The organism is Crossiella sp. NPDC003009 (assembly GCF_053591555.1).
The window spans coordinates 110,363-222,374 of record NZ_JBSFUA010000008.1; the positions used below are offsets into that span (position 1 = coordinate 110,363).

Here is a 112,012-nt window from a genome sequence, read left to right on the forward strand (position 1 = left end):
AGGAGCGGACGACCTCGGCCTCGGCCTCGGTGCGGCCGACCCAGGAGGCGCCCTCCACGCTCTTGCCCGGCTCCAGGTCCTTGTAGACCTCGAAGAAGTGCTGGATCTCCAGGCGGTGGTACTCGGCCAGGTGGTGGATGTCGCGCAGGTGCTCCGAGCGCGGGTCCGCGGCCGGGACGCAGAGCAGCTTGTCGTCGCCGCCCTTCTCGTCGGTCATCCGGAACATGCCGATGGTGCGGCAGCGGATGAGGCAACCGGGGAAGGTCGGCTCCTGCACGAGCACCAGCGCGTCCAGCGGGTCGCCGTCCTCGCCGAGCGTGTTGTCCACGAAGCCGTAGTCCGCCGGGTACTGGGTGGCGGTGAACAGGGTGCGGTCCAGCCGGATGCGCCCCGTCTCGTGGTCCATCTCGTACTTGTTCCGCACACCCTTGGGGATCTCGATGGTGACGTCGAACTCCACGCGGTTCCTCGCTCGATTCTTCGGATCGGCACGGCTCCGGCTAGCAGGCGCAGCGAAGCTGTGTCTAGACCCGTCTAGTGTGGACCACGAGTCGCGCTGAAAGCCCGTCGAGCGGGTCTGGGTCGGTGTGACATTGACCGGGTTTCAGAACTTCTTCCCCCATCCGCCGCAGGAGGACACGCGTGACCGGAGGCGAACAGCAGGGCTCATCACCGCAGGTCAACCCAGACCTGGACCAGGTGACGGTGCGACTGCCGGTGCCCGGCGCCCCTCCTGCGCAGCCGATGCGGGTCGGCCCGCCACCGCCTGTGGCCACCGCGGCCGAACCACCACCCAATCCGGGGAAACGTGGCAAGAAGCTGGTGGTGCTGGCGACCGTGCTGGTGCTGCTGGCCGCGCTCGGCGTGGGTGGCGTGCTCGGCGGCCCGTGGCTGGCCCAGCAGCTCGGCCTCAGCGGTCCGGGCGGCCTCGGCACCCAGCCGCCGCCCGCGCCGCTGAACCCGCAGGCCGCGCTGCGCGCGCTGCCCCCGCAGGCGCCCACGCCCAGCGCGCAGGGCGTGGCCGCGGCGCTGGACCCGCTGGCAGGCAACGCCGCGCTGGGCGAGCTGACCGGCAGTGTGCTGGACGGGACCACCGGCAAGGTGCTGTGGGAGCGCGGGGCGGGCACCGCGCGCACCCCGGCCTCCACCGGCAAGCTGGTCACCGCGGCCGCCGCGCTGCTCGCCCTGGACCACCAGACCAGGCTGAGCACCACCGTGGTGGCCGGCGCCGAGCCGGGCACCGTGGTGCTGGTCGGCGGCGGCGACACCACGCTGTCCGGGCTGCCCGCGAACAAGCCCACCTACTTCTTCCCGGACGCCGCCCGGCTGGACGACCTGGTCGAGCAGGTCAAGGCCAAGGCTGGCGGTCCGGTGAACAAGATCATCATCGATGTCGGCCGGTTCGCCGGACCGCCGATGGCCCCCGGCTGGCTGAACGTGGACGTGGCAGGCGGGCACATCGCGCCACTGGTGCCGCTGATGCTCGACGCCGCCCGCCGCGACCCGCTCACCTCCACCACCCCGCGCTCGGACAAGCCGGCCCAGGCCGCCGCCCAGGAGCTGGCCAAGCGGCTCGGCGGCAACCCGGCGATCGAGGCCGGCTCCGCGCCGCAGGGCGCCAAGGTGCTGGCCAAGGTCGACTCGCCGCCGCTGCCCCGCCTGGTCGCCGCCTTCCTGTCCACCTCGGACAACATCTTGGCCGAGGCGGTGGCCAGGGAGCTGGCCCGCGGCACCGGTAACGAGCCCTCCTTCGCTGGGGCCAGCAAGGCCACCCTGGACACGCTCTCCCGCAACGGGCTGGACGTCACCGGGGTGAAGATGTCCGACGCCAGCGGCCTGTCCACCGAGGACCGGGTGTCCGCCAAGTTCCTCAGCTCCCTGCTGGCCGCCGCCTCGGGCACCGACGCGCGCGCGGCCAAGCTGCGGCCGATGCTCACCGGCCTGCCGGTGGCCGGTGGCACCGGCACCCTGGCCAAGCGCTACGACAAGGGCCAGGCCGCGGGCGGGCGCGGCTGGGTGCGGGCCAAGACCGGCACCCTGGACGGGGTGAACAGCCTGGCCGGGATCGTCACCACCAACGACGGCAGGCTGCTGGTCTTCTCCTTCATGGCCACCGGCGCGGCCAGCGATCCGGCCCGGGACGCGCTGGACACGCTGGCCTCCGCGCTGCGCCGCTGCGGCTGCGGCTAGAACGTGACCACGCTGTTCACCGGCTGGCCGATGACGATCACGGGGGTCGGCGGGTAGCGTCCCAGGGGTGAACGCGGGATCGGCCGCACGGCCACTGGATCCGGCCGAGGGGCCGGGGCCTGTCGACTGGGGTGTCGCCACGGCGACCGCTCAGCGGCTGCTCCGCCCTGGGCCCGTCATCGCCCGCGACGCCGCCCAGGCGGCCGTGCGCGGGATGCGGGAGCTCTCCGTCGCCGCGGAGGGACACGTCCGCCAGATCACCGGCCTCGGCCTGGAACTGCCGCTGCTGCCCGGCGAGGTCGTGGACCGCCCGGCCTGGGTGCGCGGCGCGGTGGACGGCCTGGCCGCGCTCACCGACCACGCGCTGCCCCGCGGCGCCGACGGCTGGCGCGGCGGCGTGCTGGCCGGGACCGCGGGTGTGCAGGCCGGGATGGTGCTGGCCTACCTGAGCACCAGGGTGCTTGGGCAGTACGACCCGTTCGGCGGGCCGGACGGCGAGGGCAGGCTGCTGCTGGTCGCGCCGAACATCGTGGCCGCGCAACAGGCCCTGCGGGTGCCCGAAGAGGACTTCTGGATGTGGGTCTGCCTGCACGAGTCCACCCACCGGCTCCAGTTCACCGCGGTGCCCTGGCTGCGCGCGCACTTCGCCGCCCAGGTCGGCACCCTGCTCTCCAGCATGGACGACGCCACCGCCGGACTGCTCTCCCGGGTCGGCGAGGCGCTGCGCTCGGCCCGCCGCAAGGACGGCGAGGAGAGCCAGGCCGCGCTGGTCGAGCTGTTGCAGTCGCCCAGGCAGCGGGCCGTGCTGGACCGGATCATCGCGCTGTCCACCCTGCTGGAGGGGCACGCCGACCACGTGATGGACGCCGCCGGACCGGCCGTGGTGCCCAGCGTGGCCACCATCCGCTCCCGGTTCACCGTGCGCCGCAACCCACGCGGGGTGGCCGACCGGGTGCTGCGCGCGCTGCTCGGCGTGGACGCCAAGATCCGCCAGTACGCCCAGGGCTCGGCCTTCACCGGGCACGTGGTGGACCGGGTCGGCATGGCCGCGTTCAACCAGGTCTGGCAGTCGCCGGAGACCCTGCCCAGCCGGGCCGAGATCGCCGATCCGGACGCCTGGATCCGCCGCGTGCTCGGCTGAGTCGTTGGCCGCGCCCGACCCCGCGGTGGCCGCGGTCCGCACCGCGGTCCGCCGGTTCCTGGACCGCCACCCGGTCACCGGATCGGTGGCGGTGGCCTGCTCCGGCGGCGCGGACTCGCTGGCGCTCGCCGCCGCGACTGTCCACTGTGGACGAAAGCGCGGGCTCGCCGTGCACGGCCTGGTGGTCGACCACCAGCTCCAGCCCGGCTCTGCCGAGGTGGCCGCCAGAGCCGCCGACCAGCTGCGCGAGCTCGGCGCGCCGGCCAGCGTGCTGACCGTCGAGGTCACCGGACCCGGCGGTCCGGAGGCCGCCGCGCGCCGCGCCCGCTACGCCGCACTGCGCGCCGCCCGGCCGGACCACGCGCTGGTGCTGCTCGGGCACACCGAGGACGACCAGGCCGAGACCGTGCTGCTGGGCCTGGGCCGCGGCTCCGGGCCGCGCTCGATCGCCGGGATGGCCGAGCTGGACCCGCCGTGGGGCCGCCCGCTGCTCGGCCTGTCCAGGACGACCACCGCGGCCGCCTGTGCCGCGCTCGGCCTGGACACCTGGACCGACCCGCACAACCTGGACCCCGCCTACACCAGGGTCCGGCTGCGCCAGGAGGTGCTGCCGCTGCTGGAGGACGTGCTGCAGGGCGGGGTGGCCGCCGCGCTGGCCCGCACCGCCGCCCAGCTCCGCGAGGACAGCCAGGCCCTGGACGAGCTGGCCGCCGACCTGCTCGGCCAGGCCCGCGACGGCGACGGACTGGCGGTCGGCGCGCTCAAGGCCGCACCCGCCGCACTGCGCCGCCGGGTGCTGCGCGGCTGGCTGCTCGGCGCGGGTGTGAGCGAACTCACCGACGCCCATTTGCGCTCCGTGGACGCCCTGGTGGCTGATTGGCGTGGTCAAGGGGGCGTCGCGGTGCCCGGCGGGTTGGTGGCCGGGCGCGCGCATGACAGGCTGGTCCTCGACCGTTCTTTGTGACTGAGGGGAAGCCGCGGTGTACGAGGGCGACATTGCCTCCGTGCTCGTTTCCGAGCAGCAGATCCAGGAGAAGACCGCCGAGCTGGCGACGAAGATCGCCGCCGACTACCCGACTGACGGACGCTCCTCGGACCTGCTGATGGTCGGCGTCCTCAAGGGCGCGGTGATGTTCATGGCGGATGTGGCCAGGGCGCTGCCCGTGCCGGTCCAGCTGGACTTCATGGCCGTCAGCTCCTACGGCTCCGCCACCTCCTCCTCGGGGGTGGTCCGCATCCTCAAGGACCTGGACCGGGACATCGCCGGCCGGGACGTGCTGATCGTCGAGGACATCATTGACTCCGGCCTGACCCTGTCCTGGCTGCTGAAGAACCTGGCCTCGCGCCGCCCGGCCTCGCTGGAGGTCTGCACGCTGCTGCGCAAGCCGGACGCGGTCAAGGTGGACGTGCCGGTCAAGTACGTCGGCTTCGACATCCCGAACGAGTTCGTGGTCGGCTACGGCCTCGACTACGCCGAGCGCTACCGCGACCTGCCCTACATCGGCACCCTGGATCCCAAGGTCTACACCACCTGATCAGCAGTTCGGCCGGCAGCGGCGCTGGATCAGCGCGTCCATCAGCACCGAGCGGATGTCCGTCGCCTCCCGCGCCGCGTAGGCCTTGCCCCCGGTCACCTTCGCGACCTGCTGCAACGCGTTGAGGTCGGCATCGGGCCCGAGTCCGATGCCGATCACCGGCACCGGCTGGGCCGGGTCGGCCTCCGCGGTCAGCGTCTGCACCAGGCCGTTGAGGTCCAGGCCGGAGCGGTTGTCGTTGGCGCCGTCGGTGATCAGCACCACCGAGTTGACCCGCTTGCTGTCGAAGTCCTTCTTCACCGTGCGCACCGCGGCCAGCAGCGTGTCGTAGAGCGCGGTGTTGCCCTTGACCTTGCCGGGCAGGGTGGCCGCGGCCACGCCCAGCGCGGCCCGCCGGTTCATCCCGGCCATCGGCTCGGCCAGCGCGCCCAGGCCGACCAGCTCGCTCCAGTGCCGGTTCGGCGCGTGGTCGGTGGAGAAGGCCCACAGGCCGATGTGCGTGGTGTCCGGCAGCAGGCCCAGCGCGGTGCTCGCGGCGTCGCGGGCCAGCTCGATCCGGGACTGGCCGTTGCCCGCCTTGGCCGCCATCGAGCCGGAGACGTCGATCACCGCCAGCATCCGGGCGTCCAGGGTCACCGCGCTGTAGGTGCGCAACACCTCGGCGGCCTGGTCAGGGGTGGGCAGCGGCAGCAGTGAGGGCGGGTTGGTGCTGACCCCGGCATCGGCCCAGGCCTGGTCCGCGCGGCCGCCGGGGTCGCGGAAACCGGCGTCCCGGAACCGCTTGCCGGTGCTCTCGTTGCGCAGGAACCGGCCGAAGGACTCGGCCGCCTCCCCGGTGCCCGGCGCCTCCTCCCTGCTGGCCACCCTGGTCAGCGGGTAGTCGAAGGCGATGGTGCCCTCCTCCGGGTAGAACGCGGTGGCCTTGGCGCCGACCCCGCGCCGGTTGTGCGCGATCACCGACTGCTCGGTCGCGGAGAAGGCGGGCGCGGTCTCCGGCTCGCCGGCCAGCTTGTCGAAGCCGTCGCGCACCAGCGGCATGGTGTTGCGGCCCACCCGCAGCAGCGCGGCCACCAGCTCCGGCCGGGGACTGCCGTCGGCGTTGCCCAGCAGCGAGCGGATCAGCATCAGCGTGGCCAGGCCCTCGGTGGTGCCTGCCGGGTCGCCGATGGAGGTGGCCACGCCGCCGTCGACCACCTTCCGCCAGGACACCACGCCACCGAGCTTCTCGCCGGTGCCCGGCCCGGCCACCACCACCAGCGGTGAGCTGGCCAGCGACTGGCCCGGTTCGATCGAGGCCACCGAGCTGGGCGCGGCCGAGGAGCCGACCTGCTGCTTGCCCCGCTGGGCCCACAGCGCGGAGTCCGGGATCCACAGCGCGGGCACCTTCTGACCTGGGATGGTCGGCCCGGTGATCTCGGCGGCCACGTCCGCGGAGTTCAGCGGGCGCACCTCCACCTTGACGCACTTGCCGGCCACCGAGGGCCTGCCCTGGTGGAACTCGTCCGCGGCGGCCTTGACCACCGGCTCCACCGCGGCGGCCGCGGTCACGTACAGCGGAAGCTCGCCCGCGCAGCCGCCTGCCGGGTCCCACAGCCGCAGCGCGACCACGGTGGCCCCGGCCGCGACGACAACACCCAGCAGCGCGCCGAGGGGGAGTGCGGCCCTCTTCAGACCGGCGCTGGGCCTGGACAGCTGGTGACGACCAGACATGGCCCTTCGAGACCCTTCCGTATAGAAAATCCTGCACTAACTTCCACCTGATATGGTGGAGAATTTTTCGCACCCCGACTTCTGCGATCACGGAGAATGACACGTTCACCCCTCCGTGGAAAGCGGCCGCCTTCGCCCTCACTCGTACGGATCAGTGGCCTCCAGCGTTCAGCGACCGGGGTTGAACCGAACGGGCCAGCTCGCAGTGGTGGGGGTCACGCCGGCGAGACCTGGGTCACCTGGGGAACCAGAGTGGGCACTCGGCCGTTGGCAAGGCGAAACAGTCCGTGGGCGGCCGGTCCGCTCACCGAGCCGCTACACCATGGGCGGTACGCTGGTCGGACGATGGTTTCCCGCTCCGCGTCAGCGGCGGGTGCTCCGTTGCCCGGCACGCAAGTCAGGGAGGGTGGAGGCCGCCCCGCGGCCGCACGTTAATGGACCGCAAGCGCCTGCTCCGCAACCCGCTGATCTGGATCGTCGCGGCGTTGCTGCTCTACTACGCGTTCAGCGTCCTGCTCGATGACGCACGTGGCTTCTCCCAAGTAACCACGTCCAAGGTCATCGAGCAGCTGAAGAACGGCAACGTCAAGGAAGCGGTCCTCGAGGACAAGGAGCAACGGCTCCGCGTCAGCCTGACCAACCCGGTCGACGGCAAGGACAAGCTGATCACCTACTTCCCCGCGCAGAGCGCGGACGACATCCTGGGCCAGCTGGAGAACGCCAAGGGCGTCACCGGCGGCTGGGACGTCAAGGTCACCCAGGAGTCCGTGCTCCTGCAGGCCCTGTTCTACCTGATACCGGCCGGCCTGCTGCTGCTGTTGTTCCTCTGGATGATGAACAACGCCCAGGGCGGCGGGAACCGGGTGCTCAACTTCGGCAAGTCCAAGGCCAAACAGCTGTCCAAGGACATGCCCAAGACCACCTTCTCCGACGTCGCGGGCGCCGACGAGGCGGTGGAAGAGCTCTACGAGATCAAGGACTTCCTGCAGAACCCCGGCCGCTACCAGGCGCTCGGCGCGAAGATCCCCAAGGGCGTGCTGCTCTACGGCCCGCCCGGCACCGGCAAGACGCTGCTGGCCCGCGCGGTCGCCGGTGAGGCCGGCGTGCCGTTCTACTCGATCTCCGGTTCGGACTTCGTGGAGATGTTCGTCGGCGTCGGCGCCTCCCGGGTGCGCGACCTGTTCGAGCAGGCCAAGCAGAACGCGCCCTGCATCGTCTTCGTCGACGAGATCGACGCGGTCGGCCGCCACCGCGGCGCCGGCCTCGGCGGCGGGCACGACGAGCGCGAGCAGACGCTGAACCAGCTGCTGGTGGAGATGGACGGCTTCGACTCCCGCGGCGGGATCATCCTGATCGCGGCGACCAACCGGCCGGACATCCTCGACCCCGCGCTGCTGCGTCCCGGCCGGTTCGACCGGCAGATCCCGGTGGCCGCACCTGACATGCGCGGCCGTCGGCAGATCCTGCACGTGCACTCCAAGGGCAAGCCGCTGGACCCCGACGTGGACATGGACTCGCTGGCCAAGCGCACCGTGGGCTTCTCCGGCGCCGACCTGGCCAACGTGATCAACGAGGCCGCGCTGCTCACCGCCCGCCAGAACGGCACCCTGATCAACGCCGCCGCGCTGGAGGAGTCGGTGGACCGCGTGGTGGGCGGTCCGGCCCGCAAGAGCCGGATCATCTCCGAACGCGAGAAGAAGATCGCCGCCTACCACGAGGCAGGGCACGCGCTGGCCGCGTGGGCCATGCCCGACCTGGAGCCGGTCTACAAGGTCACCATCCTGCCCCGCGGGCGCACCGGCGGACACGCGCTGGTCGTGCCCGAGGACGACAAGGAGCTGATGACCCGCTCGGAGATGATCGCCAGGCTGGTCTTCGCCCTCGGCGGCCGCGCGGCGGAGGAGCTCGTCTTCCACGAGCCCACCACCGGAGCCTCCAGCGACATCGAGCAGGCCACCAAGATCGCCCGCGCGATGGTCACCGACTACGGCATGAGCTCCCGGCTGGGCGCGGTGAAGTACGGCAAGAACGAGGGCGAGCCGTTCCTCGGCCGCTCCATGGGCCACCAGGCCGACTACTCCCTCGAGGTCGCGCACGAGATCGACGAGGAGGTGCGCAAGCTCATCGAGGCCGCGCACGACGAGGCCTGGGACGTGCTCAACACCTACCGGGACGTCCTGGACGACCTGACCCGCGAGCTGATCGAGCGGGAGACCCTCCAGCGCAAGGACCTGGAGCGGATCTTCGAGTCGGTGGAGAAGCGCCCGCGGATCACCCTGTTCAACGACTTCGGCGACCGCACCCCCTCGGACCGCCCGCCGATCAAGACCCCCGGCGAGCTGGCCAAGGAGCGCGGCGAGCCGTGGCCCCCGGTCCAGGAGGAGGCGCCCACCCCGGTCGCCACCGTCCCCGGCGGCAACGACCTGCCCGGCGGCCCGCCCTACCCGCAGCCGGAACCGGGTCCCAACGGCGCGCCCGCGCCGAACCCGTACCCGCCGCAGCCGCCGACTGGCTGGTCGGCCCAGCCGACCCAGCCGGTCCCCTCGGCGGGCCCGCCCTACTACGGCGCGCCCCCCGGCTGGACCCCGGCCACGGTGCCCGGCGGCCAGCAGTGGCCGGCCCAGCAGCCGCAGCCGGGCAGCCAGCCCGCCGAGCAGCCGCAGAACAAGCCGACGGACAACCGGGACCCCAGCACCACCCGGCCGATCGACTCCGAACCGCCGGACGGCAACCGCTGAACACGGACAAGCACCAAGGACGGCCCGCCTTCGACCACACCCGCGCGGAGGCGGCCGTCCGCGAACTGCTCCTGGCCTGTGGCGAGGACCCGGACCGGGATGGCCTCAAGGACACCCCGGCCCGGGTCGCCCGCGCCTACCGCGAGATGTTCGCGGGCCTGTACACCGAACCCGACTCGGTGCTGAACAAGACCTTCGACGAGTCCCACGAGGAACTGGTCCTGGTCAAGGACATCCCGATGTACTCGACCTGCGTGCCGAGCAAGCAGACGGTCAACGCCGTCGGCGGCCGCAAGGCGGCCAGGGACGTCCGCATCGGCGACCGGTTGTGGACGCTGGCCGACGGCAGGGTGCGGCAGACCGAGGTCACCGAGGTCACCGCCCGCCCAGCCCGTGAGCTGGTCGAGGTGACGACCGAGGAAGGGCGCTTCGTCCTGACCCCGGACCACCCGCTGGCGACCCCGGAGGGCTGGCAGGAGGCCAAGGACGTCGGCGGCAGCCGTCTGGAGTGGACGCCGTTGGTGGATCTCGGCGCGCGGCTCGCGCGGCCGCTGGCGCACGCGGCGGTCCGGGCACCGGTGCTCGCGGGTGCGGACGACTGGACGTTGCGGCACGGGTTCGCCATGGACTCGCACCGCACCGAACTGGTCGACTCCCGCTGGACCCGGGTGCTGTCGGTGCGGCCGGTACACGCCGTCGAGACCGTCTACAGCTTCACCTGCGACCCGCACCCGACCTTCCTGGTGGCCGGGCACCTGACGCACAACTGTGAGCACCACCTGGTGCCCTTCCACGGGGTCGCGCACGTCGGGTACATCCCGAACGCCCACGGCCGGGTCACCGGCCTGTCCAAGATCGCGCGGCTGGTCGACCTGTACGCCAAGCGGCCGCAGGTGCAGGAACGGCTGACCTCGCAGGTGGCCGACGCGGTGGTGCGCAAGCTGGATCCGCGCGGGGTGATCGTGGTGATGGAGGCCGAACACCTCTGCATGGCGATGCGCGGGATCCGGAAACCGGGGTCGCGCACCGTCACGTCAGCCGTTCGTGGTCTGCTGAAGACCTCGGCCTCCTCTCGGGCCGAGGCGCTGGAGCTGATCAAGGGACGGTGAACGTGATGGGAGCGGCGCTGCATCGGCTGCTGCCCGACCCCGGCCGGTGTGTCGTCATGGGCGTGGTCAACGTGACCCCGGACTCCTTCTCTGACGGTGGCCGCTACCTGGACACCGCGGACGCGGTGGCCCACGGCATCGAGATGCACCGCAGGGGGGCGGACCTCGTCGACGTCGGCGGGGAGTCCACCCGGCCGGGTGCGGAGCGGGTGGCGCCGGAGGTGGAGGCGGCCAGGGTGGTGCCGGTGATCCGGGAGCTGGCCGCCGAGGGTGTGCTGGTCAGTGTGGACACCATGCGCGCCGAGGTGGCGGTGGCCGCGCTGGCGGCGGGGGCGAGCATCGTCAACGACGTCTCCGGCGGGCTGGCCGACGAGCGGATGGCCTCGGTGGTCGCCGAGGCCGGCGTGCCGTGGATCCTGATGCACTGGCGCGGGCACAGCGCAGGTATGGACCTGCTGGCCAGCTACCGGGACGTGGTCGCCGACGTGCGCGCCGAGCTCTCCGCCAGGGTGGACGCGGCGCTGGCCGCCGGAGTGGCCCCGGAGGCGCTGGTGATCGACCCCGGGCTGGGCTTCGCCAAGACCGACCGGCACAACTGGGCCCTGCTGCAACACCTGGACCAGCTCATCGACCTCGGCTTCCCGGTGCTGGTCGGCGCGTCCCGCAAGCGGTTCCTGGGTAGCCTGCTGGCCGGGCCCGGCGGTTCGCCGCGCAGCCCGGACGGCCGCGAGGCGGCCACCTCCGCGGTCTCCGCGCTGGCCGCCGCGGCCGGGGCGTGGGGGGTGCGGGTGCACGACGTGCACGGATCGCTGGACGCGGTCGCGGTGGCCTCGGCCTGGGCTCGTGGCGGCGTGCGCGCGCCGGTCACGGCGGAGAAGGGGGATCGGTGACCGACCGGATCACGCTGACCGGCCTGCGGGTGCGCGGGCACCACGGCGTCTTCGAGCACGAGAAGCGGGACGGCCAGGACTTCCTCATCGACATCACGGTGTGGCTGGACCTGGACGTGGCGGCCGAGACCGACGACCTGGCCGACACCCTGGACTACGGCGCGCTGGCCCAGCGGGCCGCCGCGATCGTCGGCGGCGAGCCGTACGACCTGATCGAGACGGTGGCCGCGCGGGTGGTCGACGAGGTGATGACCGACCGGCGGGTGCACGCCGCCGAGGTCACCGTGCACAAGCCGTCCGCGCCGATCCCGCTGACCTTCGCCGATGTCGCGGTCACCGCCCGGCGGTCCCGCCGGGCCCGCGGCAAAACGGCCGTGGACTTCTGAGCCGATGAGCGCCGCGGTGCTCTCCCTCGGCTCGAACCTGGGGGACCGGCTCGGTCACCTCCAGTTCGCCGTGGACGGCTTCGGCGCGGCGGTGCGGGCGGTGTCGCCGGTCTACGAGACCGCCCCGTGGGGCGTGACCGACCAGGACGACTTCCTCAACGCGGTGCTGCTGGTCGAAGATCCGGCCACCGACGAGTGGGGGTGGCTGCGCCGTGGCCAGGAACTGGAGAATGCGGCCGGCCGGGTCCGGACCCTGCGGTGGGGGCCGCGGACCCTGGACGTCGACGTGGTGACCGTCCACGGGGTGCGTTCGGCGCACCCCGACCTGCTGCTGCCGCATCCGGGCACCCCGGAGCGGGCCACCGTGCTCGCGCCCTGGCTGGACGTCGAGCCCGCCGCGGTCCTGCCCGGCCACGGCCCGGTCGCCGCGCTGCTGGCCGCGCTGTCGCTGGACGGGGTGCGCAGGCGGGATGATCTTCCGCTCACGCTCCCGCCGGCGTAGGAGGCCGAGGTGACGCACCACCGCCCCGGTGAGGCCGTGCTGCTCGCGGAGTCCGCGCTGCGGTCCGCGCGGTCGCTGGCCGAGCGGGGCAAGGACGCCGAGGCCGAGGCGGTGTGCCGGGAGGGCCTGACCGAGCTGCCCGGCCCGCTCTCCGAGGAGACCGACCGGCTGCGGGTGGAGCTGCTCGAACTGCTCCTGCTGCTCACCGAACCGCGCTGGAGCCGCAGCCCGGAGTACCGCGCGGCCAACCCGGTGGAGCGCTGGGCCGCCGACGCCGAGGCCGCCGCGGCCCGGATCGGCGACCTCCAGCTGCGGATCAGGGCGGCCTCGGTGGCCGGCCGGGTGCTGCACCGCACCCAGGGCGTGGAGGCGGCGCTGGCCGTGCAGCGGCGGGCGGTGGAGCTGGCCAGCCAGAGCGGGGACGCGGTGGTGCAGTTCCTCACCCTGTCCGCCTATGGCCGGGAGCTGACCAAGCGGGACCTGCGGGCCGGGCTGGCGGTGCTGCTGGAGGCGGAGAAGCGGGCCAAGGCCAGCCCGGAGATCACCGGCAGCCGGTCCACGGTGCTGCGCGGGGCGTTCCGGCGGACCGAGCTGGAGATCGGCGTCGGCGAGTTCGACGCCGGCTACCTGGGCATTGCCAAGACCAGGCTGGAGTTCGTGGCGGCCCGGCTGCGCGCCGAGCCGGAGTCGGCCTCGCTGCTGCCCATCGCCCTGAACCACCTGGCCAAGGCGCAGCTGGCGATCGGGCTGTGGGACCCGGCCGCGGACACCCTGACCGAGGCGGTCGGGCTGGGCGACGGCGCGCCGGATCCGTGGCACGCCTACAACCTGGCGCTGTTCGGCCGGTTGCGGGTGGAGCTGGGCGACCTGGCCGCCGGGGTGCACGTGCTGGAGTCGGCGTGGGCGGAGACCGGCCGCACGCCCTCGGTGACCGTGGCCACCTTGGTGTGCAACCTCTACGCCGAGGGCCTGCTGCTCACCGCGGGCCGCCGGGCGGACGTGCTGGGCGCGGTGGAGGAGCTGCTGGCGGCCAACTTGGAACGCTGCCAGCGGGTGTCCATGGTGCGCAGCGAGGTGCTGGCGCATTCGCTGCTGGCCCGGCTGCACCTGGCCATGGACGAGCTGCCGCAGGCGCAGGCGGCCAGCGCGGCCGCGGTCGAGCTCTACGCCAGGCGCGGCCCGCTGCCGACGGTGCGCGGCGAGGAGATCCTGTACTGGCACGCGGAGACGCAGCGGCGTTCAGGGCGCGCCGACGCCGCGGTGGAGACCCTGGCCCGCGCCCGGCAGCTGGTGCGGGCCAAGGCGAACTCGCTGGACCCCGAGCTGCGCGAGTTCTTCCTGGCGGTGCCGCTGAACCAGCGCATCGCCGAGCCGATGGCCGGGGTGGCCGAGGGAATGGGGAGCATATGAGGTTCACCAGGGCCCGCGACCTCGTCGTGCCGGGGCTGGTGCTCGCGGTTGTGTCTTATCTCGCACTGCGGCTGGCCTACGGCTACGTGCCCAGGGTGCCGGTGCTGGCCGGGGCCACCCTGCTGCCGGTCGCGCTCGGCGAGCTCTGGTGGGGGTTCGTGCTGCGCGGCCGGATCCAGCGCCGTCCGCACGCCCGCGTGCTGGAGCCGTTGGTGGCCGCCCGCTCGGTCGCGCTGGCCAAGGCGTCCTCGCTGGCGGGGGCGGTGCTGCTCGGGGTGTGGCTGGGCATGATCGCCTATGTGCTGCCGTTGCAGGGGCAGCTGGCCGCGGCCGAGAACGACCTGGTGCCCGCGGTGCTGGGCGCGGTCAGCGCGGCCGCGTTGATCGCCGCCGGGCTGTGGCTGGAGCACTGCTGCCGCACGCCGGACCTGCCGGAAGACCGGGACGCACCGTGATGGCGAGATCGCTGTCCGTTGATTTTTTCGTCCCCGGATCGACTTCATTACCAATCCGGAACCTGGTGGACAGGTCTCGAACGGATAACTCCCGGGTACCGTAGGGGTCATGAACGGCCGCAGCGACTCGACCGCCGAGCCTCGCAGCATGGCCCGCGGTAACGGAATGCTGCTGCTCGGAGCGGTTTTGCTCCTGGCGGCGACCGCCGCGGCAGTGCTCGTGGTCAGCGACGATGCCCGATGGTTGCGGCTGGGCGTGGTCGCGGCCCTGTGGGCGGCCCTGGTCGGCGCCTTCGCCGCCGCGCGGTACCGCAAGCAGGCCGGCGAGCGGGCCCAGCGCGCCGAGGAGCTGCACCGGGTCTACGAGCTGGAGCTGGAGTGCGAGGTCGCCGCCCGGCGCGAGTACGAGCTCGACTTCGAGGCCAAGACCAGGGAGCGGATCGAGGCGGAGTCCCGCAGCGACCTGGACGACCTGCGCAAGGAGCTGCGCGCGCTGCGGGAGAACCTGGAAGCGCTGCTGGGCGGTGAGGTGCTGGTCGAACGAGTGGCCTTACGCGCCGAGTCGACCCGCATGCGCTCTCTGCCCGACCAGTCCCGCCGCCTGGCCATCTCCGACCGCTCCGACCGGGTCATCGCCTCCGCCGAGGAGCGCATCCGCAAGATCACCGCGGGCACGGTGGAGCCGGTGCGCGCGCAGGCCACCCGGCAGGAGGAGAGCACCCAGCTGATCCCCGCGGTGCGCCCCGAGCGCAAGGAGCAGCCGCCCGCGGAAGTGCGTGCCGACGCCGCCCGCACCGCCTTCGTCTCCAAGGAGGCCATGCGCGCCGAGGCGCAGCGCCGGGAGAACCGCCCGGCCGCCCCGCAGCGCCAGCACGTGCCGCCGCGCAAGCAGACCACCCCGGAACCCAGCCGCCCCGACGTGCAGCGGGACCGGCAGCAGCCGCGCCGCGAACCCGAACGCCGTGAGCCGGAGCGCCGCGAGCCGGAACCGGCCTTCGCCGAGACCGCCCGGCTGACCAGGCAGGCCCAGCCGCAGCCGCCGGCCAAGCCGCAGCCGGCGCAGCGCCCGGAGTTCCGCCGCCCGGAACCGGCCAGTGCCTCCATCGTGGCCGAGCTGGACGGCGGCGCGTCCACCTGGACCGAGACCCCGCCCGCCCGGCCGTCCCGCCCGGAACCCGCGGTGACCCGCGGCGAGGTGATCGGCAGCGGCCAGGTGCAGCGCCCGGCCCAGCCCGCGCGCCCGGCCGAGCGCCCCGAGGTGCTGCCCACCGTCGGTGATCGTCACCCCGGGACCGGTCAGCCCTCGGTGATCGACCAGACTGAGGCGGTGGCCCGTCGCTACCGTCCCGACCCGGAACCCAACGAGCCCGCCGCGACCCCGTCCTGGGCGTTCGACGCCGGCTCCCCGTCGACCGGCTCCTCCTGGGACGCCGAGTCCACCGGCCGCAGGCGCAAGCCCGAGGGCGAGGAACCCCAGGGCCGCAGGCGCAAACCCGAGTACGAGGAGCCCCCGGCCACCGCCGCGGGCCGCCGCCGCAAGCCAGAACCGGAACCCGAGCCCGAGGACGCCGGTGGCGGTCGCCGCCGCAAGCCGGAGAGCTCCTGGGACGCCATGGGCGGCTGGAACCCCGAACTCTCCGACGACGCGGGCCGCCCCAAGGTGGACCCGGACACCGGCGCGCACGGCGGTGGCGGCAAGTCGGTCAGCGAACTGCTGGCCGCGCACGGCAACACCGAGCCGCCGCGCCGCCGCCGTCGCAAGGACTAGCTCTCCGGGGTCAGCGCCGCCGCGCAGGCGGTGAGATCACCGTGCAACCGCCGCTGGTCCGCACTCGTCAGTGGCGTGAGCATCCGCCGTTCGACCGCGCGCACCGCCACGCTGGCCCGGCGCAGGTGCTCGCGCCCGGCCGCGGTGAGCTCGGTGGGTAGCGCCCGCCCGTGCGGCGCGCTGGCCGGCCGGGTGACCAGGCCGCGCTCCTGCAGGCCGCGCAGCACCCCGTTCATGGACTGGCGGGTGACGAACGCGCCGCGGGCCAGCTCGGCGTTGGACAGCCCCGGGCGCTGACCGAGCAGTTCGAGGCAGGCGTACTGCGGCACGGTGAGCTCCAGCGGCCGCAGCGCGGCGTCCATCCCGGCGCGCAGCGCGGCGGCGGCCTGCTTGAGCGCGTAACCCACCGACTCCGTCAGCTCGCCGACCGGTTCTCCTTGACTCATGTCAGGATCTTGACACATACTCCCTATGTCAATGTCCTGACATAGGGAGCACGCACATGACCGTCACCGGACCGGACTTCCTCGCCCTGCAGGTCCGCGACCTGGACCGCGCGGCCGAGTTCTACGAGACCCGCCTCGGGCTGCGCAGGCGGCAGCCCAGCCCGCCGGCCGCGGTGGTGTTCGACACCAGCCCGATCCCGTTCGCGGTGCGCGAACCGCTGCCCGGCGTCGACCTGGACGCCGCCATCCCTCGGCCGGGCGTCGGGGTGGCCCTGTGGCTGCACGCCGAGAACGCCCAGGCCCTGCACGACGAGCTGGTCGCCGCGGGGGTGCCGATCCCGGTCGCGCCGGTGGACGGCCCGTTCGGGCGCACGTTCACCTTCACCGACCCCGACGGGTACGCCGTCACCATCCACGACCGGGCCTGAAGTGGCTACTTGTCCACGTCGCCGACGATCACCGCGAAGGAGCCCAGCACCGCGGGCAGTGCGGCGACCGGGGTGCCCGGCAGTAGGGCGGCCAGGGCCTGGATGTTGTTGAAGGAGGGGGTACGCAGCTTGAGTCGCCATGGCGTCTTCTCGCCACGGGAGCTCAGGTGCACGCCGGAGACGCCCAGCGGGGCCTCGCCCCAGGTGTAGACCGAGCCCTCGGGTGCCTTGACCGCCTTGGGCAGGCGCAGGTTCACCGGGCCGCTGGGCAGCCTGGTCAGGCACTCGCGGGCCAGGCGCAGGGACTGCCCGACCTCGCCGGTCAGGCAGCGGACCCTGGCCAGCGCGTCGCCCTCGGTGGCCAGCACCGGGGTGAGGTCCAGCTCCGGGTAGGCCGAGGTGGGGGAGTCCCGGCGCAGGTCGAAGTCCAGGCCGCTGGCCCTCCCGGCCGGGCCGGTGACGCCGAGGGCCATCGCGTCGGCCGCGCTGAGCACGCCGACCCCTTGGTGCGCCTGGACGAACTCCGCTGAGTCCACAGTGGACTGAATCGCGGACAGTGCGTTGTCCACAATGGACAGAGCGGCGGTCGCGTGCTCGGTCCAGCCCGCAGGCACGTCCTCGCGCAGGCCGCCGATGCGGCTGGCCATGAAGTGGATCCGGCCGCCGGATGCCTCCTCCATCACCGCCTGGACCGCCTGGGTCCCGGCCTGCGCGGCGGCGGTGGCCGCGGTGGTGGCGCCGTCGGCGGCGCGGGTCAGCGGGGTCAGGAAGATCAGGTGGGCGAGCAGGCGGTTCAGCTCGCACAGCAGGGTGCGCAGCCACAGTGCGCGGGCCGGCACGTCCATCCCGGTCATCCGCTCCACCGCCTGGGCCACCACCACCTCGTTGCAGAAGGCGGCCAGCCAGTCGTGCCGGTTGGCCAGGGTCAGCACCTGCCGGTAGTCGCGCACCTCGAACAGCTTCTCCGCGCCCCGGTGCAGGTGGCCGACCAGCGGCTCGGCCGAGGTGATCAGGTGCGACTCGTCCAGGGTGAGCCGCAGCCGGTAGGCCCCGTGCGCCGAGGGGTGCAGCGGGCCGAGGTCGACCACCCGGTCCACCCCGAGATGGGCCGCGCCCGCGCCGACTCCGACGATCTCCTGCCTGCTCACGCCGGTCATGCTCGCACGAGCTCCGGCGCGGGCGTGCCCTCGGTGCTGTGCAGCAACCAGTGGAAGCCGCCCATCCCGGCCGGGTCCAGCAGCTCCCGCGCCCGGCCCGCGGCGGCGGTCGCGGCCAGCCAGGCGGCCGGGTCGGTGGCGGCCAGCCCGGACGGTGGCGCGGTCGCGCTGACCCCCAGCGCGCGCAGCGCGTCGGCCTGGCCGATCAGCGCGGTGGGCAGGTCGAGCGCGGCGGCGCAGGCGTCCACCGCCACGTGCGCGGTGAGGTCGCAGGAGCCGTCCGGCACCGGCGCGACCTGCCGTCCGGCCCGGTACCCGGTCAGCGTGCCGTGCTCGGGCCGCGCGCCGGCCAGGTGCCCGTAGTCCACCGCCAGCGCCGCCCCGCGTACCCGGCGCACCGCGTCCGCCCAGGCCGCGTCCCTGGTGCTGCCGACCTCCGCGCGGGTGCCGTCCGGCCACCACCGCCGCAGCCAGTCCAGCTCTGCCGGACCGGCCACCGGCCCCAGGTGCTCGGTGCCCGCGTCGTCGACCAGCAGCCGGTGCCATCGTCCATTGTGGACAGTGACGACCGGGCAGGGGATCGCGTCCAGCCACTCGTGCCCGACCAGCAGCCCGACCACCTCCCCAGGCAACTCACGGGACCACCGGACTCCAGGTGCCTCACGGCCGGGCCCCAGTTCCACCGCCGTCACTCGCAACCGCCTGGCCAGCGCGGACGGGGCCAGCCGGGCCACCGCCTCGGCCAGTTCGCCGCCACCGGCCCCGACATCAGTGAAGTCCACAGTGGACGGTCGGCCAAGGCCGTGGTCCACCCGGTCCAGCAGGCACAACAGGGCCTCGGCGAGCTCGGGGCCGATCAGTGGCGCGGTGCGGAAATGCCCGCTCGGGCGCTCACCCCGGGTAAAGAACCCCCCATCGGAGTACAACGCATTCCACCAGGCGTCCTGCCAGTCCAGCATGTGCTGACCGTAAAGTCTTGATCGTGACCGCGCCTGAAGCCCCCGTCTCGCCTCGGCTCGACCAGTTCGCCCGGCGTCGCCGGGCCGTGCTGGGCTCCGTGCTCGGCCTGATCGTGCTGGGGGTGTCCGGCCTGGTGCTGCTGGGCGTGGCCACCTCGCGGGTCGGGTTCGAGGCCGTGCTGGTCGGCGCGCTGGCCGCGCTGCTGCCGGTGATCCCGGTGGTCGGCGCCTTCCTCTGGGTGGACCGCTGGGAGCCCGAACCGGCCAAGCTGCTGGTGGCGGCCTTCCTCTGGGGCGCCTGCGGGGCCACCGCGAGCGCGCTGCTGGTCAACGACACCGCCCAGCACCTCGGCGAGATCCTGCTCGGCCAGGACCAGGGCGACCTGATCACCTCGGTCATCTCCGCGCCGCTGGTGGAGGAGGCGGGCAAGGGCCTGTTCGTGGTGGCGCTGCTGTGGCGGCGGCGGCACGAGTTCGACGGGATCGTGGACGGCATCGTCTACTCCGGCCTGGTCGCGGCCGGTTTCGCCTTCACCGAGAACATCTTCTACTTCGGCCGCGCCTTCGCCGAGTACGGCCTCGGCGGCATCAGCAGCGGCGTGATCGCGGTGTTCATCCTGCGTGGCCTGCTCTCCCCGTTCGCGCACCCGCTGTTCACCGTGATGCTGGGCATCGGCGCCGGGATCGCGGCCTCCACCGGCAACCGGGCGGTCAAGGTGCTGGCCCCGCTGGGCGGCTTCCTGCTCGCGGTCACCCTGCACGCGCTGTGGAACGGCGCGGCCACCTTCGGCGGCGGGCTCGGCTTCATCAACACCTACTTCGCCATCATGGTGCCGATCTTCCTGGCCACCGTGGCGCTGGTGATCTGGCAGCGCCGCCGCGAACAGCGGGTGGTGACCGGCGAACTGCCGGAGATGGCCAGGATGGGCTGGATCGCGCCCAGCGAGGTCAAGCTGCTCGCCACCCTGCCCGGCCGCCGCTGGTGGCGCAGCGCCGTGCACAAGCGCTCCGGCGAGCGCGCCTCCCGCGCGGTGGCCGAGTACCAGGTCGCGGTCACCGAGCTCGCCTTCCTCCGGCACCGCATCGGACCCGGCCCGGCCCCACGCGAGCTGGCCGACCGGCACGCCGAGCTCCTGGTCGCCCTCACCCGCGCCAGGGAGATCGCCAGCGGTTAGGGCGGGCCAGGTGGATCTCGTCCGCGATCGTCGGGCCCAGGTCGTTGCTGGCGGCACTGCCGGAACGACCACGTACAACCCGGTACGCGACCGTCCCGGCAGCACCACCAGCAACGACCTGGACTCCGACGCTCATCGAACGAGATCCACCTGGCCCGCCCTGGCTGAGCGCGACTGGTCACAATCAGCTGCCTGACGGCGGGCACGGGGTTACCGTGCCCTCGCCGTCCGGTACCCGCACAGGAGCGGGACTGGAACGCTGGAAGAGGACACCATGACCGACCGACCAGCCCGACTCGCCGTTGGCGTTGTCTCCGCGGGCCGGGTCGGCGCCGTGCTCGGCGCGGCGCTGGCCAGGGCCGGACACCACGTGGTCGCGGCCTCGGCCGTCTCCGCCGCCTCCCAGCGCCGGGCCGAGGCGCTGCTGCCCGAGGCGGCCGTGCTGCCGCCGGACGAGGTGGCCGGACGCGCCGACCTGGTCCTGCTCGCGGTGCCGGACGACGAGCTGTCCGGACTGGTCCGCGGCCTGATCGCGACCGGTTCGCTGCGCGGGGGCCAGATCGTGGCGCACACCTCCGGCGCGCACGGCACCGGCCCGCTGGCCCCGGCCGCCGAGCTGGGCGCGCTGCCGCTGGCCCTGCACCCCGCGATGACCTTCACCGGCCGCCCGGAAGACCTGCAGCGCCTGGTGGCCTGCCCGTTCGGGGTCACCGCCCGGGACGGCGACGAGATCGCCTGGCACGTGGCCGAGGCGCTGGTGGTGGAGATGGGCGCGGAACCGGTGCGCATCCCGGAGGCGGCCCGCGCGCTCTACCACGCCGCGCTGGCGCACGGGGCCAACCACCTCGTCACCCTGGTCGCCGAATGCGCGGACCTGTTGCGCAAGGCCGGGGTGGGCGATCCGGCCCGGTTGCTGGGGCCGCTGCTCTCGGCCGCGCTGGACAACTCGCTGCGGCTGGGTGACCGCGCCCTGACCGGTCCGGTGGCCCGGGGCGATGTCGGTACGATTCGCACGCATCTGGGCGTGCTGCGGGCGGAGTCGCCCGAATCGCTGCCCGCCTACCAGGCGCTGGCCCACCGCACCGCCGAGCGCGCGGTGGCCGCGGGCCTGCTCCGGCCTGGTCAGGCCGAGGCGGTCCACTTCGAACTCGACGAGGAGCAACCATGACCGGGCAACGGCCCTTCACGCCCGGCGAGCTGACCGTGCACCACTCGCCCGAGGAGCTGGGCAAGGTCACCAGGGCGCTGCGCGCGACCGGCCGCAAGGTCAACCTGGTGCCCACCATGGGCGCGCTGCACGAGGGCCACCGGGCGCTGATCCGCCGCGCCCGCCGCATTCCCGGCACGGTCACCGCGGTGTCGATCTTCGTCAACCCGCTCCAGTTCGGCCCGGACGAGGACTTCCACCGCTACCCGCGCCCGCTGGAAGCCGATCTGGACGCCTGCCGCGAAGAAGGTGTCGACCTGGTCTTCAACCCCGCGCCGGAGGCCATGTACGGCACCGGCGCCGGCGTCACCGTGCACCCCGGCCCGCTCGGCGCGGAGCTGGAAGGCGCGATGCGGCCCGGCCACTTCGAGGGCGTGCTCACCGTGGTGGCCAAGCTGCTCAACATCGTCCGCCCCGACTACGCCTTCTTCGGCGAGAAGGACTACCAGCAGTTCGTGCTGGTCAAGCGGATGGTGGCGGATCTGAACCTGGAGAGTGCGATCGTCGGCGTGCCCATCGTGCGCGATGACGACGGACTCGCGCTCTCCTCGCGCAACGCCTACCTCAGCGAGGACGAGCGCCGGGCGGCGCTCGCGATCCCGGCGGCGTTGGCGGCGGGTGCGATGGCCGGTCCCGAAGGCCCGGCGGCGATCCTCGCCGCGGCCAGGGCGGCCGTCGAAGCCGAGTCCGGGCTCAGCCTGGACTACCTGGAGCTGCGGGCCAAGGACCTGGGCCCAGCACCGGAGAACGGCAAGGCGCGGCTGCTGATCGCGGCCCGCGCCGGGCGGACCCGCCTGCTCGACAACATCCAGCTGGCGGTCGGACACGGGGTCGACGAGCACGACGACACCTACAACCCGGCCGCCGGGCTCCCAGCTCGGGAACGGTGACAGGGAGGCAGCGCCATGTTCCTGACCATGCTCAAGTCCAAGATCCACCGTGCCACGGTGACCCAGGCCGACCTGCACTACGTCGGCTCGGTGACCGTGGACGAGGACCTCATGGACGCGTCCGGCCTGCTGGCCGGCGAGCGGGTCGCCATCGTGGACGTCAGCAACGGCGCCCGGTTGGAGACCTACGTCATCCCCGGCGAGCGCGGCAGCGGCGTGCTCGGCATCAACGGGGCCGCCGCGCACCTGGTGCACCCCGGTGACCTGGTCATCCTCATCGCCTACGGGCTGATGGAGGAGGCGGAGGCCAAGGCGTACAAGCCCAAGGTCGTCTTCGTCGACGCGGAGAACCGCATCGTCGAGCTCGGCGGCGACCCCGGCCACGCGCCGGAGGGCTCGGGCCTGACCAGCGGCGCGGTCACCGCGGAGACCGACGGCGCACCGCAGTCGGAGACGGTCGACGCGGCGCGCCTGGACGCGCTGCTCCAGGCCGAGAACTAGAGAGGACAACGCGGGTGCTGCTCGCCATCGACGTCGGCAACACCAACATCGTGCTCGGGCTCTACGACGGGTCAGGGGACGATGCGAAGCTGGTCAGGGACTGGCGGATGCGCACCGACGCCCGGATGACCGCCGACGAGCTGGCGCTGACCGTGCGCGGTCTGCTCGGCGAGCATGCGGGCCAGGTCACCGGGGTCTCCGCGCTGTCCACGGTGCCCTCGGTGCTGCGCGAGCTGCGGGTGATGCTGGGCCGCTACTTCGACGCGGTGCCCAAGGTCATCGTGCAGCCCGGCGTGCGCACCGGCGTGCCGCTGCTGGTGGACAACCCGAAGGAGGTGGGCTCGGACCGGGTGATCAACACCCTGGCCGCGCACCACCTCTACGACAGCGCCTGCGTGGTGGTCGACTTCGGCACCTCCACCAACATCGACGTCATCTCCGCCAAGGGCGAGTTCCTCGGCGGCGTGTTCGCCCCCGGCATTGAGATCTCGGTGGACGCCCTGGCCAGCCGCGCCGCCCAGCTGCGCAAGGTCGAGCTGGTCCGGCCGCGCTCGGTGATCGGCAAGAACACGGTGGAATGCCTCCAGTCCGGCATCCTGTACGGCTTCGCCGGGCAGGTGGACGGGCTGGTGCGGCGGATCATGGAGGAGCTGACCGCGGCGGGCGAGGAGAAGATCACCGTGATCGCCACCGGTGGGCTGGCCACGCTGGTGCTGGCGGAGTCGGCGACGATCGAGCACCACGTGCCGGATCTGACCTTGCTCGGTTTGCGCTTGGTCTACGAGCGCAACCTGCGGTGACATTGGCGCGCTCCGCGCGCTGGATTTTTCGCTCCTGAGTCGTGCGTTCGTGCCACGCCTCTTTCGCAACTGGGGATCGGTTCCTACTTGCGCACGACCGCTCGCGACACCGTGGTCACCAGGGGGAAGTCGAACTCGCCGTTCGCGGTGACCGGGTTGGTCTCCAGGTAGGCGCGGACCCGGCTGAGCAGGGCTTCCTGTTCGGCCGGGGGGCGGACCAGGGTGGGGGAGTGGGTGCTGACGGTGGCGGTCAGCGAAGCCGCGGTGCGGGGTTGTTTGTGGCTGAACTCGCGCAGTTCGTGGGGCTGGAACTCCGGGTGGTCCGGGATGCCGCGGCCGGAGCGGTCGCTGTAGCGGGCGCCCTTCTCGGCCAGGTCGGCGAAGCCGCGGACCCAGTCGACCCGGTCGTCGTCCAGGTTCCACAGCGCGGCCAGCACGCCGCCGGGGGTGAGCACCCTGGCGATCTCCGGCAGGGCCAGGTCCAGGTCGAACCAGTGCAGGGCCTGACCGACCAGCACCGCGTCCACCCGGCTGTCCGGCAGCGGGATGGCCTCGGCCGAGCCGGGCAGGGCGACCACGCCGCGCAACCGGCGGATGAGCTCCTCGCGCATGGCCGCATCCGGTTCCACCGCGATCACGTCCAGGCCCGCGCGCAGCAGCACCTCGGTCAGCTTTCCGGTGCCCGCGGCCAGGTCCAGCACCCGCAGCGGGCGGCGCCGCGCCACCGGGGCCAGCGCGAAGGTCACCGCGGCCTCCGGGTAGTCGGGGCGGTGGTCGGCGTAGCTCGCGGCCGCGGCGCCGAAGGAGCGGGCCCGGCGCGCGTGTTCGGTAGCGAGCGGATCGCTTTCGGTGAAGTCCGGCACAGCGAGAACCTATCCCGTTCGCATTACTCTCCGGGCACTCCGTAACCTGTGTTGCCGTGACAGAGCAGCCGCAGCACCAGCCCGTAACCAGCGACGACGACCTGCCGGAGCAGATGCGCGTCCGGCGCGAAAAGCGGGAGCGGCTGCTAGCCGAGGGCAAGGCGCCGTATCCGGTCGTGCTGGACCGCACCCACTCCCTCGCGCAGATCAGGGCCGCTTATCCCGATCTTGCGCCGGACACCCCCACCGGGGAAATCGTCGGCGTGACCGGCCGGGTCATGTTCCAGCGGAACACCGGGAAGTTGTGTTTCGCCACCCTGCGCGAGGGTGACGGTGTTGAGCTGCAGGCGATGCTGAGCCTGGACAAGGTGGGCGCGGAAGCGCTGGCCGCGTGGAAGTCCGACGTCGATCTCGGTGATCACGTGTTCGTGCGCGGCGAGGTGGCCACTTCGCGCCGTGGGGAACTGTCGGTCATGGTCACCGAATGGGAACTCGCGGCGAAGACGTTGCGCCCGTTGCCCGTTGCCCACAAGCAGCTCTCCGAAGAGACCAGGGTCCGGCAGCGTTATGTCGACCTGTTGCTCCGGCCGGAGGCACGGGATGCGGTGCGTATCCGGGCCGGTGTGATGCGTTCGCTGCGGGAGTCCTTCCACCGGCGGACTTTCACCGAAGTCGAGACACCGATGTTGCAGACGCTGCACGGCGGTGCCAGCGCTCGTCCGTTCACCACTCACTCCAATGCGTTCGACATCGACCTTTACCTGCGGATCGCGCCCGAGCTGTACCTCAAGCGGTGTGTGGTAGGCGGGATCGAGAAGGTCTTCGAGATCAACCGGAACTTCCGGAACGAAGGTTCGGACTCCTCGCACTCACCAGAGTTCGCGATGCTTGAGGCGTACGAGGCTTACGGTTCCTACGACACCATTGGCCAGCTCACCCGGGAGTTGGTGCAGGAAGCCGCGGACGCCGTTTTCGGTAGTCAGACGGTCACGCTCGCGGACGGATCGGAGTACGACCTGTCCGGCGAGTGGACCACGCTGACTATGTACGGATCACTGTCCGAAGCCCTTGGTGAGGAGATCACCCCGGCGACTCCGGTTGAGTTGTTGCGCAAGCACCTGGAATCGCGCGGAGTCGAAGTTCACCCGGCTGCCGGACACGGAAAGTTGGTCGAAGAGCTCTGGGAACACCTGGTCGGCGACCAGCTGCACGCGCCCACCTTCGTACGTGACTTCCCGGTGGACACCTCCCCGCTGACCAGGGAACACCGCAGCCAGGCCGGGGTCGCGGAGAAGTGGGACCTCTACGTCCGCGGTTTCGAGCTGGCCACCGGATACTCCGAACTCGTCGACCCCGTTATCCAGCGGGAACGCCTGGAAGCGCAGGCTAGGCTGGGCTCCGCGGGCGACGTCGAGGCGATGCGTCTCGACGAGGACTTCCTGCGTGCGCTGGAGTACGGAATGCCGCCCAGTGGCGGTATGGGAATGGGTATTGACCGGCTCTTGATGGCGCTCACCGGCCTCGGTATCCGGGAGACGATCCTGTTCCCGCTAGTCCGGCCGGAATGACGTTCACCACTTTGAGACCGTGTGGCGAGTGTTCCTCATGCTGATTGTGCGCTAATCTCCGCGTAGTCTCTACAGACGAACTACACGCCGGGAGCTTCGCCGGCAGCCACTGGGGTTTCAGGAAGGAACAAGCGCATGGCGGAGAGAGTCGTCCGAACCCTGGTCGACGACCTGGACGGTTCGGAAGCGGAAGAGACCGTCGAGTTCGCGGTCGACGGTGTGTCCTACGAGATCGACCTTTCCGGGGACAACGCGACGAAGCTGCGGGACGCGCTCGCGTCCTATGTCGCGAGTGCCCGCCGGACCGGCGGCCGTCGGCGCACCTCTTCGGCAGGCGGGCGTTCAGCCGGTGTCGCTGGCCGGGTGGCCGGGCGGGTCGCTTCCGCCGATCGCGAGCAGAACCAGGCGATTCGTGAGTGGGCGCGCAAGCGGGGCATGAAGGTTTCGGACCGGGGTCGCATCCCGGCGGACGTGCTCCAGCAGTTCCACCAGGAGAACTGAACCGGCCGTTAACGGTCACACTTGGATATTTCAATACAGGACGGGACCCGCTGCCGGTTTGTGGCCGTGCGGCGAGTCCCGTCCTGTGCTATATGGCTTGATCACTTACCGGGATCGACGCCGAAAGCCTTCGCCAGGTCGTCCAGTACCACGTGCGCGCCTTGCAGGCTCACCGAGGAGATCCAGGTGGTATCCGAAACATCGTGCACCTGGCCCTTCAGCTGTGCCCACAGCGGATTGGCCTTGAACCGCTCCTTCGCCTTCACCGAGTCGCCCTTCGGGTCCGCGTAGGCGGTGACGAACACCTGGTCGGCATCGGCGCGCAGGATGTTCTCCGGGCTCAGCTCCACGAAGATCTGCGCCGCGTTCGGGTCGCTCTGGTCCGCGGGCCTGCCCAGACCGGCGTCCTTCAGCACGATCCCGATGAAGCTGTTCATCGAGTAGGCCCTGGTCGGCCCGTTCACAAAACGAACCACCGAGACCGTCGGCGTCTTGCCGGCCTTGGCCCTGATCGCCGCGCCGACCTTGGCCGCCCGGTCCTCATAGGCCTTGATCTTGGTCTCGGCCAGCTGCTCCTTGCCCAGCGCCTTGCCGGCCAGCCGGATGTTGTCCTTCCAGGTCTTGCCGGTCTCCGCGCTGAACACCGTCGGCTTGCGTGCCGACAGCGCGGCGTAGAGGTTCTCGTGCCGGACCTTGGCGGACAGGATCAGATCCGGATCGGCCACCAGCACCTGCTCCGTGCTGGCCTGCTCCAGCTGGCCGACCGGCTTGGCGTTCTTGGCGTACTTCTCCGCCTCGGCCGCCAGGTAGTCCGGGAACTTGTCCCCGGTGGCCGAGAACTGGGTGTAGGCGGCCAGCTGGGTCTCCAGCGCGAACACCGCGTCCACGTAGGAGCTGTCCAGCGCGGCCACCTTGGCGGGCTGCTTCTCGATGGTGGTCTTGCCCATCGCGTGCTCGATCGTGCGCGGGAACCCGGCGGCCGACCCCCCGGGGGCCGTCGAGCTGGTCTGCGGTGTGCCGCCACCGCCACAGGCGCCCACGAGCAGGGCCGTGGCAGCGAGGACGGCCAGCGTTCTGGGCCTGGTCATAACGGTCCTTCCATTCGGTTAGGCTTGCCTCAGTAGAGGATAGGAGCCCGCAGCATGACCCGTGCCGCGATCGCGCCCGGGTCCGTGGTTCCGGTCCCGGTGCGCAGGCGCCGACGTGTGCTCGGCCTGGCGCTGCTCACCGTGCTGCTGGTGCTGTCGCTGGTGGCCAGTGTCGCCATCGGCGCGAAGCCGGTGCCGCTGGCCGACGTGTGGCACGCGCTGACCGCGCCGACGGGGGCTGAGAACGACCTGATCGTGAACTCGCTGCGCATCCCGCGCACCATCCTCGGCCTGCTGGTCGGCCTGGCCCTGGGCATCGCGGGCTCGCTGCTGCAGGGGCACACCCGCAACCCGCTGGCCGATCCCGGCCTGCTCGGGGTGAACCAGGGCGCGGCGTTCGCGGTGGTGCTGGCGATCTTCACCTTCGGCCTCACCGACCTGTACAGCTTCGTCTGGTTCGCCTTCGCCGGGGCGCTGCTGGCCACCGTGGTGGTCTTCGCGATCGGCTCCGCGGGCACCAGGGGCCGGGGCGGGCCGACCCCGGTGACGCTGGCCCTCTCCGGCGCGGCGGTCTCGGCCTTCCTGTACGCGCTCAGCTCCGCGCTGATCCTGCTGGACGCGCAGAGCCTGGAGACCTTCCGGTTCTGGCGCAGCGGCTCGCTGGCCGGCCGGGACCCGGAGATCATCCTGCAGGTGCTGCCGTTCCTGCTGGCCGGACTGCTGCTCGCGCTGGTCAACGGGCCCGGCCTGAACGCGATCTCCCTCGGCGACGACGTGGCCCGCTCGCTCGGCCAGCGGATCTGGCTGACCAGGGCGGTGGGCATCGCCGCGGTGACCCTGCTGACCGGGGCCGCGGTCTCGGCCTGCGGGCCGATCGGGTTCGTCGGGCTGATCGTGCCGCACCTGGCCCGCGCCATCACCGGACCGGACTACCGCTGGCTGCTGCCCTACGCCGGGCTGATCGGCGCGGTGCTGGTGCTGGTCTCCGACGTGCTCGGCCGGGTGCTGGCCAGGCCGGGCGAGCTCCAGGTGGGCATCATGCTGGCGCTGGTCGGCTCGCCGTTCTTCGTGGCGCTGGTGCGCCGCCGGAAGCTGGTGAGCCTGTGACCACCAAGCTCGCGCCGGTGCCCGGCCGTCCCGCGCTGCGGCTGGGCGGCGGCTCCTGGACGCTGCGGCTGCGCGCCGCGGCCGTGCCGGTGCTCGGCCTGGCCGCGCTGGTGTTCGTGCTCGCGCTCAACCTGACCCTCGGCGACTTCCCGATCAGCCTCGGCGAGGTCTTCGCCGCGCTGTTCGGCGGCGGCGAGGAGGCGCACCGGTTCATCCTGTTCGACCTGCGGCTGCCCAGGGCGCTGACCGGCGCGCTGGTCGGCGCCGCGCTCGGCCTGGCCGGGGCGATCACCCAGTCCATCGCGCGCAACCCGCTGGCCAGCCCGGACCTGCTCGGGGTGAGCGCGGGGGCAGGGGCGGCCGCGGTGGCCGTGGTGATGTTCGGCGGCTCCGCGGGCGGGATCAGCGGCTACCTGTCCTCGGTCGCGCTGCCGGTGGCCGCGCTGCTCGGCGGCCTGCTCGCCGCCGCGGTGGTCTACCTGCTGGCCTGGCGGCGCGGCATCGAGGGCTTCCGGCTGGTGCTGGTCGGCATCGGCGTGCACGCGGTGCTGTCCAACGTGACCTTCTGGCTGCTCACCCTCTCCGACGTGGCCGACGCCGGCCGGGCCATGGTGTGGCTGACCGGCAGCCTCAACGCCCGCGGCTGGGACCACGTGGTGCCGGTGGCCATCGCGCTGGCGGTGCTGGTCCCGCTCACCCTCTTCGGCGCCCGCACCCTGGGCGCGCTGCAGTTCAACGACGACACCGTGCGCGCGCTCGGCGTGCGGGTCGAGCTGAGCCGCTCGCTGCTGGTGCTGGCCGCGGTCGGGCTGGCCGCGGTGGCCACCGCCTCGGCGGGCCCGATCGAGTTCGTCGCGCTGGCCGTGCCGCAGATCGCCTTGCGACTCTCCGGCCTGGCCCAGCCGCCGCTGCTGGCCAGCGCGGTGCTCGGGGCTGCCCTCACGGTCACCGCCGACGTGCTCGCCCGCACCGCCTTCGGCACGGTCGAACTGCCGGTCGGCATCGTCACCGCCATCCTCGGCGCCCCGTACCTGGTGTTCCTGCTCGTCCGACGCTATCGGGAGGTACGCGGATGACCGCGCTGCCCACAGCCGCCCCAGCGACCCGCCTCGCCGCCAGCGAGCTGACCCTGGCCTACGGCGACAACGTGGTCGTCGACGGCCTGGACTTCGCCGTGCTGGACGGCACCGTGACCGCGGTGATCGGCCCCAACGGCTGCGGCAAGTCCACCCTGCTGCGCGCGCTCGGCCGGCTGATCAGCCCGCAGCGCGGCCACGTGCTGCTGGACGGCAAGCGGATCGACCGGACGCCCACCCGCGAGGTGGCCAAGGTGCTCGGCGTGCTGCCGCAGACCCCGACCGCGCCGGAGGGCCTGACCGTGGCCGACCTGGTCGCCCGCGGCCGCCACCCGCACCAGTCCTGGTACCGGCAGTGGTCCAGCGACGACGAGGGCACCGTGGCCGAGGCGCTGCGGATGACCGGCATGCTGGAGTTCGCCGAACGCACCCTCGACCAGCTCTCCGGCGGCCAGCGCCAGCGCGCCTGGATCTCCATGGCGCTGGCCCAGGGCACCGACCTGCTGCTGCTGGACGAGCCCACCACCTACCTGGACCTGGCCCACCAGGTCGACGTGCTGGACCTGGTGCACCGGTTGCACGCCGAGGCCGGCCGCACCGTGGTGATGGTGCTGCACGACCTCAACCTGGCCGCCCGCTACGCCGACCGCCTGGTCGCCATGCGCGCGGGCAAGATCGTCGCCCAGGGCCCGCCCGCCGAGGTGCTCACCGAGGAGCTGCTCCGGGAGGTCTTCGAGCTGGAGGCCAAGGTGATCACGGACCCGGTCGCGGGCACCCCGCTGGTCGTGCCGGTGGGCAGCCGCCACCAGCTCTAGCCGGGCCGCAGCACCGCGAGGTACTCGTGGTGCTCCCGCAGCAGCCCCGGACCTGCCGGTTCGGCCTCGCCGAGCACGATCGCGGCCAAGGTCAGGCCGGTGCCGGTGAGCAGCAGGCCGAGGTCGGCCGGGGTGTAGCAGCGCAGGGTCTGGGTGAGCTTGCGGTCCGGCTCGGCCACGTCCCACCAGGTGTCGGTCGCGGTGCAGGTGACCGGGTCGAAGCTGGTCCGCTCGCGCAGCTCGTGCCGGTAGCCGCTGGCCGGGTCCGGCAGCAGGTGCTCCTCGTCGCCGTGCCAGCCGGCCCAGACGAACGGGTTGAACACGTCCACCAGCGCCACCCCGCCCGGCCGCAGCCAGCCCGCGATCCGGGTGAGCAGCCTGCGCTGGTCGTCATCGGAGCCAACGCCGAAGCCGTTCCAGTAGCAGACCGCGTCGAACTCCCCTGGCAGCTCGACCTCGAAGAAGTCCGCCTGGACCGTGGTCAGCCGGTCGTCGGTCAGCTCGGGCGCGGCGGTGGCCCGGTCGCTGACCTCCACCGCGGTCACCGCGTACCCGGCCCGCGCGGTGGCCACCGCGGTCGTGCCGTAGCCCGAGCCCAGTTCCAGCACCCGGCCGTCGGCGGGGCCGTGCGCGCGCAGCAGCCGCACCCGCCGCTGGTCCCGTTCGGTGACCTTCGCGTCGGCCTCGGCCCACCACGCGCCGGTCCTGGAGTAGAAGTCCCGCACCCAGTCCACCGGCGCAGTGAACCGCCTCAGGAGTCGGCGAGCACCCGCTTTTCCCGCTCGGCCGCGGACACCCTCGGGCAGGTCGCGCAGGCGCTCTGGCCGTCCAGGGCGAAGTGGAAGCAGCAGCTCTCCCGCCGCCGGGTCCACACCGTGCGGCCCTCGCCGTGCACCGGGTACAGCCGGGAAGCCGAGGTGAACGGCTCGACCAGCGCGGGCAGCACCAGCGCGGCCTCGGCCACGCCCGCGCCCTCGTCGCCGAGCATCCGGCCGGTCTGCCACAGCGCGCTGTCCAGCGCGTCCGTGGCCGCGCCCCAGAGCATGTGCCTGCCCAGCCGGGTGGTCGGGCCGTAGGCCGCGACGAACTCCCTGGCGTGCCCGGCGAAGCGGGCCCGCAGCACCCCGGCCAGCGCGGCCTCGTCCCTGACCACGGTCGCCTCGGGGGTGCCTGCCGCCGGGTCCTCGGGCAGGCAGACAAAACCGGCAGAAAGCAGCGCGATGCCGTCGGGGTGCGGACGATCACCCGAAAGGCGGAATGCGAGGTCGCCCGGCCGCAGCCAGGGCACCCGGCGGGCGGTGTGGAACAGGATGGCGCCCAGGTAGGCGGGTACCTGGAGATACCAGGCCAGCACGTAGCCCGCGGTGGTGCGGTCCGGAACATTTCCGTCGTAGTGGTCGTTGAGCCAGATGGCGAGGTCTTTCCGCCACCGGTCGAACTGGGCCGGGTCGGCCAGCAGGTCGGCGCAGACCCGCCAGGAGTCATCCGGAGTCCCGAAGCGCACCGTGAGGTGTCCGCGCGAGGTGTCGACACCAGCCAGCGAGGCGGCCAGTGCGCTCGGCGCCAGACGGACGGTCACCCAGGAGCTCCTCGATCGATGGTCAGGCTTGCCTAACCTAACCTAGGGTGATCAGGTATTCCGCCATCGGGGTGATCCGGTCGCCAGACGGCAGTTTGTTCGCGCTCAGCGGACACCGCCGATCCGGTGGAATTGTGTCCACCTCACACTCGTTGTGTCGGTCAGTAGCGAGAGTGTGAGGACGGAAGGAAGAAGTCGGGCCGACTAGAGTGGCCCTACGGTGCCGACCCGGGAGCGAACACTGGGGTCGAGGGCCGCCGGCGCAGCAGTCAGGGAGTGCGAATGTTCGAAAGGTTTACCGACCGCGCGAGGCGGGTGGTTGTCCTGGCCCAGGAGGAAGCCAGGATGTTGAACCACAACTACATTGGCACCGAGCACATCCTTCTGGGCTTGATCCACGAAGGTGAGGGTGTCGCCGCCAAGGCGCTGGAGTCGCTGGGCATCGCCCTTGAAGGCGTGCGCCAGCAGGTCGAAGAGATCATCGGTCAGGGCCAGCAGGCGCCGAGCGGGCACATCCCGTTCACGCCGAGGGCGAAGAAGGTTCTCGAGCTCTCCCTGCGGGAGGCGCTCCAGCTCGGCCACAACTACATCGGCACCGAGCACATCCTGCTCGGCCTGATTCGCGAGGGCGAGGGCGTGGCCGCCCAGGTCCTGGTGAAGCTGGGCGCCGACCTGAACCGGGTGCGGCAGCAGGTGCTCCAGCTGCTCTCCGGCTACCAGGGCAAGGAGCCCGCCGAGTCCGGCGGCCGCGGCGAGGGCACCCCGTCCTCCTCGCTGGTGCTGGACCAGTTCGGCCGCAACCTCACCTCCTCCGCCCGCGAGGGCAAGCTCGACCCGGTCATCGGGCGCGAGAAGGAGATCGAGCGGGTCATGCAGGTGCTGTCCCGCCGCACCAAGAACAACCCGGTGCTCATCGGTGAGCCCGGCGTCGGCAAGACCGCGGTCGTGGAGGGCCTTGCCCAGCGGATCGTCAAGGGCGAGGTGCCCGAGACGCTCAAGGACAAGCAGCTCTACACCCTCGACCTCGGCTCGCTGGTGGCCGGTTCCCGCTACCGCGGTGACTTCGAGGAGCGCCTGAAGAAGGTGCTCAAGGAGATCCGCACCCGCGGCGACATCATCCTGTTCATCGACGAGATCCACACCCTGGTCGGCGCTGGCGCCGCCGAGGGCGCGATCGACGCGGCCAGCATTCTGAAGCCGATGCTCGCCCGCGGTGAGCTGCAGACCATCGGCGCCACCACGCTGGACGAGTACCGCAAGCACGTCGAGAAGGACCCCGCGCTGGAGCGGCGCTTCCAGCCGATCCAGGTCGGCGAGCCCTCGCTGGAACACACCATCGAGATCCTCAAGGGTCTGCGCGACCGGTACGAGGCGCACCACCGCGTCTCCATCACCGACGGCGCGCTGGTGCAGGCGGCCACCCTGGCCGACCGCTACATCAACGACCGCTTCCTGCCGGACAAGGCGATCGACCTGATCGACGAGGCCGGCGCCCGGATGCGGATCCGCCGGATGACCGCGCCGCCGGACCTGCGCGAGTTCGACGAGAAGATCGCCGACGTGCGCCGGGACAAGGAGTCCGCGATCGACGCGCAGGACTTCGAGCGCGCGGCCAAGCTCAGGGACGCGGAGAAGCAGCTGCTGGGCCAGAAGGCCGAGCGGGAGAAGCAGTGGAAGGCCGGTGACCTCGACGTCGTCGCCGAGGTCGACGAGGAGCAGATCGCCGAGGTGCTGGCGAACTGGACCGGCATCCCCGTCTTCAAGCTCACCGAGGAGGAGACCTCGCGTCTGCTCCGCATGGAGGACGAGCTGCACAAGCGGATCATCGGCCAGTTCGAGGCGGTCAAGTCCGTCTCGCAGGCGATCCGCCGCACCCGTGCCGGTCTGAAGGACCCGAAGCGTCCGTCCGGCTCGTTCATCTTCGCCGGTCCCTCCGGTGTGGGTAAGACCGAGCTGTCCAAGGCGCTGGCCGAGTTCCTCTTCGGCGAGGACGACGCGCTCATCCAGATCGACATGGGCGAGTTCCACGACCGCTACACCGCCTCGCGGCTCTTCGGCGCGCCCCCCGGGTACGTCGGCTACGAGGAGGGCGGTCAGCTCACCGAGAAGGTGCGGCGCAAGCCGTTCTCCGTGGTGCTCTTCGACGAGATCGAGAAGGCGCACCAGGAGGTCTACAACACGCTGCTCCAGGTGCTCGAGGACGGCCGCCTGACCGACGGTCAGGGCCGCACGGTGGACTTCAAGAACACCGTGATCATCTTCACCTCGAACCTCGGCACCCAGGACATCTCCAAGGCCGTCGGCCTCGGCTTCACCGCCAACACCGGCGCCGGCTCGAACTACGACCGGATGAAGCAGAAGGTCAACGACGAGCTGAAGAAGCACTTCCGCCCCGAGTTCCTCAACCGGATCGACGACATCATCGTCTTCCACCAGCTCACCGAGGAACAGATCATCAAGATGGTCGACCTGATGATCAACCGGGTGGAGACCCAGCTGCGCAACAAGGACATGTCGCTGGAGCTCACCCCGGTGGCGAAGAAGCTGCTGGCCAAGCGCGGCTTCGACCCCGTGCTCGGCGCCCGGCCGCTGCGCCGGACGATCCAGCGCGAGATCGAGGACCAGCTGTCGGAGAAGATCCTCTTCGGCGAGATCCAGCCTGGGCAGATCATCATCTGCGATGTCGAGGGCTGGGACGGCGAGGGTCCGGACGACAAGGTGAAGTTCGTCTTCCGCGGCGAGGCCAAGCCGACCCGCGTGCCGGACGCGCCGCCCGTCGACCTGGCCGGCCCGGCCGGTGACGAGCCCGAAGCGGGCACCGGCACCAACGGCTGACCAACGCACCACCCGGGAGGGGCAGGCCACTTCGGTGACCTGCCCCTTTCGCATTTCCCCGCCCCGGCCCGGATGTTCAGGCACTCTGGTGGGGTGACCCACTCGCGGATCGAGGCCGACACAACGCCGCTGAGGCGTCGTGGCGCGCCGCCGCGGCCGCCGGAGCCGGCGGAGCCGAAGCGGCGGCGGCCGGGCGGCAAGCTCGCCGGGGTGCTGCTGTTGCTGGTGGCCGCGCCGGTGGTGGTGCTCACCGCGCTGCGCGGGGTGGGTTTCGACCAGCAGAAGCACGCCGCCGCGGCGATCGCGCTGACCCCGTACGCGTTGCCGGCGGCCGTGGTGCTGGCGGTGCTCGCGCTGCTGCTCAAGCGCTGGCTGCTGGCCATCGTGCTGGTGCTGTGCACCGTGCTGCTCGGCCTGATCGTGCTGCCCAGGGCGTTCGTGAAGGCCCGGCCGATCGCGGTCGGCACCCAGGTCAGGGTGCTGTCGGTGAACCTGTTCTTCGGCAGGGCGGACGCCGCGACCGTGGTCAACCTGGCCAGGGGCGCCAAGGCCGACGTGCTCAGCCTGCAGGAGCTGACCCCGGAGGCGGTGGCCGCGCTGGACGCGGCCGGCCTGGGCCAGGAGCTGCCGTTCCGGGTGTTCGAGCCGGGCGCGGGCGCCACCGGCACCGGGATCGCCGCCCGGCACCCGCTGACCAGGATCGCGCTCGGCCGCACCCCGGCGCCCGGGGCGTACGCCCAGCCCGCCGCGCTGGTCAACCTGCCGGGCCCGCGCGGCCTGGAGATCATGGCGGTGCACCCGAGGGACCCGGTAGGCCCGAAGGGCGCCGAGTCCTGGCTGCTGGACCTGGGCACGCTGCCCGAACCCCGCACCGAGGGCCCGGCCAGGGTGCTCGCCGGTGACTTCAACGCCACCCTGGACCACTCGCCGCTGCGCCGCCTGCTCGGCCAGGGCTACCAGGACGCCGCCGACCAGGCCGGCGCCGGGCTGACCAGCACCTGGCCGGCCAGGGGCGCGTTCCCGCCGCCGGTGACCCTGGACCACGTGCTGGTGGACAAGCGCTGCCCGGTGGACCGCTTCGACGTCTTCGACGTGGCCGGCAGCGCCCACCGCTCAATCCTGGCCACCCTCACCGTGCCCAACTCCGGTCCCTAGACCAGCGCGTCCAGCTCGGTGAGGGCGTCCAGGCAGGTCAGCGGCAGCGAGACCCCTCGGCCGTGCCGGACCTCCGGCTCGCGCGGGTTGATCCGGACCAGCCCGCCACCGGCCGCGCTGGCCAGCTCGGCCTGCCTGCGCACGGTGGGCACGGCCTGCCCGGCGCCGATCTCGACCACCACCAGGTTCGCCCCGCGCAGCTCCCGCCGCCAGGCGGTGTAAGCGTCCAGCTGGGCCTGGCTGCGGTGGCCGACCCAGTCGTAGTCGCCGAACATCAGGATGTTGGGCCTGGCCAGCCCGCCGCAGCCGGGACAGCTCGGCAGCTCGCCGACCGCACGCATGGTGTCCGGGTCGATCTGCACCGCCAAGCCGTCGGCGGACCAGATGTCGTCGGAGCAGGAGCCCGCGCACTGGAGGTGGTGGATCGAGCCGTGGCACTCCGCCACCCGCTCGAACCCGGCTGACTGGAACTGCCCGTCCACGTTGGAGGTGAACACCCACTGCCCGCGCGGCAGCCGCTCACCCCACTTGCGCAGGATGCCGAACCCGGCGTGCGGCACGGTCGAGCGGTACAGCGCCAGCCGGTGCCCGTAGAAGCCCCAGGCCAGCGCCGGGTCCTCGGCGAAGTGCACCGGATCGGCCAGTTCGGCGAAGCGCAGGCCGAGCGCGGCGTAGGGCGGGTAGGCCCGCCAGAAGCCCGCGTCACCGCGGAAGTCCGGCAGGCCGCTGTCCACACCCATGCCCGCGCCGGCACACACCAGCAGGGCGTCGGCGCCGCGGAGCAGCTCCGCGGCGCGCGCCAGCTCAGTCCGCGGTGCTGGGTCCGGCACTGAGCACGACCTCGAACTCCAGCAGGCTGGACCCGGTGCCCACCGGCTTGGCCCGCTCACCGGCGTGCGCGGCCTTGGCCGAACCGCCCATCCACGCCTGGAAGTGCTCCTCGGTCTCCCAGCGGGTGTAGACGAAGTAGCGCTCCTCGCCCGCCTTCGGGCGGAGCAGCTCGAAGCCGAGGAAGCCCGGCTCCTTCTCCACCGCGCCCAGCCGGGCGGCGAACCGCTTCTCCAGCTCCGCGCCGGACCCGTCCGGCACCTCGATCGCATTGATCTTCACAACGGCCATGCGGCCAGCCTAGTGGTCCGGCTGGGAAGGGTGGCCTGATCTCGACCGCCCCACGACGCGACCGGCGGCGTTGCCGGGGCACCCACGTACGGTCCAGTACGAGGGTGCCCCGGCGCCTTGCCGGACGCGCCGTGGCACGGCCGATATCAGGCCACCCTTCCGAGCCGGACCACTAGCCTGGCTGGCATGCGCGATGGCGTGGTCGACTTCGGCGGCGAGGGACCGGGAATCCTGTTGCTGCACGGGCTGATGGGCCGGGCGAGCACCTGGTGGTCCACCGCCCAGTGGCTGCGCCGCTACGGCCGGGTGGTCGGCCTGGACGCCCGCGCGCACGGCCGCGCCAGCAGGGACAAGCCCTGGCGCACCGAGGTCTTCGCCGACGACGCGGCCGCGCGGATCAGGGAGCTGGACCTGGGGCCGGCGATCGTGATCGGCCACTCCATGGGCGGCCTGCACGCCTGGGCGCTGGCGGCCAGGCATCCCGAGCTGGTGCGGGCCGTGGTGTCCGAGGACATGGCCCCCGACCAGCGCGGCAAGACCGTCGAGGTGTGGCGGGACTGGTTCGCCGCCTGGCCGGTGCCGTTCGCCTCGCTGGCCGCGGTGCGCGCCTTCTTCGGCGCGGACCGGACCGAGGTCGGCGACTACTTCATCGAGTGCTTCGAGGAGACCGCGGACGGCTACCGGCTCACCGCCGACCTGGAGGACCTCTACGAGATCGCGGGGGAGTGGGGCGAGCGGGAGTACTGGTCCTTCGTCGAGGCGGTGCGCTGCCCGCTGCTGGCCATCGAGGCCGAGCACTCGGCGATGCCGCCCGGCCAGATCGCCGAGGTGGCCCGGCGGGCCGGGGACGGCCGCTACTTCCTGGCCAAGGGCGCTGGCCACGTCGTGCACTACGAGACCCCCGAGCAGTACCGGGGCGCGGTGGAAGCCTTTGTCAGCGAGGTCCTGGGCCGCTAAGCGGACCACAGCTCGTCGACCGCGCCGGTGCGCGTGTCCACCACGCCGATCGCGGACACGCCCGCCCGGATCGGCTGGTACGGGTGCACCGCGGCGAACCCGGCGGCCAGCTCCGCGCCGGTGACGCCCTGGGCCAGCGTGCAGTGCGGCACCCAGGAACCGGGCAGGTAGTAGGCCGAGGGATGCTTGACCCGGCCGGCCAGCACGTCGTGCACGGCCGAGTGCACCGCGAGCAGCTCGGCGTCCACCACCGCGGCCAGCATCAGCACGTTCTCGCTGGTGGCGAAGGCCCCGACGTTGTGCAGCCAGAGGCCGGGCATGGACAGCAGCGCCAGGTCCGCGCGCAGCTCCGCCCTGGCCCTGGCCGGGATCTGCGCGGCCACCGCGAGCGAGATGTGCGGCTGGTGCGCGCGGTGGCTCAGCGTGGCCAGGCTGGGCACCCCGGCCGCCTCCAGCCGGCGCCACAGCCCGCGCACCGCCGTGTCGGCCTCGGGATCGAAGAACATCTCCAGTGCGTCCGCCACAATCGCAGCACGCTAGTCCGTGCACCTGGCCCACCTGGAGCCGCTATGAACACCGTGCTGTGGATCCTGCAGATCGTGCTCGCCGCCGCCATGCTCGGCGCGGGCGCCGCCAAACTCATCCAGGGCCGGGCGAAGCTGCTCGACAAGATGGGCTGGGCCGAGGACTTCTCCGACGGCATGTTCCGCGTCATCGGCGCGGTGGAGGTGCTCGGCGCGCTCGGCCTGATCCTGCCCGCGGTCACCGGCATCGCGCCGGTGCTGGTCCCGATCGCCGCCCTCGGCCTGGCGATCACCATGCTGGGCGCGGTGATCGTGCACGTGCGGCGCAAGGAGTACGGCCAGCTCCCGCCGTCCGCGATCTTCCTGGTGCTGGCCGTGGTCATCGCCTGGGGCCGGTTCGGCCCGTACCCGCTCTGAGCAAACGCCGCTAGGCCTCGCCGGGTAGCCCGAACAGCCCGTCGTCGGTCTGCTCCACCAGCCCGTCCACCAGCAGCGAGTGCAGGCACCGGTCCCGCTGCCCTGCCTCGTCCCACGCCGCGTCCAGTGCCGCCCTCGGCACCGGGCCCGGCGCGCCGCGCAGCACGTCCAGCAGCCGGCCGCGCACCTGCCGGTCGGTGCCGGCGAACTTCTGCACCACCTTGGCCGGGCCCGCGTACGCCGGTCGCCCGGCCCGCTGCCAGGCGCAGTCGGCGTAGACCGGGCAGTCCGCGCAGCGGGGCGAGCGCGCGGTGCACACCACCGCGCCCAGCTCCATCAGCGCCGCCGAGTACCGCGCGGCCCGTGCCGGGTCGCTCGGCAGCAGCGCCTCGACATCGGCCATGTCCCTGGTGGTCGAGGGCGGACCGGCGTCGCCTGCCCCGTGCACCGCCCTGGCCACCACCCGGCGCACGTTGGTGTCCACCACCGGGCAGCGCTGGCCGTAGGCGAAGGCCGCCACCGCCCGCGCGGTGTAGGCGCCGATGCCGGGCAGCGCCAGCAGGGTGTCCACGTCCGAGGGCACCACGTCGCCGTGCTCGGCCGCGATCGCGGTGGCCGCCGCGTGCAGCCGCAGCGCCCGGCGCGGGTAGCCCAGCTTGCCCCAGGCCCGCAGCACCTCGCCCTGGCTCGCCGCGGCCAGCGCCGAGGGCGTCGGCCAGCGCGCCAGCCACTCGCGCCAGATCGGCTCCACCCGCGCGACCGGGGTCTGCTGCAACATGATCTCGCTGACCAGCACCCCCCAGCCGGTGCAATCGGGGTCCCGCCAGGGCAGGTCACGGGCGACACGGTCGAACCAGCCGACAAGCGTGTCCGGATCCAGGGAAACAACAGTCGCCATAGCGTGCACAATCCTCGCACCCACCCCGCCCGCGGAGGAAACATGGCCACCCGCCCAGCCCCGCCCCAGGACAACCTGGCGGCCCGGATCGCGTTGCGGTTCACCGCGTTCACCGAACGCTGGCTGCCGGACGCCTTCGGCTTCGTGCTCGTCGGCACCTTCCTGGTGCTGCTGCTCGGCCTGGCCACCGGCCAGGGGCTGACCACCATGGTGGACGCCTGGGGCAAGGGCGTGTGGAGCCTGGTCACCTTCACCCTGCAGATGGCCATGATCATCATCGGCGGGTACGCGCTGGCCACCGCCCGGCCGGTGGCCAAGGTGATCGCCTGGCTGGCGAGGATCCCGAAGACCCCGCGCGCGGCGATCACCTTCACCGCCGCCGCCTCCATGCTCACCTCGTACCTGAACTGGGCGTTCAGCCTGATCTTCACCGCGATCCTGGCCAAGGAGATCGCCAGGCTGGTGCGCGGGGTGGACTACCGGGCGCTGGGCGCGATGGCCTTCCTCGGCCTGGGCACGGTGTGGGCGCAGGGCCTGTCCGGCTCGGCCGCGCTCCAGGTGGCCAGCGCGGACTCCAGCCCCAAGGCGGTGCAGGAGGTGATCAAGGCGGAGCGCGGGTCCGGGCTGATCCCGCTCACCGAGACGATCTTCCTGTGGCAGGGCATCGTGGCCACGCTGATCGTGTTCGTGGTCGCCGTGGTCACCGCGGCGGTGATCGCGCCGTCCGGCGAGCGCGCCAAGACCGCCGCCGACCTGGGCATCGAGCTGCGACCGCTGGTCGGCCCGGCCGAACCGGAGCCGAAGGGCCGTCCCGGCGACTGGCTGGAGCGCAGCCCGGTGTTCTCCGTGCTGCTGTTCGCCCTGGGCGCCTGGTACCTGGTCCGGCACTTCGTCAACGCCACCGGCAGCCCGCTGAACGCGCTGGACCTCAACACCATCAACCTGGTCCTGCTGCTGCTCGCGCTGATCCTGCACTGGCGGCCGCACCGCCTGGTCGCCGCGGTGCGCGCGGGCGCGCCGGCCGCGGCCGGGGTGCTGCTGCAGTTCCCGCTCTACGGCGGCATCTTCGGCATGATCGCTTTCACTGGCCTGTCCGGGGCGATCGCGGGCTGGCTGGTGGACATCTCCAACCCGGCGCTCTACCCGGCGCTGATCGCGATCTACTCCTGCGTGCTGGGCGTGTTCGTGCCCAGCGGCGGCAGCAAGTGGGTGATCGAGGCGCCGTACGTGCTGGACGCGGCCAACCAGCTCCAGGTGCACCAGGGCTGGATGGTGGTGGTCTACGACCTCGGCGAGGCCAGCGCCAACCTGCTCCAGCCGTTCTGGATGCTGCCGACGCTGGCCGTGCTCGGGCTCAAGGCCCGCGACATCATGGGCTACACGTTCGCGATGTTCCTGGTCTGCTTCCCGACCGTGCTGATCGTGGTCACCCTGTTCGCGCGGACCCTGACCTTCCCCTAGATCACCTCGTGCAGCAGTGCGGTGGCCACGTCGTAGACGAACCCGCGCACGTGCTCGGTGTGCTCAAGGAACGGGCTGCGGCGCACGCGCTGCACCGACTGCCGGACGCTGTCCTTGACCTCGCGGAAGGCTTCCAGGGCCCACGGCGGGCGCAGGCCGGTCTCCTGCTCCAGCTCGTCCTTGAACTCGTCCTCGGTGAAGGTCATCAGGCCACAGCTGGTGTGCTGCATGACGATGATCTCGCGGGTCTCCAGCTTGCGCTGGGAGATGGTCAGCGAGCGGATCATGTCGTCGGTGACCACGCCGCCGGCGTTGCGCATGATGTGCGCCTCGCCGTGCCGGAGGCCGAACACGTCGAACACCTTGATCCGGGCATCCATGCAGGTCACGATCGCCAGGTGCAGGGAGGGCTTCGGAGAGGGAATCTCCGGGTGGCCCAGTTCGCCTGCCACGGCGTTGCGCTGGAGCAGTTCGTCGATCGCGGTCATGACACTCCCCTCAGCTGCGGCTGTGTTGATGGAAACCCGAGCCGGGCGAACCGGCAAGATGACTTTGAGCAAACTCACGCGATCGGCCGGACGTTGGTTGCGCACGCAACACGCCAAACGGCGGAACGGTGAATTACGTCATTTGGAGCAACCGGGGCGTTACCGTCTGCTTGTGCTCGATCCGGTGGGACCTCACCCGCCGTCGGTGTACTGGCGCCGGCGCGCGGTAGCCCTTGGCGCGTTCGTGCTCGTCTTACTCCTCGGGGTGTGGGCCGTCGGCCTCGCCTTCGGCGGCAGCGACGACACCGAGCGCGAGCTGGCCGAACTGCGCGCCGCGGCCTCCGCGCGGGGCATCGCCACGCCGGGTTCCTCCGCGCCGAGCAGCCCGGTGGCCGCGCCGCCGCCGAGCAGTGCGGCCCCGCCCCCCTCAGCGGAGCCCCCGCCGCCGCCCCCGCCACCGCCGCCAGGGCCGCCGCAGCCTTGTCCGAACGAGGTCACCAAGGTGGTCGCCGAGGTCGGCGCGCCCGAGTACCGGGTGGGCCAGCGGCCGGAGTTCCGCCTGGTGGTGACCAACACAGGCCCGGTGCCGTGCACCCGTGAGCTGGACCCGAAGGTGCAGGAGATCCTGGTGCTGGGCCAGGACGGCGCCCGGCTCTGGTCCAGCAACGACTGCTATCCCGGCCGCAACCCCGACCTGCGCACCCTGGAGCCCGGCGGCACCGCGGTGTTCCGGCTGGCCTGGCACGGCCGCACCTCGGCGCCGAACTGCGCGGGCAAGCGCAAGACGCTGCCGGCCGGGGACTACTCGGTGGTGGCCAAGGTCGACGACCTGGCCAGCGCGCCGACCCCGTTCCGGCTGCGCTGATCAGCCGTAGCGGTCCACGATCGAGGACTCGGCCAGCCTGGACAGCCCCTCGCGGACCATCCGCGCCCTGGTGTCGCCGACGCCGTCCACGGTCTGCAGGTCGTCCGCGGTGGCCGCGAGCAGCGCCTGCAGCGAGCCGAAGTGCTCCACCAGCCGGTGCTGCACCGGCGCGGGCAGCCGGGGCACCCTGGCCAGCAGCCGGTAGCCGCGCGGGCTGACCTGGCCGTCCAGCGACTCAGGGCCGGCGGGGAAGCCGAAGGCGGCGGCGATCGCGGCCACGTTCAGCAGCTCGGTGCCGTCCAGCGCGTCCAGCGCCGCGACCACCTGGTCCGCGCTCGGCGCGCCGGGCTCGTCCACCAGGTAGTCCCGGATCACCAGCTCGCGGTCCAGCTCGACCCCGCCGACCAGCTCGTCCAGCTGGAGCTCTATCAACCGGCCGTCCGCGCCCAGCTCGACCACGTGCCAGCCGATCTCGTCCGCGATGCGCTGCACCATCTCCAGCCGCTGCACCACGGTCATCGCGTCCTTGAGCGTGACGAAGTCCTCGATCTCCAGCGCGGACAGCGCCTGCGCCACCTCGTCCAGCCTGGACTTGTAACGCTCCAAAGTGGACAGTGCCTGGTTGGCCCGCGACAGGATGGTGGCCGAGTCGGTCAGCACGTGCCTGCGCCCGTCCACGTACACGCTGACGATGCTCATCGACTGGCTCACCGAGACCACCGGGTGCCCGGTCTGGATCGCGGTGCGCTCCGCGGTGCGGTGCCGGGTGCCGGACTCCTCGGTCGGGATGGTCGGGTCCGGCACCAGCTGCACGTTGGCGCGCAGGATCCGGTCCGCCTCGGTGGACAGCACCATCGCGCCGTCCATTTTGGACAGTTCGCGTAACCGGGTGGCGCTGAACTCCACGTCCAGCCGGAAGCCGCCGTCGCAGATCGACTCCACCGCCTCGTCGTGGCCGAGCACGATCAGCCCGCCGGTGCGGCCGCGCAGGATCCGCTCCAGGCCGTCCCGCAGCGCCGTGCCGGGCGCGAGCCGGGCCAGGGTGGCCCACACCAGCTCCGACTGCGTCCGCTCGCTCACGATGTCCCTCCTGCCCGATCCGACACCGGAGTCTACGTTCGGCCACGAACGCGTGAACGCCTCGACTCCCGGCGGACAACACTGGTTGTGAGGACGATGACCGAACGCCGCCCCGGGGCGCCGCCCCCTGCCGAGGCCGAGCGCCCCGACCTGTCGTGTCCGCAACCGGCCGCCGTGTTCGGGTCGCTGTTCGACGCGCACGCCGCCGCGCTGCACCGCTACCTGGCCCGCCGGGTGGGCGCCGGCGCGGCCGACGACCTGGTCAGCGAGACCTTCCTGGTCGCGCTGCAGCGCAGGCACAGCTACGACCCGGCGCGGGCCGCGGTGCGCTCCTGGCTGTACGGGATCGCCACCAACCTGCTGCGCGGCCACCTGCGCGCCGAGGTCCGCGGCTACCAGGCCACCGCCCGCGCCGCGGCCCGGCAGCGGCCCGAGGACGGCCACGACGGCCGGGTCGCGGCCATGGTGGACGCGGAGGCCGCCACCCTCGGCCTGGCCGCCGCGCTGGCCGGGCTGGCCCCCGGCGACCGGGACGTGCTGCTGCTGACCTCCTGGGCCGGCCTGGACTCCACCGAGGTGGCCGAGGCCCTGGACATCCCGGTCGGCACCGTCCGCTCCCGGCTGCACCGCGTCCGGCGCGAACTGCGCGCGCACGCCCCTGACCACGGCAAGGAGGACCCCCGATGACCGAGCACCGCGTGTGGCGCGAGGACGAGCTGGACGCCGCACTGGCCGCGCTGCACCCCGAGGTTTCTCCTGACCCGGAAGCCCTGGCCGCGGCCAGGGCACGCCTGCTGACCGCGGCGGAGACGCCAGCGGTCCGGCCGCGCCTTGCCGCGCGCCGCTGGCTGGTCGCGGCGGCCGCGGTCGCCGTGGTCACCACCGGCGCGCTGCTGGCGCAGACCTTCACCACCGGCGGCGCGACCGCCGACGCCAGGGACGTGCTGGCCACCGCGGCCAAGGGCGCGGACGGCGACCGCCCGCTGCGCCCGGGTGAATACCGGTACGTGGTCGCCCGCTCCTGGGACTCGGCCAGCACGGTGCACGCGGACAAGACCTACAGCTACCTGGAGGAGACCCTCCGGGAGACCTGGATCCCGTTCGACGAGAACGCCGAGTGGGTGCGCAGGGAACGGCTGACCGGCAACCGGCAGTGGACCCTTGGCGTCACCGAGGCCGAGTACCGGGCCGCCGGGCTGCCGCTGGACCCGGTCGGGCAGCCGGTGGACAAGCGCGCGCCGCGCGGGGAGTTCGACGCCGCCGGTGAGCTGTCGGCGTGCGGGCAGCCGCCGTGCCCGGTGACCCCGCCGGAGGTGGTCCGCGAGCGGGAGCGCAAGGGCAGCTGGCAGACCCCGACCCAGGCCTGGCAGGACGCGCTGCCCGCCGATCCGGCCGCGCTCTACGAACGGCTGCGCGCGGGCCTGCGACCGGAGCTCGCCGAGAGCGGGGCCTTCGAGAACGCCCGTGCCGCGCTGCGCACCGGCCGCCTGCGCACCGAGGTCCGCAACCGGCTGTACCAGGCGCTGCGCCTGCTGCCTGGCATCACGGTCAAGGACGGCGCGGTCGACCTCGGCGGGCGGCACGGCGTGTCCCTGGGCCTCGCCGGCGAACTGAGCAGCACGGAGATCATCATCGAGCCCGCCTCCGGGCGGTTCCTCGGCGAGCGCGCCGTGGTGCGGCAGGACAGCGAGCACTTTCCGAGGGGCACGATCATCTCGCACAGCACCGTCGGCACCGCTGTCGCAGCTCAGGCGGGCATTGCGCCGTCCCGGTGAGCGTTGGGTGACCGCGCGTGACAGACCCCAGGGGGGAGGGGGTATTGTTATCGCGTTCACTTGGCCATCGAGTTAGTGGACGCAATCAAGTGTTGTGGCCGGCCGGGATTCGGGGTCCAGGCCGTGCTTGCTGGAAGAGGGCCCGCACACCGCTCGGGGGTGTGCGGGCCTTTCCACGTTCTCAGCCCTCGGAACGCAGCTCCCGCAGCGCGGAACCCAGGTCGGGCACCACGGTCGCCTTGATCTCCGCGGGCAGCGGCCCGGAGTCCGGCGGCACCAGCGCGTGCGTGAAGCCCATCCTGGCCGCCTCGGCCAGCCGCCGCCCGGCCCCGGCCACCCGCCGCACCTCACCGGCCAGGCCGACCTCGCCGAGCGCGATCATGGTCGGCGGCAGCGCCACGTCGCGCGCGGCCGAGGCCACCGCGAGCGCCACCGCCAGGTCCGCGGCGGGCTCCAGCACCCGCATGCCGCCGACGGTCGCGGTGAACACGTCCTTGTCGCCGAGGCGCACCCGGCCGCGCCGCTCCAGCACGGCCAGCACCATGGCCACCCGTGCCGAGTCCAGCCCGCTCACCGCGCGCCGGGGCGCGGGCAGGTTGGTCGCCGCGACCAGCGCCTGCACCTCGCCCAGCAGCGGCCGCTTGCCCTCCACGATCACCGTCACCGCGGTGCCGGGCACGCCGACCTCACGCTGGTTGAGGAACAGGCCGGAGGGGTCGGCCACGCCGACGATCCCGTCGTCCCGCAGCTCGAAGCAGCCCACTTCGTCGGCGGGGCCGTAGCGGTTCTTCACCCCTCGGACCAGCCGCAGGGTGGAATGCCGGTCGCCCTCGAAGTGCAGCACCACGTCCACCAGGTGCTCCAGCACCCTGGGCCCGGCGATCGAGCCGTCCTTGGTGACGTGGCCGACCAGCAGCACCGGCAGGTTGTTCTCCTTGGCCACCGCGATCAGCGCGGAGGCCACCGCGCGCACCTGGGTCACCCCGCCGGGGGTGCCGTCGATCGCGGCGGACTGGACGGTCTGCACCGAGTCCACGATCAGCAGCCCCGGCCGCACCGCCTGCACGTGGCCCAGCACCGCGGACAGCTCGCCCTCGGCGGCCAGGTACATCTCGCCGTGCAGGTTCCCGGTCCGCTCGGCGCGCAGCCGCACCTGACCGGCCGACTCCTCGCCAGTGATGTAGAGCGAGCGCCCGTTGCCCTGCGACGCCGCCCAGCGGTGCGCGACCTCCAGCAGCAGGGTGGACTTGCCGACGCCGGGCTCACCGGCCAGCAGGATCACCGCGCCGGGCACCACCCCGCCGCCGAGCACCCGGTCCAGCTCGCTGACCCCGGTGGAGACCGCGCGGGCGGCCTCGATGTCCACCTCGCCGATCGGCCGGGCAGGCGCGGACACCGCGCCCGCGGTGATCTTGGCGAGGGCGGGCTTGACCGCGCCCTTCTCCTCGACCGTGCCCCAGGCCTGGCATTCCGGGCAGCGGCCCACCCACTTGGCCACCTCGTTGCCGCACTCGGCACAGCGGTAACCGGGACGGGCCGTGCGCACGTTCTTCGACACGAGCCGAACCTAGGGCCTCGGTCCGACAGTCAGCGGGTCAGTGGCCGCCGGAGCCGCCGTGTCCGCCGGTGGTGGGCTCGGCCGTACGGGGCTCCTCGTCCGCGGCGATCGGCACCTGCAGGGTGACCGAACCGGCCTTGGCGAAGGAGAAGGTCACCGGGATGGTCTGGCCGGGCCACAGCTCGCGCTTGAGGCCGACCAGGGTGATCATCACCGAGCCGACCTTGAGCTTGCTGGTGTCCGCGGCCGAGGTGCTCGGCGGCGTGGCCGAGGTCGAGGTGGCGGCGCCGGAGGCCGGGGTGGCGCCGGTGGTGCTGGTCGGCGTGGTGGAGCCGCTGCTCGCGGTGCCGTGCTCGGCCTCGTTGGCCTCGGCACGCAGCACGAAGCCGGCCGGGATCGTGCTGCCGCCCTTGACCTCGGCCGGCGCGCTGGTGGCGTCGCTGGTGACGGAGACCAGCTGGTCGTCGTGCGCGCCGCTGTTGATCAGGCTGACCAGCAGGGAGGGGTTGCTCTTGGCCGGGTACTTGTGCTGCGCCGGGAAGGCGAACTGGGCATCACGCAGTTCGATGGCCCCGACCTTGCCGCTGGCCCCGTTCACCGCGGCGACCTGGATCGCGGTCTGCGACTGCATGCCAGCGCCACAGCCGGTCACGGCCAGCGCGATACCCAGGCCCAGCGCCGCCGGGACCAGGCGGGCACGGACTGCCTTCTGCTCTACACGGCTCACAGTGCGCCGATCCTTCCCTGGAGTACCTGGTGAACTCCTCGGCCGCAGCCTAACCAAGCGCGCCCGCGCGGGTGGCACCTGGTGCCCCGCGCCGGGCCGGTATTGATGATCACCTGTTCGCGGCAATACGGCGTAGGCCATTTCGCCGTGCCCCAGAGTTTCGCGGAGATCAAAAGTCCACTGTGGACCCGGCCTTGCCCCGCGCTGACCGGGGGAAGCATGTCCCGCTCCGGTTTGTCAACCCCTCCCGTGGCCGCTGACCTGCGCTTACAGATCGCCGGGGGGTCGAGCGGAGATGGCCGGACGTGTTAGGATGGGGGCAGCGAAAGGGGCAGAGGACACATGGTTTTCAAGGTCGGAGAGACCGTCGTCTACCCGCACCACGGTGCCGCTCTCATCGAAGCAATTGAGACCCGCGTGATCAAGGGCGAGGAGAAGAAGTACCTCGTCCTCAAGGTCGCGCAAGGAGACCTCACCGTCCGGGTGCCCGCGGACAACGCCGAGATCGTCGGCGTGCGGGACGTTGTCGGTCAGGAAGGTCTGGATCGGGTCTTCGAGGTGCTGCGTGCTCCGCACACCGAAGAACCGACCAACTGGTCTCGGCGGTACAAGGCCAACCTTGAGAAGCTCGCCTCCGGCGATGTGAACAAGGTTGCCGAAGTGGTGCGCGATCTCTGGCGACGGGAGAAGGACCGCGGCCTGTCCGCTGGTGAGAAGCGCATGTTGGCCAAGGCTCGGCAAATACTGGTGAGCGAGCTGGCCCTGGCCGAAGGCACTGACGAGGACAAGGCCGAGGTTCTCCTCGACGAAGTCCTCGCCACCGCCTCCTGACAAGTCGAGAGAAGACACCGCCGCTGCCATGAGTGTTGTCGCGCTCGTGCCCGCTGCCGGGCGAGGTGAGCGGCTCGGTGCCGGTGTGCCGAAGGCCCTCGTCGAAGTCGGCGGCGAGCCGTTATTGGTGCACGCGGTACGTGGTCTGTGGCGATCGGGCTGTGTCCAGCAGGTCGTCGTCGCCGCACCACGGTCCGAAGTTGACGTCGTGACCGCCGCACTGGCCTCGGTCGGTGCGGCGGTGCACGTCGTCATCGGTGGCGCCGAGCGTTCCGAGTCGGTCAAGCTGGCCCTGGACGCCGCGCTGGAGATCGTCCCCGATGCCGAGGTCGTGCTGGTGCACGACGCGGCCCGCGCCTTCACCCCGCCTGGGCTGACCGCCTCCGTGGTCGCCGCCGTGCGGGCAGGCGCCCCCGCGGTCATCCCGGCCCTGCCGGTGGCCGACACGATCAAGCAGGTGGACGCCGACGGTGTGGTTCGCGCCACGCCGGACCGCACCACGCTGCGTGCCGTGCAGACTCCCCAAGGTTTCGCCGTCGACGTGCTGCGCAGGGCCCACGAGGCCGCGCTGGCCGACGGTGTGGCCGCCACTGACGACGCAGGCCTGGTCGAGCGCATCGGCATCCCGGTGCACACCGTGCTCGGCCACGCCGATGCGATGAAGGTCACCACCCCGTTCGACCTCACCGTGGCCAGTGCCCTGCTGGCCGCGCGATCCCCAGCTGTGGAGGGCCAGGCGTGATCCCGCCGCGTGTCGGAGTCGGCACCGATGTGCACCCGATCGAGCCCGGCCGGGACTGCTGGATGGCCGGTCTGCTCTGGGAAGGGGTGGACGGCTGCGCCGGTCACTCCGACGGCGATGTGGCCGCGCACGCGCTGTGCGACGCGCTGCTCTCCGCCGCCGGCAAGGGCGACCTGGGCGCGGTGTTCGGCACCGGCGACCCGCGCTGGTCCGGCGCGCACGGGGTCGAGCTGCTCGCGCACGTCCGGGACCTGCTGGCCGAGGACGGCTGGCAGCTGGGCAACGCGGTGGTGCAGGTCATCGGCAACGCGCCGCGGATCGGCAAGCGCAGGGACGAGGCGCAGAAGGTGCTCTCCGAGGCCGCGGGCGGCGACGTCGCGGTCTCCGGCACCACCACCGACGGCCTCGGCCTGACCGGTCGCGGCGAGGGTGTGGCCGCGGTGGCCACGGCGCTGATCTACCGCGCCTGAGGCGGCGCTGGGCGTTCCCGCTGGTGTGAGTTATCTCAACGCGCTACAGCCCGGCGGAGACCCCGGACGCGGCGCGCGTGGTGATCAGGACTCCTCGGTTGACCGGCAGCCTGGCTTGCTGGATCCGCCGCGCGGTGGCCGCCGCCCGGCACGCCCTCGGCGCCGGTAGCCGACGTTCCCTGATCTCCCTGGTGGCCTTCCGCGCCTGCCGCCGAGCCAGGTTCGCGCGCAGCTTCTTCGAATGCCACACGAGATCCACAATGCTCAGCAGCACAGGCAGAATCACGAAAAGTGGTAGCAGAGCGTTCACCATGTCGCGCCCCTTCCCCGATCACACCACTCTTTCGGAGCATCCCTCGTATCGAAGGTCTCGCTCCGTGATTGAACAGGGAAGGATGTATCCAAAGCCTTTATCGGACTGTTAGCTGAACCGGTGTGTCCATCGGCACACCGTGTTGATCGAACTACTGTCCGTGTGATTACCGCTTACTGGCCAGTAAGGCGGGAGGTTCATCAGTCCAAGTGACCGGGCACCCCAGTCAACACGGAGCGTGTTCATCGTCACGGGAGGCCCGATGTCCGCACAACCCGACCTGACCCTCTCCGGCGTCGTCCTGGACGCCCCGGACCCCAGGAGCCTGGCCACCTTCTACCGCCGCCTGCTCGGCTGGGAGGTGGTCCAGGACGAGGCGGACTGGGTCAAGATCAGTCCACCCGATGGCGGCCCCGGCCTGTCCTTCCAGACCGAGCCGAACTACCACCGCCCCACCTGGCCGACCAGCCCGACGGCCCAGGGCATGATGATCCACCTGGACTTCCAGGTCCCCGACCTGCCCGCCGCCTGTGCCCACGCCGAAGCCGCGGGCGCGACCCCAGCCGACTTCCAGCCGCAGGACCACGTCCGCGTCTACCTCGACCCGGTGGGGCACCCGTTCTGCCTGTTCACGCACTGACCGGCGGGCGCGTCCTGGGCTCGCCTAGCTGAAGACCACTGACCGGAGCAGCAGCCGGTCCGAGCCGTGGCCGCCGTTGGGGCGCAGCGAGAAGTAGGCATCGCCCTCGCATTCGCTGTCCTTGAAGACCACGGCCCGCGAGTTCGTGTTGTTGCGCGGCCGGAACGCGGAGGTGTCCCAGTCGGCGACCTCCGGGATCTCGATGCACTCCCCGCTCGGCGGGTCGACCAGCGAGCCCACCTGGAGGTCGCCGTCCTCGTCGTAGTAGCGGTAGCTGAACTCGCCCTCGGCCGCGAAGGCGGTCCCGGGCAGGACCAGCATCAGTGCGGCGATACCGGCGAGCAGAGTGGTGGCGGTGCGGCGGCGCATAGCGGTCAACTCCTTGCGGTAGCAGGATCTTCGCCCCCAGGCTTCCCACGGCACCCCGCACGGCGCATCCGGGCCGGGCGTCAGATCACTCACCCGTGGTAGTCGAACAACCGCAAAGAGTGACCAGTGCCGACTGGTCGATCGAAGGATTGACGATCACCGGGCGGTGGCTCAGGCTGCCCGCGTGACCAGCTCAAACGGGATGACCCGGATCGCGGTGGCCAGCTTCATCGGCACCGCGATCGAGTTCTACGACTTCTACATCTACGGCACCGCGGCCGCGCTGGTGCTCAACTCGACCTTCTTCCCCGACCTGTCCCCGGTGGTGGGCACGCTGGCCGCGTTCTCCACCTTCGCGGTGGCCTTCATCGCGCGGCCGCTGGGGTCGCTGCTGTTCGGGCACTTCGGGGACCGGGTCGGGCGGAAGTCGATGCTGGTCGCCTCGCTGCTGACGATGGGGCTGGCCACGGTGGGGATCGGGTTGCTGCCGGGGGCGGCGCAGATCGGCATCCTGGCGCCGGTGCTGCTGGTGGTGTTGCGGTTCCTGCAGGGGCTGGGGCTCGGCGGGGAGTGGGGCGGGGCCGCCTTGCTGGCCACCGAGCACGCGCCCAAGGGCAAGCGGGGCTGGTACGCGGCGTTCCCGCAGCTGGGGCCTTCGGTCGGGTTCTTCGCCGCCAGTGGGTCGTTCCTGCTGCTCTCGGCGGTGCTGGACGACGCGGCGTTCCGGGAGTGGGGCTGGCGGGTGCCGTTCCTGGCCTCGGCGGTGCTGGTGGTGGTCGGGCTGTTCGTGCGGTTGCGGATCGCCGAGACGCCGGTGTTCACCGAGCTGGTGGAAAAGCAGGAACGGGCCTCGATGCCGCTGGTGGAGATGTTCCGGCAGGCGCCGAAGCGGCTGCTGCTGGGTGGTGGCGTGATCGTGGTCTGCTACGTGCTCTTCTACACCTCGACCACCTTCGTGCTCTCCTACGGCACGACCACGCTGGGGTACTCGCGCAACACCATGCTGATCCTCTCGATCATCACCATCTGGGCCCTCGCCGTGGGCACGATCGTGGCGTCCAGGGCTGCCGACGCCTATGGCCGCAAGCCGGTGCTGATCTTCGGCACGCTGTTCTCGGTGGTCGCCGGGCTGCTGCTGTTCCCACTGCTGGGCAGCGGGAGTGTGGTCCTGGCCGGCGTGGCGCTGGCACTCGCACTGGGGGCCATGGGTCTGGTCTACGGTCCGCTCGGCGCGTTCCTGCCCGAGCTGTTCGACACCAGGTTCCGCTACTCCGCATCGTCCTTCGCCTACAACCTCGGTGGGGTGGCCGGTGGCGCGCTCGCGCCGACGGTGGCGGCCGCGCTGGCCGCGGACTACGGGCCGGGAGCGGTGGGGATCTACGTCGCGGCGGCCGCGGTGCTCAGCCTGCTGTGCGTGCTGGGGCTGCCGGAGACCCGCGACGTGGACCTTCACCGGGTGAGCGGTTCGGCCACCGGGGCCGGCGGGGGCTCGGCGGCGACCGGGTAGGCCAGGCTCGCGCCCGCGGCCAGCAGCGCGCCGAGGGCGAGGGCGAGCAGGTGCCTGGTCAGTCCTTTGTGGACGGTGTTCATCCGGTGGCCTCCTTGGTGTCGCTGGTGAGATCGGGGATGGCCGCTGTTCGTTTCGCCACGAAGGTGTGATCACGGTTCCGTCACTGGGTTAACGTCGGGCCCGTGACCATTCGCGGAGTGCTCTTCGACTTCTCCGGCACGTTGTTCCGCCTCGAACTGGGGGACGACTGGCTGGACGGCCTGATGGACGACGCTGCGGCCGCGGAGCTGCTGCGCCGGCTCACCGCGCCCACCGGGCGGCCGGACTGGCTGCCCGAGGACCTGCACGAGGCCTGGGAACAGCGCGACCTCGACCCGGACCGGCACCGCCAGGTGCACATCACCGCGCTGCGCAACATCGGCGCGGCGGACGAGGCGCTGGCTGGCAAGATCTACGACCGGCTGCTGGAGCCCTCGGGCTGGCGGCCCTACCCGGACACCGCCGGGGTGCTGGCGGAGCTGAAGGCGGCGGGCACGCCGGTCGGGGTGCTGAGCAACATCGCCTGGGATATCCGCGCGGTCTTCGCCGAGCACGGGGTGGCCGAGCTGCCGGACACCTACGTCCTCTCCTACGTGGAGGGGCGGGTCAAGCCGGACCCCGAACTGTTCCGCACCGCCTGCGCGCGGATCGGGCTGGACCCGGCCGAGGTGCTCATGGTCGGGGACAGCCAGGAGGCCGACGGCGGCGCGCTGGCCATCGGCTGCGCCTTCGCGCTGGTGCCGCCGCTGCCCACGGCCGAACGCCCGGACGCGCTGCGCTCGGCGCTGCGGGCACACGGCCTGCTTCCGGCGTAGGTCAGACGGCCGAGCGGCGGAAACTGAAAACCGGGTGGGTGGGCTGGTCAATAGCACGCCCGCCGAACCCGTACCCTTGACGGGTGGCTCTGCGACTTCATGACACCGCTACCAGGAGCATGCGGGAATTCCACCCGCTCCGGTCTGGGGCTGCGTCGATCTACGTCTGTGGGGCCACCGTGCAGGGCGTGCCGCACATCGGGCACGTGCGCAGCGGGCTGAACTTCGACGTGCTGCGCCGCTGGCTGGCCCGGGACGGGGCCGACGTCACGCTGGTGCGCAACGTCACCGACATCGACGACAAGATCCTGGCCAAGGCCGCCGAGCACGGCAGGCCCTGGTGGGAGTGGGCGGCCACGCACGAGCGCGCCTTCATCTCCGCCTACGACGCGCTGGGCTGCCTGCCCGCCTCGGTCGAGCCGCGCGCCACCGGGCACGTGCCGCAGATGATCGAGCTGATGCAGCGGCTGATCGAGCGCGGCCACGCCTACGCCGCCGACGGCGACGTCTACTTCGCGGTCGCCTCCTACCCCGAGTACGGGGCGCTGTCCGGGCAGAAGCTGGACGAGGTGCAGCAGGGTGAGTCCGCGGCCACCGGCAAGCGGGACCCGCGCGACTTCACGCTGTGGAAGGCCGCCAAGCCCGGCGAGCCGTCCTGGCCGACGCCGTGGGGCCCCGGCAGGCCCGGCTGGCACCTGGAGTGCTCGGCCATGGTCACCGCCTACCTCGGGCCCCAGTTCGACATCCACGGCGGCGGGGTGGACCTGGTCTTCCCGCACCACGAGAACGAGCAGGCCCAGTCGCGGGCGGCCGGGGACGGCTTCGCCCAGTACTGGATGCACAACGCCTGGGTGACCATGAGCGGCGAGAAGATGTCGAAGTCGCTCGGCAACACGGTGACGATTCCGGAGATGCTGCACCGGGTGCGCGCGCCCGAGCTGCGCTACTACCTGGTCACCCCGCACTACCGGTCCACCATCGAGTACTCCGAGCCCGCGCTGCACGACGCGGTGTCCGGGTACCGGCGGATCGAGGGCTTCCTGCGCCGGGTGGTGCAGCGCACCGGCTCGGTCTGCGCGGAGGGGCTGACCGGCGAGTTCATCGCCGCGATGGACGAGGACCTGGCCACCCCCGCGGCCATCGCCGCGGTGCACACCAGCGTGCGCGACGGCAATGCCGCGCTGGATGCCGGTGAGGACGACAAGGCAAGGGAGATCGCCGCCTCGGTGCGCGCGATGACCGGCCTGCTCGGCCTCGACCCGCTGTCGGAGCGGTGGGAGGTCGCGTCCACTGTGGACGAAGGCTCCCGCGCCGCGCTGACCTCGCTGGTCGAGGGACTGTTGGAAGAGCGGCAGAAGGCCCGCGCGAACAAGGACTTCGCCACGGCGGACCTGTTGCGCGACCGCCTGCTCGCGGCCGGAGTGGCGGTAGAGGACACCGCCTCCGGTCCACTATGGACATTGAAGGACTGCTGAGGAAATGGCCGGTAACTCCAGGCGCAAAGGTGCCATGCGCAATCCTGGCACCAAGAAGGGCGCCGTGGTCGGCTCCGGTGGCCAGCGGAAGAAGGGCTTGCAGGGCAAGGGCCCCACGCCCAAGGCCACCGAGCGGGCGCATCACCCGGCCGCGCGCAAGGCCGCCGCGGCCACCAAGGCCGAGCAGGCCAGGGCCCGCCGCAAGGGCGAGGCGACCAACTCCGAGTACGTGGCCGGGCGCAACCCGGTGGTGGAGTGCCTGCGCGCCGGCGTGCCGGCCACCGCGCTGTACGTGGCGCTGGGCATCGACACCGACGAGCGGGTGACCGAGGCGGTGCGGATGGCCGCCGACCGGGGCGTCTCGGTGCTGGAGGTCTCCCGGCCGGAGCTGGACAAGCTCACCGGCGGCGCGATGCACCAGGGCCTGTCCCTGCAGGTGCCGCCGTTCAGCTACAGCCACCCCGACGACCTGCTGGAGATCGGCCGCAACTCCGGCCAGCCGCCGCTGCTGGTGGCCCTGGACGGGGTGACCGACCCGCGCAACCTGGGTGCGGTGATCCGCTCCGCGGCCGCCTTCGGCGCGCACGGCGTGGTGGTGCCGCAGCGGCGCAGCGCGAGCATGACCGCGGTGGCCTGGCGGACCAGCGCGGGCACCGCGGCCCGGCTGCCGGTGGCCATCGCCACCAACCTCAACCGCACGCTCAAGGACTGGGCCAGCGCGGGGCTGATGGTGGTCGGCCTGGACGCCGACGCGACCATGAGCATCGACGAGCTGGAACTGGCCACCGGTCCGCTGGTGGTCGTGGTCGGCTCCGAGGGCCGGGGCCTGTCCCAGCTGGTGAAGAAGCACTGCGACGCCACCATCGGCATTCCGATGGCGCCGGGGGTGGACTCGCTGAACGCCTCGGTGGCCGCCGGGGTGGTGCTGGCCGAGGTCGCGCGCCGCCGCCGGGTGGCTAGCCGGATCTGACCATCCGGACCTGGTTGCTCCGATAGGGTCAGCGGGCTGGACCGTGACCCGAGGTAGAGATGTCCTTCGTCAGCCCGCTGTTCCTGTGGTACTTCATGCCGCTCACCCTGGCGGCACTGCTCGTGCTGCCCAGGACCTGGCGCAACGGTGTGATCGCGGTCGCCAGCCTGGTCTTCTACGCCACCGGGGCCGGCGGGTCCACGCTGCTGCTGCTGACCTGCATCGTGGTCAACTTCCTGGCCGGGCCGCACCTGGAGCCCAAGGAGTTCGAGCCGGAGCCGGTGGCCAAGCGGCGCAGGCAGCTGCTGATCGGCGTGATCTGCTTCGACGTGGCGATTTTGCTGGTGTGGAAGTACCTCGGCTTCGCCACCGAGCAGCTGGACGCGATCGCCGGCCTGTTCGGCGGTGACTTCCCGGTCACCCACCTGGCGCTGGTGATCGGCATCTCCTTCTTCACCTTCCACCACATCTCCTACGTGGTGGACATCTACCGGGGTGAGCGGCCCGCGCTGCGCAACCCGGTCTCCTTCGTCACCTACATCGCGATGTTCCCGCAGCTGGCCGCGGGCCCGATCGTGCGCTACCGGGAGATCTCCGACCAGCTCCCGCAGCTGCGCTCGCACCGGCTGGACGACATCGCCAGCGGCTTCCCGCGCTTCGCCCTCGGCCTGACCAAGAAGGTCGTGATCGCGGACTCGCTGGCGCCGATGGTGGACGCCTGTTTCGCCACCCCGCCGGACAAGATGACCTTCGCGGTGGCCTGGCTCGGCGCGCTCGGGTTCACCCTCCAGCTGTACTTCGACTTCTCCGGCTACTCCGACATGGCCATCGGCCTGGGCCGCATGCTCGGCTTCCGGCTGCCGGAGAACTTCGCCCGCCCGTACTCCTCGGTGACCGTGACCGAGTTCTGGCGCCGCTGGCACATGTCGCTGTCCCGCTGGTTCCGCGACTACGTCTACATCCCGCTGGGCGGCAACCGGCACGGCACCGGCAAGACCTACCGCAACCTGGCCATCGTGTTCGTGCTGACCGGTTTCTGGCACGGCGCGAACTGGACCTACCTGGTGTGGGGCATCTACCACGGCGTCCTGCTGGTGATCGAGCGCGCCCGCCGCTGGGACCGCCCGCCGACGACCACCGGGTCCTATGTCGGCCGCCGCGCGCTGACCCTGCTGCTGGTGATCATCGGCTGGGTGTTCTTCAAGTCGAGCACCCTGGGCAACGCGTTCACCATGCTGGGCAACATGTTCCTGCCCGACTTCACCGGGCTCACCGACAGCGTCGCGGCCGCCTTGACCAACCAGCGCCTGATCCTGCTGCTGCTCGCGCTGCTGATCATCTTCCTGCCCGCCCAGCCGGCCGGCCCGTACCTGGAATCGGTCCGCACGCCCCCGGCCACCGCGCTGCGGATGACCGTGATGACCGTCGGCCTGGCCTACTCCGCGATCCTGGTCGCCACCGGCACCTTCTCCCCGTTCCTGTACTACCAGTTCTGAGCGGGCGTGAGCGGGAACACCGCGCGCTGTCCGGATCCGGCCCGTTACTTGCGCTGATTGGGTGAGTGCAGGTCAGAGCCCTGGTGACCTCTGCCACGAGCAACGTTGGCAACTGTGCTGAATCGTTCAATGGTCTATACCATTCGGCGCTGGGTCCCATCGGATCCGCCGCCGTCGCCTCGGAAGTGACCATGTCGCAGAGCACCCTCGTGCCCGTTCCGCCAGTTGCCGCCGATCCCATCCCCGACCCCGTCTCGCACCTGCCGCGACCGCCTGGCGACGAGGAGGTGTACTGGTACTTCGGGCCGCAGCGGCGCTGGGTGCTGGTGGTCTCCTCGTTGTCGTTCGTATTCACCGCGGTCACCCTGTTCCAGTTCTCCGCCCGCACGCCGTGGCTGTGGGTGTTCCTGCTGGTGCTCGCGCTCAACGTGGCCGGCATCCTGATGTCGTTGCTGGACAACAGGTATCCACGCCGGGTGACCCGGGAGCAGCACGATCTGCTGGTGCGGGTGTGGCGGCCGGAGGTGCTGCCCAGTGTTGATGTGTTCCTGCCGACCTGCGGTGAGCCGCTGGCGGTGTTGCGCAACGCCTATGCGCACGTGGCCCGGCTGGGCTGGGACGGGCGGCTGCGGATCTGGGTGCTGGACGACGGTGCGCGGGCGCAGGTGCGGGAGCTGGCCAGGGAGTTCGGGTTCGACTACGTGGTGCGGCCGGATCGCGGGCACCTGAAGAAGGCCGGGAACCTCAACCACGCGCTGACCGTCTCCGGCGGTGAGCTGATCGTCATCCTGGATGCGGACTTCTGCCCCCGGCCGGACATGCTGGTGCACCTGGCGCCCTACTTCGAGGACGCCGGGGTCGGGATCGTGCAGACGCCGCAGTGCTTTGCCACCGATGCCTCGATGAACTGGCTGCAGCGGGCCGCCGGTGCGGCGCAGGAGTGGTTCTTCCGCTGGATCCAGCCGTCCAGGGACGCCAATGACGCGGCGATCTGCTGTGGCAGCAACGCGATGTACCGGCGGGCGGCGATCGAGCGGATCGGCGGGTTCGCCAAGCTGGACCACAGCGAGGACATGTACACCGGGCTGGCGCTGCTCGGCCGCGGCTACCGCACCCAGTACCTGCCGCTGTTGCTGGCCAAGGGGATGTCGCCGGACACCGTGCCCGCGTTCGTCAGCCAGCAGTACCGCTGGGCGATGGGCAACCTGCACCTGCTGACCGCGCCCGGGGTGGTCCGGGTCGGGGCTGGGCACCGGCTGCTGCTGTCGTACTGGAACGGCGTGGTGAGCTACCTGCTGGCCGCGGTGAACGTCTTCGCCGCGCCGCTGCCGCCGCTGCTGATGCTGGTGTTCGCGCCGGCGGAGGTGCGGCCGTGGCAGATGCTGCCGTTCCTGCTGCCGGTGTGGACCTGGCTGGTGTTGATCCCCGCGGTGTCCCGCACCCGGTGGAGCATGCAGGTGATCCGGGCGCACCAGCTGGTCGGGTTCGCCAGCGCGGCCGCGGTCTGGCACACGCTGCGCGGGCGCGGCGCGAACTGGGTGCCGACCGGGGTCAGCCAGGGGCGAGGCGGGCTGGCGCGGAAGGTGAGCCTGCTCGCGGTGGCCTGGCTCGGGGCGACCACGCTGGCGGGCTGGATCGCTTTTGGGGCAGGGGTTTTCGCGCACGGGATCGCGAACTACTGGGCGCTGGCCGGATACCTGCTGGTGCAGGGCTACCTGAGCGTGCCGCTGCTGATCGACCTGGCGAACTCGTTGTGGCGGCAGGAGAAACGCGAGATCGGGGCCGGGAACCGGTGGGCGGCGACGGCCGCGCGGCGGAGCTGGCCGGAGCTGCTGGCGATCACGGTGGCGCTGGGCGTGCTCGGCCTGCTCGCCTCCGGGCTGGTGGACGGGATCCTGTGATGCCGAGCTACCACCCCGGCCGCCGGGCCGACATCGAGGGCCTGCGCGCGGTGGCCGTGCTGACCGTGCTGGGTTTCCACGCCGGAGTGCCGTTGTTTGGCGGCGGGTTCGTCGGCGTGGACGTCTTCTTCGTCATCTCCGGGTTCCTGATCACCGGGCTGCTGCTCGGCGACCTGGCCACCAAGGGGACCTTCTCGCTCAAGGAGTTCTATGCCCGGCGGGCCCGGCGCATCCTGCCCTCAGCCGGGGTGGTGCTGGTGGCGGTCGCCTTTCTCAGCTGGCTGCTGCTGCCGCCGTTGCGGGCCAAGGACATCGCCTACGACGTGCTCGCGGGCGCGCTGAACGTGGCGAACTGGTGGTTCGTGGCCAACCAGACCGACTACCTGGCCGCGGCCCGCGACCACTCGCCGGTGCTGCACTTCTGGTCGCTGGGCGTGGAGGAGCAGTTCTACCTGGTGTGGGCGCCGCTGCTGCTCGGCATCGCGGTGCTGGCCCGCAAGCTGGGCCGCTCGGTGGTGCCGCTGGTGGCCGGGGTGGTGGCGCTGCTGAGCATCGGCTCGCTGCTGCTCTCGGTGCGCTGGACGGCGAGCTCGGAACCGTTGGCGTACCTGGGTTCGCCGACCCGGGCCTGGGAGTTCGGGCTCGGCGCGCTGGCCGCGGTCGCCGCGCCCTGGCTGCGGCTGCCGGTGGCGGCGCGCTGGGTGCTCGGCTGGCTCGGCGCGGCCGCGATCGGCTGGTCTACCGTGGTGTTCAGCTCGGCGACCGCGTTCCCCGGCGCGGTCGCGCTGGTGCCGGTGCTCGGCACGGTCGCGGTGATCCTGGCTCCCGGCAAGGGTTTCGCCGGTTTCCTGAGCACCGGGCCGATGCGCGCGATGGGACGGCTGTCCTTTGCCTGGTACCTGTGGCATTGGCCGGTGCTGGTCTTCGCCGAGGCGTTGTCCGGGCAGCTGGCCTGGCCGGTGAAGCTGGCGCTGGTGCTTGGCGCGGCCGCGCCTGCCTGGCTGACCGCGCGGCTGGTGGAGCGGCCGGTGCGGTTCTCCCGGACCATCTCCGCGCTGCCGGTGCGCGGGCTGGCCATCGGCGTGACCGCGGTGCTGCTGCCGGTGGCCGCCGGGCTGGTGACCGGCAGCGCGGCCCAGCGGATGATGGGCGGCGGGGTCACCGAGCTGTCCGCGACCCTGCCGCTGGCCGCCGCGGACGGCCCCGACCTGCTCACCAGCCCCGCCCCCGGCCTGACTCCGCCGGTGGACCGGGCGCGGGCGGACCTGCCGCCGGTGCCGGGCTGCGAGCTGTTCCCGGCCGAGCTGACCGGGCCGGAGTGCGTCTTCGGCGATCCGGCCGCCGAGCAGGTGCTGCTGATCGGGGACTCCCATGCCAGCCAGTGGTTCCCGGCCGTGCACCAGCTGGCACAGCGGCGTGGCTGGGCGGTGCGGGTGCGGGTCAAGCAGGGCTGTCCGCTGCCCGACCTGACCGTGTACAACCCGACCCTAGGCCGGGCCTACACCGAGTGCGACACCTGGCGGCGGGACACCCTGGCCCAGGTGGCCGGTACCAAGCCGAAGCTGGTGTTCCTCGCCTCGCTCAACCAGTACACCGCCGATGAGCAGCTGCTCAAGGCCGCCTGGGCGCGCAGCCTGGACCGGCTGGCCGCCACCGGCGCGCCGCTGGTGTACCTGCGGGACACCCCGTTGCCGGGCAAGGACATCCCGGCCTGCGTGTCCGAGGACCCGGCCGCCTGCGGCTTCCCGCGCGAGCGGGCGCTGCGGCCCGATCCGCTGGCCGGACGGCCTGATCTGTCCACAGTGGACATGAATCCGGTGCTGTGCCCCGGCGAGACCTGTCCCGCGGTGCGGCAGGGGGTGCTGCTCTACCGGGACGACTCGCACCTGACCGGCACCGCGGCCGCGCTGCTCGGTCGCCGGATGGAGAGGACCCTGGAGCGCCAAGGACTTCTGCCGCCGGTGTGGCAGCAGGTGTTCCGGGAGGAGTTCGACGGCCCGGACGGCGCCGCGCCGGACGAGCGGCGCTGGCAGCACGCCACCGGCACCTGCTACCCGGGCTGTCCGGCGCCGCGGTGGGGCACCGACGAGATCGAGACCATGACCGACTCCATCAACAACGTGCGGCAGAACGGCAAGGGGCAGTTGGCCATCACGCCGATCCGCACCGAGGCCGGGTGGACCTCGGGTCGCCTGGAGTCGCGGAGCACCGACTTCCGCGCGCCGGCCGGCGGAGTGCTGCGGGTGGCGGCCTCGATCAAGCTGCCCGAGGTCGGGCAGGCCGACGGCGCGGGGTACTGGCCAGCGTTCTGGCTGCTCGGCGACGCGGTGCGGCGCAACGGCAGCGGCTGGCCGGCGGCGGGCGAGATCGACGTGGGTGAGTCGCTCAACGGCCGCGAGTCGGTGTTCGGCACCTTCCACTGCGGCACCACCACTGGTGGCCCTTGTCAGGAGCCGGTCGGACTTGGCAGCGGGGAGCAGGCCTGCGTGGGCTGTCAGCGGGAGTTCCGCGAGTACGCGGTCGAGCTGGACCAGGGCAAGGGCGAGATCCGCTGGCACCTGGACGGGAAGCAGACCTTCGCCCTCAGCAGGGACAAGGTGGGGGAGCAGGTCTGGCGGCAGGCCACCGACCACGGCTTCTTCCTGATCTTCAACGTGGCCATCGGCGGCCGCCTGGCCGGGGACCCGAACGGCTCCACCGCCTCCGGACGGCCGATGCTGGTGGACTCGGTGACCGTCTCGGTCAGCTGAGCGCGTCCCAGCGGGCCGTCAGCGACTCGACGGCCCGCTGGGCTTGCACCGGAGTGATCTGCTCGGGCAGTTCGACGGTCAGCTTGGCCGCGGACTCGGCCAGCGCCCGGTGGTCGGCGGTACCGAGCAGGCGGGCCAGGTCGACCCGTTGCAGCAGCTTCTTGGTGATCGGGCGCTTGGCGTCCCAGAACACCAGCGCGGACAACAGGGTCGCGGTGGTCGGGCCGCGCAGCAGCGCGGTGAGCACCGCGGCCTCGGCCAGGTCGGTGCTGGAGAGGAAGTAGCAGGTGTCGTCCAGGGTGACCGGCCTGCCGTCGATCGGGGCCAGCAGCCGGAACTCGGCCTTCTTGTACATGCCGGAGACGGCGACCTTGTACGGCGCGAAGGTGTAGTCGCCGATGCCGAACACGCTGAACCGGGGCCGGGCGCGGTAGATCGCGGAGCGGCGGCCGTCCAGTGCCTCGGCGTGTTCCCGGAGGTAGGCCCACAGCTCCGGCGCGGTCTGTGCCAGCTCGGTGGTGTCCTGGCCGAGGCGGCGCTGCGGCAGCACCAGCTTGCGCCGGGCGGTGGTGGTGTTGCCGTGGAACAGGTCCGAGCTCTTCAGCAGCGGGTAGAGGTGCTCAGTCTCGATCCGCGCCCGGGTGTCCGCGGGCAGCTCCATCACCGCGGTGGCGTCGTGCTTGACGCCCTGCCGCCATTCCAGCGGCGCGGTCCCATCTGCCTCGGCGGTGCTGGTGTAGGCCTCGACATCGGCCACCAGCTTGCCGCCGACCAGACCGAAGTGCCGCGAAGGCGTTGCCGCGTCGAGGGATTCGTAGAGCGCGCAGGTGTAGCCGCCGACAGTCTGTCCAATGTGGATGGTCAAAAGACCCGCGTCCACGTTGGCGCCGAACCAGCGGTGCGAGTCGATCAGCCGCAGGGTGGCCCCGGCCAGCGGAATGCCGTGCTCGGCGCAGAAACCGAGCAGGTTGCGGGCCACCTGGGTCTTGCACAGCATGGCGATGGTCGGCCGGTGCCCGCGCAGCTCGGTGAGCAGCTTCTGCCAGATGTACTCGGCCACGTCGAAGTTGGACTCGCCGGTGCGGGCGGCCATGCCGGGCCGGTTGCGCACGTTGGACTTCACCGGCACGTTCGCCGAGCCGAACCGGGTCAGGTCGGCCATGGTCACCCACGGCGGGTTGCCCAGCACCAGCAGCTCGCCCTCGGCCGCCCAGGGCAGGTCCGCGCCGAGGTCGAGCCCGAACACGCACTGCTGCCGGACCTCGCCGTGCGCGGCGGCCAGCTCGGCGTGCGCGGGCTGGATCTCCACCCCGATCCGTTGCGGCACACCGAGTTCGGCCGCGGCCTGGAGGAAGGCGCCAGTGCCGCAGGTGGGTTCCAGCACCTTGCGGTAGTCCCGCGGCGGCAGGGTCGCCACCACCGCGCGGGCCAGGTTCAGCGGGGTCTGGAAGTCACCGAACTCGTTGTTGGGCACTGAGGGTCCGCCATTCGTGGTCAAGCAGACCGTAGTGCACGTCGTCGGCGAACCCGTCCCCTTCCCACCACGCCTCGCGGTGCCGCCCCTCCTCGGTGAAACCGGCCGCCAGCGCCGCCTTCTGCATCGGCACGTTCCGCGCCCCCGTGACCAGCTGGACCCGGTGCAGCCCGAGCACGTAGAAGGCGTAGTGGCAGAGCACCTTGAGCGCGTCGATGGACAGGCCCTTGCCCCGGAAGGACTCCCGCAGCCCGATGCCGATCTCGCCGTTGCGGTGGTGGTAGTCGATGCCCCAGAGCGTGATCGACCCGGCCAGCTCGCCCTCGTGCTCGATGGCGAACGTGGCCGACTTGGGCAGCGGCTTGGCGTGGTGGGCGTCCACCGGCTCCCAGCCCTCCAGCACGGTCTCCAGCGGCACCGGGAACCACGGCGCGGACGAGCTGAGCATGAAGCCGGTGACGTCCGCGCGCTGCTCGGCGTAGAGCACCGCGGCGTCGTCCTTGGTACAGGGCCTGAGCAGGATCTTCTCCCCGTGCAGCATGGCGCGAGGCTAGCCCCGCCCGCCTGTCGGCTGCCTCTCATTTTTCGCCGCCGGGCAGATCCGTGAACGCGGTCCGCCCGATCCGGTTACCGTGGTCGGGTGAGCGTCCAGGGCGACCCGCGGCACCGGGTGCAGTTGCCGAGCGTGCACGAGGCGCTGCTGCCCCGTGAGCACTCGCTGCACCGGCCGCGGCACGGCCACCGCCAGCGCACCGCGCTGACCGCGGCCGGGATCTTCTTCCTGACCCCGCTGCTGGTCTGGACGCTGGGCGCGCGGCCGGCGGCGTTCGAGAACCGGCCGCTGGCGGCCTTCCCCAGCCTGAGCGACGGCTGGGGCTTCTTCACCGGCCTGTCCCAGTGGGCCACCGATCACCTGGTGTTCCGCCAGGACGCGGTGCGCGCGGCGGACGGCATCAGCGAGGGCCTCTTCGGCGAGCCCGCCCCGCTGGACCGCGGCCAGCAGCCGCAGGGCCCGGTGCCGGGCAACCAGACCACCTCCCCGCAGCCCCAGCCGCAGCTGCCCAACCAGCCGGTCCCGGTGGACCAGCAGTCCGTGCTGCCCGGTTTCACCAAGGTCATCCAGGGCAAGGACGACTGGCTGTTCTTCGGCATGGACATGCAGGCCAAGTGCCGGCCGGACAAGTCGCTCAACCAGGTGCTGGACCAGGTGCGCAAGCTGCGCGGGGTGGTGGAGTCCTCCGGGCGGGCCTTCCTGCTGATGATCCCGCCGGACAAGAGCACCATGGAGCCCGGTTTCCTGCCGGACAGCTATGGCGGCAAGGACTGCGCCCCGGCCATCGGCGCGGAGTTCTGGAACCGGTTCGCCACCGAGCCCGGCGTGCTGGACCTGCGCCCGATCCTGAACGAGACCAAGCAGCGGCTGGGCCGCCCGGTCTACCACAAGGACGACACGCACTGGAGCGACGAGGGCGCGGTCTCCGCGGTGCGCTCGCTCAGCGAACGGCTCAACCCGGGAGTGACCAAGCCCTGGTCGATCTCGCTGAGCGTGCCCTACACCAACCCCGGCGACCTGGCGCTGATGTCCGGCAAGCAGGGCAAGGTGACCGGGTTCCGCTACGAGATCCGCCCGGACGGTCAGGAGAACCGGGTCAAGCCGCTGGACAGCAAGTTCACCGAGCCGGAGCAGATCACCTCCAAGGAGATCCCCGGCGTGGTCGGCGGCCGGGTGATGCTCTTCGGCGACTCGTTCCTGGAGTCCACCGGCCGGTACCTGCACGCCGCGCTGTCCAACTTCACCGCCTACCACTACGGCCACGCGGTCAAGGACCCGGTCCGCTCGGGCAAGCTGGCCGTGGACAACGACGTGGTGGTCTTCGAGGCGGTCGAGCGCAACCTGACCAGCGGCACCGCCGGCTTCCTCGGCAACGAGTTCATCGACGCCTTCGGCCGCGAGCTGGCGGCGAAACCCCGGCCGAGGTAGGGGAAACTCCCTCGCTGGTTCGGGGGTCTGGCCCTGGTGTGCCCGCCGCCGATCCCCGGCAGGCTGACGGCATGAAGATCACTGGGGTGAAGGCGGCGGCCGCGTTCGGTTTGGCCGCGTTACTGGCCGCGCTGCCGCTGACCGCGCTGGCCAAGGCGGAGTCCGGCCGGGGGACACTGGTCTCGGCCGCGTCGGTGGGCTCGGTCGAGGCCGCGGACATGCCGGACTACCTGGCCAAGGGCGAGATGTCCTCGCCGCTGGCCACCCGCGCGGTGGACGGGTTCAAGATCGAGTACCGGACGGTGGACGCGCTCGGGAAGCCGACCACGGCCACCGGGCTGGTCGCGGTGCCCAGGGCGCCGCAGCGGCGGCTGAGCGCGGTCACCTGGCTGCACGGCACCCAGGTGTACCGGGGCGACCAGCCCTCGGTGCGCCCGGACGGCACCGACCGGCGGGCCGCCTACCTGTTCGCCTCGGCCGGGAAGCTGGCCGTGGCGCCGGACTACCTCGGCCTGGGCGGCGGACCGGGCTTCCACCCGTACATGCACAACGACTCGCTGGTCACCGCCGCCGCCGACGCGGTGCGCGCGGCCACCGCCCTGGTGCGGCGGCAGGGCGTCACGGTGGACCGGCGGCTGCTGGTGAGCGGGTTCTCCCAGGGCGGCAACGGCGCGATGGCGCTGGGCAAGGCCCTGCAGCAGGGCCGGGAGCCGGGGCTCGGGCTGCGCGCGATCGCGGCGATCAGCGGCCCGTACGACTTCACCACCGCGGTGGCCGACGCGGTGGCCGGGCGGCCCGCCAACGCGGTGGCCTACCTCGGCTACGCGGTGACCTCCTGGCAGCGGCTGCACCACCTCTACGACGACCCGGCGAAGGTCTTCCGGCAGCCGGAGCTGGCCCCGCTGTTCGACGGGCACACGCCCAACCAGGAGCTGTTCCGGCGGCTGCCGCGCACGGTGGGGGAGTTCTTCACCACGGAGTTCCTGGACCGGCTGACCAACCCGGACCCGGTGCTCAAGGCGTTGTGGGCCAAGGAGAGCACCAGCTGCCAGTGGCGGCCGAGGGTGCCGGTGAAGCTGTTCGCGGCCACCGGCGATGAGGACGTGGCCTTCCACAACAGCCAGACCTGCGCGAAGCAGAGCGGGGCGCCGGTGACCGACCTCGGCAAGGTCTCGCACAACGCCAGCGCCAAGCTGGCCGCGGTTCAGGCCGTGGCGGACTTCGCCCGGTTCAGCCGGTAACCGCCGACCCCCCGGCACACCAGGTAGATCAGGAAGGACAGCGCGGTGATGAACGCGCTGACCGGGACCCCGGGGGCCAGTGACAGCAGGATGCCGCCGATCGCCGCGACCTCGGCGAAGACCACCGAGAGCAGGATCGCCAGGCCGGGCCGGGCCGTGACCCTGGCGGCGGCCGCGCCCGGCGTCACCATCAGCGCCAGCACCAGCAGCGCGCCGACGGTCTGCACGCCCAGCGCGGTCGCCACGCCGACGAGCACCGCGAACAGCGGGGTCAGCAGCCGCACCGGGACACCCCTGGCGGCCGCGACCTGCCCGTCCGCGCTGGCGAACAGCAGCGGCCGGTAGATCAGCGCGAAGGCCAGCAGCACCACCGCGGCGGTGACCGCGAACAGGGTCAGCTCGCCCGAGTCCACGGTGACGATCTGCCCGATCAGCAGGCTGAACTTGTTGTTGGTGCGAATGGGGTTCACCGCGAGCAACAGCACGCCGAGGCCCAGGCCGAAGGAGAGCACCGCGCCGATCACCGAGTCCCGCTCGGTGTCCTTCTGCCCGAGCAGCCCCAGCATCAGCGCCGCCACCACCGAGCCGAGCAGCGCCCCGGTGCCCACGCTGAAGCCGAGCAGCAGGGCCGCGGCCGCGCCGGTGAAGGCCAGCTCGGCGGTGCCGTGCACGGCGAAGGACATCTTGCGCGCCACCACCATCGGCGCCAGCACCCCGGACACCAGGCCCAGCACCAGCCCGGTGAGCAGGGCGTTCTGCACGAAGTCCTCGCCGAGCAGGGCTGCCGTGGCCTGGAAGTCGAACAGCTTGGCGAAGAACGACTCCAGGCTCATCGCAGCTCCTCCGCGGGCTCCCGCACGTGGTGGCAGTCGGCAGGGGTGGTCTCGGCGTCCGCGCCGACCACCACGATCCGGTCCCGCAGCCGTAGCACCTCGACCCTGGTCCGGTACAGCTCGCTGAGCGTCTCGGTGGTCATCACCTCGGCGGGCGGGCCGATCCGGAACCGGCCGTCCACCAGGTAGAGCACCCGGTCCACCTGGTCCAGCACCGGGTTGATCTCGTGCGTGACGAACAGCACCGCCGCGCCGGTCTGCCTGGCCCGCTCGCCGATCAGCGAGCTGACCACCCGCTGGTGCGCCAGGTCGAGGGAGAGCAGCGGCTCGTCGCAGAGCAGCACCGCGGGCTCGCCGACCAGTGCCTGGGCCACCCGCAGCCGCTGCTGCTCACCACCGGAGAGCAGGCCGACCGGGGCCTTGGCGTAGCCCGACGCGCCGACCGAGGCCAGCGCGTCGTCGATCCGGCGCGCCCGCCCGGCCCGGCCACGCAGCGCGAACGGGCCCCAGCGGTGCCCGTCCAGACCCAGCCCGACCAGGTCCCGGCCGCGCAGCGCGAGTGAGGTGTCCACCGCGCGCTGCTGCGGGATGTAGCCGATCCGGGTGCTGCCGCCGCGCACCGGCGCGCCGCCGACCTCGGCGGTGCCGCCGGTGAGCTGGTTCATGCCCAGCAGCACCCGCAGCAGGCTGGTCTTGCCGGAACCGTTGGGGCCCAGCACGGCCAGGAACTCACCCGGCGCCACGTCCAGGTCCAGCCCGTCCCAGAGCACCCGGTCGCCGAAGGCGAGCCGGGCGCCGCGGAGGCGGACCGCGGGCGTCACTGCTTCAGCGCCGCGGCCAGCTTGTCGATCTGCTCGCCCATCCACTGGGTGTAGTCCTTGCCCTCCGGAAGCGTCTCGGTCAGCTCGACGACCGGGACGTTCGCCTTGACCGCGTTCTCCTTGACCTGCTTGGTGACCGGTGACTCGGTCTGCGGGTTGTACACCAGCACCCGCGCGGTCCGCTCGGTGATCACCTTCTGGATCTCCGCGATCGCGGCGGCCGGCGGGTCGTTCTCCTCCTCGACGGCCTTGCTGAACTGGGCCGGAGTCACATCCGCCAGCCCGGCCTCGTCGAGCAGGTAGTGCGCGATCGGCTCGGTGGCCGCGACCTTGACGCCCTGGTGCGCCTGCTTGACCGCGTCCACCTTCTGCTCCAGCGCGTCGATCTTGGCGGTGAACGCCTGCGCGTTGGCGGTGAACTTGTCCTTCTGGTCGGCCTTCAGCTCGCCAAGCTTGGCCGCGACCGCCTTGGCCACGTCCTCGACCAGGTCCAGGTCGTACCAGAGGTGCTCGTTGGCGTGCTCGTGCGCGTCCTCGGCATCCGGCTTGCCGTGGTCGTCCTGGCCGGCCACCTTCATCGCCTCGATGGCGGGCTTCGCGGTGTCGTTCTTGATCATCTGCGGCACGAAGTCGTCGTAGTGGCCGCCGTTGAACACCACCAGCGCGGCCCCGCGCACGGTGGCCGCGTCGGCCGCGGAGGACTCGTAGGAGTGCGGGTCCCCGGTGGCGCCGACGATGGCCTTGACCGAGACCGCGTCCCCGCCCACCGCGCGGGCCACATCGGCCCACACGTTGGTGGAGGCGACCACGGACAGCTTGCCGTCCGCGGTCGGGCTGGGGCTGCCGCTGGTGCCGGCGGGCGTGCCGCCGCCGCAGGCGGTCAGGGCGAGTGCGGCCGCGGTGAGGGCGGCGACCGCACCCACCGGTCGGACGTAACGCGGAGTCATCGAATCCTCCTCCGAACGGGGTGGCTGCACTCGTAAGAATGGAAACCGTTGTCGAGTTCAGCCTAACCCGCCGGACCGCGTGCCACCGTCCGGGCGTGACTCATAAGCGGAACGGCGTGGTCACGAATGCATCGCGACCACGCCGTTCGGCGGAAAGAACCAGGTCAGACGGTGGTCGCCGTGAGGCGGTCGCCGGTCTCCGGGTGGAACAGGTGCACCTCGCCGTGGTCACGCAGGCCGACCTTGACGGTCTGGCCCAGCGCCGGGGGCGTACGGCCGTCAACACGCACGGTGAACCTCTCCGGGCGGTCGCCGATGCGCACGCTGCCGTAGAGGATCGCGTCCGCGCCGAGCTCCTCGACCAGTTCGACCACCATGCTCATGCCGTCGTCCTCGGCGGAGACCAGCCGGAGCGACTCGGGCCGGACGCCGAAGGTGACCTCGGTCAGGCCTGCCGAGCCGACCTTGTCCAGCACGTTCCGCGGCAGCTGCACCTCGAAGCCGTCGATCTGGGCGCCACTGCTGGTCAGCGGCACGGTCTTGAGGTTCATCGCGGGCGAGCCGATGAAGCCGGCCACGAAGGCGTTGGCCGGGGTCTCGTACAGCGCGCGCGGGGTGTCGCACTGCTGGAGCAGGCCGTCCTTGAGCACCGCGACCCGGTGACCCATGGTCATCGCCTCGACCTGGTCGTGGGTCACGTAGATGGTGGTGGTGCCCAGCCGCTGCTGGAGGGTGGCGATGTTCGCGCGGGTCTCCACGCGGAGCTTGGCGTCCAGGTTGGACAGCGGCTCGTCCATCAGGAAGACGCTGGGCTCGCGGACGATCGCGCGGCCCATCGCGACCCGCTGGCGCTGGCCACCGGAAAGCGCTTTCGGCTTGCGCTCGAGATATTTCTCCAGGTCCAGCATCTTCGCCGCCTCAAGGACCTTCTCCTTGATCTGCGGCTTCGGCACGCCGCGGAGCTTGAGCGCGAAGCCCATGTTCTCCCCGACGGTCATGTGCGGGTAGAGCGCGTAGGACTGGAACACCATGGCGATGTCCCGACCCTTCGGCGGCACGTTGGTGACGTCCTTGCCGCCGATCTGGATCGCGCCCTCGTCGACGTCCTCCAGCCCGGCCAGCATGCGCAGCGCGGTGGACTTGCCCGAACCGGAGGGGCCCACGAGCACGAGGAACTCGCCATCGGCAATGTCCAGCTGGAGCTGGTCCACAGCTCGCACCGGCGGCGTGCCCGCGTAGACCCGCGAGGCGTTGACGTAGGCGACCTCGGCCATGTGTGGTCCCTTTCGAAGTGATGCAGGTGACGCCAAAATAGCTGGTGAGCGGTCTCACGTCAGCCCCCTGGGCGACACTGATTGGTAAAGACCTCAGACAATGGCGGCTGCCTCTGCCCGGGTCAGCCCTTCACCGCGCCCGCGGCCAGCCCGGTCACCAGGAAGCGTTGCACCAGGTAGAAGACGATGACCGCGGGGATCGCGACCAGAATCGATGCAGCTGCCAGGTGGCCCCACTCCGTGCGGTTCTGCTGCACAAAAACCTGGAGCCCGACCGCCAGCGTCTTGTTCTCGTCAGCCGCGGACAGGAAGGCGGAGGCGAAGGCGACCTCGCCCCAGGCGGTGAGGAAGGCGTAGAAAGCGGTCACCGCCAAGCCCGGACGGGCAAGCGGCAGCACCAGGCGCCAGAACACGCCGAAGTGGGACAGCCCGTCGATCCGCCCCGCCTCGTCGATGTCGGCAGGGATGGTGTCGAAGTAGCTCTTGAGCATGTAGGCACAGAACGGGATCGCGGTGGTGCAGTAGATCAGCACCAGGCCGAAGCTGCTGCCCTGCAAGCCGAGGCTGAGCATGATGTTGTACAGCGGCACGATCAGCACCGCGAACGGGAACATCTGGATGATCAGGAAGCTCAGCATCGCCGGGCGGTAGCCGGGGAAGCGGAACCGGCTGACCGCGTAGCCGGTGGTCGCGGACAGGAACACCGCGATCACCGTGGTCAGCAGGGCGATCAGCACCGAGTTGCCGAACCAGGCCAGGAAGTCGCCCTTGGCGCCGGAGAGCACGTCGGTGTAGTTGCCCGCGGTGAACTCGTTGATCAGCTTCGGGGTCGGCTCCACCGCGCGGGAGTCCGGTTTGAACGAGGTGACCAGCACCCAGAACACCGGGAACACCGCGATCACCGAGGCCACCACGAGCGTGGCGTGCAGTCCGAAACTGGCCAGTGGAGAACGCTGGTCGCGCTTCAGTTTGGTCGACATCTTCACCACACCTCGCCCTGCTTGCGCAGCGCCCTGCGATAGCCGGAGGCGAACACCAGCAGCAGCGACAGGATCAGCACGCCGTAGGTCGAGGCGATCGCGTAGTCCCGGGAGGCGCCCGAGAAGAACCGCTCGAAGGCGTAGATGACCAGGATGCGGGTGTTCGGGTTGACCCCGCCGGTGACCAGGTAGATCACCGCGAACATGTTGAAGGTCCAGATGGTGCCCAGCAGCACCACGGTGCTGGACACCGAGCGCAGGCCGGGCAGGGTGATGTTGCGGAAGCGCTGCCAGGCGGAGGCGCCGTCGATCTCGGCCGCCTCGTACAGCTCGCCTGGGATGGACTGCAGGCCGCCGAGCAGGGCCACCATCATGAACGGCACGCCGAGCCAGATGTTGACCATGATCACCGCGACCAGCGCCAGGTCGGACTGGCCCAGCCACACCGGCTGCGGCAGCCCGATCGAGCCGAGCAGCTGGTTGATGATCCCGTACTGCGCGTTGAACATGTACTTCCAGGCGAACGCGCTGATGAACGCGGGCACCGCCCAGGGCAGGATCAGCAGCACCCGGTACAGCCCGCGCCCGGCGATCCGCCGGTTGAGCAGCACCGCGAGGCCGAGGCCGATCACGTAGTGGAAGAAAACGCTGGCGAAGGTCCAGACCAGCGTGCGCACCAGCACGGCCCAGAAGTCCCCGTAGGAGGGGTCCCCGGAGAGCACGTTGAGGTAGTTGGTCAGCCCGACCCACTCATAGGTGGCCGGACGGTCCAGGATCGGGTTGGCGATCGTGGCTTCGTTGATGTTGGTGAAGCTGTAGTAGACGCCCTGCACCAGCGGCAGCAGGACGAGCACCCCGATCACCACCACGACCGGCAGCACCATCGCGTAGGCGTACCAGTGCCTGGCGAAGAAGTTCCGCACGACTAGCTCATCTCTCCGGGGACGCCTGAATCAGCTGTAGTCCTTGACGACCTGGTCCTTGTAGGTCTTGGCCACCTCGTCCAGGGCAGCCTTGGCCGTCTTCTTGCCGGAGAGCACGTCCGCGTAAGCGATCTTCAGCGGGTCGAACAGCTCGCCGCCCTGCGGGATCCACGGGCGCGGGTGCGCCTTCTGCACCACCGGGGTGAAGCCCGCGACCACCGGTTGCGCCTTGACCTCGGCCGACTCGTAGGCCGACTTGCGGGTGGGCAGCAGGCCCAGCTCCTTGGCGATGGTCACCTGGGAGGCGGTGCTGGACATGCACTGCACCAGCTTGATCGCGTTGTCCTTGGCCTTGCTGCCCTGGCGCACCACGTAGTCGTGGCCGCCGACCGGGGAGCTGGAGCCGGCCGAGCCCGCCGGGACCGGCGCGATGCCCAGGTTGGCCGGGTCCTTGAAGGCGTCGCCCTTGAGCAGGTCCACCGCGGCCCACGGGCCGTCGATGACCATGGCCACGCCGCCGGTGGAGAAGGCGGCCTTCATGTTGGTGTTGGAGTTGGTCGGGTCCTGCGCGGTCTGCGCCGCCTTGGCGTCCAGCAGGCCCTTCGCGGTCTCCAGGCCCTTCACCGACTCCGGCGAGTTGACCAGGATCTTCTTGCTGGCGGTGTCCACCAGGTCGCCGCCCTCGCCGTAGATGAAGGGCAACGCGTAGTAGCCGTCGTTGTTGATGAACAGCGCCTTCTCGCCCAGCTTGGCGCCGGCGGCCTTGACCTCGGCCCAGGTGGCCGGCACCGCGATCCCGGCGTCGGCCAGCGCCTTCTTGTTGTAGTAGAGCGCCAGCGCGTCGGTGACCTGCGGGATGCCGTAGGTCTTGCCGTTGTACTTGGTCGAGCCCAGCGGGACTTCCAGGAAGTCGGCGGTGTCCTTGCCCAGCGCGGTGTCGGTCAGGTCGACCACCAGGCCGTTGTGCGCCAGCTCCGGCACCCAGGCCACCTCGGCCCGGAACACGTCCGCGCCCTGGCCGCCCTGCGCGCTGGTCTTGAAGTTGCTGCGGGCCTGGTCGAAGGCCACCGTCTCCACCGAGACCTGATAGCCGTCCTTGCTCGCGCAGCCCTCCGCGATCTTCTTGAACACGGGGGACTCGTTGGGACCGCTGGTGTCCCAGTAGACGACCTTGCTGGAGTCGCCCGCCCCGCCACCACCACCGCAGGCGGTGAGGGCCAGCGCACCGGCCAGGCCGAGGGCGGCGGCCTTGGCGAGCTTCGAAACCTGTCCTCGGGAAGTGCGTCGCATCGTTGCTGTCGTTCCCTCCGGTACCCGCTGCATCTTTGCAAGCTTTTGCGTTGAGGCTGACGCGGATTTCATACCCAATGCCCGGGTTTGGTCAAGGTCTACCGCGTAACCAAGCCGTAACGGGGGCTGGTAACAGCGCCGGATGGACCAGTGATTGCAAAAACTTGCTGTACGCGGCAGGCTGTCGGCTCGTGACGGGACTTGCCGATATCGCGCGTGCGGCCGGGGTCAGCATCTCCACGGTCAGCCGGGTCCTGAACCGGCGGGCCGGGGTCAACGAGGCGACCCGGCAACGGGTGCTCGGCGTGCTCGCCGACCTGCCCTACACCCCGCGCGGCCTCGGGGCGCTGCAACGCACCGGAGTGATCGGCCTGCTGGTGCCCGAACTGTCCAACCCGGTCTTCCCCGCCTTCGCCGAAGCCCTGGAGACCAGGGCGGCCCGGGCCGGCTACGGCTCGCTGCTGTGCAACACCCGCTCGGCCAGCCTGCGCGCCGACGGGGCCGACCTGGACGGGCGGGAGCTGGTCGAAGAGGAATATGTCCGGATGCTGCTCGCCCGCGGCGTGGAGGGCATGGTCTTCGTCTCGCCGGAGATCAACAACGCCGAGGACGGCGGCGCGAGCTACTACAGCAAGCTGCTGGCCGACGGCGTGCAGATGGTCTTCGTCAACGGCGGCGCGCCCGCGCTGGACGTGCCGGACGTGACGGTGGACGAGCAGGTGGCCGGCTACCTGGCCGCCCGGCACCTGGTCGAGCTCGGGCACCGGCGGATCGGCTTCGTCTGCGGCCCGGCCCGCTCGCTGCCCTCCCGGCTCAAGCGCGCGGGCTGGTCCGCCGCGCTGGAGGAGGCCGGGCTGCCCGCCGACCCGGCGCTGGTCGCGCACGCCCCCTACGGCGCGGCCGGTGGCGCGGCCGCGATGGCCGGTCTGCTCGACGGCCCCCGGCCCAGCGCGGTGATCTGCTCCTCCGACCACATGGCCCTGGGCGCGATGCGCGAGGCGCACCGGCGCGGGCTGTCCGTGCCGCGCGAGCTCTCCATCGTCGGCTTCGACGACATCCCGCTGGCCGCCTACTGCTCGCCCGCGCTGACCACGCTGGCCCAGCCGATCGAGGAGATGGCCAGGGCCGCGGTGGACGAGCTGGTCCAGCGGTTGAACCCGGCCGTGCGCCGCGCCGGGGGTAGTTACAGCCGGGTGTTCCGGCCGAAGCTGGTGGTCAGGGAGTCGACCGCGCCGTTGTCCTGACCTCTGAGATGGTCTGGACCAATGCGGCCGGTGATCACCCGAACGAGCTGGCCTTTCATGGCTCTGAACACAGCTTGGTCACCCAGGCTTCACTAGGTGGTTCTGAACCGTTACGGTCACTTCATGGCGCGGTCTTTGAACGCGCGGCGCCCTGCGACACTGGCGTCGCTGGCAGCGGAACTCGGGGTTTCCCGCACGACGGTCTCCAACGCCTACAACCGGCCGGACCAGCTCTCGCCGGAACTCCGGCGCCGAGTGCTGGAGACGGCCCGCAGACTCGGCTACCCGGGACCTGACCCGGTGGCCCGCTCGCTGCGCACCCGCAAGGCGGGCGCGGTCGGGCTGCTGCTCACCGAGAACCTTTCCTACGCCTTCCGCGACCCAGCGGCCATCGCCTTCCTGGAAGGACTGGCGCTGGCCTGCGAGGACGCCGGGACCGGCCTGCTGCTGGTGCCGGCCAACCCCGAGCGCGAGGACGTGGCCGCGGTGCACCGGGCCGGGGTGGACGGCTTCGTCGTCTACTCGGTGCCCGATGACGACCCGCACCTGGCCGCGGTGCTCGAGCGCCCGGTGCCGACCGTGGTCTGCGACCAGCCGGAGATCGGCACCGTGGACCGGGTCGGCATCGACGACCGCGGCGCGATGGGCCGGATGGCCCGGCACCTGATCGAGCTGGGGCACCGCAGGGTCGGCGTGATCTGCATGCGCCTGGCCCGCGACCGCAACGACAGCTTCGTGCCGGTGCACCGTCAGCACGAGGCGCACTTCCACGTGCAGCGCGCCCGGCTGGAGGCGCTGGCCACCGAGTTCGCCGCGGCCGGCGTGGACTGGGCCGGCGTGCCGGTGGTGGAGCGCTTCGACCACACCATCGCCTCCGGCTCCACCGCCGCCGCCCAGCTGCTCGACCGCGACCCGGAGATCACCGCGATCATCTGCACCTCCGACATCCTCGGCCTCGGCGCGCTGGCCGAAGCCCAGCGGCGGGGGCTGCGGGTGCCGCAGGACCTGACCGTGACCGGCTTCGACGGCATCCCGGACGCCGAGCGCGCCGGGCTGACCACGGTGCGCCAGCCGGTGCTGGAGAAGGGCAGGGCCGCGGGCCGGCTGCTGCTGGACACGGTCGACCCCGGTCGCCCGCGCACGGTCACCCTGGACACCGAACTGATCGTGGGCACCAGCTCGGGCGCGCCTAAGCCAGCCGCTCAGCAGTGGTACGGCCCCTGACCTCGAGCACCTTGCCCTTGCGGTCCAGCACCGCGCGCCAGCCCCTGGGCAGCCGCAACCGGTCCTCGGGGTTGGTCAGCTCGACGTTCTGCATGCCGAGGACCTCGCCGATGTCGGCCAGGTCCAGGTTCAGCGTCTCGATGGTGGATTCGTCGAACAGGGCGGCGCGTTTGAACACCGCGCTTTCCAAGTTGACGTATTTGAACGCCTTGATGAAGCTGAAGATCGCGTCATCGTGGAATTCCGTTTCCGCGGCCTGGACCTCGCCGTGGAACTCCGAGGTGCTGAAACTCGCTTTTCCGTAGAACAGGCTGCCGGTCAGCTCGACGGTGCCGGTGAAGGTGACCGCGTCCAGGGTGAAGCCGGCGTAGAGCTCGGCGTCCGGGGCGCTGAACACGCCGACCCGGCACTGGTTGAGCACGAAGTTCTCCAGCACCGCGCCGGTCAGGTCGAGATTGCAGACCACGTCTTCCGGCGCGTTGCGCAGGATTTCCGCGACCAGCCGCTGCGCGGCCAGCCGGACCTGGCGTTCCCGGTCTTCCGCGCGGTCCTGCTCGTCCTCGGCGTGCGGCAGTTTCTTGGGCTTGGGCGACGGCTGGATGTCATCGCCGCTGAGCTGGTTGCGCAGGGTCTTGTAGCGCTCGTGCCGGAACGGGCGGCGCAGGTAGGAGCACAGCACGTCCACCACGGTCTGGGTGCGGGTCGGATGCGCCCGCGCCAGGCCCACCAGCGCGTGCAGGGCGCCCACCCGGACCTGGTCCGCCTCGTGCCCGAGCAGCTCCACCGAGCGGGCGAACCGCTCGTCGGCCACCCGCTCCCGGTCGTGCATGGCGCGCACCCGCTCCAGCTCCTGGCGGGCCACCTCCACGGTCTGCCGGTCCCGCTCGATCTCCCGCCGGTCCTCCTCGGTGCGCCGCCTGCGGTCGTTGAGCCACAACGCGTACAGCGCGATCAGCGCGCCCGAGGCCACGCCGCCGGTCTTGAGCGCCTCGGCCCGGCCCGCGCCCGGATCGGAGCTCAGCAGCCAGCCCACGGCCAGGCCGAGCACGCCGATCGCGCCGCAGATGGTGGCGCCGAGCATGACGCTCTGCTTGTCCTTGTCCGCCCGTCGCGCGCGCAGGAGCAGCAGCACGACCGCGGTCACCAGACCGGCCGCGCCACCGCCGACCCACAGCCAGGGCTCCATGCCCAGATTGTCTCTCCCGATCTGCCGTTCCTCCTGGTGAAGGATGTTTTTCCACCCGGACGGCCGAGAGAATGAACTCACCATTCGACCGGCGCCGTCGAATTGTCACGTGCGCCTTCGTAAATCTCCCCGGTTATCCTTGCCGCTATGACTCAGGCGCCGCGCACTCGGGGCAGGCTGAACCGGTCGCTGGTGCTGGCCAAGGCGATCGAGCTGATGGACGCCGACGGCGTGGACGGGCTCACCATCCGCGCGCTGGCCACCGCGCTGGGCGCCAAGCCGATGGCGATCTACACCTACTTCGCCGGCAAGGACGAGCTGCTCGCCGCGGCCTACGAGGACCTGGTCACCCGCACCCCGCTGCCCGCGCTGGAAGAGGGCACCGAGGGCCTGAAGCGGGCCATGCGCGCGCACCGGGCGGTACTGCTGGCCCACCCCTGCCTGATCCAGCTGGTGGTGCGGATGGACCGGCCCGGCGAGTACGACCTGCGGCTCAACGAGGCCGCCTTCGCCGCGCTGCTGCACGCCGGGATGTCCCCGCGCGAGGCGCTGCTGCGCGGGGCGGCGGCCAACTGGCTGGTGCTGGGCAGCCTGACCCGCAACACGGCCAAGATGGTCCAGCACCCCGAGCGGCCGCCGACCGCGGCGGACTTCCCGCCGGAGACCCATCCCGCGCTGCACGCGGTGCTCTCGGTGCTGCCCGGCCTCGACGAGGAGGAGCTGTTCGAGGCCGGGCTGGACCTGGTGCTCGGCACTACTTCCGGCAGCTGACGTCCTTGGCGGGCAACGCACCGGCGATGAGGTAGCCGGTCACCTCCGCGTCCACGCAGGCGTTGCCGAAGTTGGCGTAGACCCCGTGCACGCGGGTGTTCTCCAGCAGCACCAGCCGTGCCTGGTCGCCGAGCGCGCGGCGCAGCCCCTGGGCTCCGACCAGCGGGGTCGAGGTGTCGCCGGATGCCTGCACGATCAGCACGCTCTTCGCCCGGCCCGGCACCACCTGGGCCGGCGGCTCGACCGGCTTGCCCGGCCAGAACGCGCACGGGTGGATGTTGCCGGCCGCCGCGCCGAAGAACGGGTACTTGCGCCCGTCCAGGGCCGAGTCCACCGCGTAGCGGGCCGGATCGCGCGGCCATTCGGCGTCGTCGCAGGCCACCGCCAGGTGACCGGAGAACAGCTCGTCCGCGGGGGGCAGCGCGGCCACCTGGTCTGCCAGGGCGATCGCCGCCGGGTCGCGCAGCGCGCCGCGGTCCAGGTCGCCGATCAGCGCGGCCAGCGCCGGGTTGTCGCGCTCGTCGTAGAGCACCCCGCGGACCACCGGGCGCAGCACCTCGCCGGTGAAGGTGAACGAGCCGTGCTTGACCGGGTTGCGGTCCAGCTTCGGCAGCAGCGCGTCCAGCCGGGCCCTGACCCGCTCGGCGGTCTGGCCCAGCGGCGCGCCGTTGCGCACCGTCCAGTCCGCCCAGTCGGCCAGCGCCTGCTCGTTCACCGGGCCCCAGTTGCGGAAGCTCTGCCGCCAGGCCGAGGCCGGGTCGACCGCGCTGTCCAGCACCACCCGGTCGGCCCGCTCTGGGAACAGCTGGGTGTAGACCGCGCCCAGGTAGGTGCCGTAGGAGGTGCCGAAGTAGCTGGCCGTGCGCTCGCCGAGCGCGGCCCGGACCGCGTCCAGGTCGCGGGCGACGTTGCGGGTGGTCAGGAAGGGCGCCAGGTCGCCGAAGCGCCGGTAGCACTGCTGGGCGAGGTCGGCGGCGGCCCGCGCGTCGGCGGCGAAGCCGTGCTTGCCGGGGTGCCGGGGCCAGGTCACCTCGAACAGCGAACCGGTCTGGCCGCAGGCGACCTGCCCGCTCTGGCCGATCCCGCGCGGGTCCATGCCGATCAGGTCGAAGCGGTCCAGCACGTCCTTGGGCAGCCTGCCGTGCAGGTCGCTCGGCAGGTCAAGGCCCGCGCCGCCCGGCCCGCCCGGGTTGGTCAGCAGGATGCCGTGCCGCTTGGCCGGGTCGGCGGCCTTGATCCGGGAGATGGCGATCTGGATCTTGCGGCCGCCCGGGTGCCGGTAGTCCAGCGGCACGGTCAGAGTGGCGCATTCCTGGGGCGTGCCGGGCTGGCCGTCGCAGTCTGTCCACTGTGGACGTTCCGAGGTGGGTTCGGCGGTGGCGGGCGCGGCCGTCGTCGCGAGCAGGGCGACGGCGGCCGTGGCCAGCAAGTACCTTCGGTGGGGCATGCCACCGAAGCTAGCGTACTTAGTACGTGATCAGCCAGGTACGTTCGCGCAGCGCTGATCCGACTCCGGCAGGCTGCCGCTGACCAGGTACTTCGTCACCGTGTTGTCCACGCAGGCGTTGCCGTAGCGGGCGTAGAGCCCGTGCATCCGGGCATCCGCCAGGGTCAGCAGCCTGGCGTTCTCGCCGAGCATCCGGCGCATGCTGACCGCCCCGGCGTACGGCGTGGCCGAGTCCCCGGTGGCGCCGACCACCAGCGCGCCGTGCCGGGCCGGGCGGATCCTGGTGGTCTGCTCCAGCGGCCGGTGCGGCCAGTACGCGCACGGCCCGATGCCGGCCGCCGCCGCGCCGAAGAACGGGTACCGCCGGGCGTCCAGCGCGGTCTCGGCGGCGTACCGGGCCGGGTTGCGGTCCCAGGCGGCGTCGGTGCACTGCACGGCCAGGAAGACCGAGACGAAGTTGTCCGCGGGGAAGGTGGCCAGCACCGCGTCCAGGAAGCCGCGCACCGCCGGGTCGCTGAGCTGCCCGTCGGCCAGGTCGGCGACCAGCCCGGCGAGCACCGGGTCGCTGCGGTCGCTGTAGAGCACCAGCCTGCTCACCTCGCGCAGCGTGTTGCCGTCCAGCTTCAGCTGCCCGTACTGGGCGGGCCGCTGGTCCAGCGCCCGGCCCAGTTCCGCGTAGTGCGCGCGCACCGCGGCCGGGGTCGCGCCGAAGTGGTAGGTGGCGTCCCGCTCCGCCGCCCAGGCTGCCCAGTCAGCGAACGCGGTCTCCGCGGCCGGTCCCCAGCCCCGGTTCATGCCGTGCCAGACCTTGGCCGGGTCGATCGCGCCGTCCAGCACCATCCGGTCCACCCGCGCCGGGAACAGCTGGCCGTACACCGCGCCCAGGTAGGTGCCGTAGGACCCGCCGTAGAAGCTGATCCGCTGCTCGCCCAGCCCGGCCCTGACCACGTCCAGGTCCCGGGCGGCGTTGCGGGTGGAGGCGAAGGGCAACCGGTCCCCTTCCGCCTGCTGGCACTGCTGGGCGACCTCCTTGGCCGCCTTCACCTCGGCCGGGAACCCACCGGGACCGGGCAGCCTCGGCCACAGCGCGTCGAAGACCGTGCCGGTGAACCCGCAGGACAGCGGGCTGCTCTTGCCCACGAACCGGGGGTCGAAGCCGATCAGGTCGAACCGGTCCAGCACGTCCTTGGGGAAGGTCTGCGCGAGTCCCAGCGGCATGTCCAGCCCGCTGCCACCCGGCCCGCCCGGGTTGACCAGCAGCACCCCGTGCCGCTTGGCCGGATCCGCCGCCCTGAGCCGGGAGATGGCCAGCTCGACGGTCTTCCCGCCCGGCGCCCGGTAGTCCAGTGGCGCGCGCAGGGTGGCGCATTCCAGTGGGGTGGCGGGGTTGGCGTCGCAGTCTGTCCACTGTGGACTCTGCGGCGCGGCGGTCACCGGCGGAGTGAGGGACAACGCGAGGAGCGCCGTCAGGGATGCCGCGAACGCGGCCCGGCTGGTACGCATGTGCCAGAAACTACGGGCCGTCGCGCGGTTCGCGCGACGGCCCGTTCGTTGGTGCTTTCGGCTCAGGCGTCCAGCAGCTGGGCGCAGCGGATCAGGCCCAGGTGCGAGTACGCCTGCGGGTGGTTGCCCAGCGAGCGCTCGGCCACCGGGTCGTACTCCTCCGGCAGCAGCCCGGTCGGCCCGGCACAGTCCACCATCTGCTGGAACAGCTCCTCGGCCTCTGTGCGGCGGCCGGTGAGCAGGTACGCCTCGATCATCCAGGCCGCGCACAGGTGCCAGCCGCCCTCGGAGCCCGGCAGGCCGTCGTCGCGGTGGTACCGGTAGACGGTGACGCCGGAGCGCAGTTCGGCCTCGGTCGCGGTGACCGTGGCCTGGAAGCGCTCGTCAGCCGGGTCGATCAGGCCGGACAGGCCGATGTGCAGGGTGGCCGCGTCCAGGTCGGTGCCGTCGTAGGCGGTGGTGAAGGACTGGACCTCGTCGTTCCAGCCGTGCTCCAGCACGTCCGCGCGGATGGTCTCGCGCAGCTTGGCCCACTCCGGGTCGACCTCCCGGCCGAAGCTCTCGCCGAGGGCGATCGCGCGGTCCAGGGTGACCCAGCACATGACCTTGGAGTACACGCGGTGCCGCGGTGCGGCGCGCTCCTCCCAGATGCCGTGGTCGGGCTCGTGCCAGCGGCGGGTGACCGCCTCGGCCATGGCCTGCACCATGCGCCAGTCCTCGTCGGTCAGCTTGCCCCTGGCCTCGGTCAGCTTCTTGACCAGGTCGACCACCGGGCCGAAGACGTCCAGCTGGACCTGCTGGTTGGCCAGGTTGCCCACCCGCACCGGGCGCGAGCCCGCGTAGCCGGGCAGGGTGTCCAGCACCGCTTCCGGGCCCAGCGTGGTGCCGTGCAGGGTGTAGAGCGGGTGCAGCCGCTCCGGGCTGGTCAGCGTGCCCAGCACGGTGTGCAGCCAGCCCAGGTAGGCCTCGGCCTCGGCGAGGGAACCCAGCGACACCAACGCTTGCGCGGACAGAGCGGCGTCGCGGACCCAGCAGTAGCGGTAGTCCCAGTTGCGGACCCCGCCGATCTCCTCCGGCAGCGAGGAGGTGGCCGCGGCCAGGAAGGCGCCGGTCTCCCCGTGCTGCAGGCCGCGCAGGGTCAGCGCGGAGCGGGCCACCAGCTCGCGCTGGGTCTTGGGCAGGTCGAGCGTGCTCAGCCACTCCGACCAGTAGCGGTCGGCGCGGCCACGGCGCTCGGCCTCCGGGGTCTCCGCGGCGGTGAGGTCGTCGGTGCCGCAGCGCAGCTCCAGCACCACCGGCGAGCCGGGGTGCACCGCGACGATGGCCTGCGCGGTGTCGTGCTGGCCGTCGCTGGTGACCTGCCAGTGCACGCCGGGGGAGCGCAGCACGATCGGGTCCGAGGTGCCCAGCACCCGCAGCCCGTCGTCCTCGGCCACCAGCGACACCGGGACCTGGCCGAACTCCGGCCGCGGCGCGAAGGTGACCAGCGCGGTGGTGTCGCCGGAGATCACCCGGACCAGGTCGGTGCGCTGCGGCTGCGCGTAGTGGTCCAGGTAGTCGGTGACCAGCAGCTTGGACCAGCGGGTCTCCACCGTCATGGTGCCGGGCACGTAGCGCTGGCCAAGGGGCAGGCCGTTGCGCTCGGGCTTGATGGAGAAGTGGCCCGCGCTCGGCCCGCCGAGCAGGTCGGCGAAGATCGCCGCCGAGTCCGGCTCGGGGTGGCACAGCCAGGTCAGCCGGGCGTCCGGGGTGACCAGGGCGACCGAGCGCTCGTTGGCCAGCATGGTGAGGCGTTCGATCGGCACCGCCTGCTCGCCGTAGAGCCAGTTCCGGCGCTCCTCCAGCAGGAAGGCCAGCACCAGCGCGACCTCGGCGGTGTCCGGGATGCGGTACTGCGCGGCGCTCTCGCCGTCGCCCACCTTCACGCCCAGGTCAGGGCCTGCCAGGCGGACGAAGGCCTTCTCGTCGGTGACGTCGTCGCCGATGAAGAACGCGGCCGAGGCGGCCACCTGGTGCCGGAGCACGTCGAGGGCGTGGCCCTTGTCGGTCTGGATCACGGCCAGCTCGATCACCGCCTTGCCCTCGGTGACCTGGATGTCCGGCCAGGTGCACGGGCCCTGGCGGACGGCCTCGAAGACGCGTTCGCCGATCTCCGGCTCGGCGCGCCGGGAGTGCACCGCCACCGAGGCGGGCTTGAACTCCAGGTGCACGCCGGGAGCGTCCGCGACGATCTCCTCGATCGCCCGGCGGACCCGGGTGAGCCGGTCCTTGGCGGCGGCGTCCAGCTCGTGCACGAAGCCGACGTCGAACTCCGAGCCGTGCGAGCCCACCAGGTGGACCTCGGCCGGCAGGCGGGACAGGGTGGCCAGGTCGCGCAGGGCGCGCCCGGAGATGACCGCGATCGTGGTGGCGGGCAGGGCGGCCAGCGACCGCAGCGCGTTCACCGACTCCGGCAGCGGCCGGGCACGCTCGGGATCGGCGACGATCGGGGCCAGGGTCCCGTCGTAGTCGCAGGCGACCAGCAGCCTCGGAGACCGAGCCAGCTGAATGATCGCGCGCCGCAACTCGATGGGGAGGGTTTCGGCGGTCAACGCCTTCCTCCTACGTGGCGTTCGGGGCGGTTGAGAACTATGTGGGCGCGCCCCGGGGGATGGGCGCCACCTATGTCGCGTTGCTCTGCGTGCCAAGCGCCTCGAGGAACGATCGAGCCCAGCGGTCGACGTCGTGGGTGAGGACCTGGCGGCGCAGAGCGCGCATCCTACGGCGGCCCTCGGCCGGATCAACGGTGAGGGCAGCCTGCAATGCGTTCTTCACGCCATCCAGATCATGCGGGTTGACGAGAAAAGCGCTCGTGAGTTCGGCGGCGGCTCCGGCGAACTCACTGAGAACAAGTGTTCCACCGAGGTCGTGTCGGCAGGCCACGTACTCCTTGCAGACCAGGTTCATACCATCCCGAACCGGTGTCACCACCATCACATCAGCGGCACAGAAGAAGGCGGCCAGCTCCTTGCGGTCCACCGACTGGTGCAAATAGTGCACGGCCGGGTGACCCACCCGAGCGAACTCGCCGTTGATCCGTCCCACACCGCGCTCGATGTCCTCGCGCATCTGCTGGTAGTGCTCGACCCGCTCCCGGCTGGGCGTGGCCAGCTGGATCATGGTCACGTCCTGTGAGTCGATCCGCTCCTCGGCCAGCAGCTCGTGCAGCGCGCGCAGCCGGACGTCGATGCCCTTGGTGTAGTCGAGGCGGTCCACGCCCAGCAGGATCTTCTTCGGATTGCCCAGCTCACGCCGGATCTCCGCGGCCCGCTGCTGCACCTCGCGGGTGCGCGCCAGCTGGTCCAGCCCGGCGGAGTCGATGGAGATCGGGAACGCGCCGACCCGCACCAGCCGGTCACCCACCGGCACCAGGCCGGGCCGGGTGCGCACACCCACCGCGCCCCTGGTCGGCTCAAGGCCGAGCAGCCTGCGGGCCAGCCAGAGGAAGTTCTGCGCGCCACCCGGCCGGTGGAACCCGACCAGGTCCGCGCCGAGCAGCCCGCGGATGATCTCCCCGCGCCAGGGCAGCTGCATGAACAGCTCCACCGGCGGGAACGGGATGTGCAGGAAGAACCCGATCCGCAGGTCCGGCCGCTGTTCCCGGAGCATCGCGGGCACCAGCTGCAGCTGGTAGTCCTGCACCCACACGGTCGCGCCCTCGGCGGCGATCTTGGCGGTGGCGTCGGCGAAGCGCTGGTTGACCTTCACGTAGGCGTCCCACCACTTGCGGTGGTAGGCGGGCGGGGCCACCACGTCGTGGTAGAGCGGCCACAGCGTCCCGTTGGAGAAGCCCTCGTAGTAGTCGCGCACCTCCTGCGCGCTCAGCTGCACCGGATGCAGCTGCACCCCGGTCTCCTCGAACGGCTCGACCTCGGCGTCGGCCACCCCCGGCCAGCCGACCCAGGCGCCACTGCGCGAGCGCAGGAACGGCTCCAGCGAGGAGACCAGCCCACCCGGACTGCGTTTCCACCGCTCCGTGCCGTCGTCCAACCGCTCGAGGTCGACGGGTAGACGGTTGGCGATCACGATGAAGTCAGCGGTCGAGTCCATCGCAGCACCCACCGGGTCCGCCTCCTTTGTCGACAGGGATCCGTGACCTGAGGTTATCCACAACGCCGCAGGTCTACCTGTTGGCGTAACGGCTGTCACAGTCCGCAATCGGGCGGTTGTTATGCGCACGGGCGCGTGCCGCTTACGATGTTCGCGGCACGCATGCCGGTGTAGCTCAATTGGCAGAGCACTCGCCTTGTAAGCGAGGGGTTACGGGTTCAAGTCCCGTCACCGGCTCGTAGCGCCTCTGGCTGCTCGCCGCCGTTGGCGGCTTCGCCGGGGCTCGTTGTGTGAATCCGGGGGCCGAGCCCCCGGACCCCCACGGTGCGGCTGGTGCCGAACCAGCGTGGTTTGGCGCCGCGCCTCGCGTCGCCGCTCCGCGCCTCGCGTCGCCTCGCCTCGCCTCGTCGTGTCTCGCCTCGCCTCGCCTCGCCTGGTCTGGTCTGGTCTCGCCTGGTCTGGTCTGGTCTGGTCTCGCCTGGTCTGGGCTGGGCTCGCCTGGGCTGGTTTCGGTTTTGTTGTGTCAGGAGCCCAGCCACGTGGTGAGCGCGCCTAATGGTCCGAGTAGTGCCGCGCCCGCCGAGGCCAGTGCGCTCGCTCGTTGCAGCAGTGTGGTCAGGCGGTTGGTCTGGGTTGCGATGCGGCTGCGGTCCGGTTGCGGGGACTGGAGCTCCTCGGCCACCTCGTCCAGCGCGCGGTCGGCCTCCCGGCGCTCGGCCCCGGTGAGCCGGAGCTCGTCCAGTGCCCTGCGCAGCGACTGGACCTCGGTGAGCAGCTCGTGGCCCTGGCCGATGTGCTGGTCCCGGCCTGCCACGTACTGCTGGCCGGGGCCGATGTTGACGTTGGTCCCGCGCACCCCGCGGATGTCGTAGTTGTCGCGCATGGGTCCTCCAGGTCAGTAGCGGTTCCGGCGGCGCTCGGCGCGGTCCTTGCGGCGGCGGGCGGCCTTGGCCATGGCGCCGCCGATGGAGGCCAGGATGCCGCCCGCGGCGAAGGCGCCGAAGCCCAGCGGCACCGCGGGCAGGCCGTGGAACTTCATGCTGAACGGGTCCACCGGCCTGCCGCCGGAGATCCCGGACATGCCGGAGAAGATCGTCCAGGCGAACAGCGCGGACCCGGCCAGCGCGACCAGCAGCCCGACCACCATGACCAGTCTGCCCACCCCGGCGCCCTCGGTGAGCGCGGTCATCGGGTCGTTGTCCACGGTGATGTGCGCTTCCTCGTACCGGCGCTGGTCGTAGCGGCGCTGGTCATAGGAGCGGTTGTCGTACTGGTCCCGCCCGGCCACGTGCTGCTCGCCCGGCCCGATGTTGATCGCCCCGCCCCGCAGGTCCCGCACCTGGTAGCTGTCCCCCGGGTAGTACCGGCTGGGTTCCGGCGCGGAGTAGCGCAGCTCCAGCCCGCCCAGGCGCAGCAGGTCGCCGTCGCGCAACGCCTGCGGGCCGTGCAGCCGCTGCCCGTTGAGCCAGGTGCCGTTGGTGGAACCGAGATCGCTGACCAGCACCTCGTCCCCGCTCCGGTCCAGGCAGGCGTGCCTGCGGCTGACCGCGTCGCTGGGCAGCGCGATGTCCCCGGCCCGGCCCACCGCGGACCGGCCAGGCGGCACCAGGAAGACGAACCGGTGCATCCCGCCCCTGGAGACCACGGTGAACCGGGGCTCGTGCGCGGCTGGATCGGCCATGTGTCCTCCCCCAGAGCAAGAGGTGCACACAGGGTCCGGATCTCGCTGACCAGGTCATACCGCCATCCAGGTGCGCCGACTGCCCGAAAGGGACGACTCGGGCTGGGCGCGCCCCGGCCGTATTGTCCAGACCACTGACGGTTCCCGGAATTGTCTAATGCTGAACCATTTCCACGCGGCGCTGCTCGCGAATTCCCTGGGAAGCGGTATAGGTCAGGTTAGGCTGACCTGTCCCAATCTGCCTCTGACCTGCGCTTATGGCGCTGGGTAAAAGTTCCGGTTCGTACTGTGATGTTGGCTACGAAGGATATGCCGTGGCGAGTTTGCTGATCGATCCAGAGATAGGAGACTATCTCGGCGGAGCCGGTGGCAGGCGTTTCGAGACTCCAGGGTTCTCCCCAAGCGGGAGTCCGGAAAAGCCGGGCCACGACCATCGGGAGAAACACCGGATGGACAACTTCACACGAGGACCCTGGCGTCGTCTGCGCAGGTTCCTCGCCGAGCTGGGCGACCGTATCAGGGTGCTCGTGCTCGGCGAGAGCCGATCGACGGTCGGCGGTGAACTCTGGTGCCGAGCATGTGAGAAGCGCCTGAGCCGCTGGTTGGCGATCCAGACGCTTCTCACCGTGCTCCGGATCGGGCTGTGGCTGGTCGCACTCCAAGCGGACCACAGCTGCTGATCCGTTCCATGCGGAGCCGGTCCGGTGGGCTAACACCGGACCGGCTCCACACATCTTTGTGACCGGACAATTCCTGCCACCGTTTGTGACCTGCAACACCCCAGTTGTAGGCGCCACCAGTGTCTCTGATTTTCCGTGGTGCAGTCAACCTGATCCGTGGATGTCCGCGTGGGTGTGGTCACTGTTTGTGTCCGGAAACTGCCGGTTTACCTCGGACGACTGGGGTAGGGCATTCACCGCAAGCGGTTGGACGGCCCCGAAGTTTTAAGGTCTTATTGGGATTCGCGAACCCTGATGCCTGCGGTGTTGACCCGATCGATGGACGCTGAGCTGCACGTTCGGTGCGAAACACGCCGGTCTCTTGTGCTCCACCCGTGTCTCAGGCGCAGACTCAAGTCTGAGTCAAGTCACCCACCGTGAGGGCGCGCACGGTAAGCGTGGTAATCGCCGATCGGGTGGTGACTCTCCGTCGAGTGCCATCGGCCGCGTCTCCAGTCCACTTGTCCCGGATTGGTATGGGCCACTCCTCATCAATTGTTACCGGGGTCAATGGAAAGATGCCGGGCTCTTATGTGAAAAAATGGAACACGCCTGACAAAAGGTGTGTCCGGACGGGCGTCGTGCCTGGTTCAGCCGCGCTCCCGGCCAGGCCGAGGGCTGGTCCGGTTGGCCTAGCGCGGTTAAGTTGGGCAACCCACCGATCTCCCGCAAGGAGCAGCGTTGTCCTACCTGGCCGACTCCGCGCGCTACGACCAGCTCAGCTACCGCCGCTCCGGGCGCAGCGGCCTCAAGCTGCCCGCCATCTCACTGGGCCTGTGGCAGAACTTCGGTGGTGACCGGCCGTACGAGACCGGGCGGGCCATCGTGCGGCGGGCCTTCGACCTCGGGGTGACGCACTTCGACCTGGCCAACAACTACGGCCCGCCCTACGGCAGCGCCGAGGAGAACTTCGGCCGGATGCTGGCCGAGGACCTGCGCCCGTACCGGGACGAGCTGGTGATCTCGACAAAAGCCGGGTACGACATGTGGCCCGGTCCTTACGGGGACTGGGGTTCCCGCAAGTACCTGCTGGCCTCGCTGGACCAGTCGCTGGACCGGCTGGGCTTGGACTACGTGGACATCTTCTACTCGCACCGGGCCGATCCGGAGACCCCGCTGGAAGAGACCATGGGCGCGCTGGCGGCCGCGGTGAACAGCGGGCGGGCGCTCTACGCCGGCATCTCCTCCTACTCCGCCGAGCGGACCGCGGCGGCGGCCGCGCTGCTGCGGGAGATGGGGGTGCCGCTGCTGATCCACCAGCCGTCGTACTCGATGTTCAACCGGTGGATCGAGCCGGAGCTGCTGGACGTGCTGGAAGAGGTCGGCGCTGGCTGCATCGCGTTCTCGCCGCTGGGGCAGGGCATGCTGACCGACCGCTACCTCAACGGGGTGCCCGAGGGGTCGCGGGCCAGCCGGGACGGGTCGCTGTCCACCGGGCTGCTCACCGAGGACAACCTGGCGCGGATCAGGGCGCTCAACAAGATCGCCCGGTCCCGGGGGCAGTCGCTGGCGCAGCTGGCCATCTCCTGGACGCTGCGGGACTCCCGGGTCACCTCGGCGCTGGTCGGGGCCAGCTCGGTGGCGCAGCTGGAGCAGAACCTGGCGGCGACGCGGAACCTGGACTTCAGCGCGGACGAACTGGTGGAGATCGACAAGTACGCGGTGGACGCCGGCATCAACCTGTGGGCCGAGTCCTCGGCGAGCTGATCACTCCGGCAGCAGGTAGTGCTCCTCGTCGAAGGGCAGGCCCGCGCAGGAGGCGGCCAGGTCGCGGCCGGTCTGCTCGATCACGTCGCACAGCTCCAGCCTGCCCACCCACTCCCTGGGCAGCACCGCGGTGCCGTGCAGGGCGCCCAGGATGTTGCCGGTGATCGCGGCGGTGGAGTCGCTGTCGCCGGAGTGGTTGGCGGCCAGTCGCAGCGCGTCCGGGAACTGCTCGGCGCGGCGGTGGGTCAGCGCGGCGTAGACCGCGATGGCCAGCGCCTCCGGGCCGATCCAGCCCGCGCCCAGCCGCTCCACCGAGTTCGCCGACGGACCACCGGCCGGCACCGGGCGGCCGAAGGCGCGGGCCTCGCGCACCCGCCTGGCCGCGGCCGAGTCGGCGGCGGCCAGTGCGGAGGCGGCGGCCAGGGCCAGGCCGGTCTCCTGGTCATCGCGCAGCGCGCGGCCGGTGGCCTGGTCCACCGCATCCCCCAACGGGCGTTGACGGACCGCTACCAGGTGCACGATCAGGGCAAGGGCTCCGGCCGGGGCCCAGCCCGCGGGGTGACCGTGGGTGAGGGCGGCGAACTCGCAGCCCAGCGTGTACGCGGTCTGCGGGGTGGGCGCGAAACCGGCGGGCGCGGCCCTGGCGACCCCGCCGCAGCCGCGGGAGTCGCTGGTGGTGTTGGGCAGGGTGGCCGACTGGAGCACCCGTAAGCAGGTCACCCCCGGCGCGCGGCTGGCGTACATCCGCTTGTCCGCGAGCAGGCCGCGGGCCAGCGGGGCCGGGCCGTCCAACTGCTGGGTGGTCAGCCAGCGGCGCAGGCTCTGCCACACCGTCTCGGTCGGTCCCCACACGCCCCGGTGCTTGCCGCGCACCCAGGCGTGCAGGTAGCCCTCGGCGGTGAACAGGGCCAGCTGGGTGTCGTCGGTGATCAGCGCCGGGCGCGGCGGGTCGGTGATGCCGGCTGGTCCGAACTCGCGGCGGATCTCCGGCCTGGCCAGGAACTCCACCGGGGCGCCCAGGGCGTCGCCGACCGCGCCGCCGAGCAGGCAGCCCGCGCCCCGGTCCAGGAGCGCCGTCGGATCTGCGGGCACTTCGCCTCCGGCGTCCTCGGGTGGATGTCTCTGGTGAATGTCTCTGTGCAGACCCTAACGAGCGATCCCCCGTCCGGGTCGTCCGTACTACTACGGAATGGCGTACCGCGACTTACCCAGGGGACGCCGAAAGGTCGTAACGTGCCCACCGTGCGGCGCGAAGACAAGGTGGCGGAGACCTGCTCGTCAGGGCCGACGACCCAGCGCGTCGAAATCCGTCTGCTGGGGCCGGTGGAGCTCGTCCTGGACGGGGAACCGGTTCCGGTGGGTGGCTCCGCCGTGCGCTGCCTGCTCGCGGCGCTGGTGGCGGAACCGGGACAGGTGGTCAGCGCGGAACGAATCACCGAGGTGCTGTGGGACGGACGGCCCCCGGCGACCGCGCGCACCATCGTCCAGGGCTACGTCTCCCGGCTCCGCAAGCTCTTCGCCGAGCTGGCGCTGCCTGTGTCCTTGGACACGCGGGCGCCCGGCTACCTGCTCCGGATGGACCCCGGCCTGGTCGACGCGCACCGGGCGCGCGGCCTGGCCGCGGCCGCCCGCGACCTGCCGCCCGGCCCGCGCGCCGAGCTGCTCGGCCAGGTGCTCGACCTGTGGCGGGACGAGCCGCTGGCCGGTCTCGGCTCGCCGGTGCTGGCCAGGGAGCTGGCGCCGGAGCTGGTGGAGCTGCGGCTGACCGTGACCGAGGAGCACCTCGGCGCCCAGCTGGCCATGGGCAGGCACGAGGAGACACTGCCGCGGATCCTCCAGTTGCACGCCGACCAGCCGTTCCGGGAGCGGCTGGCCGAGTACGCGGTGCTCGCGCTGTACCGCTGCGGCCGCCGCACCGAGGCCCTGCGCGCCTACACCGGCTACCAGCAGCGGATCGCCGCCCGGCTCGGCCTCGATCCCCGGCCTGAGCTGCGCGAACTGGCCGAGCGAGTGCGCACCGACGATCCGGCGCTGTGCGTGCAGCAGGCCGAGACCGCCACCGCCCCGCCCGCGCCGACCGAACTGCCCGCGCCCGCGTACGGGTTCACCGGCAGGGCCGCCGAGCAGACCTGGCTGGACGAGCTGGTGACCAGGGCCGAGCAGGCCGGGGAGTCCGCGGTCGGCGTGCTGGCCGGCGCGGGTGGCATCGGCAAGACCGCGCTCGCGCTGACCTGGGCCCGCCGGACCGCCGGCCGGTTCAGGGACGGGGCGCTCTTCGGCGCGCTGCGCGGCTTCGACCCCGAGCACCCGCCTGCCGAGACCGCCGAGCTGCTCCGGCAGTTCCTGCTGGAGCTGGGCCTGGCCCCCGGCGCGGTGCCGGTGCCCTTCGACGAGCGCCTGGCGCTGTACCGCTCGATGCTGGCCGGGCGGCGGGTGCTGGTGCTGCTGGACGACGCCCGCGACTCCGAGCAGGTCCGCCCGCTGCTGCCGCCCGGCGGCGGCTCACTGGCCCTGATCACCAGCAGGCGGCGGCTGGACGGCCTGGTGGTCAGCCACGGCGCCGGCATCCACACCCTGGGCACGCTGCCCCGCGCCGAAGGCGTCGCGCTGCTGGGCCGCGCCGGCCACGCCGACCCCGCGGTGCTGGACGAGCTGGCCGCGCTGTGCGGGGACCTGCCACTGGCGCTGCGGGTGGTCGCCGCCCGGCTGGCCGCCGCGGGTGACCCCGCCAAACTGGCCGCCGAGCTGCGCGACGAGCAGCACCGGCTGGCCGGGCTGGAGGAGGAGGGCTCCTCGGTGCGCGGCGCCTTCGACATCTCCTACCGGGACCTCGCACCGGAACCGGCCGCGGTGTTCCGGCTGCTCGGCCTGCACCCCGGCCCGGTGCTCACCCCTGACCTGGTGGCCGCGCTGGCCGGCACCACCCCGGCCGCGGCCCGGCGGGCGCTGCGCGCGCTCACCGCCGCGCACCTGCTGACCGAGTGGCGGCGGGACCGCTTCGCCCTGCACGACCTCATCCGGCTGCACGCCCGCGAGCTGGCCCGCACCGAACTGAGCGAAGCCACCCGGCGGGCGGCCCAGCGGCGGCTCATCCACCACTACTGGCGCTGGTGCGCGCACGCCGCGGTGAAGTTCAGCCCGGCCACCCACGGTTTTGGTCTGCCGCCTGGCGAGGCCGCCGACCCGGTGCCGGACTGGGGCGCGGAGGAGGCGCTGCGCTGGTTCGAGGCGGAACGGGCCAACGCGGTCGCGGTCATCCGGCTGGCCAGGGAAGAGGGCTTCCCCCGGGAGACCTGGCTGCTGGCCAGGCCGGTGTCGATGTACCTGGCGATGCGTGACCGGGTGGAGGACTGGATCAGCGTGAACGAGCTCGGCCTGGCCGCGGCCACCGCCGCCGGTGAGGGCGCGGGCGTGGCCATGATGCTCAACGGGCTCGGCGCGGCCTCGCACCGGCTGGGCCGCGAGGAGGAGTCCCTGCACTACTACCAGGAGTCGCTGGCCGCGGCCACCGAAGCCGGTGACCGGCAGGCCGCCGCCCGCGCCGCCACCAACGTGGCCGGCGCGCTGGCCTGGCTGCGCCGCACCGAGCAGGCCGAGGCGGCCGCCGCGGAGGCGATCCGGCGCAACCAGGAGATCGGCGACCGGCACTCCGAGTCCGCGATCAACAACACCCTCGGCGTGCTGGCCCTGGACTCCGGCAGGCCGGAACGGGCCGAGGCCTACTTCCAGCGGGCGGTGGCCATCGACGAGGAGATCGGCGACGACGGCTTCCGGGCCACCGCGCTGAACAACCTGGGCCGGGCCCGGCTGGCCCGCGGCGAGATCGACGGCGCGGCCGCGGCCAACCGGCAGGCCCTCGCACTGGCCATCAGCCACGGCATGAACCGGCAGGAGGCCTTCGCCAGGCGCGGTCTCGGCGACGTCGCCTTCGCCACCGGGGACACCCTGGCCGCGGCCACCCAGTGGCGGCGGGCGCTGGAGATCCTGGCCGCCTTCGACCGCGGTGAGGCCGAGACCGTGCGCACCAGGCTGGCCACCCTGGAGGCCGGCCGGTGAACCAGGAGACGTTGCCGCCCTTGGAGTTCCGCGTGCTCGGCCCGGTCGAGCTGGTGGTCGGCGGCACCCCGCTGGCGATGGGCAGGGCGGGCGCGCGCTGCCTGCTGGCGCTGCTCGCGCTGGAGGTCAACCAGGTCGTCGGGCACGACCGGATCCAGGCCACGCTGTGGGAGGACGAGCCGCCGCCGACCGCGCGCACCGTGGTGCACGGGCACGTCTCCCGGCTGCGCAGGGTGCTCACCGAGGCCGACCCCGCCGGCTCGGTCACCCTGATCACGCACGCCTCCGGCTACCTGCTGCGCGCGGACCCCCGGCTGGTCGACCTGCACCGGGCCAGGGCGCTGCTCAGCGCCGCCCGCGGCGAACCGGCCGCGCGCAGGCGGGAGCTGCTCAGCGAGGCGGTCAAGCTCTGGCGCGGCCCGGTGCTCAGCGATGTGCCCTCCTCCCAGGTGCTGCGCGATGTCGCGCCCGAGCTGGAGGAGCTGCGGCTGGTCGCGGTGGAGGAGTGGATCCAGGCCGAGCTGGACCTCGGGCGGCACGGCGAGGTGGTCGTGGAGCTCCAGCGACTGGTCGCCGAGCAGCCGTTCCGGGAGCGGCTGGTCGGGCAGCTGGTGCTGGCGCTCTACCGCAGCGGGCGGCGGGCCGACGCGCTCGGCGCCTACCAGTCCTTCCGGGTCCGGCTGGTCGACGAGCTGGGCATCGACCCCGGCCCCACCCTGCAGGAGCTGCACCGCCAGGTGCTCACCGACGAGCTCGCGCCGGACCCGGCCGCCCAGCGCCCGGTCTCGCCGCCCTCGGCGCTGCCCAGCGTGCCGGTGCAGCTGCCGCCCGCGCCCGCCGGGTTCACCGGCCGCAGCGCCGAGCTGGCCTGGCTGAACCGGCTGGTCGGCATGGCCGACGGCCCGCGCATCGCGGTGCTGGCGGGCACCGCCGGGGTGGGCAAGAGCGCGCTCGCGCTGACCTGGGCGCAGCGGGCCGCCGCCGAGTTCCCGGACGGCCAGCTCTACGCATCGCTGCGCGGGTTCGACCCCGAGCACTCGCCGGTGGACCCGGCCGAGGTGCTGCGGCACTTCCTGGTCGCTCTCGGCGTGCGGCCGGAGTCGGTGCCGGCGGAGTTCGACGAGCGGCTGGCGCTCTACCGCTCCACCATCGCCGGGCGGCGGATGCTGGTGCTGCTCGACGACGCGCACGACTCCGACCAGGTGCGTCCGCTGCTGCCCACCAGCGGCGCGTTCACCGTGGTGACCAGCAGGCGTCGGCTGGACGGGCTGGTGGTGACCAACGGGGCCAGGGTGCTGCCGCTGGACACGCTGTCCATGGCCGACACCGTGCAGCTGATCAACCGGGTGGCCGGCGAGCGGCACTCCGAGCACGACCTGGCCCAGGTGCGGCGGCTGGCCGAGCTGTGCGGCAACCTGCCGCTGGCGCTGCGGATCGCCGCCGCCCGGCTCGCGGTCAACCCCGAACGCGAGGTCGGCGACCTGGTGGAGGAGCTGGCCGATGAGCACGAGCGGCTGGCCGCGCTGGACGTGGAGGAGACCGACACCTCGGTGCGCGGCGCCTTCGACCTGTCCTACCGGGACCTGCCGCCACCGCACGCCAGCGTGTTCCGGCTGCTCGGCGGGCACCCCGGCCGGGACGTCTCGCCGTACCTGATGGCCACCATGGCCGAGGTCGGGGTGGCCCAGGCCCGGCGCTCGCTGCGCGCGCTGGCCGCCGCGCACCTGGTGATCGAGCACGAGGTCGACCGGTTCTCCATGCACGACCTGATGCGCCTGTACGCCAGGGCGCTGTTCCGCAACGAGACCGAGGAGAAGGAGCGGGACAGCGCGCTGCGCGGCCTGCTCGACTACTACCTGGTGGTGGCCGACCGGGCGCGCAGGCTGATGCGGCCCATCCTGGACGACCTGCGCCCCGGCCTGACCCGCCCGCACGTGCGGCAGCCGACCCTCAACGACCGGCAGCAGGCGCTGGCCTTCTTCGACGCCGAGTGGGCCAACCTGACCTCGGTGGTGGTGCTCGCCGACGAGTCCGGCCAGCACGAGGCCGCCTGGCAGCTGCCCACCATGCTCAACCCGTACCTGGACGCGCGGTTCCCGTGGGAGGACGCGGTCAAGGTCAACCTGATCGGGCTGGAAGCGGCCAGGCTGCTGGGCAACCGGTGGGGCGAGGTGCGCATCCACACCGCGCTGGGCATGATCCACGGCCGGCGCGGGCTGCCCGAGCTGTCCCTGCACCACGACTCCACCGCCTACCGGATCGCCGAGGAGATCGGTGACCTGGCCTCGCTGGCGCTGCTGTCCAGCAACATGACGCAGTACCTGTACGAGACCGGCCGCAAGGACGAGGCGGTCGAGTCCTGCCGCCGGGCGATCGAGCTGAGCAGGCGGATCGGCAACTTCTTCGTGCTGCCCATCGCGCTGACCAACATGGCCGAGATCGCCATCCGGCACCGCGACCACGAACAGGCCCTGGTGCACCTGCGCGAGGCCCTCGACATCTACCGCGACTCCAACAACAACGACCGGATGGCCATCGTGCTCGGCGGCATGGGCGACGTCAGCCGGGACCTCGGCCGCCTGGACGAGGCCGAGCGGTACTACCGGGACGCGGTGGCCGCAGCTGAGGCCGCCGGTTCCAAACCGCAGGAAGCCCGGATGCTGATGGAGTTCGGCGAGGTGCTCGTCTCGCGCGGCGACCCCAGCGGGGCCAGGGTCGTGTGGCAGCGGTCGCTGGAGCTCTACGAGGTGCTGCGGCTGCCCGAGCTGGAGGTGCTGCGGGACCGGCTGGCCCAGCTCGGCTGAGGTGTTTTGTGGCCAATGCCGGGAAAACGCTGGTACGTGGCCGTCTCAGACGGCACACTGGAGGCTACCCGCCATGCCCCGCTGATCTCGTTTAGTTCGCGGTTAGGCTCCGTCAAGCGGGTCGTGGAATTCTCTGTGCTGTCGGTGGTTGGTTCGCGCTGCACCAGCGACATGGCGGCACTGGGGGAGCCTTCTGGGGGAGGTTCGTCGCCCACTTGTCACACCCGGCATCCGCGTCCCCGGATGCCGGGTGTGGTGTGTTTCAGGCCTTCTCGCAGAGTTCCGCCAGTTCCGGGCGCTTGGGCTCGATGCCGTCCGCGGAGGACCTTCCGGCCAGTCTGCGGCCCAGCCACGGCACGAAGTGTTGTCTTGCCCATTTCAGGTCGGCGCGGCGGAGGGTGAGCCAGTCGGGTGGTTCGGCGGGGGGCCATGGCTCGGACCAGTTGGCGGTGACCGGGATGCCGAGTTCCGCGCAGGCGCGGAGGGCGACTCGCTCGTGGCCTTCGGGGGACAGGTGGAGGCGGTCTTCGCTCCAGGCCCGGGGGTCTTGCAGGACAGCCATGGACCACAGGTCGACGACGTAGCAGTCGTGGCGGTCGGCGATGGCGCGGAGGTGGGCGTTGTAGGTGGCTATCTTGCCTCGGACGCGGCGCATGATGGGCACGTCCTTGGTGTCGAAGCCGGTGCAGATGACCACGTCGGCTCCTGCCGCGCGGAGCTGGGCGGTGGCCGCCTCGAACTCCACGGCCAGGGCGTCCGGGTCGCTGCCTGGACGCAGGATGTCGTTGCCGCCTGCACAGAACGTGACCAGTTCCGGTTGCAGGGCTACCGCCACCGGCAGCTGCTCGTCGATGATCTGGCCGAGCAGTTTGCCCCGGATCGCGAGGTTCGCGTAGCGCAGGTGCGGGCGGGCCGCGGCCAGGTGCGTGGCCAATCGGTCTGCCCAGCCACGGAAACTGCCGTCCGGCAACGGATCGTCGAGGCCCTCGGTGAAGCTGTCGCCCAGCGCGGCGTAGGACCCCCAGAGGCCCGGCACGGCCTCCTCTTCTAGCGGCTTCTCCATCCGGCCAGCATGACAAGCGGAGCGCGACCTACGCTACCGTCAGTTACGATGGCGAAGGTTACTCGCCAGTAACTGTGGAAAGTCATCGGATGTACGACCGAAAGTATGAGCCAGTTGCCGCGTGATTCTGGCGACACTTCGAGCCATGCGTCGTGTTGTGATCGGATCTTTGGCGGTGCTGCTGCTGGCGGCTCCGGCCGCGCAGGCCGCCCCGCAGGAGTGGCAACAGGTCGGCTCGGACATCCTCTCCGGGGTCAGCGGCACCACCGTGCTGGCCCGGAGCGATGGCCGGGTCGAGTCGCTCATCGTGCGCGACAACAAGAAGCCGGGACAGAACCGGATCGCCAGGGTGGTGCAGGCCGACGGCAAGAAGCCGGTCGTCCAGCCGCTGGAGTGGCGCGGTGAGCTGCCGGTGGACCTGGAGTCGATCGAGCCCGTGCCCGGGCGGGCCGGCGAGTTCATCGTGCTGGCCAGCAAGGGCAAGGGTTTCCTGATCAAGCTCGGCGCCGGTGAGGTGTCCGTGCGGCAGACCTTCCAGGTGCCGCCGGGCCAGGCGGGTGATGACTACGAGAGCTTCGCGCTGGCCGCCGCGGGCGGCAGGACGATCGCGCTGTGGGCCGACCGGGGCCTGGACAGCAGGCCGGCCACGCTCTACGCGGCCGAGTTCGACCTGGTGAAGCTGACCTTCGGGCCGGTGAGGTCCGCGGCGGTCCGGGTGCCCTACCCGAGGAAGAACGTGCGGCACATGTCCGACCTGGACGTGCTGCCCGACGGTGAGCTGGTCATCTCGGCCGCCTCGGACAACGGGGACGACGGTCCGTTCGACTCCGCGACCTACTCGGCCGGCCGGGTGAGCGCGGGGGCGAACGGGGTGGCGCTGGAGGTCCGGAAGGAGCCGAGGCGGATCGGCACCTTCACCGGGCGCAAGATCGAGGCGGTGACCTGCCTGGACGCCAGGTGCGGGGAGATGTTGCTGGGCACCGACGACGAGAACAAGGGCGGCGCGCTGCGCCTCGCCACCAGGTGAGCCCTCTCCGGTGGAAACCGCGGCGGTCTCGGTTCAGGGGCCGGGACCGCCGCGGGGCTCACACCGCGGCCGCTTCCTCCGCGCCACCATCCACTGGAGCGCTCTCATCCGCGGCTGGGGACAGGAAACCGGCGCGCAGCCGGGTTTCCGCTTCCCGGTCCGCGCCGAGCACGTCCAGCCCGGCCAGTGCCGCGCCGACCACCGGTGGCGGGTCCACCACGATGATCTCGGCCAGCGGGGCGACCGCCCGGCAGCGCTTGGCCACCGCCTCGATCACCGCGGGGCCGACGCCGGTGAGCACCCCGCCGCCGAGCACCACGTGCACCGGCTCGGCGGTGAGGTCGAGCTGCCGCAGGCTGACCGTGGCCAGCAGGCTGACCTCGTCGATCAGCCGGTCCACCACCTGCTGGGCCACCGCGTCGCCCTGCCCGGCCACCCGGAACAGCAGCGGGGACAGCTCGTGCAGCACGTCCTCGGACAGCTCGCCGAAGTGCAGCCGCTCGATCAGCTCCAGCAGGGTGGGCACCGCGAAGTGCTCGCGGATGGCGGGCAGCAGCGCGGTGGGCTCGCCCCTGCCGTCCTCGGCCCGCACCGCCAGCCACAGCGCCTCGCTGCCCAGGTGCGCGCCGCCGCCCCAGTCGCCGGAGATCCGGCCCAGCGCGGGGAAGCGGTGCACCCGGCCGTCCGGGGCCACCCCGACGCCGTTGATACCCGCGCCGCAGACCACCGCCACGCCCGCGCCGGTGGGACTGCCCGCGCGCAGCAGGGCGAAGGTGTCGTTGGCCACCGTGGTCGTGGCCGACCAGCCGCGCGCGGTGATCGCCTCCTGGAGGAACTGCTCCTCCTTGGGCAGGTCCGCGCCAGCCAGGTAGGCCGAGGTGTGCGCGGCGAAGGGAGCCGTGCCGGCGTAGCCCGCCTGCCGGGCGGCCTCGACGATCAGGCTCTCGAAGGTGTCCAGGCCCCGCTGCATGCCCACCGTCTGCGGCGGCGAGCCGATGCCGCGGACCCGGGACAGCACCTCGCCGTCCCGGGACACCAGCATCACATCGGTCTTGCTGTTGCCGCCGTCGATGGCCAGGACGAGATCACTGATCTCGGGTCTCCCGCTCATGCCTTCGCCCACGGCAGCAGGTCGGCGTTCTCCGCGACGAGCTGGTCGGCCAGCTTCTCCGCGATGCTCCACTGGCCGATCAGCGGGTGCGCGAGCAGCGCGTTGGCCACCCGGTCCCGGCCGCCGTGCAGCGCGGCCTCCAGGGCCAGGTACTCGTAGGCGGTGACGTGGCTGATCAGGCCCGAGTACTCGGGCTCGACCGGCTTGACCGGCAACGGCTTCGCGCCGTTTTGGTCCACAATGGACGGAACCTCGATCACCGCGTCGTCCGGCAGGAACGAGAACGTGCCGTTGTTGCGCACGTTGACCACGTGCTCCTCGCCCTGCTCGCCGCCGGTGAGCGCGTGCACCAGCTGGACCGCGGCCTCGGAGTAGTAGGCGCCGCCGCGCTGGGACAGCGCCTCCGGCTTGGTCACCACCGCGGGATCGGCGTAGACGCCCATGAGCTCCTTCTCCACCAGGCTGACCACCTCCGCGCGCGGCGGCTCGGTGCGCTGCCTGGCCACCACCTCGTCGTGGCTGTAGAAGTACTTGAGGTAGTAGGAGGGCACCACGCCCAGCCGCCGCATCAGCTCGGCGGGCAGCCCGATGTGCTCGGCCACGTCCTCGCCGAACTCCGAGAGCAGCCTCGGCAGCACGTCCACGCCGTCCACCAGCACCTCGCGCTCCCAGGTCAGGTGGTTGAGGCCGATGTGGCCCAGCCGCACCTGTTCCGGGGCCGCGCCGAGCAGCTTGCCGACGTAGCGCTGGAAGCCGATGGCCACGTTGCACAGGCCGACCGCCCGGAAACCGGCCTGCACCAAGGCTCTGGTGACGATGCCGACCGGGTTGGTGAAGTTGACGATCCAGGTGTCCGGCCCGGTGACCTTGCGCACCCGCTCGGCGATGTCGAGCACCACCGGGACCGTGCGCAGCGCCTTGGCCAGACCGCCCGCTCCGGTGGTCTCCTGCCCGACGCAGCCGCATTCCAGCGGGAAGGTCTCATCCGAGCGGCGGGCCTCCTGCCCGCCGACGCGCAGCTGTAGCAGCACCGCGGCCGCGCCCTCGGCGCCGGACTCCAGGTCCGTGGTGGTGCGCACCCTGGCCGGGTGTCCCGCGTGGTCGAGCAACCGCTGGCTGAACTCGCCGATCACCGCGAGCCGGTGCTCGTCCGGGTCGACCAGCACGATCTCGTCCACCGCAAGGCTGGTTCTGCGCCCGGCGATCCCGTCGATCAGCTCAGGGGTGTAGGTGGAGCCGCCTCCGACGACGGTGAGCTTCATCGTTAACCCTTAACTCCGGTGAAGGTGATCCCTCGGACGAAGGACTTCTGCGCGAACAGGAACAGCACGATGGCGGGAACCATGATCAGCGCCGTGGCGGCCATCATCAGGTTCCACTCCACGGCGTGCTGGCCCCGGAACGAGGCCAGTGACAACGACAGCGGCCAGTTGGCCTTGTTCTCCCCGGTGTAGATCAGCGGACCGAAGAAGTCGTTCCAGGTGTAGAGGAAGCAGAACAGCCCGGTGGCCGCGATTCCCGGGCGGGACATCGGGATGAGCACCCGCAGCACGGCGGTGAACTCGTTGCAGCCGTCGATCTTGGCCGAGTCGATGTAGTCCTGCGGGATGGTCAGGAAGAACTGGCGCAGCAGGAACACGCTGAAGGCGTCGAAGAGGAAGTACGGCACGATCAGCGGCCACAGGGTGCCGGTCAGGCCGAACTTGACCCACATGTCGTACAGCGGCACCGCCACCACCTGCGGCGGCAGCATCATCGCGGCCACCACCAGCAGGAAGACCCCGTTGCGGCCCTTCCACTTCAGCCTGGCCAGCGCGTAGGCCGCCGGGATCGCCGAGAGCAGCATGCCCGCGGTGGCCAGCAGCGAGTACATCAGGCTGTTGAGCGTGTACTCCAGCAGCGGCGCCTTCTCGAACACCCGGAAGAAGTTCTCCGGGTGCCAGGACTCCGGCCACAGGCTGGAGGACAGCGCCTGGCTGTCGGACATGAACGCGGTCAGGAAGACGAACACGATCGGCAGCGAGAAGGCCAGCGCCAGCGCGATGCCGATGCTGTGCGTGGCGATCCAGTACAGCGTCTTCTGCCACGAGCCACTGGGCTTCCGCTTCGGCGGGGGCCGCCTGCGAGTAGCCGGACGTGTTGCGGTCGCGGTGGTCACGAGCCCTCCTCGACGTGCGAGGCCCGACGCATCTGCCGCACCAGCAGCGCGGTGAAGGCGAAGGAGACGATGAACAGCAGGGTCGCCATGGCCGCCGCGTAACCCATGTTGAAGTAGCGGAAGCCCTGGACGTAGAGCCAGACCGGGAAGGTCAGGGTGGAGTTCTGCGGGAAGCCGATGTCCTTGGCGTTGCCCGCGACCTCGGCCGAACCGGAGGCCACCGAACCGGCCACCACGGCCTGGGTGAAGAACTGCAGGGCGAAGATGACCGAGTTCACGATGCCGAACATCAGCACCGGCGAGATCGACGGCAGCGTGATGTAGAAGAACTTGCGGAACGGCCCCGCGCCGTCGATCTCGGCCGCCTCGTACTGCTCCTGTGGCACGTCCAGCAGGGCGGCCAGCAGGATGATCATCAGCTCGCCGGAGCCCCACAGCGCCAGGATGGTCAGCGCGGGCTTGGCCATCTCCGGGTCGGAGAACCACAGCCCGCCGTCCACGCCGAGGAACTTGAGGAACTTGTTGATCGGCCCGAACTCGGGGTTGAACAGGAAGACGAAGGTGATCGTGGCCGCCACCGGCGGGGCCAGCGAGGGCAGGTAGCACAGGGTGCGGACCAGGCCGACCCCGCTCTTGAGCCGCGAGATCACCATGGCCGTGCCGAGCGCGAAGATCACCCGGCAGGTGGTCAGGATGACGACCAGCCAGAGCGTGTTCCACACCGCGACGCCCACCAGCGGCTCGCTGGTGAACATCCGGATGTAGTTGTCGAAGCCCAGCCACTCCGGTGCGTTGATCAGGTCGTACCTGGTGAAGGAGAAGTAGATGGTGGCGATCAGCGGGTAGCCGAAGAACACCGCGAACCCGATGATCGCCGGGGACATGAAGCCCAGGACGGTCAGGAAGTTCCGGCGCCGCCGCCCGGCCCGCCCCTTGCTGGGGACGGGCCGGGCGGCGCTCGCGCGCTCAAGCGTGGCGGTCATGGAACTACTTACCGGCCTTCTGTGCCAGTGCGTCGTCGACCTGCGCGTCGACCTTCTTCAGCTCGGCCGCGATGTCGGTCACCTTGCCGGACTGCCACTTCTCGGCGAAGTCGTTGACCGCCTTGAGGTGCGCGTCGCCGATCGGGGTGGCCGGGTTGGACCAGAGCTTGCCGGAGCCGAAGATGTCCAGGAACGTCTTGAACTGCGGGGTGACCTCCAGCTTCGGGTCCTTCATGGAAGCCTCGGTGGTCGGGATGTTCTTGATCGCGTTGGACAGCTGCACCAGCGTGTCGGTGTCCAGCGACATCTGCTTGATCAGCTCCCAGGAGGCGCCGGGGTTCTTCACGCCCTTGGGGATGCCGATGATGGTGCCGGTGGCGAAACCGCCGCCGTAGAGCTCGGGCTTGGTCGGCGTCACCGGCGCGGGCGCGGTGCCGTAGTTGATGTCCTTGGCGTCACTGGCCAGGAAGGCCGTGCGGTACTCGCCGTCGAGCATCATGGCGAGCTTGCCCTTCTGGAAGGCGTGGTCGGCCGAGTACTCCTGGCCGAGGCCCGCCCGAAACTTCTCGATCTTGTCGTAGCCGTAGAAGTCGACCAGCTTCTTCTGGAACTCGAAGAGCTCCTTCCACTCCGGGCTGCCGGCCAGGTTGGACTTGCCGTCGGCGCCGAGGTAGCGGGCGCCGAACATCGGCGTCCAGTTCTGCGCCTGGTTGCGGTAGTGCGGGATCAGCGGCATGAAGCCGGCGACCTTGATCGAGCCGTCCTCGTTGAACTCGGTCAGCTTCTTGGTCGCCTCGAGCAGCTGGTCAGTCGTCTTCGGCGGCTCGGTCAGGCCCGCCTTGGCGAACATGTCCTTGTTGAAGTAGAAGGCGTAGATGTCGGTGAGCATCGGCATCGAGCACCGGTTGCCCTTGTACTCGGTGTAGTCCCGCACCGCCTTCGGGATGACGTTGAGGTCCGCCTTGTCCCGGTCGATGTAGGGCTGCAGGTTCTGGAAGCTGCCGGAGGAGCAGAACTGGCCCAGGTTGTCGGTGAAGAACGAGATCGCCACGTCCGGCGGGTTGCCGCCGCGGATCGCGCCGGTGATCTTCTCGTCGTCCTGGGTGCCCTCGTGCTTGATCTCGAAGTTGGGGAACCTGGTCTTGATCCGGTTGAGCGCCTCGGTGACCGCCTTGTACTCGCGGCCCTCGAAGTTGCTGTAGACGGTCAGGGACAGCTTGTCGTCCTTGCCGGGCGCGGCGCCGGGCGCGCCGGTGCCGCCGCCACCGCCGCCGGCACAGGCCGAGATGAGCAGCGCGGCTGCCGCCGTGGCGCTGAGCAGGACCGCGCGAGAGGTCTTGCGCATGCGAACTCCTGGGTTTTCAGTGTGGTGTCGGGGAAATGTGTCGAGCGCGCAGCGGGGGCCGTCGGGGGCCCGGTGGTGCTGCACCGGCGGGCTTGCGCAGCCCGCGAAACGGATCGGCTGTGGCGGCGACGAGTCCGAACACCTCTTCCCGCGCCAGGGCGAGCGCCGCGTGCAGTGCGCCGGAGCGCACCGGTTTCCCGGTGACCAACGAGGTGCGCACCGGAGTTCTCGGGGTGACCAGCTGGTGCAGCTCGGCCGCGACCATGGCGCTGAACTCCTCGCCACCGGCCTGCGCCGTCTCACCGGCCAGCAGCACCAGCTGCGGGTCGACCACGCTCACCACGCCGGCCACGCCGGTGGCGATGCGCCGGGCCAGGTCGAGCAGGAAGGCCCGGCCGCCGTCGCCGGCCTCCACCGCCTTGCGCAGCGCGATGGCGCCGCTGCGCGCGGCCAGCCCGTGCGCCCTGGCCAGCTTGACCACCGAACCGGTGGCCAGCAGGTCGCCGAGCCGGATGCCGCCGCGGTCCACGCCGGTGTCCGCGGTGGCCCGGTCCGGCACCCGCATGGAGTCGATCTCGCCCGCGCCGCCGGTGGCTCCGCGCAGCAGGTGGCGGTTGATCACCACCGCGGAGCCGAGGCCGGCGCTGATCCAGATCAGCACGAAGTCCCGCACGTCCCCGGCCCGGCCGGAGGTCATCTCCTCCAGCGCGACCAGGTTGACGTCGTTCTCCACCGTCACCGGCACCGAGAGCAGCTCGGTGAGCGTGCCCGGCACGTCGAAGCCCTCCCAGGTGCGCAGGTGCGGGGCGAAGCCGAGGTGCCCGGTGGCCGGGTTGACCCCGCCGGGCGCGCCGATGACCACCTGGCAGAGTCCGCCGGGGTCCACCCCGGCCCGGCCCGCCGCGGCGTTGAGCGCGGCCTGGAAGGCGGCCAGCACGGTGTCCTGGCCGCCGCGGGGCAGCGCGGTGTGGTGCTCGGCCAGCAGCGTGCCGGTGATGTCGGCGATGGCGATGTCCACCCCGCGCGGGGTGAGGTCCACCGCGGCCACGCTGGCCAGCGTGCCGTTGACGGTCCAGAGCTGGGCCCGTGGCCCCCGGCCGCCGCCGCGGAGCCCGGCGCGCACCACCGCGCCCTCGGTCTCCAGTCTTGTCAGCAGTGCGGCGGTTGCCGGTTTCGACAGCCCGATCTGGGCTTCCAGCTCGGACCGGGTGAGGGCGCCGTGCCGCAGCAACGCGTCGATGGCCGCGCGATCGTTGATCTCACGCAGCAGGCGCGGGCTACCGGCTCGCATGACCCTCCTGTCTGTTAACTTTCCAGACGATTTCGGGTCACCGTAGTGACCACGCTCACCCGGGTCAACGGTCGGAACTCGTTTGTAACGTTCCTTACCGAATTGAGCAAGATCCACCACGCGGCGGATCGGCTTAGGTTCGCCTCACTTATCGGTGGGATCCGCGGCCGTGATGAGGCAGGCTGGTAGCTGTGGAACCCTCCGCCGACTCCCGCCAGGCCGCCGGTCAGGAATCCCTCGGCGCCCTGCTCGGTGGCCGTGGTGGCGCGGTCGACGCCACCCTGCCCCCGCTGGCCTTCGTGATCGGCTGGCTGCTCGCCGACGAGTCGATCTGGATCGGTTCGGCGGTCGCGCTCGCCGTGGGCCTGGTCATCGCGACCTACCGGCTGGTCAAGGGCGACCGCCCGCGCGCGGTGCTGCTGGGCATGCTCGGCGTGTGCGCGGCCGCGCTGGTCGCCCTCTACACCGGCCGGGCCGCGGACTTCTTCCTGGTCCAGCTGCTTTCCAACGTGGCGAGCGCGCTGGCCTGGTCGGTCAGCATCGTGATCGGCTGGCCGCTGCTGGGCGTGGTGGTCGGCACCGCGCTCGGCCAGCGCACCCGCTGGCGCCGCGACCCGGACCTGCTGCGCGCCTACCGGCTGGCCAGCTGGGTCTGGGTCGGGCAGTACCTGGTGCGGATCGTGGTGTTCAGCTCGCTGTGGTGGATCGACGCGGTGGTCGCGCTCGGTGTGTCCAGGGTGGCGCTGAGCTGGCCGCTGGTGGCGCTGTGCGTGGCGGTCAGCGGCTGGGTGCTGTTCCGGGTGCTGCCCGGGGGCCACCCCGGCATCCGGCATCCCCAGAAGCCGGAGCACCAGGTCACGCCCGGCTGAGCTTGCGGTGCAGCGCTTGGGCCTCCTCGCCGGTCACCGAGTCCAGCGCGGCCAGCCAGGCCGCCCCGGTGGTGCCGTCCGCGGCCACCCGCACCGGCCCGCCCGCGCGGCTGGTCAGCGCGGCGCGCACCCGGTCGCCGACCGGGGTGGCCGAGGTGACCAGGCTGCCGGTGAGCACCACCGGGCTGGTGTCGCCGGGGGTCCTGGTGGCCAGCGCGGTCTCGGTGAGGTGCGCCGCGCCGCGCTCGACGATGTCGGCCGCCGCCTGGTCGGTGGCCGCGTGCGCGCTGACCAGCGGGGCGAACCCGGCCAGCCGGATCGGTGACTCGGCGTTCACCGCGGTGATCAGCGCCCGGCGGGCCTGCACCTGGTCCGGGTCCGGGGCGAGTCCGGCGTGTGCGAAGACCGCGGTGCCCAGGGTGCCCAGCTCGGTCCCGGCCTCCACCCGGCGCAGGGTGGCCCGGACCGCCTCCCGGCCCAGCCAGTAGGCCGAGCCCTCATCGCCCAGCAGCCAGCCGAAGCCGCCCGCGGTGGCCACCATCCGGTGCCCGGAGATGCGGGCCGCGATCGAGCCGGTGCCCGCGACCAGCACGGTGCCCTCGCCGGTGGCCGCGGCGGTGGCGAAGGCCGCCTCGCAGTCGGCGACCACCTTGATCGGGCAGGTCAGGCCGGTGGCGCGGAGGGCGGCCTCGAACAGCGCGCGGACCGAGGGGTCGGCCATCTTGGCCGCCCCGGCGATGCCCAGCACCAGCGCGCCGACCCCGGCCGGGTCGCTGCCGCCGAGGGCCTGGCCGACCGCCTGGGCCACCCTGGCCGCGGCCACCCCCGGCGGGTGCGCGTTCGGGTTGCCGCCCTCGGCCCGGCCGGCGCCCAGGCGGGCGCCGGCGTCGGAGATCAACAGGGCCCGGGTGGTGGTCGCGCCGGTGTCCACGCCGAGGAAGTTCATCGTCACCCGCTCAGTTTGATGGCTGGAGTTGTAGATAGTTTTCCGGTTGAGTGGCAAACTGGACAACAATTAACTGAAAAATTCCTGGGGAGGAACAGGGGGCGGCGCCGTGTTCCATCTGGACGTGCCACCACTACTACCGGGGCACCGGAGCTTCGACGCGTTGGTCTTCGATCTCGACGGCACGCTGGTCGACTCGCACGCGGTGCACCGGGCCGCGCTGCGTGAGGTGTTCGCCAGGCACGGGTTGAGTGTGCCCGCCGTGGCCGGTGCACCGGAGGGGATCGCGTTCACCGACTGGGCGGCGCGGCTGGTCGCCCGTGGCTTCCTGCCCAAGGACTTACCGGTGCGCGAGCTCCAGCAGGAGTGCCAGCGCGCGGTGCTCACCCGGCTGGCCGAGGTGCGCGAGGTGCCCAGGGTGGTCGCGATGGCCCGCTGGGCGCAGGGCCGGGTGCCGACCGCGGTGACCACCAGTTGCAGCCGGGGCACCGCGCAGGCCATCCTGCTGGCCACCGGGCTGCGCGGGCTCTTCGACGTGCTGATCACCCGCGAGCAGGTCATGCGCGGCAAACCGGCCCCCGACCTGTTCCTGCTGGCCGCCACCGTGCTCGGCGCGGTGCCCTCCCGCTGCCTGGTGTTCGAGGACACCGAGAGCGGGCTGTACGCGGCGGGGCGAGCCGGGATGCCCGCGGTGGACATCCGGCCGCACCGCTCACGCTGACCCCAGCACCTGCGCGCGCCCGCCACCGGCGTTGTGGTGGTGCAGCACCAGCAGTTCGGGCCACCCGACGGTGTGCTGTTGCAGCAGGAGGCTGGTGCCCGGCTGGGCCTCGTAGACCAGTGCCGGTGTGCCGGAGCCCTTGGTGAACACCCTGGGGTGCAAGGGATCGAAGGCCATCGGAGTGCTGATCCGGCCCTCGCCCCACGGGCCCTGGATGCCCGCGGTGTAGGTCAGCGGCGCGGAGCTCGCCTCCGGCGCGATGTTCAGCGCGAGCAGGGACACCGGCAGCACCAGCACATCGCTGTCGAAGAGGTTGGCGTCGGTGTCGCCGCCGAGTCCGTTGAGCGGCTGCACGTCCACGGTCACCGGGCCCTCGGGCACGGTCAGGTCGTCGGTGCGGGCCACCAGCAGGTCGGTGCCGGGCACCCTGGTCGCGATCACCCGGAACTCGGGCTGGTCGTCGCCGGTGGTGCTGATCTCCACGTAGGGCGTGACCCTGGCGCCGAGCAGCGTCCACTCCCGCTTGGCGGCCAGGCCGAAGCCGAGCAGGCCGCGGGTGCCCGCCAATGGGGCGGTGGAGGTCGCGCCCACGTGCCGCAGCTCGCCGCTGGAGCTGCCGTGCAGCTCGAACACGCCGGCCAGGGACCGGTAGCCGAGGCTGCCCGCGCCCTGGTCCAGGCCATCGCCGGTGAACCGCAGCAGCCGACGCCCCGAGCTGCGCACCAGCTCGACCCCGGTGCGCGCCACCGGTTTTGGCGCGGCGTGCACCGGAACCCGCAGCGCGGGGCCGGTGTCCGGGGTGAGCAGCAGGCGGCCGGAGACATCGGGCAGGAACTGCCGGGGCAGGTCCTCCTGGGTGGCGGCCACGGTGGGATCGGGGTTGCGCCGCAACACCTTCGGCTCCACGTCCAGGGTGACGGTGACCTCCGCCGCGCCGCCCGCCGGCACGCTGACCTGGGCGGGCTCGACCCGGATCCGCGCGCCGGGCATGGTGGTGGCCGCCGCGTAGCCGGTGCGCACCGTGCGCGCGCCGCCCCTGCTGCGGATGACCACCTTGCGGGACAACGAGATCGGCTGCTCAGCGGGCACCGTGCCGAAGGAGACGCTGACCGCCTCCGGCGCGTCCGCGGCGTAGGCGAGCAGCTCGGTCTCCAGCGCGGCCACCGCCTGCACCCGGCCCGCGCCCACCCGTCGTGGACCGGCCACCGCGTTGCCCTGCCGGAGGTCCGCGCCCGCGGTGTTCATCAGCGCGGCCTTGAGCTCGGCCGGGGTGAACTCCGGCCGCCGCTGCCGCAGCAGCGCGGCCAGCCCGGCCACGTGCGGCGCGGACATCGAGGTGCCGGTCAGCACGGACACCCCGTCGCCGGTGCCGCTGGCCGCGGAGGCGATGGTCTCGCCCGGCGCGGCCAGATCCGGCTTCACCGAGGGGAAGTGCACGCCGCGGGCGGAGGTCGGACTGATCGTGTCGGTCAACTCCGGCCTGCGCTCGGGCACCGCGTTGCGGCCCTCGGCGGCCAGCCGCACCCGCAGCGTGCCGGCCCGCGCGGCCCCGGCCAGGCCCGCGCCGCCGGTCGCGGTGAACTGGAACACCGGCAGCTCCGGCACCCCGTCGATACCCGCGCTGAAATCGTCCACAGTGGACGAAAGCAGCACTCCGGCGGCACCGGCCAGCTGCGCCCAGGTGGCCCGCGGTGCGGAGCCGCAGACGCGGCGGGTGTCGTCCTCCTCCCAGTCCAGCCAGACCAGCTTGTCCCTGGCCGCCGCGGCCTCGTCGGTGGAGTACTCGCGGCAGCCGTCGGCGTTGCCGGGCAGGGTGACCACCGCGCGGTCCAGGTTCAGCCGGTCGTAGTCGGTGTAGGCCACGCTGAACTGGCCGAGGCGTTGTCCGGCAACGGGTTGCGGGGCCAGCACGGTGGCCGCGTCGCGCAGCAGGTAGGCGTCTCTGCTGTTGGCCACGGTGAGCGCGGCCGGGGTGTTGCCGGGGGAGCCGCTGGCCCCGTAGAGGTCGCCGCCGTTGCCCGCCGAGGCGACCACCAGTGAGCCGGCCGCGGTCAGCGTGCGCACGAACAGCGCCTCCGGGCTGTCCGGATCGCCGAAGTCGCTGCCCAGGGACAGGTTCACCACGTCCAGCCGGTCCGAGGGGTCGCCGTCGCCGTTGGGGTCCAGCGCCCGGTCCAGGGCCGCGGTGACCAGCTCGGTGCCGCCGGTGCAGCCGAAGACCTTGATCGCGTACAGCTTCGCCCCCGGCGCCGCGCCCGGCCCGATCCGTAGGTCGGTCACGTCTGCCGCGGCCGGGTCGGTGACCGGGGTGCCGTCCTTGCGCACGCCGAACCCGGCCGCGCTGCCCGCCACGTGCGTGCCGTGCCCGCCGCAGGACATCGGGTCCGCGTCCGGCTTCGGCGGGATGCCGCGCACCGGGTCGTAGGCGTCCCCGGCCAGGTCGGTGCCGCCGATGACCTTGGCGGTGGGGAACTGGCCCGGCCCGCCGAAGTCGGCGTGCCGGTAGTCGATGCCGTCGTCCACGATGCCGATCCGCACGCCCTCGCCGAGCACGCCCAGCCGCTGCCAGGCGGTGACCGCGCCGGTCAGCGGCCCCGCGCCCGCGTTGGTGCGGAAGTGCCGGGTGACCGGGCGCACCGAGCGCACCGCGGTGTCCTGGGCCAGCTCGCGCAGCGCGGCCGCCTCCGCGTGGACCAGCAGCCCGGCCACCGCGGTCGTCCGGTGCAGCAGCCGGGCCCGGTTGTCCCTGGTCCGCAGCTTGGTCACCAGATCCTCGCCGCCGCGCGCGCCGGTCAGCTCCACGAAGGCGGTGACCGGACCGGACTTGCCCGCTAGCGTGGTGTCCGGCCCCATGTGTGGCAGCGCTCCCAGACGGGGTCCGCCCAGGCCAGGGGCCAGTAGCGGCTCGGAGAGTGCCCCGGCGGGCACGGCACCGCCCGCGCAGAGCAGCGCGGCGAGGCTGAGTAGGGCAAGACTGCGCTTATTCATCCGAGGTGTTCACCGTTCAATTGGTGCTTCGGCGGCCATAGGGGCTAGACATCGGGTCGCTTAAGGCGATATACATCCGATGTCTGGGGACGGCTCCGGAGACGACGAGGAGTGACACCGTGCAGCTGCTGCGGCTTGGCGATCCTGGCAACGAGTCGCCCGCGGTGCGGGCCGAGGACGGCACGCTCCACGACCTGCGCCCGCTGACCACCGACATCACCGGCGAGTTCCTGGCCGCGGACGGGCTGGCCCGCACCGCCGCGGCGCTGGCCGCGGGCGAGCTGCCCGCGCTGGCCGACCCCGGCGACGGCTCCGGCCTGCGGGTCGGCCCGCCGATCGCGCGGCCGGGCAAGATCGTCTGCATCGGCCTCAACTACCGCGACCACGCCGAGGAGACCGGGGCGGAGCTGCCCGCCGAGCCGGTGGTGTTCATGAAGGCTCCGGACACCTTGGTCGGGCCGTACGACGAGGTGCTGGTGCCGCGTCGCTCGGTGAAGACGGACTGGGAAGTGGAACTCGGTGTGATCATCGGCAGCACCGCCCGGTACCTGGAGGACCACGAGAGCGCGCTGGCCTGCGTGGCCGGGTACGCGGTCTCCCACGACGTCTCCGAGCGCGAGTTCCAGCTGGAGCGCGGCGGCACCTGGGACAAGGGCAAGAGCTGCGAGACCTTCAACCCGCTCGGCCCGTACCTGGTGCCGGCCGGCGAGGTCGGCGACGTGCAGTCGCTGTCGCTGAAGCTCTCGGTCAACGGCGTGCCCCGGCAGGACGGCAGCACCAAGAACATGATCTTCTCGGTGGCCGAGTGCGTCCGCTACCTGAGCCAGTTCATGGTGCTGCGGCCCGGCGACCTGATCAACACCGGCACCCCGGCCGGGGTCGCGCTCGGCCAGCCCGAGCCCAAGCCCTACCTGCGCGGCGGCGACGTGGTGGAACTGGAGATCGAGGGCCTTGGCAAGCAGCGGCAGACCTTTGGGCAGGCCTGACATGTCCTTGATCACCTCGGTGGACGTGCTCGACGTCCGCTTCCCCACCTCGCGTGAGCTGGACGGCTCGGACGCGATGAACCCCGACCCCGACTACTCCGCGGCCTACGTGGTGCTGAGCACCGACGACGGCGCCCGCGGCTACGGCTTCGCCT

Annotated in this window: 101 protein-coding genes, 1 tRNA gene and 2 pseudogenes (2 of these 104 cut by a window edge); 58 read left to right on the forward strand and 46 right to left on the reverse strand. The window is 71.7% G+C overall.

What is annotated here, in order from left to right; translation table 11 throughout:
* Positions 1 to 460, reverse strand: the 5' portion of a protein-coding gene (locus ACWDY5_RS11635; RefSeq protein WP_252483075.1) for an inorganic diphosphatase. It extends 35 nt beyond the left edge of the window; the window shows 460 of its 495 coding nt (coding positions 1–460); it begins with the start codon at positions 458 to 460; its stop codon lies beyond the left edge, outside the window.
* 182 nt (positions 461 to 642) lie between these two features.
* Here ACWDY5_RS11635 and dacB point away from each other — a divergent pair, with 182 nt between their 5' ends.
* The 4 genes from dacB to hpt all read left to right on the forward strand — a co-directional run bounded on the left by dacB (position 643) and on the right by hpt (position 4,866).
* A complete protein-coding gene (gene dacB / locus ACWDY5_RS11640) occupies positions 643 to 2,190 on the forward strand; it encodes a D-alanyl-D-alanine carboxypeptidase/D-alanyl-D-alanine endopeptidase (RefSeq protein ID WP_449722167.1) in 1,548 nt (515 codons plus the stop codon).
* Positions 2,191 to 2,257: 67 nt separating this feature from the next.
* Entirely contained in the window at positions 2,258 to 3,331 is a 1,074-nt protein-coding gene (locus ACWDY5_RS11645; protein WP_449722168.1) for a zinc-dependent metalloprotease, read from the forward strand.
* Positions 3,332 to 3,335: 4 nt separating this feature from the next.
* A complete protein-coding gene (gene tilS / locus ACWDY5_RS11650; RefSeq protein WP_449722169.1) occupies positions 3,336 to 4,295 on the forward strand; it encodes a tRNA lysidine(34) synthetase TilS in 960 nt (319 codons plus the stop codon).
* A 16-nt stretch (positions 4,296 to 4,311) separates the two neighbouring features.
* Positions 4,312 to 4,866, forward strand: coding sequence for a hypoxanthine phosphoribosyltransferase (hpt, locus tag ACWDY5_RS11655; protein ID WP_252483079.1), 555 nt, complete (start codon positions 4,312 to 4,314; stop codon positions 4,864 to 4,866).
* Here hpt and ACWDY5_RS11660 read toward each other — a convergent pair whose 3' ends face one another.
* Positions 4,867 to 6,576 carry a substrate-binding domain-containing protein gene (locus tag ACWDY5_RS11660; protein ID WP_449722170.1) on the reverse strand — a complete coding sequence of 570 codons (1,710 nt, stop codon included), beginning with the start codon at positions 6,574 to 6,576 and terminating at the stop codon, positions 4,867 to 4,869.
* Between the two features lie 434 nt (positions 6,577 to 7,010).
* Between ACWDY5_RS11660 and ftsH the strand changes: the two genes are divergently transcribed.
* The 9 genes and pseudogenes from ftsH (at position 7,011) to ACWDY5_RS11705 (ending at position 15,834) form a co-directional block, all read left to right on the forward strand.
* Positions 7,011 to 9,314: an ATP-dependent zinc metalloprotease FtsH gene (gene ftsH / locus ACWDY5_RS11665; RefSeq protein ID WP_449722171.1), complete on the forward strand. Its 2,304-nt coding sequence runs from the start codon at positions 7,011 to 7,013 to the stop codon at positions 9,312 to 9,314.
* A pseudogene (locus tag ACWDY5_RS11670) lies at positions 9,311 to 9,568 on the forward strand (GTP cyclohydrolase I); the annotation flags it as partial. The gene ftsH and the pseudogene ACWDY5_RS11670, both read left to right, overlap by 4 nt.
* A 513-nt stretch (positions 9,569 to 10,081) precedes the next feature.
* A pseudogene (folE, locus tag ACWDY5_RS11675) lies at positions 10,082 to 10,423 on the forward strand (GTP cyclohydrolase I); the annotation flags it as partial.
* Positions 10,424 to 10,428: 5 nt separating this feature from the next.
* Complete coding sequence (folP, locus tag ACWDY5_RS11680; RefSeq protein WP_283662615.1) at positions 10,429 to 11,313, forward strand: dihydropteroate synthase; 885 nt, start codon at positions 10,429 to 10,431, stop codon at positions 11,311 to 11,313.
* A complete protein-coding gene (folB, locus tag ACWDY5_RS11685) occupies positions 11,310 to 11,699 on the forward strand; it encodes a dihydroneopterin aldolase (protein ID WP_449722172.1) in 390 nt (129 codons plus the stop codon). Before folP ends, folB begins: the two co-directional genes overlap by 4 nt.
* Positions 11,700 to 11,703: 4 nt before the next feature.
* On the forward strand, positions 11,704 to 12,201 hold the full coding sequence (gene folK, locus ACWDY5_RS11690) for a 2-amino-4-hydroxy-6-hydroxymethyldihydropteridine diphosphokinase (protein ID WP_283662616.1): 498 nt from the start codon (positions 11,704 to 11,706) through the stop codon (positions 12,199 to 12,201).
* Positions 12,202 to 12,210: 9 nt separating this feature from the next.
* On the forward strand, positions 12,211 to 13,611 hold the full coding sequence (locus tag ACWDY5_RS11695; RefSeq protein ID WP_449722173.1) for a hypothetical protein: 1,401 nt from the start codon (positions 12,211 to 12,213) through the stop codon (positions 13,609 to 13,611).
* Entirely contained in the window at positions 13,608 to 14,066 is a 459-nt protein-coding gene (locus ACWDY5_RS11700) for a DUF3180 domain-containing protein (protein WP_449722174.1), read from the forward strand. Before ACWDY5_RS11695 ends, ACWDY5_RS11700 begins: the two co-directional genes overlap by 4 nt.
* Before the next feature lie 109 nt (positions 14,067 to 14,175).
* Positions 14,176 to 15,834: a DUF6779 domain-containing protein gene (locus ACWDY5_RS11705; protein WP_449722175.1), complete on the forward strand. Its 1,659-nt coding sequence runs from the start codon at positions 14,176 to 14,178 to the stop codon at positions 15,832 to 15,834.
* Here the strand turns inward: ACWDY5_RS11705 and ACWDY5_RS11710 are convergent.
* Positions 15,831 to 16,280, reverse strand: coding sequence for a MarR family winged helix-turn-helix transcriptional regulator (locus ACWDY5_RS11710; protein WP_449722176.1), 450 nt, complete (start codon positions 16,278 to 16,280; stop codon positions 15,831 to 15,833). The genes ACWDY5_RS11705 and ACWDY5_RS11710 overlap by 4 nt on opposite strands.
* Before the next feature lie 56 nt (positions 16,281 to 16,336).
* Here ACWDY5_RS11710 and ACWDY5_RS11715 point away from each other — a divergent pair, with 56 nt between their 5' ends.
* Positions 16,337 to 16,708, forward strand: a complete 372-nt coding sequence (locus tag ACWDY5_RS11715; RefSeq protein WP_449722177.1) for a VOC family protein — start codon at positions 16,337 to 16,339, stop codon at positions 16,706 to 16,708.
* A 5-nt stretch (positions 16,709 to 16,713) separates the two neighbouring features.
* Here the strand turns inward: ACWDY5_RS11715 and ACWDY5_RS11720 are convergent, their stop codons facing one another.
* Positions 16,714 to 17,856 (reverse strand): NADH-quinone oxidoreductase subunit D, encoded by a 1,143-nt coding sequence (locus ACWDY5_RS11720; protein WP_449722178.1) that lies wholly within the window; start codon positions 17,854 to 17,856, stop codon positions 16,714 to 16,716.
* 5 nt (positions 17,857 to 17,861) lie between these two features.
* On the reverse strand, positions 17,862 to 18,824 hold the full coding sequence (locus tag ACWDY5_RS11725) for an SAM-dependent methyltransferase (RefSeq protein WP_449722179.1): 963 nt from the start codon (positions 18,822 to 18,824) through the stop codon (positions 17,862 to 17,864).
* Positions 18,825 to 18,847: 23 nt separating this feature from the next.
* Between ACWDY5_RS11725 and ACWDY5_RS11730 the strand changes: the two genes are divergently transcribed.
* The 5 genes from ACWDY5_RS11730 (at position 18,848) to ACWDY5_RS11750 (ending at position 23,397) form a co-directional block, all read left to right on the forward strand.
* A complete protein-coding gene (locus ACWDY5_RS11730; RefSeq protein WP_449722180.1) occupies positions 18,848 to 19,999 on the forward strand; it encodes a PrsW family intramembrane metalloprotease in 1,152 nt (383 codons plus the stop codon).
* A 274-nt stretch (positions 20,000 to 20,273) separates the two neighbouring features.
* Positions 20,274 to 21,167, forward strand: a complete 894-nt coding sequence (locus tag ACWDY5_RS11735) for a Rossmann-like and DUF2520 domain-containing protein (RefSeq protein ID WP_449722181.1) — start codon at positions 20,274 to 20,276, stop codon at positions 21,165 to 21,167.
* Positions 21,164 to 22,096, forward strand: a complete 933-nt coding sequence (gene panC / locus ACWDY5_RS11740) for a pantoate--beta-alanine ligase (RefSeq protein WP_449722182.1) — start codon at positions 21,164 to 21,166, stop codon at positions 22,094 to 22,096. Before ACWDY5_RS11735 ends, panC begins: the two co-directional genes overlap by 4 nt.
* Positions 22,097 to 22,111: 15 nt before the next feature.
* On the forward strand, positions 22,112 to 22,597 hold the full coding sequence (gene panD, locus ACWDY5_RS11745; RefSeq protein ID WP_449722183.1) for an aspartate 1-decarboxylase: 486 nt from the start codon (positions 22,112 to 22,114) through the stop codon (positions 22,595 to 22,597).
* A gap of 14 nt (positions 22,598 to 22,611) precedes the next feature.
* Entirely contained in the window at positions 22,612 to 23,397 is a 786-nt protein-coding gene (locus ACWDY5_RS11750) for a type III pantothenate kinase (RefSeq protein WP_449722184.1), read from the forward strand.
* A gap of 83 nt (positions 23,398 to 23,480) precedes the next feature.
* Here ACWDY5_RS11750 and ACWDY5_RS11755 read toward each other — a convergent pair whose 3' ends face one another.
* A complete protein-coding gene (locus ACWDY5_RS11755; protein ID WP_449722185.1) occupies positions 23,481 to 24,260 on the reverse strand; it encodes a class I SAM-dependent methyltransferase in 780 nt (259 codons plus the stop codon).
* Positions 24,261 to 24,373: 113 nt separating this feature from the next.
* Here ACWDY5_RS11755 and lysS point away from each other — a divergent pair, with 113 nt between their 5' ends.
* Positions 24,374 to 25,828 (forward strand): lysine--tRNA ligase, encoded by a 1,455-nt coding sequence (gene lysS, locus ACWDY5_RS11760; protein WP_449722302.1) that lies wholly within the window; start codon positions 24,374 to 24,376, stop codon positions 25,826 to 25,828.
* A 135-nt stretch (positions 25,829 to 25,963) separates the two neighbouring features.
* A complete protein-coding gene (locus tag ACWDY5_RS11765; RefSeq protein WP_449722186.1) occupies positions 25,964 to 26,329 on the forward strand; it encodes a histone-like nucleoid-structuring protein Lsr2 in 366 nt (121 codons plus the stop codon).
* 101 nt (positions 26,330 to 26,430) lie between these two features.
* Here the strand turns inward: ACWDY5_RS11765 and ACWDY5_RS11770 are convergent, their stop codons facing one another.
* A complete protein-coding gene (locus ACWDY5_RS11770; protein ID WP_449722187.1) occupies positions 26,431 to 27,417 on the reverse strand; it encodes an ABC transporter substrate-binding protein in 987 nt (328 codons plus the stop codon).
* 54 nt (positions 27,418 to 27,471) lie between these two features.
* On the opposite strand from ACWDY5_RS11770, the gene ACWDY5_RS11775 reads away from it, so the two are divergent.
* The 3 genes from ACWDY5_RS11775 to ACWDY5_RS11785 are packed head-to-tail and all read left to right on the forward strand — an operon-like array spanning position 27,472 to position 30,415.
* Positions 27,472 to 28,524, forward strand: a complete 1,053-nt coding sequence (locus tag ACWDY5_RS11775) for a FecCD family ABC transporter permease (RefSeq protein WP_449722188.1) — start codon at positions 27,472 to 27,474, stop codon at positions 28,522 to 28,524.
* Positions 28,521 to 29,600, forward strand: a complete 1,080-nt coding sequence (locus ACWDY5_RS11780; protein ID WP_449722189.1) for a FecCD family ABC transporter permease — start codon at positions 28,521 to 28,523, stop codon at positions 29,598 to 29,600. The genes ACWDY5_RS11775 and ACWDY5_RS11780 overlap by 4 nt, the downstream gene beginning before the upstream one ends.
* Positions 29,597 to 30,415 carry an ABC transporter ATP-binding protein gene (locus tag ACWDY5_RS11785; protein ID WP_449722190.1) on the forward strand — a complete coding sequence of 273 codons (819 nt, stop codon included), beginning with the start codon at positions 29,597 to 29,599 and terminating at the stop codon, positions 30,413 to 30,415. Before ACWDY5_RS11780 ends, ACWDY5_RS11785 begins: the two co-directional genes overlap by 4 nt.
* On the opposite strand, the gene ACWDY5_RS11790 is transcribed toward ACWDY5_RS11785, so the two are convergent.
* Positions 30,412 to 31,149, reverse strand: coding sequence for a class I SAM-dependent methyltransferase (locus tag ACWDY5_RS11790; RefSeq protein ID WP_449722191.1), 738 nt, complete (start codon positions 31,147 to 31,149; stop codon positions 30,412 to 30,414). The genes ACWDY5_RS11785 and ACWDY5_RS11790 overlap by 4 nt on opposite strands.
* A gap of 17 nt (positions 31,150 to 31,166) precedes the next feature.
* The gene (locus ACWDY5_RS11795) at positions 31,167 to 31,994 is read right to left on the reverse strand and encodes a (2Fe-2S)-binding protein (protein ID WP_449722192.1); all 828 of its coding nucleotides are present in this window, start codon (positions 31,992 to 31,994) and stop codon (positions 31,167 to 31,169) included.
* Between the two features lie 282 nt (positions 31,995 to 32,276).
* Between ACWDY5_RS11795 and ACWDY5_RS11800 the strand changes: the two genes are divergently transcribed.
* Both ACWDY5_RS11800 and ACWDY5_RS11805 read left to right on the forward strand, forming a co-directional pair.
* Positions 32,277 to 34,829: an ATP-dependent Clp protease ATP-binding subunit gene (locus ACWDY5_RS11800; RefSeq protein ID WP_283662633.1), complete on the forward strand. Its 2,553-nt coding sequence runs from the start codon at positions 32,277 to 32,279 to the stop codon at positions 34,827 to 34,829.
* A 93-nt stretch (positions 34,830 to 34,922) separates the two neighbouring features.
* Positions 34,923 to 35,984: an endonuclease/exonuclease/phosphatase family protein gene (locus ACWDY5_RS11805; RefSeq protein WP_449722193.1), complete on the forward strand. Its 1,062-nt coding sequence runs from the start codon at positions 34,923 to 34,925 to the stop codon at positions 35,982 to 35,984.
* Here ACWDY5_RS11805 and ACWDY5_RS11810 read toward each other — a convergent pair.
* Both ACWDY5_RS11810 and ACWDY5_RS11815 read right to left on the reverse strand, forming a co-directional pair.
* Positions 35,981 to 36,814, reverse strand: a complete 834-nt coding sequence (locus ACWDY5_RS11810) for an SIR2 family NAD-dependent protein deacylase (protein WP_449722194.1) — start codon at positions 36,812 to 36,814, stop codon at positions 35,981 to 35,983. The two genes, ACWDY5_RS11805 and ACWDY5_RS11810, sit on opposite strands and share 4 nt — an antisense overlap.
* Complete coding sequence (locus tag ACWDY5_RS11815; RefSeq protein ID WP_252483105.1) at positions 36,789 to 37,103, reverse strand: antibiotic biosynthesis monooxygenase family protein; 315 nt, start codon at positions 37,101 to 37,103, stop codon at positions 36,789 to 36,791. Before ACWDY5_RS11815 ends, ACWDY5_RS11810 begins: the two co-directional genes overlap by 26 nt.
* A 186-nt stretch (positions 37,104 to 37,289) precedes the next feature.
* Here ACWDY5_RS11815 and ACWDY5_RS11820 point away from each other — a divergent pair, with 186 nt between their 5' ends.
* Positions 37,290 to 38,060, forward strand: coding sequence for an alpha/beta fold hydrolase (locus ACWDY5_RS11820; RefSeq protein ID WP_449722195.1), 771 nt, complete (start codon positions 37,290 to 37,292; stop codon positions 38,058 to 38,060).
* Here ACWDY5_RS11820 and ACWDY5_RS11825 read toward each other — a convergent pair.
* Positions 38,057 to 38,584, reverse strand: coding sequence for a 2'-5' RNA ligase family protein (locus ACWDY5_RS11825; protein WP_449722196.1), 528 nt, complete (start codon positions 38,582 to 38,584; stop codon positions 38,057 to 38,059). The genes ACWDY5_RS11820 and ACWDY5_RS11825 overlap by 4 nt on opposite strands.
* Positions 38,585 to 38,629: 45 nt before the next feature.
* Between ACWDY5_RS11825 and ACWDY5_RS11830 the strand changes: the two genes are divergently transcribed.
* Positions 38,630 to 39,001, forward strand: coding sequence for a DoxX family protein (locus ACWDY5_RS11830; protein WP_449722197.1), 372 nt, complete (start codon positions 38,630 to 38,632; stop codon positions 38,999 to 39,001).
* 10 nt (positions 39,002 to 39,011) lie between these two features.
* On the opposite strand, the gene ACWDY5_RS11835 is transcribed toward ACWDY5_RS11830, so the two are convergent.
* Entirely contained in the window at positions 39,012 to 39,899 is an 888-nt protein-coding gene (locus ACWDY5_RS11835) for an A/G-specific adenine glycosylase (RefSeq protein WP_449722198.1), read from the reverse strand.
* Between the two features lie 42 nt (positions 39,900 to 39,941).
* Here ACWDY5_RS11835 and ACWDY5_RS11840 point away from each other — a divergent pair, with 42 nt between their 5' ends.
* Positions 39,942 to 41,360, forward strand: coding sequence for a short-chain fatty acid transporter (locus tag ACWDY5_RS11840; RefSeq protein WP_449722199.1), 1,419 nt, complete (start codon positions 39,942 to 39,944; stop codon positions 41,358 to 41,360).
* Here ACWDY5_RS11840 and ACWDY5_RS11845 read toward each other — a convergent pair.
* Positions 41,357 to 41,848, reverse strand: coding sequence for a beta-class carbonic anhydrase (locus tag ACWDY5_RS11845; RefSeq protein ID WP_449722200.1), 492 nt, complete (start codon positions 41,846 to 41,848; stop codon positions 41,357 to 41,359). The two genes, ACWDY5_RS11840 and ACWDY5_RS11845, sit on opposite strands and share 4 nt — an antisense overlap.
* 172 nt (positions 41,849 to 42,020) lie before the next feature.
* Here ACWDY5_RS11845 and ACWDY5_RS11850 point away from each other — a divergent pair, with 172 nt between their 5' ends.
* Entirely contained in the window at positions 42,021 to 42,713 is a 693-nt protein-coding gene (locus ACWDY5_RS11850) for a DUF4232 domain-containing protein (protein WP_449722201.1), read from the forward strand.
* Here ACWDY5_RS11850 and disA read toward each other — a convergent pair whose 3' ends face one another.
* Positions 42,714 to 43,793, reverse strand: coding sequence for a DNA integrity scanning diadenylate cyclase DisA (gene disA / locus ACWDY5_RS11855; RefSeq protein WP_449722202.1), 1,080 nt, complete (start codon positions 43,791 to 43,793; stop codon positions 42,714 to 42,716).
* Positions 43,794 to 43,889: 96 nt separating this feature from the next.
* Between disA and ACWDY5_RS11860 the strand changes: the two genes are divergently transcribed.
* The gene (locus tag ACWDY5_RS11860) at positions 43,890 to 44,480 is read left to right on the forward strand and encodes an RNA polymerase sigma factor (protein WP_283662645.1); all 591 of its coding nucleotides are present in this window, start codon (positions 43,890 to 43,892) and stop codon (positions 44,478 to 44,480) included.
* Positions 44,477 to 45,568 carry a CU044_5270 family protein gene (locus tag ACWDY5_RS11865; RefSeq protein ID WP_449722203.1) on the forward strand — a complete coding sequence of 364 codons (1,092 nt, stop codon included), beginning with the start codon at positions 44,477 to 44,479 and terminating at the stop codon, positions 45,566 to 45,568. The genes ACWDY5_RS11860 and ACWDY5_RS11865 overlap by 4 nt, the downstream gene beginning before the upstream one ends.
* A 181-nt stretch (positions 45,569 to 45,749) precedes the next feature.
* Here the strand turns inward: ACWDY5_RS11865 and radA are convergent, their stop codons facing one another.
* Positions 45,750 to 47,126 carry a DNA repair protein RadA gene (gene radA / locus ACWDY5_RS11870; protein ID WP_449722204.1) on the reverse strand — a complete coding sequence of 459 codons (1,377 nt, stop codon included), beginning with the start codon at positions 47,124 to 47,126 and terminating at the stop codon, positions 45,750 to 45,752.
* A 37-nt stretch (positions 47,127 to 47,163) separates the two neighbouring features.
* Positions 47,164 to 47,853, reverse strand: coding sequence for a hypothetical protein (locus ACWDY5_RS11875; protein ID WP_449722205.1), 690 nt, complete (start codon positions 47,851 to 47,853; stop codon positions 47,164 to 47,166).
* A 342-nt stretch (positions 47,854 to 48,195) separates the two neighbouring features.
* On the opposite strand from ACWDY5_RS11875, the gene ACWDY5_RS11880 reads away from it, so the two are divergent.
* From ACWDY5_RS11880 to ispF, 3 genes are read left to right on the forward strand one after another with little or no spacing between them, the layout of a single operon-like run.
* Positions 48,196 to 48,684: a CarD family transcriptional regulator gene (locus ACWDY5_RS11880; protein WP_065915127.1), complete on the forward strand. Its 489-nt coding sequence runs from the start codon at positions 48,196 to 48,198 to the stop codon at positions 48,682 to 48,684.
* A 28-nt stretch (positions 48,685 to 48,712) separates the two neighbouring features.
* Positions 48,713 to 49,426: a 2-C-methyl-D-erythritol 4-phosphate cytidylyltransferase gene (gene ispD / locus ACWDY5_RS11885; RefSeq protein ID WP_449722206.1), complete on the forward strand. Its 714-nt coding sequence runs from the start codon at positions 48,713 to 48,715 to the stop codon at positions 49,424 to 49,426.
* Positions 49,423 to 49,896 (forward strand): 2-C-methyl-D-erythritol 2,4-cyclodiphosphate synthase, encoded by a 474-nt coding sequence (gene ispF / locus ACWDY5_RS11890; RefSeq protein WP_449722207.1) that lies wholly within the window; start codon positions 49,423 to 49,425, stop codon positions 49,894 to 49,896. The genes ispD and ispF overlap by 4 nt, the downstream gene beginning before the upstream one ends.
* Before the next feature lie 43 nt (positions 49,897 to 49,939).
* Here the strand turns inward: ispF and ACWDY5_RS11895 are convergent, their stop codons facing one another.
* Positions 49,940 to 50,146 carry a hypothetical protein gene (locus tag ACWDY5_RS11895; protein ID WP_449722208.1) on the reverse strand — a complete coding sequence of 69 codons (207 nt, stop codon included), beginning with the start codon at positions 50,144 to 50,146 and terminating at the stop codon, positions 49,940 to 49,942.
* 325 nt (positions 50,147 to 50,471) lie between these two features.
* Here ACWDY5_RS11895 and ACWDY5_RS11900 point away from each other — a divergent pair, with 325 nt between their 5' ends.
* Entirely contained in the window at positions 50,472 to 50,849 is a 378-nt protein-coding gene (locus ACWDY5_RS11900) for a VOC family protein (RefSeq protein WP_449722209.1), read from the forward strand.
* Between the two features lie 24 nt (positions 50,850 to 50,873).
* On the opposite strand, the gene ACWDY5_RS11905 is transcribed toward ACWDY5_RS11900, so the two are convergent.
* Positions 50,874 to 51,311, reverse strand: a complete 438-nt coding sequence (locus ACWDY5_RS11905) for a hypothetical protein (protein WP_449722210.1) — start codon at positions 51,309 to 51,311, stop codon at positions 50,874 to 50,876.
* A gap of 91 nt (positions 51,312 to 51,402) precedes the next feature.
* On the opposite strand from ACWDY5_RS11905, the gene ACWDY5_RS11910 reads away from it, so the two are divergent.
* Positions 51,403 to 52,725, forward strand: coding sequence for an MFS transporter (locus ACWDY5_RS11910; RefSeq protein WP_449722211.1), 1,323 nt, complete (start codon positions 51,403 to 51,405; stop codon positions 52,723 to 52,725).
* Here the strand turns inward: ACWDY5_RS11910 and ACWDY5_RS11915 are convergent.
* Positions 52,668 to 52,808, reverse strand: a complete 141-nt coding sequence (locus tag ACWDY5_RS11915; protein ID WP_449722212.1) for a hypothetical protein — start codon at positions 52,806 to 52,808, stop codon at positions 52,668 to 52,670. The two genes, ACWDY5_RS11910 and ACWDY5_RS11915, sit on opposite strands and share 58 nt — an antisense overlap.
* A gap of 102 nt (positions 52,809 to 52,910) precedes the next feature.
* Between ACWDY5_RS11915 and ACWDY5_RS11920 the strand changes: the two genes are divergently transcribed.
* From ACWDY5_RS11920 to ACWDY5_RS11945, 6 genes are all read left to right on the forward strand, one after another.
* Entirely contained in the window at positions 52,911 to 53,582 is a 672-nt protein-coding gene (locus ACWDY5_RS11920) for an HAD family hydrolase (protein ID WP_449722213.1), read from the forward strand.
* A gap of 83 nt (positions 53,583 to 53,665) precedes the next feature.
* Positions 53,666 to 55,057, forward strand: a complete 1,392-nt coding sequence (gene cysS, locus ACWDY5_RS11925) for a cysteine--tRNA ligase (protein WP_449722214.1) — start codon at positions 53,666 to 53,668, stop codon at positions 55,055 to 55,057.
* A 4-nt stretch (positions 55,058 to 55,061) separates the two neighbouring features.
* Entirely contained in the window at positions 55,062 to 56,027 is a 966-nt protein-coding gene (rlmB, locus tag ACWDY5_RS11930) for a 23S rRNA (guanosine(2251)-2'-O)-methyltransferase RlmB (RefSeq protein ID WP_449722215.1), read from the forward strand.
* Positions 56,028 to 56,086: 59 nt separating this feature from the next.
* Positions 56,087 to 57,523 carry an MBOAT family O-acyltransferase gene (locus ACWDY5_RS11935; protein WP_449722216.1) on the forward strand — a complete coding sequence of 479 codons (1,437 nt, stop codon included), beginning with the start codon at positions 56,087 to 56,089 and terminating at the stop codon, positions 57,521 to 57,523.
* 191 nt (positions 57,524 to 57,714) lie between these two features.
* Complete coding sequence (locus tag ACWDY5_RS11940; RefSeq protein WP_449722217.1) at positions 57,715 to 59,424, forward strand: glycosyltransferase family 2 protein; 1,710 nt, start codon at positions 57,715 to 57,717, stop codon at positions 59,422 to 59,424.
* Positions 59,424 to 62,174 carry an SGNH hydrolase domain-containing protein gene (locus ACWDY5_RS11945; protein ID WP_449722218.1) on the forward strand — a complete coding sequence of 917 codons (2,751 nt, stop codon included), beginning with the start codon at positions 59,424 to 59,426 and terminating at the stop codon, positions 62,172 to 62,174. Before ACWDY5_RS11940 ends, ACWDY5_RS11945 begins: the two co-directional genes overlap by 1 nt.
* Here ACWDY5_RS11945 and ACWDY5_RS11950 read toward each other — a convergent pair.
* Positions 62,167 to 63,648: an SAM-dependent methyltransferase gene (locus tag ACWDY5_RS11950; RefSeq protein ID WP_449722219.1), complete on the reverse strand. Its 1,482-nt coding sequence runs from the start codon at positions 63,646 to 63,648 to the stop codon at positions 62,167 to 62,169. The two genes, ACWDY5_RS11945 and ACWDY5_RS11950, sit on opposite strands and share 8 nt — an antisense overlap.
* Entirely contained in the window at positions 63,626 to 64,189 is a 564-nt protein-coding gene (locus ACWDY5_RS11955; RefSeq protein ID WP_449722220.1) for a GNAT family N-acetyltransferase, read from the reverse strand. Before ACWDY5_RS11955 ends, ACWDY5_RS11950 begins: the two co-directional genes overlap by 23 nt.
* Positions 64,190 to 64,288: 99 nt before the next feature.
* Between ACWDY5_RS11955 and ACWDY5_RS11960 the strand changes: the two genes are divergently transcribed.
* Together ACWDY5_RS11960 and ACWDY5_RS11965 are read left to right on the forward strand one after the other, a co-directional pair.
* The gene (locus tag ACWDY5_RS11960) at positions 64,289 to 65,629 is read left to right on the forward strand and encodes an alginate O-acetyltransferase AlgX-related protein (protein WP_449722221.1); all 1,341 of its coding nucleotides are present in this window, start codon (positions 64,289 to 64,291) and stop codon (positions 65,627 to 65,629) included.
* A 71-nt stretch (positions 65,630 to 65,700) separates the two neighbouring features.
* Positions 65,701 to 66,870, forward strand: coding sequence for a lipase family protein (locus tag ACWDY5_RS11965; protein WP_449722222.1), 1,170 nt, complete (start codon positions 65,701 to 65,703; stop codon positions 66,868 to 66,870).
* Here ACWDY5_RS11965 and ACWDY5_RS11970 read toward each other — a convergent pair.
* The 7 genes from ACWDY5_RS11970 to ACWDY5_RS12000 form a co-directional block, all read right to left on the reverse strand.
* Positions 66,834 to 67,703, reverse strand: a complete 870-nt coding sequence (locus ACWDY5_RS11970; RefSeq protein ID WP_449722223.1) for a metal ABC transporter permease — start codon at positions 67,701 to 67,703, stop codon at positions 66,834 to 66,836. The two genes, ACWDY5_RS11965 and ACWDY5_RS11970, sit on opposite strands and share 37 nt — an antisense overlap.
* Positions 67,700 to 68,524, reverse strand: coding sequence for a metal ABC transporter ATP-binding protein (locus tag ACWDY5_RS11975; RefSeq protein ID WP_449722224.1), 825 nt, complete (start codon positions 68,522 to 68,524; stop codon positions 67,700 to 67,702). Before ACWDY5_RS11975 ends, ACWDY5_RS11970 begins: the two co-directional genes overlap by 4 nt.
* A complete protein-coding gene (locus ACWDY5_RS11980) occupies positions 68,521 to 69,471 on the reverse strand; it encodes a metal ABC transporter solute-binding protein, Zn/Mn family (protein WP_449722225.1) in 951 nt (316 codons plus the stop codon). Before ACWDY5_RS11980 ends, ACWDY5_RS11975 begins: the two co-directional genes overlap by 4 nt.
* Before the next feature lie 164 nt (positions 69,472 to 69,635).
* Positions 69,636 to 70,745, reverse strand: a complete 1,110-nt coding sequence (locus tag ACWDY5_RS11985; protein ID WP_449722226.1) for an ABC transporter ATP-binding protein — start codon at positions 70,743 to 70,745, stop codon at positions 69,636 to 69,638.
* A gap of 122 nt (positions 70,746 to 70,867) precedes the next feature.
* On the reverse strand, positions 70,868 to 71,725 hold the full coding sequence (locus tag ACWDY5_RS11990) for a sugar ABC transporter permease (protein ID WP_252483135.1): 858 nt from the start codon (positions 71,723 to 71,725) through the stop codon (positions 70,868 to 70,870).
* Between the two features lie 2 nt (positions 71,726 to 71,727).
* Positions 71,728 to 72,609 (reverse strand): carbohydrate ABC transporter permease, encoded by an 882-nt coding sequence (locus tag ACWDY5_RS11995; protein ID WP_449722303.1) that lies wholly within the window; start codon positions 72,607 to 72,609, stop codon positions 71,728 to 71,730.
* A gap of 69 nt (positions 72,610 to 72,678) precedes the next feature.
* Positions 72,679 to 73,938, reverse strand: a complete 1,260-nt coding sequence (locus ACWDY5_RS12000) for an extracellular solute-binding protein (RefSeq protein WP_449722227.1) — start codon at positions 73,936 to 73,938, stop codon at positions 72,679 to 72,681.
* Between the two features lie 191 nt (positions 73,939 to 74,129).
* On the opposite strand from ACWDY5_RS12000, the gene ACWDY5_RS12005 reads away from it, so the two are divergent.
* Both ACWDY5_RS12005 and ACWDY5_RS12010 read left to right on the forward strand, forming a co-directional pair.
* Positions 74,130 to 75,182, forward strand: a complete 1,053-nt coding sequence (locus tag ACWDY5_RS12005) for a LacI family DNA-binding transcriptional regulator (RefSeq protein ID WP_449722228.1) — start codon at positions 74,130 to 74,132, stop codon at positions 75,180 to 75,182.
* Between the two features lie 123 nt (positions 75,183 to 75,305).
* Complete coding sequence (locus ACWDY5_RS12010; RefSeq protein WP_449722229.1) at positions 75,306 to 76,406, forward strand: LacI family DNA-binding transcriptional regulator; 1,101 nt, start codon at positions 75,306 to 75,308, stop codon at positions 76,404 to 76,406.
* On the opposite strand, the gene ACWDY5_RS12015 is transcribed toward ACWDY5_RS12010, so the two are convergent.
* Positions 76,372 to 77,592, reverse strand: coding sequence for a pentapeptide repeat-containing protein (locus ACWDY5_RS12015; RefSeq protein ID WP_449722230.1), 1,221 nt, complete (start codon positions 77,590 to 77,592; stop codon positions 76,372 to 76,374). The genes ACWDY5_RS12010 and ACWDY5_RS12015 overlap by 35 nt on opposite strands.
* 147 nt (positions 77,593 to 77,739) lie before the next feature.
* On the opposite strand from ACWDY5_RS12015, the gene ACWDY5_RS12020 reads away from it, so the two are divergent.
* On the forward strand, positions 77,740 to 78,363 hold the full coding sequence (locus ACWDY5_RS12020) for a TetR/AcrR family transcriptional regulator (RefSeq protein ID WP_449722231.1): 624 nt from the start codon (positions 77,740 to 77,742) through the stop codon (positions 78,361 to 78,363).
* Here the strand turns inward: ACWDY5_RS12020 and ACWDY5_RS12025 are convergent.
* The 4 genes from ACWDY5_RS12025 to ACWDY5_RS12040 all read right to left on the reverse strand — a co-directional run bounded on the left by ACWDY5_RS12025 (position 78,347) and on the right by ACWDY5_RS12040 (position 85,402).
* The gene (locus ACWDY5_RS12025) at positions 78,347 to 79,810 is read right to left on the reverse strand and encodes an alpha/beta hydrolase (protein WP_449722232.1); all 1,464 of its coding nucleotides are present in this window, start codon (positions 79,808 to 79,810) and stop codon (positions 78,347 to 78,349) included. The genes ACWDY5_RS12020 and ACWDY5_RS12025 overlap by 17 nt on opposite strands.
* 30 nt (positions 79,811 to 79,840) lie before the next feature.
* Positions 79,841 to 81,313, reverse strand: coding sequence for an alpha/beta hydrolase (locus ACWDY5_RS12030; protein ID WP_449722233.1), 1,473 nt, complete (start codon positions 81,311 to 81,313; stop codon positions 79,841 to 79,843).
* Positions 81,314 to 81,375: 62 nt separating this feature from the next.
* The gene (gene otsB, locus ACWDY5_RS12035) at positions 81,376 to 83,904 is read right to left on the reverse strand and encodes a trehalose-phosphatase (RefSeq protein WP_449722234.1); all 2,529 of its coding nucleotides are present in this window, start codon (positions 83,902 to 83,904) and stop codon (positions 81,376 to 81,378) included.
* Positions 83,905 to 83,974: 70 nt separating this feature from the next.
* The gene (locus ACWDY5_RS12040) at positions 83,975 to 85,402 is read right to left on the reverse strand and encodes an alpha,alpha-trehalose-phosphate synthase (UDP-forming) (RefSeq protein WP_449722235.1); all 1,428 of its coding nucleotides are present in this window, start codon (positions 85,400 to 85,402) and stop codon (positions 83,975 to 83,977) included.
* Positions 85,403 to 85,566: 164 nt separating this feature from the next.
* Here ACWDY5_RS12040 and ACWDY5_RS12045 point away from each other — a divergent pair.
* Positions 85,567 to 85,639 (forward strand) — tRNA-Thr (locus tag ACWDY5_RS12045).
* Positions 85,640 to 85,925: 286 nt separating this feature from the next.
* Here ACWDY5_RS12045 and ACWDY5_RS12050 read toward each other — a convergent pair.
* The gene (locus tag ACWDY5_RS12050; RefSeq protein WP_449722236.1) at positions 85,926 to 86,285 is read right to left on the reverse strand and encodes a hypothetical protein; all 360 of its coding nucleotides are present in this window, start codon (positions 86,283 to 86,285) and stop codon (positions 85,926 to 85,928) included.
* Between the two features lie 12 nt (positions 86,286 to 86,297).
* Positions 86,298 to 87,083, reverse strand: a complete 786-nt coding sequence (locus ACWDY5_RS12055; RefSeq protein WP_449722237.1) for an FHA domain-containing protein — start codon at positions 87,081 to 87,083, stop codon at positions 86,298 to 86,300.
* 314 nt (positions 87,084 to 87,397) lie between these two features.
* Here ACWDY5_RS12055 and ACWDY5_RS12060 point away from each other — a divergent pair, with 314 nt between their 5' ends.
* Both ACWDY5_RS12060 and mgrA read left to right on the forward strand, forming a co-directional pair.
* Positions 87,398 to 87,763, forward strand: coding sequence for a hypothetical protein (locus tag ACWDY5_RS12060; RefSeq protein WP_449722238.1), 366 nt, complete (start codon positions 87,398 to 87,400; stop codon positions 87,761 to 87,763).
* A gap of 720 nt (positions 87,764 to 88,483) precedes the next feature.
* Positions 88,484 to 89,509, forward strand: coding sequence for an L-glyceraldehyde 3-phosphate reductase (gene mgrA, locus ACWDY5_RS12065; protein ID WP_449722239.1), 1,026 nt, complete (start codon positions 88,484 to 88,486; stop codon positions 89,507 to 89,509).
* Here the strand turns inward: mgrA and ACWDY5_RS12070 are convergent, their stop codons facing one another.
* Positions 89,510 to 90,601 (reverse strand): ADP-ribosylglycohydrolase family protein, encoded by a 1,092-nt coding sequence (locus tag ACWDY5_RS12070; protein WP_449722240.1) that lies wholly within the window; start codon positions 90,599 to 90,601, stop codon positions 89,510 to 89,512.
* Between the two features lie 150 nt (positions 90,602 to 90,751).
* Between ACWDY5_RS12070 and ACWDY5_RS12075 the strand changes: the two genes are divergently transcribed.
* Together ACWDY5_RS12075 and ACWDY5_RS12080 are read left to right on the forward strand one after the other, a co-directional pair.
* A complete protein-coding gene (locus ACWDY5_RS12075) occupies positions 90,752 to 93,565 on the forward strand; it encodes a BTAD domain-containing putative transcriptional regulator (protein WP_449722241.1) in 2,814 nt (937 codons plus the stop codon).
* Complete coding sequence (locus ACWDY5_RS12080) at positions 93,562 to 96,369, forward strand: BTAD domain-containing putative transcriptional regulator (protein ID WP_449722242.1); 2,808 nt, start codon at positions 93,562 to 93,564, stop codon at positions 96,367 to 96,369. Before ACWDY5_RS12075 ends, ACWDY5_RS12080 begins: the two co-directional genes overlap by 4 nt.
* A gap of 262 nt (positions 96,370 to 96,631) precedes the next feature.
* Here ACWDY5_RS12080 and ACWDY5_RS12085 read toward each other — a convergent pair whose 3' ends face one another.
* A complete protein-coding gene (locus tag ACWDY5_RS12085) occupies positions 96,632 to 97,432 on the reverse strand; it encodes an SGNH/GDSL hydrolase family protein (protein ID WP_449722243.1) in 801 nt (266 codons plus the stop codon).
* A gap of 157 nt (positions 97,433 to 97,589) precedes the next feature.
* On the opposite strand from ACWDY5_RS12085, the gene ACWDY5_RS12090 reads away from it, so the two are divergent.
* On the forward strand, positions 97,590 to 98,459 hold the full coding sequence (locus tag ACWDY5_RS12090) for a hypothetical protein (protein ID WP_449722244.1): 870 nt from the start codon (positions 97,590 to 97,592) through the stop codon (positions 98,457 to 98,459).
* A gap of 58 nt (positions 98,460 to 98,517) precedes the next feature.
* Here ACWDY5_RS12090 and ACWDY5_RS12095 read toward each other — a convergent pair whose 3' ends face one another.
* From ACWDY5_RS12095 to ACWDY5_RS12120, 6 genes are read right to left on the reverse strand one after another with little or no spacing between them, the layout of a single operon-like run.
* Positions 98,518 to 99,570: an N-acetylglucosamine kinase gene (locus tag ACWDY5_RS12095; RefSeq protein WP_449722245.1), complete on the reverse strand. Its 1,053-nt coding sequence runs from the start codon at positions 99,568 to 99,570 to the stop codon at positions 98,518 to 98,520.
* Positions 99,567 to 100,832, reverse strand: a complete 1,266-nt coding sequence (locus tag ACWDY5_RS12100; RefSeq protein WP_449722246.1) for a 6-phospho-beta-glucosidase — start codon at positions 100,830 to 100,832, stop codon at positions 99,567 to 99,569. The genes ACWDY5_RS12095 and ACWDY5_RS12100 overlap by 4 nt, the downstream gene beginning before the upstream one ends.
* A gap of 2 nt (positions 100,833 to 100,834) precedes the next feature.
* Positions 100,835 to 101,728 (reverse strand): carbohydrate ABC transporter permease, encoded by an 894-nt coding sequence (locus ACWDY5_RS12105; RefSeq protein WP_374213140.1) that lies wholly within the window; start codon positions 101,726 to 101,728, stop codon positions 100,835 to 100,837.
* Positions 101,725 to 102,711 (reverse strand): carbohydrate ABC transporter permease, encoded by a 987-nt coding sequence (locus tag ACWDY5_RS12110; RefSeq protein WP_449722247.1) that lies wholly within the window; start codon positions 102,709 to 102,711, stop codon positions 101,725 to 101,727. The genes ACWDY5_RS12105 and ACWDY5_RS12110 overlap by 4 nt, the downstream gene beginning before the upstream one ends.
* A 4-nt stretch (positions 102,712 to 102,715) precedes the next feature.
* On the reverse strand, positions 102,716 to 104,056 hold the full coding sequence (locus tag ACWDY5_RS12115; protein WP_449722248.1) for an extracellular solute-binding protein: 1,341 nt from the start codon (positions 104,054 to 104,056) through the stop codon (positions 102,716 to 102,718).
* A 16-nt stretch (positions 104,057 to 104,072) separates the two neighbouring features.
* Positions 104,073 to 105,347, reverse strand: coding sequence for an ROK family transcriptional regulator (locus ACWDY5_RS12120; RefSeq protein WP_449722249.1), 1,275 nt, complete (start codon positions 105,345 to 105,347; stop codon positions 104,073 to 104,075).
* 191 nt (positions 105,348 to 105,538) lie between these two features.
* On the opposite strand from ACWDY5_RS12120, the gene ACWDY5_RS12125 reads away from it, so the two are divergent.
* Positions 105,539 to 106,216, forward strand: coding sequence for a DUF3159 domain-containing protein (locus ACWDY5_RS12125; protein ID WP_449722250.1), 678 nt, complete (start codon positions 105,539 to 105,541; stop codon positions 106,214 to 106,216).
* Here ACWDY5_RS12125 and ACWDY5_RS12130 read toward each other — a convergent pair.
* Entirely contained in the window at positions 106,203 to 107,162 is a 960-nt protein-coding gene (locus ACWDY5_RS12130) for an N-acetylglucosamine kinase (protein WP_449722304.1), read from the reverse strand. The two genes, ACWDY5_RS12125 and ACWDY5_RS12130, sit on opposite strands and share 14 nt — an antisense overlap.
* Before the next feature lie 109 nt (positions 107,163 to 107,271).
* On the opposite strand from ACWDY5_RS12130, the gene ACWDY5_RS12135 reads away from it, so the two are divergent.
* Positions 107,272 to 107,883, forward strand: coding sequence for an HAD family hydrolase (locus ACWDY5_RS12135; RefSeq protein ID WP_449722251.1), 612 nt, complete (start codon positions 107,272 to 107,274; stop codon positions 107,881 to 107,883).
* Here the strand turns inward: ACWDY5_RS12135 and ACWDY5_RS12140 are convergent.
* Positions 107,875 to 110,871, reverse strand: a complete 2,997-nt coding sequence (locus ACWDY5_RS12140) for a S8 family peptidase (RefSeq protein ID WP_449722252.1) — start codon at positions 110,869 to 110,871, stop codon at positions 107,875 to 107,877. The two genes, ACWDY5_RS12135 and ACWDY5_RS12140, sit on opposite strands and share 9 nt — an antisense overlap.
* A 119-nt stretch (positions 110,872 to 110,990) precedes the next feature.
* Here ACWDY5_RS12140 and ACWDY5_RS12145 point away from each other — a divergent pair, with 119 nt between their 5' ends.
* Together ACWDY5_RS12145 and ACWDY5_RS12150 are read left to right on the forward strand one after the other, a co-directional pair.
* Complete coding sequence (locus ACWDY5_RS12145; protein WP_449722253.1) at positions 110,991 to 111,857, forward strand: fumarylacetoacetate hydrolase family protein; 867 nt, start codon at positions 110,991 to 110,993, stop codon at positions 111,855 to 111,857.
* A gap of 1 nt (position 111,858) precedes the next feature.
* Positions 111,859 to 112,012, forward strand: the 5' portion of a protein-coding gene (locus ACWDY5_RS12150; RefSeq protein ID WP_449722254.1) for an enolase C-terminal domain-like protein. Its footprint extends 1,145 nt past the window's final position; the window shows 154 of its 1,299 coding nt (coding positions 1–154); the start codon lies at positions 111,859 to 111,861; the stop codon falls past the right edge of the window.

Excerpts from the sequence above, each read along its gene's own strand:
- ACWDY5_RS11660 (WP_449722170.1), bottom strand. The coding sequence starts at position 6,576 with ATGTCTGGTCGTCACCAGCTGTCCAGGCCCAGCGCCGGTCTGAAGAGG.
- ftsH (WP_449722171.1), top strand. The coding sequence starts at position 7,011 with ATGGACCGCAAGCGCCTGCTCCGCAACCCGCTGATCTGGATCGTCGCG.
- folP (WP_283662615.1), top strand. The coding sequence starts at position 10,429 with ATGGGAGCGGCGCTGCATCGGCTGCTGCCCGACCCCGGCCGGTGTGTC.
- folK (WP_283662616.1), top strand. The coding sequence starts at position 11,704 with ATGAGCGCCGCGGTGCTCTCCCTCGGCTCGAACCTGGGGGACCGGCTC.
- ACWDY5_RS11700 (WP_449722174.1), top strand. The coding sequence starts at position 13,608 with ATGAGGTTCACCAGGGCCCGCGACCTCGTCGTGCCGGGGCTGGTGCTC.
- ACWDY5_RS11705 (WP_449722175.1), top strand. The coding sequence starts at position 14,176 with ATGAACGGCCGCAGCGACTCGACCGCCGAGCCTCGCAGCATGGCCCGC.
- ACWDY5_RS11710 (WP_449722176.1), bottom strand. The coding sequence starts at position 16,280 with ATGAGTCAAGGAGAACCGGTCGGCGAGCTGACGGAGTCGGTGGGTTAC.
- ACWDY5_RS11715 (WP_449722177.1), top strand. The coding sequence starts at position 16,337 with ATGACCGTCACCGGACCGGACTTCCTCGCCCTGCAGGTCCGCGACCTG.
- ACWDY5_RS11725 (WP_449722179.1), bottom strand. The coding sequence starts at position 18,824 with ATGCTGGACTGGCAGGACGCCTGGTGGAATGCGTTGTACTCCGATGGG.
- ACWDY5_RS11735 (WP_449722181.1), top strand. The coding sequence starts at position 20,274 with ATGACCGACCGACCAGCCCGACTCGCCGTTGGCGTTGTCTCCGCGGGC.
- panC (WP_449722182.1), top strand. The coding sequence starts at position 21,164 with ATGACCGGGCAACGGCCCTTCACGCCCGGCGAGCTGACCGTGCACCAC.
- panD (WP_449722183.1), top strand. The coding sequence starts at position 22,112 with ATGTTCCTGACCATGCTCAAGTCCAAGATCCACCGTGCCACGGTGACC.
- lysS (WP_449722302.1), top strand. The coding sequence starts at position 24,374 with ATGCGCGTCCGGCGCGAAAAGCGGGAGCGGCTGCTAGCCGAGGGCAAG.
- ACWDY5_RS11765 (WP_449722186.1), top strand. The coding sequence starts at position 25,964 with ATGGCGGAGAGAGTCGTCCGAACCCTGGTCGACGACCTGGACGGTTCG.
- ACWDY5_RS11770 (WP_449722187.1), bottom strand. The coding sequence starts at position 27,417 with ATGACCAGGCCCAGAACGCTGGCCGTCCTCGCTGCCACGGCCCTGCTC.
- ACWDY5_RS11775 (WP_449722188.1), top strand. The coding sequence starts at position 27,472 with ATGACCCGTGCCGCGATCGCGCCCGGGTCCGTGGTTCCGGTCCCGGTG.
- ACWDY5_RS11785 (WP_449722190.1), top strand. The coding sequence starts at position 29,597 with ATGACCGCGCTGCCCACAGCCGCCCCAGCGACCCGCCTCGCCGCCAGC.
- ACWDY5_RS11800 (WP_283662633.1), top strand. The coding sequence starts at position 32,277 with ATGTTCGAAAGGTTTACCGACCGCGCGAGGCGGGTGGTTGTCCTGGCC.
- ACWDY5_RS11815 (WP_252483105.1), bottom strand. The coding sequence starts at position 37,103 with ATGGCCGTTGTGAAGATCAATGCGATCGAGGTGCCGGACGGGTCCGGC.
- ACWDY5_RS11820 (WP_449722195.1), top strand. The coding sequence starts at position 37,290 with ATGCGCGATGGCGTGGTCGACTTCGGCGGCGAGGGACCGGGAATCCTG.
- ACWDY5_RS11830 (WP_449722197.1), top strand. The coding sequence starts at position 38,630 with ATGAACACCGTGCTGTGGATCCTGCAGATCGTGCTCGCCGCCGCCATG.
- ACWDY5_RS11835 (WP_449722198.1), bottom strand. The coding sequence starts at position 39,899 with ATGGCGACTGTTGTTTCCCTGGATCCGGACACGCTTGTCGGCTGGTTC.
- ACWDY5_RS11840 (WP_449722199.1), top strand. The coding sequence starts at position 39,942 with ATGGCCACCCGCCCAGCCCCGCCCCAGGACAACCTGGCGGCCCGGATC.
- ACWDY5_RS11845 (WP_449722200.1), bottom strand. The coding sequence starts at position 41,848 with ATGACCGCGATCGACGAACTGCTCCAGCGCAACGCCGTGGCAGGCGAA.
- ACWDY5_RS11860 (WP_283662645.1), top strand. The coding sequence starts at position 43,890 with ATGACCGAACGCCGCCCCGGGGCGCCGCCCCCTGCCGAGGCCGAGCGC.
- ACWDY5_RS11865 (WP_449722203.1), top strand. The coding sequence starts at position 44,477 with ATGACCGAGCACCGCGTGTGGCGCGAGGACGAGCTGGACGCCGCACTG.
- ACWDY5_RS11880 (WP_065915127.1), top strand. The coding sequence starts at position 48,196 with ATGGTTTTCAAGGTCGGAGAGACCGTCGTCTACCCGCACCACGGTGCC.
- ispD (WP_449722206.1), top strand. The coding sequence starts at position 48,713 with ATGAGTGTTGTCGCGCTCGTGCCCGCTGCCGGGCGAGGTGAGCGGCTC.
- ACWDY5_RS11900 (WP_449722209.1), top strand. The coding sequence starts at position 50,472 with ATGTCCGCACAACCCGACCTGACCCTCTCCGGCGTCGTCCTGGACGCC.
- ACWDY5_RS11915 (WP_449722212.1), bottom strand. The coding sequence starts at position 52,808 with ATGAACACCGTCCACAAAGGACTGACCAGGCACCTGCTCGCCCTCGCC.
- rlmB (WP_449722215.1), top strand. The coding sequence starts at position 55,062 with ATGGCCGGTAACTCCAGGCGCAAAGGTGCCATGCGCAATCCTGGCACC.
- ACWDY5_RS11935 (WP_449722216.1), top strand. The coding sequence starts at position 56,087 with ATGTCCTTCGTCAGCCCGCTGTTCCTGTGGTACTTCATGCCGCTCACC.
- ACWDY5_RS11940 (WP_449722217.1), top strand. The coding sequence starts at position 57,715 with ATGTCGCAGAGCACCCTCGTGCCCGTTCCGCCAGTTGCCGCCGATCCC.
- ACWDY5_RS11945 (WP_449722218.1), top strand. The coding sequence starts at position 59,424 with ATGCCGAGCTACCACCCCGGCCGCCGGGCCGACATCGAGGGCCTGCGC.
- ACWDY5_RS11955 (WP_449722220.1), bottom strand. The coding sequence starts at position 64,189 with ATGCTGCACGGGGAGAAGATCCTGCTCAGGCCCTGTACCAAGGACGAC.
- ACWDY5_RS11965 (WP_449722222.1), top strand. The coding sequence starts at position 65,701 with ATGAAGATCACTGGGGTGAAGGCGGCGGCCGCGTTCGGTTTGGCCGCG.
- ACWDY5_RS11970 (WP_449722223.1), bottom strand. The coding sequence starts at position 67,703 with ATGAGCCTGGAGTCGTTCTTCGCCAAGCTGTTCGACTTCCAGGCCACG.
- ACWDY5_RS11980 (WP_449722225.1), bottom strand. The coding sequence starts at position 69,471 with ATGACTCCGCGTTACGTCCGACCGGTGGGTGCGGTCGCCGCCCTCACC.
- ACWDY5_RS11985 (WP_449722226.1), bottom strand. The coding sequence starts at position 70,745 with ATGGCCGAGGTCGCCTACGTCAACGCCTCGCGGGTCTACGCGGGCACG.
- ACWDY5_RS11990 (WP_252483135.1), bottom strand. The coding sequence starts at position 71,725 with ATGTCGACCAAACTGAAGCGCGACCAGCGTTCTCCACTGGCCAGTTTC.
- ACWDY5_RS11995 (WP_449722303.1), bottom strand. The coding sequence starts at position 72,609 with ATGGTGCTGCCGGTCGTGGTGGTGATCGGGGTGCTCGTCCTGCTGCCG.
- ACWDY5_RS12000 (WP_449722227.1), bottom strand. The coding sequence starts at position 73,938 with ATGCGACGCACTTCCCGAGGACAGGTTTCGAAGCTCGCCAAGGCCGCC.
- ACWDY5_RS12010 (WP_449722229.1), top strand. The coding sequence starts at position 75,306 with ATGGCGCGGTCTTTGAACGCGCGGCGCCCTGCGACACTGGCGTCGCTG.
- ACWDY5_RS12015 (WP_449722230.1), bottom strand. The coding sequence starts at position 77,592 with ATGGAGCCCTGGCTGTGGGTCGGCGGTGGCGCGGCCGGTCTGGTGACC.
- ACWDY5_RS12020 (WP_449722231.1), top strand. The coding sequence starts at position 77,740 with ATGACTCAGGCGCCGCGCACTCGGGGCAGGCTGAACCGGTCGCTGGTG.
- ACWDY5_RS12025 (WP_449722232.1), bottom strand. The coding sequence starts at position 79,810 with ATGCCCCACCGAAGGTACTTGCTGGCCACGGCCGCCGTCGCCCTGCTC.
- ACWDY5_RS12030 (WP_449722233.1), bottom strand. The coding sequence starts at position 81,313 with ATGCGTACCAGCCGGGCCGCGTTCGCGGCATCCCTGACGGCGCTCCTC.
- ACWDY5_RS12040 (WP_449722235.1), bottom strand. The coding sequence starts at position 85,402 with ATGGACTCGACCGCTGACTTCATCGTGATCGCCAACCGTCTACCCGTC.
- ACWDY5_RS12050 (WP_449722236.1), bottom strand. The coding sequence starts at position 86,285 with ATGCGCGACAACTACGACATCCGCGGGGTGCGCGGGACCAACGTCAAC.
- ACWDY5_RS12055 (WP_449722237.1), bottom strand. The coding sequence starts at position 87,083 with ATGGCCGATCCAGCCGCGCACGAGCCCCGGTTCACCGTGGTCTCCAGG.
- ACWDY5_RS12085 (WP_449722243.1), bottom strand. The coding sequence starts at position 97,432 with ATGGAGAAGCCGCTAGAAGAGGAGGCCGTGCCGGGCCTCTGGGGGTCC.
- ACWDY5_RS12095 (WP_449722245.1), bottom strand. The coding sequence starts at position 99,570 with ATGAGCGGGAGACCCGAGATCAGTGATCTCGTCCTGGCCATCGACGGC.
- ACWDY5_RS12100 (WP_449722246.1), bottom strand. The coding sequence starts at position 100,832 with ATGAAGCTCACCGTCGTCGGAGGCGGCTCCACCTACACCCCTGAGCTG.
- ACWDY5_RS12110 (WP_449722247.1), bottom strand. The coding sequence starts at position 102,711 with ATGACCGCCACGCTTGAGCGCGCGAGCGCCGCCCGGCCCGTCCCCAGC.
- ACWDY5_RS12115 (WP_449722248.1), bottom strand. The coding sequence starts at position 104,056 with ATGCGCAAGACCTCTCGCGCGGTCCTGCTCAGCGCCACGGCGGCAGCC.
- ACWDY5_RS12120 (WP_449722249.1), bottom strand. The coding sequence starts at position 105,347 with ATGCGAGCCGGTAGCCCGCGCCTGCTGCGTGAGATCAACGATCGCGCG.
- ACWDY5_RS12130 (WP_449722304.1), bottom strand. The coding sequence starts at position 107,162 with ATGAACTTCCTCGGCGTGGACACCGGCGCGACCACCACCCGGGCCCTG.
- ACWDY5_RS12140 (WP_449722252.1), bottom strand. The coding sequence starts at position 110,871 with ATGAATAAGCGCAGTCTTGCCCTACTCAGCCTCGCCGCGCTGCTCTGC.